This window comes from Allobosea sp. CRIB-10, from assembly GCF_900112185.1.
Classification (GTDB): Bacteria; Pseudomonadota; Alphaproteobacteria; order Rhizobiales; family Beijerinckiaceae; genus Allobosea.
This window is the reverse complement of sequence record NZ_FOKP01000026.1, coordinates 1-95,952: the sequence shown is the minus strand read 5'-3', so window position 1 is coordinate 95,952 and position 95,952 is coordinate 1. Positions and strand designations below refer to the sequence as shown.

Annotated in this window: 89 protein-coding genes, 1 tRNA gene and 2 pseudogenes; 39 read left to right on the top strand and 53 right to left on the bottom strand. The window is 67.6% G+C overall.

All coding sequences use genetic code 11. The features are described from left to right. Together BMZ69_RS25440 and BMZ69_RS25435 are read right to left on the bottom strand one after the other, a co-directional pair. The coding region (locus BMZ69_RS25440) for a DNA translocase FtsK (RefSeq protein ID WP_280142130.1) at positions 1 to 1,271 on the bottom strand (1,271 nt) is incomplete at its 3' end. Between the two features lie 144 nt (positions 1,272 to 1,415). Beyond that, a complete protein-coding gene (locus tag BMZ69_RS25435; protein ID WP_092162136.1) occupies positions 1,416 to 1,904 on the bottom strand; it encodes a MarR family winged helix-turn-helix transcriptional regulator in 489 nt (162 codons plus the stop codon). Positions 1,905 to 2,049: 145 nt separating this feature from the next. Here BMZ69_RS25435 and BMZ69_RS25430 point away from each other — a divergent pair, with 145 nt between their 5' ends. Both BMZ69_RS25430 and BMZ69_RS25425 read left to right on the top strand, forming a co-directional pair. Beyond that, positions 2,050 to 2,466: an organic hydroperoxide resistance protein gene (locus BMZ69_RS25430; protein WP_092162119.1), complete on the top strand. Its 417-nt coding sequence runs from the start codon at positions 2,050 to 2,052 to the stop codon at positions 2,464 to 2,466. A gap of 84 nt (positions 2,467 to 2,550) precedes the next feature. After that, positions 2,551 to 3,579, top strand: a complete 1,029-nt coding sequence (locus tag BMZ69_RS25425) for an alpha/beta fold hydrolase (RefSeq protein WP_092162117.1) — start codon at positions 2,551 to 2,553, stop codon at positions 3,577 to 3,579. Positions 3,580 to 3,616: 37 nt separating this feature from the next. Here the strand turns inward: BMZ69_RS25425 and BMZ69_RS25420 are convergent, their stop codons facing one another. Beyond that, on the bottom strand, positions 3,617 to 4,114 hold the full coding sequence (locus BMZ69_RS25420; protein WP_092162135.1) for a DUF411 domain-containing protein: 498 nt from the start codon (positions 4,112 to 4,114) through the stop codon (positions 3,617 to 3,619). Between the two features lie 181 nt (positions 4,115 to 4,295). Between BMZ69_RS25420 and BMZ69_RS25415 the strand changes: the two genes are divergently transcribed. After that, positions 4,296 to 4,802: a cupin domain-containing protein gene (locus BMZ69_RS25415; protein WP_175506967.1), complete on the top strand. Its 507-nt coding sequence runs from the start codon at positions 4,296 to 4,298 to the stop codon at positions 4,800 to 4,802. A gap of 46 nt (positions 4,803 to 4,848) precedes the next feature. On the opposite strand, the gene BMZ69_RS25410 is transcribed toward BMZ69_RS25415, so the two are convergent. The 5 genes from BMZ69_RS25410 to BMZ69_RS25390 form a co-directional block, all read right to left on the bottom strand. Then, a complete protein-coding gene (locus BMZ69_RS25410; RefSeq protein WP_092162115.1) occupies positions 4,849 to 5,775 on the bottom strand; it encodes a lipid kinase in 927 nt (308 codons plus the stop codon). A gap of 204 nt (positions 5,776 to 5,979) precedes the next feature. After that, positions 5,980 to 6,055 (bottom strand) — tRNA-Lys (locus tag BMZ69_RS25405). Between the two features lie 194 nt (positions 6,056 to 6,249). Next, entirely contained in the window at positions 6,250 to 7,527 is a 1,278-nt protein-coding gene (locus tag BMZ69_RS25400) for a solute carrier family 23 protein (protein ID WP_244543537.1), read from the bottom strand. Positions 7,528 to 7,631: 104 nt separating this feature from the next. Further along, the gene (locus tag BMZ69_RS25395; protein WP_092162111.1) at positions 7,632 to 9,002 is read right to left on the bottom strand and encodes a methyl-accepting chemotaxis protein; all 1,371 of its coding nucleotides are present in this window, start codon (positions 9,000 to 9,002) and stop codon (positions 7,632 to 7,634) included. A gap of 65 nt (positions 9,003 to 9,067) precedes the next feature. Continuing rightward, complete coding sequence (locus BMZ69_RS25390; RefSeq protein ID WP_092162109.1) at positions 9,068 to 11,287, bottom strand: tetratricopeptide repeat protein; 2,220 nt, start codon at positions 11,285 to 11,287, stop codon at positions 9,068 to 9,070. A 334-nt stretch (positions 11,288 to 11,621) separates the two neighbouring features. Between BMZ69_RS25390 and BMZ69_RS25385 the strand changes: the two genes are divergently transcribed. Together BMZ69_RS25385 and BMZ69_RS25380 are read left to right on the top strand one after the other, a co-directional pair. Continuing rightward, positions 11,622 to 12,371: a proteasome-type protease gene (locus BMZ69_RS25385; RefSeq protein WP_092162107.1), complete on the top strand. Its 750-nt coding sequence runs from the start codon at positions 11,622 to 11,624 to the stop codon at positions 12,369 to 12,371. Between the two features lie 181 nt (positions 12,372 to 12,552). Continuing rightward, the gene (locus tag BMZ69_RS25380) at positions 12,553 to 14,694 is read left to right on the top strand and encodes a putative bifunctional diguanylate cyclase/phosphodiesterase (RefSeq protein ID WP_092162105.1); all 2,142 of its coding nucleotides are present in this window, start codon (positions 12,553 to 12,555) and stop codon (positions 14,692 to 14,694) included. A 10-nt stretch (positions 14,695 to 14,704) separates the two neighbouring features. Here the strand turns inward: BMZ69_RS25380 and BMZ69_RS25375 are convergent, their stop codons facing one another. Beyond that, positions 14,705 to 15,301: an exopolysaccharide biosynthesis protein gene (locus tag BMZ69_RS25375; protein ID WP_092162103.1), complete on the bottom strand. Its 597-nt coding sequence runs from the start codon at positions 15,299 to 15,301 to the stop codon at positions 14,705 to 14,707. A gap of 82 nt (positions 15,302 to 15,383) precedes the next feature. Next, positions 15,384 to 15,653: an usg protein gene (locus BMZ69_RS25370; protein WP_092162101.1), complete on the bottom strand. Its 270-nt coding sequence runs from the start codon at positions 15,651 to 15,653 to the stop codon at positions 15,384 to 15,386. A 181-nt stretch (positions 15,654 to 15,834) separates the two neighbouring features. On the opposite strand from BMZ69_RS25370, the gene bcsS reads away from it, so the two are divergent. After that, the gene (bcsS, locus tag BMZ69_RS25365; RefSeq protein ID WP_175506966.1) at positions 15,835 to 16,548 is read left to right on the top strand and encodes a cellulose biosynthesis protein BcsS; all 714 of its coding nucleotides are present in this window, start codon (positions 15,835 to 15,837) and stop codon (positions 16,546 to 16,548) included. A 3-nt stretch (positions 16,549 to 16,551) separates the two neighbouring features. Here the strand turns inward: bcsS and BMZ69_RS25360 are convergent, their stop codons facing one another. From BMZ69_RS25360 to BMZ69_RS25330, 7 genes are all read right to left on the bottom strand, one after another. Further along, a complete protein-coding gene (locus tag BMZ69_RS25360; RefSeq protein ID WP_092162092.1) occupies positions 16,552 to 18,168 on the bottom strand; it encodes an NTP transferase domain-containing protein in 1,617 nt (538 codons plus the stop codon). A 13-nt stretch (positions 18,169 to 18,181) separates the two neighbouring features. Beyond that, on the bottom strand, positions 18,182 to 18,874 hold the full coding sequence (locus tag BMZ69_RS25355; protein ID WP_092162090.1) for an XdhC family protein: 693 nt from the start codon (positions 18,872 to 18,874) through the stop codon (positions 18,182 to 18,184). A 4-nt stretch (positions 18,875 to 18,878) separates the two neighbouring features. Further along, positions 18,879 to 19,511, bottom strand: a complete 633-nt coding sequence (locus BMZ69_RS25350; protein WP_092162089.1) for a LysE family translocator — start codon at positions 19,509 to 19,511, stop codon at positions 18,879 to 18,881. Between the two features lie 12 nt (positions 19,512 to 19,523). Further along, complete coding sequence (locus BMZ69_RS25345; RefSeq protein ID WP_092162088.1) at positions 19,524 to 19,850, bottom strand: XdhC family protein; 327 nt, start codon at positions 19,848 to 19,850, stop codon at positions 19,524 to 19,526. A gap of 140 nt (positions 19,851 to 19,990) precedes the next feature. Beyond that, positions 19,991 to 21,190 carry a vWA domain-containing protein gene (locus BMZ69_RS25340; RefSeq protein WP_092162087.1) on the bottom strand — a complete coding sequence of 400 codons (1,200 nt, stop codon included), beginning with the start codon at positions 21,188 to 21,190 and terminating at the stop codon, positions 19,991 to 19,993. 114 nt (positions 21,191 to 21,304) lie between these two features. Beyond that, positions 21,305 to 21,679, bottom strand: a complete 375-nt coding sequence (locus tag BMZ69_RS25335; RefSeq protein ID WP_092162086.1) for a nuclear transport factor 2 family protein — start codon at positions 21,677 to 21,679, stop codon at positions 21,305 to 21,307. Positions 21,680 to 21,798: 119 nt separating this feature from the next. Next, entirely contained in the window at positions 21,799 to 22,719 is a 921-nt protein-coding gene (locus BMZ69_RS25330) for an AAA family ATPase (RefSeq protein WP_092162085.1), read from the bottom strand. A gap of 113 nt (positions 22,720 to 22,832) precedes the next feature. Here BMZ69_RS25330 and BMZ69_RS25325 point away from each other — a divergent pair, with 113 nt between their 5' ends. Continuing rightward, entirely contained in the window at positions 22,833 to 23,447 is a 615-nt protein-coding gene (locus tag BMZ69_RS25325; RefSeq protein ID WP_092162084.1) for a trimeric intracellular cation channel family protein, read from the top strand. Between the two features lie 191 nt (positions 23,448 to 23,638). On the opposite strand, the gene BMZ69_RS25320 is transcribed toward BMZ69_RS25325, so the two are convergent. The 3 genes from BMZ69_RS25320 to BMZ69_RS25310 form a co-directional block, all read right to left on the bottom strand. Then, complete coding sequence (locus BMZ69_RS25320) at positions 23,639 to 24,445, bottom strand: FAD binding domain-containing protein (RefSeq protein ID WP_092162083.1); 807 nt, start codon at positions 24,443 to 24,445, stop codon at positions 23,639 to 23,641. Between the two features lie 17 nt (positions 24,446 to 24,462). Then, on the bottom strand, positions 24,463 to 26,826 hold the full coding sequence (locus tag BMZ69_RS25315) for a xanthine dehydrogenase family protein molybdopterin-binding subunit (protein WP_092162081.1): 2,364 nt from the start codon (positions 26,824 to 26,826) through the stop codon (positions 24,463 to 24,465). A 106-nt stretch (positions 26,827 to 26,932) separates the two neighbouring features. Then, complete coding sequence (locus BMZ69_RS25310; RefSeq protein WP_092162079.1) at positions 26,933 to 27,445, bottom strand: (2Fe-2S)-binding protein; 513 nt, start codon at positions 27,443 to 27,445, stop codon at positions 26,933 to 26,935. Between the two features lie 336 nt (positions 27,446 to 27,781). Here BMZ69_RS25310 and BMZ69_RS25305 point away from each other — a divergent pair, with 336 nt between their 5' ends. Beyond that, entirely contained in the window at positions 27,782 to 29,125 is a 1,344-nt protein-coding gene (locus tag BMZ69_RS25305) for a methyl-accepting chemotaxis protein (RefSeq protein WP_175506965.1), read from the top strand. 156 nt (positions 29,126 to 29,281) lie between these two features. On the opposite strand, the gene BMZ69_RS25300 is transcribed toward BMZ69_RS25305, so the two are convergent. Then, entirely contained in the window at positions 29,282 to 29,734 is a 453-nt protein-coding gene (locus BMZ69_RS25300) for an SRPBCC family protein (protein WP_092162075.1), read from the bottom strand. A 168-nt stretch (positions 29,735 to 29,902) separates the two neighbouring features. Here BMZ69_RS25300 and pcaB point away from each other — a divergent pair, with 168 nt between their 5' ends. After that, the gene (pcaB, locus tag BMZ69_RS25295) at positions 29,903 to 31,273 is read left to right on the top strand and encodes a 3-carboxy-cis,cis-muconate cycloisomerase (RefSeq protein ID WP_092162073.1); all 1,371 of its coding nucleotides are present in this window, start codon (positions 29,903 to 29,905) and stop codon (positions 31,271 to 31,273) included. Between the two features lie 127 nt (positions 31,274 to 31,400). Here the strand turns inward: pcaB and BMZ69_RS25290 are convergent, their stop codons facing one another. Together BMZ69_RS25290 and BMZ69_RS25285 are read right to left on the bottom strand one after the other, a co-directional pair. Next, positions 31,401 to 31,916, bottom strand: coding sequence for a flavin reductase family protein (locus BMZ69_RS25290; RefSeq protein WP_244543536.1), 516 nt, complete (start codon positions 31,914 to 31,916; stop codon positions 31,401 to 31,403). Between the two features lie 133 nt (positions 31,917 to 32,049). Continuing rightward, on the bottom strand, positions 32,050 to 32,736 hold the full coding sequence (locus tag BMZ69_RS25285) for a GntR family transcriptional regulator (protein ID WP_092162072.1): 687 nt from the start codon (positions 32,734 to 32,736) through the stop codon (positions 32,050 to 32,052). A gap of 118 nt (positions 32,737 to 32,854) precedes the next feature. Here BMZ69_RS25285 and BMZ69_RS25280 point away from each other — a divergent pair, with 118 nt between their 5' ends. The 4 genes from BMZ69_RS25280 to BMZ69_RS25265 all read left to right on the top strand — a co-directional run bounded on the left by BMZ69_RS25280 (position 32,855) and on the right by BMZ69_RS25265 (position 35,872). Then, positions 32,855 to 33,181, top strand: a complete 327-nt coding sequence (locus tag BMZ69_RS25280) for a cupin domain-containing protein (protein WP_092162070.1) — start codon at positions 32,855 to 32,857, stop codon at positions 33,179 to 33,181. Next, positions 33,178 to 34,410, top strand: a complete 1,233-nt coding sequence (locus BMZ69_RS25275) for an FAD-binding oxidoreductase (RefSeq protein ID WP_092162068.1) — start codon at positions 33,178 to 33,180, stop codon at positions 34,408 to 34,410. Before BMZ69_RS25280 ends, BMZ69_RS25275 begins: the two co-directional genes overlap by 4 nt. 48 nt (positions 34,411 to 34,458) lie before the next feature. Beyond that, positions 34,459 to 34,869: a DUF3574 domain-containing protein gene (locus BMZ69_RS25270; RefSeq protein WP_092162066.1), complete on the top strand. Its 411-nt coding sequence runs from the start codon at positions 34,459 to 34,461 to the stop codon at positions 34,867 to 34,869. A 130-nt stretch (positions 34,870 to 34,999) separates the two neighbouring features. Further along, entirely contained in the window at positions 35,000 to 35,872 is an 873-nt protein-coding gene (locus tag BMZ69_RS25265; protein WP_092162064.1) for a bile acid:sodium symporter family protein, read from the top strand. A 3-nt stretch (positions 35,873 to 35,875) separates the two neighbouring features. On the opposite strand, the gene BMZ69_RS25260 is transcribed toward BMZ69_RS25265, so the two are convergent. Beyond that, positions 35,876 to 37,123, bottom strand: a complete 1,248-nt coding sequence (locus tag BMZ69_RS25260; protein WP_092162062.1) for an NAD(P)/FAD-dependent oxidoreductase — start codon at positions 37,121 to 37,123, stop codon at positions 35,876 to 35,878. 325 nt (positions 37,124 to 37,448) lie between these two features. Between BMZ69_RS25260 and BMZ69_RS25255 the strand changes: the two genes are divergently transcribed. The 4 genes from BMZ69_RS25255 to rpe all read left to right on the top strand — a co-directional run bounded on the left by BMZ69_RS25255 (position 37,449) and on the right by rpe (position 40,862). Further along, positions 37,449 to 38,447: a hypothetical protein gene (locus tag BMZ69_RS25255; RefSeq protein WP_092162060.1), complete on the top strand. Its 999-nt coding sequence runs from the start codon at positions 37,449 to 37,451 to the stop codon at positions 38,445 to 38,447. A 67-nt stretch (positions 38,448 to 38,514) separates the two neighbouring features. Then, on the top strand, positions 38,515 to 39,186 hold the full coding sequence (locus BMZ69_RS25250) for a glutathione S-transferase family protein (protein WP_092162058.1): 672 nt from the start codon (positions 38,515 to 38,517) through the stop codon (positions 39,184 to 39,186). A gap of 119 nt (positions 39,187 to 39,305) precedes the next feature. After that, positions 39,306 to 39,983: a glutathione S-transferase family protein gene (locus BMZ69_RS25245; RefSeq protein ID WP_244543535.1), complete on the top strand. Its 678-nt coding sequence runs from the start codon at positions 39,306 to 39,308 to the stop codon at positions 39,981 to 39,983. A gap of 198 nt (positions 39,984 to 40,181) precedes the next feature. Next, complete coding sequence (rpe, locus tag BMZ69_RS25240) at positions 40,182 to 40,862, top strand: ribulose-phosphate 3-epimerase (protein WP_092162056.1); 681 nt, start codon at positions 40,182 to 40,184, stop codon at positions 40,860 to 40,862. A gap of 127 nt (positions 40,863 to 40,989) precedes the next feature. On the opposite strand, the gene BMZ69_RS25235 is transcribed toward rpe, so the two are convergent. Beyond that, on the bottom strand, positions 40,990 to 41,340 hold the full coding sequence (locus tag BMZ69_RS25235) for a DUF1428 domain-containing protein (protein WP_092162054.1): 351 nt from the start codon (positions 41,338 to 41,340) through the stop codon (positions 40,990 to 40,992). A 181-nt stretch (positions 41,341 to 41,521) separates the two neighbouring features. On the opposite strand from BMZ69_RS25235, the gene purB reads away from it, so the two are divergent. From purB to BMZ69_RS25215, 4 genes are read left to right on the top strand one after another with little or no spacing between them, the layout of a single operon-like run. Further along, the gene (gene purB, locus BMZ69_RS25230) at positions 41,522 to 42,829 is read left to right on the top strand and encodes an adenylosuccinate lyase (RefSeq protein ID WP_092162052.1); all 1,308 of its coding nucleotides are present in this window, start codon (positions 41,522 to 41,524) and stop codon (positions 42,827 to 42,829) included. Positions 42,830 to 42,860: 31 nt separating this feature from the next. Then, a complete protein-coding gene (locus tag BMZ69_RS25225; protein ID WP_092162050.1) occupies positions 42,861 to 43,127 on the top strand; it encodes a type II toxin-antitoxin system Phd/YefM family antitoxin in 267 nt (88 codons plus the stop codon). Beyond that, on the top strand, positions 43,127 to 43,531 hold the full coding sequence (locus BMZ69_RS25220; RefSeq protein WP_092162049.1) for a type II toxin-antitoxin system VapC family toxin: 405 nt from the start codon (positions 43,127 to 43,129) through the stop codon (positions 43,529 to 43,531). Before BMZ69_RS25225 ends, BMZ69_RS25220 begins: the two co-directional genes overlap by 1 nt. A gap of 4 nt (positions 43,532 to 43,535) precedes the next feature. Continuing rightward, complete coding sequence (locus tag BMZ69_RS25215; RefSeq protein WP_092162048.1) at positions 43,536 to 44,096, top strand: RBBP9/YdeN family alpha/beta hydrolase; 561 nt, start codon at positions 43,536 to 43,538, stop codon at positions 44,094 to 44,096. Positions 44,097 to 44,124: 28 nt separating this feature from the next. On the opposite strand, the gene BMZ69_RS25210 is transcribed toward BMZ69_RS25215, so the two are convergent. The 7 genes from BMZ69_RS25210 to BMZ69_RS25180 form a co-directional block, all read right to left on the bottom strand. Further along, the gene (locus BMZ69_RS25210) at positions 44,125 to 44,772 is read right to left on the bottom strand and encodes a glutathione S-transferase family protein (RefSeq protein WP_092162047.1); all 648 of its coding nucleotides are present in this window, start codon (positions 44,770 to 44,772) and stop codon (positions 44,125 to 44,127) included. 194 nt (positions 44,773 to 44,966) lie between these two features. After that, on the bottom strand, positions 44,967 to 46,082 hold the full coding sequence (locus tag BMZ69_RS25205) for a branched-chain amino acid ABC transporter substrate-binding protein (RefSeq protein ID WP_092162046.1): 1,116 nt from the start codon (positions 46,080 to 46,082) through the stop codon (positions 44,967 to 44,969). A gap of 146 nt (positions 46,083 to 46,228) precedes the next feature. Beyond that, a complete protein-coding gene (locus BMZ69_RS25200) occupies positions 46,229 to 46,582 on the bottom strand; it encodes a DUF6867 family protein (RefSeq protein ID WP_092162045.1) in 354 nt (117 codons plus the stop codon). Positions 46,583 to 46,611: 29 nt separating this feature from the next. Next, complete coding sequence (locus tag BMZ69_RS25195; RefSeq protein WP_092162044.1) at positions 46,612 to 47,343, bottom strand: ABC transporter ATP-binding protein; 732 nt, start codon at positions 47,341 to 47,343, stop codon at positions 46,612 to 46,614. After that, a complete protein-coding gene (locus tag BMZ69_RS25190; protein ID WP_092162043.1) occupies positions 47,340 to 48,191 on the bottom strand; it encodes an ABC transporter ATP-binding protein in 852 nt (283 codons plus the stop codon). The genes BMZ69_RS25195 and BMZ69_RS25190 overlap by 4 nt, the downstream gene beginning before the upstream one ends. Next, on the bottom strand, positions 48,191 to 49,573 hold the full coding sequence (gene livM / locus BMZ69_RS25185) for a high-affinity branched-chain amino acid ABC transporter permease LivM (RefSeq protein ID WP_092162042.1): 1,383 nt from the start codon (positions 49,571 to 49,573) through the stop codon (positions 48,191 to 48,193). Before livM ends, BMZ69_RS25190 begins: the two co-directional genes overlap by 1 nt. Before the next feature lie 4 nt (positions 49,574 to 49,577). Beyond that, positions 49,578 to 50,495 carry a branched-chain amino acid ABC transporter permease gene (locus BMZ69_RS25180; RefSeq protein ID WP_092162041.1) on the bottom strand — a complete coding sequence of 306 codons (918 nt, stop codon included), beginning with the start codon at positions 50,493 to 50,495 and terminating at the stop codon, positions 49,578 to 49,580. Positions 50,496 to 50,905: 410 nt separating this feature from the next. On the opposite strand from BMZ69_RS25180, the gene BMZ69_RS25175 reads away from it, so the two are divergent. The 4 genes from BMZ69_RS25175 (at position 50,906) to BMZ69_RS25160 (ending at position 58,027) form a co-directional block, all read left to right on the top strand. Beyond that, positions 50,906 to 52,048 (top strand): dipeptidase, encoded by a 1,143-nt coding sequence (locus BMZ69_RS25175; RefSeq protein ID WP_175506964.1) that lies wholly within the window; start codon positions 50,906 to 50,908, stop codon positions 52,046 to 52,048. Positions 52,049 to 52,337: 289 nt separating this feature from the next. Further along, the gene (locus BMZ69_RS25170) at positions 52,338 to 54,848 is read left to right on the top strand and encodes a methyl-accepting chemotaxis protein (protein WP_092162039.1); all 2,511 of its coding nucleotides are present in this window, start codon (positions 52,338 to 52,340) and stop codon (positions 54,846 to 54,848) included. A 130-nt stretch (positions 54,849 to 54,978) separates the two neighbouring features. Next, positions 54,979 to 57,153, top strand: coding sequence for a methyl-accepting chemotaxis protein (locus tag BMZ69_RS25165; RefSeq protein WP_139219194.1), 2,175 nt, complete (start codon positions 54,979 to 54,981; stop codon positions 57,151 to 57,153). A gap of 73 nt (positions 57,154 to 57,226) precedes the next feature. Further along, positions 57,227 to 58,027 (top strand): RNA methyltransferase, encoded by an 801-nt coding sequence (locus BMZ69_RS25160; protein ID WP_092162022.1) that lies wholly within the window; start codon positions 57,227 to 57,229, stop codon positions 58,025 to 58,027. A gap of 24 nt (positions 58,028 to 58,051) precedes the next feature. Here BMZ69_RS25160 and BMZ69_RS32485 read toward each other — a convergent pair. After that, a pseudogene (locus BMZ69_RS32485) lies at positions 58,052 to 58,432 on the bottom strand (DMT family transporter); the annotation flags it as partial. 18 nt (positions 58,433 to 58,450) lie between these two features. Beyond that, on the bottom strand, positions 58,451 to 58,963 hold the full coding sequence (locus BMZ69_RS32480) for a DMT family transporter (RefSeq protein ID WP_348272496.1): 513 nt from the start codon (positions 58,961 to 58,963) through the stop codon (positions 58,451 to 58,453). 311 nt (positions 58,964 to 59,274) lie between these two features. On the opposite strand from BMZ69_RS32480, the gene BMZ69_RS25150 reads away from it, so the two are divergent. Next, complete coding sequence (locus tag BMZ69_RS25150) at positions 59,275 to 66,447, top strand: autotransporter-associated beta strand repeat-containing protein (RefSeq protein ID WP_092162021.1); 7,173 nt, start codon at positions 59,275 to 59,277, stop codon at positions 66,445 to 66,447. A 180-nt stretch (positions 66,448 to 66,627) separates the two neighbouring features. On the opposite strand, the gene BMZ69_RS25145 is transcribed toward BMZ69_RS25150, so the two are convergent. Next, positions 66,628 to 68,904: a TonB-dependent hemoglobin/transferrin/lactoferrin family receptor gene (locus tag BMZ69_RS25145; RefSeq protein ID WP_092162020.1), complete on the bottom strand. Its 2,277-nt coding sequence runs from the start codon at positions 68,902 to 68,904 to the stop codon at positions 66,628 to 66,630. Positions 68,905 to 69,285: 381 nt separating this feature from the next. Between BMZ69_RS25145 and BMZ69_RS25140 the strand changes: the two genes are divergently transcribed. From BMZ69_RS25140 to BMZ69_RS31320, 3 genes are all read left to right on the top strand, one after another. Then, positions 69,286 to 70,575 (top strand): flavin monoamine oxidase family protein, encoded by a 1,290-nt coding sequence (locus BMZ69_RS25140; protein ID WP_175506963.1) that lies wholly within the window; start codon positions 69,286 to 69,288, stop codon positions 70,573 to 70,575. A gap of 117 nt (positions 70,576 to 70,692) precedes the next feature. Next, the gene (locus tag BMZ69_RS25135; RefSeq protein WP_092162018.1) at positions 70,693 to 71,703 is read left to right on the top strand and encodes a hypothetical protein; all 1,011 of its coding nucleotides are present in this window, start codon (positions 70,693 to 70,695) and stop codon (positions 71,701 to 71,703) included. Positions 71,704 to 71,800: 97 nt separating this feature from the next. After that, positions 71,801 to 72,211 carry a hypothetical protein gene (locus BMZ69_RS31320; RefSeq protein ID WP_139219192.1) on the top strand — a complete coding sequence of 137 codons (411 nt, stop codon included), beginning with the start codon at positions 71,801 to 71,803 and terminating at the stop codon, positions 72,209 to 72,211. Here the strand turns inward: BMZ69_RS31320 and BMZ69_RS25130 are convergent. Beyond that, on the bottom strand, positions 72,135 to 73,061 hold the full coding sequence (locus BMZ69_RS25130; protein ID WP_092162017.1) for a bifunctional helix-turn-helix transcriptional regulator/GNAT family N-acetyltransferase: 927 nt from the start codon (positions 73,059 to 73,061) through the stop codon (positions 72,135 to 72,137). The two genes, BMZ69_RS31320 and BMZ69_RS25130, sit on opposite strands and share 77 nt — an antisense overlap. A gap of 191 nt (positions 73,062 to 73,252) precedes the next feature. Between BMZ69_RS25130 and BMZ69_RS25125 the strand changes: the two genes are divergently transcribed. The 3 genes from BMZ69_RS25125 (at position 73,253) to rpsD (ending at position 75,856) form a co-directional block, all read left to right on the top strand. Continuing rightward, the gene (locus tag BMZ69_RS25125) at positions 73,253 to 73,960 is read left to right on the top strand and encodes a L,D-transpeptidase (protein ID WP_092162016.1); all 708 of its coding nucleotides are present in this window, start codon (positions 73,253 to 73,255) and stop codon (positions 73,958 to 73,960) included. Between the two features lie 157 nt (positions 73,961 to 74,117). Next, complete coding sequence (gene murI, locus BMZ69_RS25120; protein ID WP_092162015.1) at positions 74,118 to 74,975, top strand: glutamate racemase; 858 nt, start codon at positions 74,118 to 74,120, stop codon at positions 74,973 to 74,975. Between the two features lie 263 nt (positions 74,976 to 75,238). Beyond that, positions 75,239 to 75,856 (top strand): 30S ribosomal protein S4, encoded by a 618-nt coding sequence (gene rpsD, locus BMZ69_RS25115; protein ID WP_091841016.1) that lies wholly within the window; start codon positions 75,239 to 75,241, stop codon positions 75,854 to 75,856. A gap of 212 nt (positions 75,857 to 76,068) precedes the next feature. On the opposite strand, the gene BMZ69_RS25110 is transcribed toward rpsD, so the two are convergent. Both BMZ69_RS25110 and BMZ69_RS25105 read right to left on the bottom strand, forming a co-directional pair. After that, positions 76,069 to 77,292, bottom strand: coding sequence for a glycosyltransferase family protein (locus tag BMZ69_RS25110; RefSeq protein ID WP_139219190.1), 1,224 nt, complete (start codon positions 77,290 to 77,292; stop codon positions 76,069 to 76,071). 200 nt (positions 77,293 to 77,492) lie between these two features. After that, positions 77,493 to 78,209, bottom strand: coding sequence for an MgtC/SapB family protein (locus BMZ69_RS25105; protein ID WP_092162005.1), 717 nt, complete (start codon positions 78,207 to 78,209; stop codon positions 77,493 to 77,495). Between the two features lie 268 nt (positions 78,210 to 78,477). Between BMZ69_RS25105 and BMZ69_RS25100 the strand changes: the two genes are divergently transcribed. Continuing rightward, the gene (locus tag BMZ69_RS25100; RefSeq protein ID WP_092162003.1) at positions 78,478 to 78,723 is read left to right on the top strand and encodes a PsiF family protein; all 246 of its coding nucleotides are present in this window, start codon (positions 78,478 to 78,480) and stop codon (positions 78,721 to 78,723) included. Positions 78,724 to 78,863: 140 nt separating this feature from the next. On the opposite strand, the gene BMZ69_RS25095 is transcribed toward BMZ69_RS25100, so the two are convergent. Next, positions 78,864 to 79,526, bottom strand: coding sequence for a Spy/CpxP family protein refolding chaperone (locus tag BMZ69_RS25095; RefSeq protein ID WP_092162002.1), 663 nt, complete (start codon positions 79,524 to 79,526; stop codon positions 78,864 to 78,866). 224 nt (positions 79,527 to 79,750) lie between these two features. Between BMZ69_RS25095 and BMZ69_RS25090 the strand changes: the two genes are divergently transcribed. The 3 genes from BMZ69_RS25090 to BMZ69_RS25080 are packed head-to-tail and all read left to right on the top strand — an operon-like array spanning position 79,751 to position 81,965. After that, positions 79,751 to 80,749: a P1 family peptidase gene (locus BMZ69_RS25090; RefSeq protein ID WP_092162001.1), complete on the top strand. Its 999-nt coding sequence runs from the start codon at positions 79,751 to 79,753 to the stop codon at positions 80,747 to 80,749. A gap of 32 nt (positions 80,750 to 80,781) precedes the next feature. Next, positions 80,782 to 81,570 carry an ATP12 family chaperone protein gene (locus BMZ69_RS25085; RefSeq protein ID WP_092162000.1) on the top strand — a complete coding sequence of 263 codons (789 nt, stop codon included), beginning with the start codon at positions 80,782 to 80,784 and terminating at the stop codon, positions 81,568 to 81,570. A gap of 5 nt (positions 81,571 to 81,575) precedes the next feature. After that, positions 81,576 to 81,965, top strand: a complete 390-nt coding sequence (locus BMZ69_RS25080) for a DUF1801 domain-containing protein (RefSeq protein ID WP_092161999.1) — start codon at positions 81,576 to 81,578, stop codon at positions 81,963 to 81,965. Positions 81,966 to 82,147: 182 nt separating this feature from the next. On the opposite strand, the gene BMZ69_RS25075 is transcribed toward BMZ69_RS25080, so the two are convergent. From BMZ69_RS25075 to BMZ69_RS25060, 4 genes are read right to left on the bottom strand one after another with little or no spacing between them, the layout of a single operon-like run. Beyond that, a complete protein-coding gene (locus tag BMZ69_RS25075) occupies positions 82,148 to 82,756 on the bottom strand; it encodes an ATP-dependent Clp protease proteolytic subunit (RefSeq protein WP_092161998.1) in 609 nt (202 codons plus the stop codon). A gap of 56 nt (positions 82,757 to 82,812) precedes the next feature. Beyond that, positions 82,813 to 83,154 (bottom strand): SRPBCC family protein, encoded by a 342-nt coding sequence (locus tag BMZ69_RS25070; RefSeq protein WP_092161997.1) that lies wholly within the window; start codon positions 83,152 to 83,154, stop codon positions 82,813 to 82,815. Beyond that, on the bottom strand, positions 83,151 to 83,462 hold the full coding sequence (locus BMZ69_RS25065; RefSeq protein WP_091840987.1) for an ArsR/SmtB family transcription factor: 312 nt from the start codon (positions 83,460 to 83,462) through the stop codon (positions 83,151 to 83,153). The genes BMZ69_RS25070 and BMZ69_RS25065 overlap by 4 nt, the downstream gene beginning before the upstream one ends. Before the next feature lie 54 nt (positions 83,463 to 83,516). Next, positions 83,517 to 84,113: a LysE family translocator gene (locus BMZ69_RS25060; RefSeq protein ID WP_092161996.1), complete on the bottom strand. Its 597-nt coding sequence runs from the start codon at positions 84,111 to 84,113 to the stop codon at positions 83,517 to 83,519. A 98-nt stretch (positions 84,114 to 84,211) separates the two neighbouring features. Here BMZ69_RS25060 and BMZ69_RS25055 point away from each other — a divergent pair, with 98 nt between their 5' ends. Together BMZ69_RS25055 and BMZ69_RS25050 are read left to right on the top strand one after the other, a co-directional pair. Further along, positions 84,212 to 85,591: an aminotransferase-like domain-containing protein gene (locus BMZ69_RS25055; RefSeq protein WP_092161995.1), complete on the top strand. Its 1,380-nt coding sequence runs from the start codon at positions 84,212 to 84,214 to the stop codon at positions 85,589 to 85,591. A gap of 119 nt (positions 85,592 to 85,710) precedes the next feature. Further along, the gene (locus BMZ69_RS25050; RefSeq protein ID WP_092161994.1) at positions 85,711 to 87,240 is read left to right on the top strand and encodes an acyl-CoA carboxylase subunit beta; all 1,530 of its coding nucleotides are present in this window, start codon (positions 85,711 to 85,713) and stop codon (positions 87,238 to 87,240) included. A 60-nt stretch (positions 87,241 to 87,300) separates the two neighbouring features. On the opposite strand, the gene BMZ69_RS25045 is transcribed toward BMZ69_RS25050, so the two are convergent. The 3 genes from BMZ69_RS25045 to BMZ69_RS25035 form a co-directional block, all read right to left on the bottom strand. Then, entirely contained in the window at positions 87,301 to 87,708 is a 408-nt protein-coding gene (locus tag BMZ69_RS25045; protein ID WP_092161993.1) for a type II toxin-antitoxin system VapC family toxin, read from the bottom strand. Positions 87,709 to 87,711: 3 nt separating this feature from the next. Then, entirely contained in the window at positions 87,712 to 87,969 is a 258-nt protein-coding gene (locus tag BMZ69_RS25040) for a type II toxin-antitoxin system Phd/YefM family antitoxin (protein WP_092161991.1), read from the bottom strand. A 66-nt stretch (positions 87,970 to 88,035) separates the two neighbouring features. After that, positions 88,036 to 88,932: a LysR family transcriptional regulator gene (locus BMZ69_RS25035; RefSeq protein WP_092161990.1), complete on the bottom strand. Its 897-nt coding sequence runs from the start codon at positions 88,930 to 88,932 to the stop codon at positions 88,036 to 88,038. A 103-nt stretch (positions 88,933 to 89,035) separates the two neighbouring features. Between BMZ69_RS25035 and BMZ69_RS25030 the strand changes: the two genes are divergently transcribed. After that, complete coding sequence (locus BMZ69_RS25030) at positions 89,036 to 90,025, top strand: zinc-dependent alcohol dehydrogenase family protein (RefSeq protein ID WP_092161989.1); 990 nt, start codon at positions 89,036 to 89,038, stop codon at positions 90,023 to 90,025. Between the two features lie 5 nt (positions 90,026 to 90,030). On the opposite strand, the gene fabF is transcribed toward BMZ69_RS25030, so the two are convergent. The 7 genes and pseudogenes from fabF to BMZ69_RS32190 all read right to left on the bottom strand — a co-directional run. Then, positions 90,031 to 91,296, bottom strand: coding sequence for a beta-ketoacyl-ACP synthase II (gene fabF / locus BMZ69_RS25025; protein WP_092162131.1), 1,266 nt, complete (start codon positions 91,294 to 91,296; stop codon positions 90,031 to 90,033). Between the two features lie 14 nt (positions 91,297 to 91,310). Continuing rightward, positions 91,311 to 91,811: a winged helix-turn-helix transcriptional regulator gene (locus BMZ69_RS25020; RefSeq protein WP_092161988.1), complete on the bottom strand. Its 501-nt coding sequence runs from the start codon at positions 91,809 to 91,811 to the stop codon at positions 91,311 to 91,313. A gap of 74 nt (positions 91,812 to 91,885) precedes the next feature. Continuing rightward, positions 91,886 to 93,028 (bottom strand): ABC transporter permease, encoded by a 1,143-nt coding sequence (locus tag BMZ69_RS25015; protein WP_092161987.1) that lies wholly within the window; start codon positions 93,026 to 93,028, stop codon positions 91,886 to 91,888. Further along, the gene (locus BMZ69_RS25010) at positions 93,025 to 93,924 is read right to left on the bottom strand and encodes an ABC transporter ATP-binding protein (protein WP_092162130.1); all 900 of its coding nucleotides are present in this window, start codon (positions 93,922 to 93,924) and stop codon (positions 93,025 to 93,027) included. The genes BMZ69_RS25015 and BMZ69_RS25010 overlap by 4 nt, the downstream gene beginning before the upstream one ends. A 29-nt stretch (positions 93,925 to 93,953) precedes the next feature. Then, complete coding sequence (locus BMZ69_RS25005) at positions 93,954 to 94,910, bottom strand: HlyD family secretion protein (protein WP_092161986.1); 957 nt, start codon at positions 94,908 to 94,910, stop codon at positions 93,954 to 93,956. Beyond that, positions 94,907 to 95,578, bottom strand: coding sequence for a CerR family C-terminal domain-containing protein (locus tag BMZ69_RS25000; protein WP_092162129.1), 672 nt, complete (start codon positions 95,576 to 95,578; stop codon positions 94,907 to 94,909). The genes BMZ69_RS25005 and BMZ69_RS25000 overlap by 4 nt, the downstream gene beginning before the upstream one ends. 87 nt (positions 95,579 to 95,665) lie before the next feature. After that, positions 95,666 to 95,831, bottom strand: a pseudogene (locus tag BMZ69_RS32190) (IS3 family transposase); the annotation flags it as partial. Between the last annotated feature and the right edge of the window lie 121 nt (positions 95,832 to 95,952).

Genomic DNA, 95,952 nt, shown 5'->3' with positions numbered 1-95,952 from the left:
AGCTCGATGCCGATCGCGTTCTTGCCCTGCACCACCGCCACACGCGCCGACACCGCGCTCATCGAGCGGGCGATGTCGTCGGCGAGCGAAATCACGCGGGAGGACTTCGTGCCGGGAGCGGGCTCAAGCTCGTAGAGAGTGACGACCGGGCCGGGGCAGGCCTGCACGACCTCGCCGCGAACGTTGAAGTCCTCCAGAATCCCTTCGAGCAGGCCGGAATTCTGCTGGATGATTTCGATCGGGATCGCGGTCGCGATCTGCGGCGGCTCGGCCAGGAACTCGATCGGCGGCAATTCGAAGCCCATCGACGCGATCGGCTTCGGCATCGGCAGGGCCGCGCGCAGCTTTGGCGCGGCAGGCACGACCGACACCTTCGGTTGTGCGGTTGCCGGCGCGGCTTCAGGCTCGGCCGCCTTCGCCACAGGCGCGACGGCCGGTGCAATAGCGGGAGCGAGCTGCCCCATGATCCTGCGGCGCGGCACAGGAGCCTTGGATGCCGGCGCCAGCGCGGCCGGCGCAGGGACCGGAGCGGCCGGCTCAGGGGCCGGTGCAATGACCTGCAACGCGGGCGGCGTCAGGCTCAGCTCGAAACGATAAGGCTGCGTCCAGCCGAATGTCATGATTGCCGAAGCAGGCGCTGACACCGGAGCGGCAGCCGGGCGCGCCGGCTCGGCCGGAGTCATCGGCACGATCGGCGGAGCCACCTGCAGCGGCGCTCTCGCCGCGATAACCGGCGGCGCGCTCTCGAATGCAGTGTCGTCCTCCTGCTCGGCGTCCGGGATGAACTCCCAGAAGGCGGCGTCGGAGAGGAAGGCGAACGGGGTCGAAACCGCCTCGGCCGGGCTCTCCTCCGGCAGCGGCGAAGCAAAATCCGGCGCCATCAGCGCATCCTCGCCCTCCCCTGCCATGTCGGCCTCGGCTTGAGTCGCTGATTCGGGCGCCGGGGCCTCCGGCGATCCGCCGCCCCAGACCTGCTGCAGCATGCGCTGGGGAGTGCGCCAATAGCGGACGCGGCCGGGATCGACGGGAGCTTCCGGCTCGGGCTCGGGCAGCGGGACAGCCGCCTCGACGGCAGCGCGCTCGACATCCTGCCGGCGGACCTTGTCGGGGGTGCGCCCGTAGCGGACGAGCCCCGGCAGGGCCTGGTTCCCGGACGCGCGGTGTTCCGTCGACGCCGGCGCCAGAATCTCAGCGAAATCAGAGAGTTGATCCGAGATACGAGCCGCGGGAGAGGCGCTGTTCGTCTGGAGATTGCGATGGATTCGACGCATGGATCAACGCTGGCCCGACACTCACTCGACTGAGCATCGAGAGGTACCGGCGCAGGGTTAACAGCCCCTGAATCCAACCCGCCCTTTGCGGCCGCCGGCGCCTTGCATCAACAGCATTATCAACGCGCCCTGGCGACAGGCTCCCTATTCCGCAGCCTTCGCGACAGCCATCTCCGCCGCCTGCCCGCGCGCCGTCTTGAGCAGGTTGTTGCGCAGCCTGACCACCGCCTTCTGCACCACCGGAAAATCCTCGCCGAGCCCGGCCGCCGCCACCAGATTCATCGGCAGCGCCTTCTCGCGCAGCTTGCGCCCTTCCGGCGTCAGGCTGACACGGACCTGGCGCTCATCGGCCGGGTCGCGCCGGCGCCGGATATAGCCGAGTGCTTCGAGCTTCTTCAGGATGGGAGTCAGCGTGTTCGATTCCAGGAACAGCTTCTCGCCGAGACCGCCGACGCTCTGATCGTCCTCCTCCCAGAGCGCGATGATCGCGATGTACTGGGTGTAGGTCAGCCCGAGCTCGTCGAGAATCGGCTTGTAGGCACGCCCATAGGCCAGATTGGCCGAATAGATCGCAAAGCAGAGGAAATTCGCCAGCTTGGGCACATTCGGATCGTTCGGGGTCGGAGTGGGCATGGCGGGCCTCGTCGAAAGCGTCATGGTCGCCTTCATATACATCGCATCCGATTAAATCGGAAGAGTTGACATCGCTTCCGAGCTTCACATATAAGACCGCATCCGATTAGATCGGACACGATCTAAAAACAGAAGGAAATTCGACATGTCCAACACCGACAAGGTTCTCTACACCGGCCGTACCCACACCACCGGCGGCCGCGACGGCGCCGCCCGCAGCTCGGATGGCCGCCTCGAGGTCAACCTGACCTCGCCCGGCGCGCCCGGCGCGGGCACCAATCCGGAGCAGCTTTTCGCCGCCGGCTGGTCGGCCTGCTTCATCGGCGCAATCGGGCTGGCGGCGCGCGAGCGCAAGGTCGCCGTCCCGGCCGACACCGCGGTCGATGCCGAGGTCGACCTGCGCCAGGGCGAGCGCGGCTACTTCCTGCAGGCTCGTCTGAACGTCGCCCTGCCGGGGCTGGACCGCGACACCGCCCGCACTCTGGTCGATGCCGCCCACCAGACCTGCCCCTACTCCAAGGCAACCCGCGGCAACATCGAGGTCGAGATCAACCTCGTCTGATCCTGAATGGGACGGCGCCGCGCGGAAATCTCCGCCGGCGCTTCCCTCCCAAGTCCTCGCCACTCCCGCAGAAGGCATTCCGCCATGGACCAGGCCAAGACCTCCGAAACCATCGATCCCAGCCGCCGCCTCTTCGTGAGCTCCGCGGCAACGGTGATCGCCGCGGCCGGACTCGGCCTAAGCCGACCAGCTCTGGCGGCGCCGGCGGCGCCATCCTCGCTAGGCCCGCTCAAGCAGGTCGATGCCGGTGTGCTCCGCGTGAGCTATGCTGAGCAGGGCCCGGCCGACGGCCCTGTCGTCATCCTGCTGCATGGCTGGCCCTATGACATCCACACCTATGTCGATGTCGCCCCGCTGCTGGCGGCCAGGGGCTACCGTGTGATCGTGCCCTCGCTGCGCGGCTATGGCGAAACCCGTTTCCTCTCCGCCGACACGCCGCGCAACGGCCAGCAGGGCGCGCTCGCCGTCGACGTCATCGCGCTGATGGATGCGCTCAAGCTCGACACGGTGCTGCTCGGCGGCTGCGACTGGGGCGCGCGCACGGCCTGCATCGTCGCGGCGCTCTGGCCGCAGCGCGTCAAGGGCCTGGTCTCGGTCAGCGGCTACCTGATCGGCAGCCAGAAGCTGAACGAGGCCCCGCTGCCGCCCAAGGCCGAGCAGCAATGGTGGTACCAGTACTATTTCGCCACCGAACGGGGCGCGGCCGGCTACGCGAAGAACACTCGGGCTTTCGCCCGTCTGATCTGGGAGACCGCCTCCCCCAAATGGAGCTTCGGCGACGCCGTCTTCGCGCGCTCGGCTGTGGCCTTCGACAATCCCGACCATGTCGCGATCTCGATCCATAATTACCGCTGGCGCCTTGGCCTGGCGCAGGGCGAGGCGCAATTCGATGCGCTGGAGAAGAGGCTCGCGGCCTTCCCGATCATCACGGTGCCGACCATCACCCTCGAGGGCGACGCCAATGGCGCGCCGCATCCCGACCCGTCAGCCTATGCCAAGAAATTCTCCGGCTGGTACCGGCACCGCACGCTCGAAGGCGGCATCGGCCACAACCTGCCGCAGGAAGCCCCGACGGCCTTCGCCGAGGCGATCATCGCGGTCGACCGCGCCTGACGAGGCGGACAGCGGCGCGGAGGTGTCCGCGCTGCCGTCAGATCTGCTGCAGCCCGCGGTAACGCGCGAAGACATGCTGCCGGTCGGCCGAGAATATCTTGATCTCGTAGCTCTGCGGCGGCTGGCCGGGCACCTCCATTCCCGGAGAGCCAACAGGCATGCCGGCGACGGCGAGCCCGATCGCCTTCGGCTTCTCCGCGAGCAGCCGCTTGATCGCCTCGGCCGGGACATGGCCCTCCACGACATAGCCGCCGATCTCGGCCGTGTGGCACGACATCAGGGCCTCGGGCACGCCGAGCCTGGTCTTGAGCGGCACGACATTCTCGACCTCGACCACATCGGCCGGGATGCCGGCCGCCCTGACATGCTCGACCCATTCGCCGCAGCAGCCGCAGCTCGGATCGCGCGTCACGGTCATCTTCGGCAGCGCTTCGGCCGCCGGCGCCGAGCGCCACAACGCGACCACGGCGACGAGCTGGGCGGCGCCGACCGCAAAGCCGCGGCGGGATGGAGATGCAGCAAGCCCGGTTGCCATCACGCTGTCCTTGTTGCTCTGCGCTGCATCGACGGCGCGCGATCGGGAACCGATTCCTACAGCCGCGCCGCCGCGGCCGCCCTGCGTCACGATGCCGTCGATACCCGACATCTGAAAGACTGCGGAAAGGCCGTCTTTACCCCTGCCCTCTATGATCCGCGCGATTTTTAGGGAGGAATTGATGGCCTTGAAGATGATGCTCGCCGGCGCCGCCGCGATGATGTTGCGGCAGCTTCCGCTGGCCGCCCCGGTCGAGCAGGCGCCGCTGGTGGCCCGCGGCATGGACGACCTGCCGTTGGAACCCTCCCCGATCGAGCCGTCCTGGATCATTTCCGGCGAGCCGTTCGCGCGCGTCGGCCTGCATTCGCGTGCCGGCGACGATGCCGCCACCACCGCGATGTGGGACTGCACTGCCGGCGAGTTCCGATGGTACTTCGACTGGGACGAGACCGTCGTGATCCTCGAGGGCGAGGTCCATGTCACGGCGCAGGACGGCTCGCAGCGCACGCTACGTCAGGGCGACATCGCCTATTTCGCCGGCAAGACCTGGGCGACCTGGCGGATCGACAATTACGTCCGCAAGATCGCCTTCTGCCGCAAGCGCTTCCCCGCGCCGATCGCCCTGGCCTATCAGCTGCGCAACCTGCTACGCGGCGACAAGGGATCGTCAGGCGGCCTCGCAGCCTGACGGCAGAGCCACCAGACTCCTCGATTCCGGCGGCAAGGATGCCGGCTCAGCGGTGGTAGAATGGATGCATCGGCAGGGCTCGCCCGGGCGCAGCCGGCGCGAAGATCGTGATCGCCTTCGGGTGAACCTTGAAATGCGCCGGCGTCGCGGTGACGATCTCGCCATCGGTATTGACCGGCATCGGCCGCTTCGTCTCGATGTCGAACTCGACGCAGCGGGCCGTGCGGACCTCCTGCCAGGCGCCATGCGTGCCTGAGCGGAACGAGCGCAGCATCAGCGCCAGCTTCCAGAGGTTCTTCATCTCGAGGCTGTAGAGATCGAGATGCCCGTCATCGATCTCGGCGCTCTCCTCCACGACATTGCCGCCGCCATAGTGGCGGCCGTTACCGACCGCGATCTGGTAGGTCTCGACGGCGGTCGTCCGCCCCTTCTCCTTGATCGTCGCGCCGAAATGCGAGGCGCGGGTCATCACCTTCAGCGCAGCCACGGCATAGCCGAGGCGACCGAAGCGCTTCTTCAGCGCGGGGTCGAGGCTTTGCGCGAGATCGCTGCTCAGCCCGATGCTCGCGACGTTGAAGAAGGCGTGCCCGTTGACCGTTCCGACATCGACCGGGCGCGTCTCGCCCCGCGCGATCACGTCGGCAGCGCCGGCCAGGTCCATCGGGATGTCGAGCGTCCGGGCGAGATCATTGGCCGTTCCCATCGGGATGATGCCGAGCGGCAGGCCGCTTTCCATCGCGGCGAGCGCCGACGACGACACCGAGCCGTCGCCGCCGCAGACGATGACGAGATCGGCGATGTGCCGCAGGCGGACGATGTCGCGCGCGATCTCGGGCAGGGCCTCGAAGGTCTCGACGGTGACGTCGAGCCCGCCCGCCTCGAGCCGCTGCAGGACGGGCTCCAGCGATTCCTGGCCGCGGCGCGCCTTGGGGTTGCGCAGCAGCAGAGCGCGCTTGCGGATGGCTTGGTTCATAGGGCCCCGGATCTGCAGGTCATTGGGCAAGGCAGGTGGGAAAGCGCCGCGCCGATTTCAACCGCAGAGCCCGCCACGGCCGAGGCCAAACCGATTCCGATGGTCGGAACGGCGTGCGCCCATGCGAAGGGCGAACCCGATCTGCCGGCCCGGTCGCGCTCAACCGTTCCGGCCGCAAGGCCCGATGATTTCAAGGAGTTTCCGTGGTGGGTGATGTAGGGCTCGAACCTACGACCCGCTGATTAAGAGTCAGCTGCTCTACCAACTGAGCTAATCACCCATACGCCACGAAGACGTTGTCGGCGAGGCGTGGACCGCGTCCCGACGGGCGGCGATGTAGCAAACACCCCCGCCCCTGTCCACCCGTTTGCGACAGAAATATGCAAACTGGTTGCGGACACGTTCGGCCAACCTCGCGGCGAAGCCAGGAAAGACCTGCCGCACTGGGCGCGGCAGGCTGATTTCAAAGACGTTTCAGGCCGGCGAGCGGCGGTTGAGCAGATGGTAGAGCGCGATCGCGGCGAAGGTCGCCGTGCCGATGCCGCCGAGCTCGTAGCCGAAGATCGGCAGCTTCAGATCGCCGGCGCCGAGAATCAGCGCGGTCGCGACCGTCAGCAGATTCTTGGGCTCGGAGAAGTCGACCTTGTTCTCGACCCAGATCCGGCCGGCGGTCGCGGCGATCAGGCCGAAGACGACGACCGCGAGCCCGCCCAGCACCGCCACGGGAATCGTGCCGATCACCGCGCCGAACTTGGGCGAGAAGCCGAGCAGCAGCGCGATCACTCCGGCGGCGACGAAGACCAGCGTCGAATAGACCCGCGTCACCGCCATCACGCCCATGTTCTCGGCATAGGTCGTGACGCCGGTGCCGCCGCCGGAGCCGGCGATCATCGTGCCGATGCCGTCGGCGAAGAAACCGCGCCCGATCAGCCCGTCGAGATTGCGCCCGGTCATCACCGAGATGCCCTTGATGTGCCCGAGATTCTCCGCGACCAGGATGATCGCGACCGGCACGATCAGCGCGATCGCCTTGGCGTCGAACACCGGCGCGACGAAATTCGGCAGGCCGAACCAGGCGGCCGCCGCGACCTTGCCGAAATCGATCGTCGGCGCGCCGAAGCTCGCCGCCGTCGCGGCGTAGAGGATATAGGCCGCCAGCCCGCCGATCAGCACCGGCAGGCGCTGCGCCAGGCCGCGCCCATACACGGCGACGAGCGCGACCGCGACCACGGTGAACAGCGCGATCCATTTGGTGTAGGGACTGGCCGAGATCATGTTGATCGCGACCGCCGTCAGGTTGAGGCCGATCGCCGCGACCACCGCGCCGGTCACCACCGGCGGCAGCAATGTCTCGATCCAGCGCGTGCCGACGCCCTGCACGATCAGGCCTATCGCGGCATAGACCGCGCCGCAGGCGATGATGCCGCCGAGCGCAACCGGCAGGTTGGCGTTGGGGCCGGTGCCGGCATAGCCGGTCGCGGCGATGACGACGCCGATGAAGGCGAAGGAGGAGCCGAGATAGCTCGGCAGCCGCCCGCCGGTGATGACGAAGAACAGCAGCGTCGCGATACCGGAGAAGAAGATCGCGACGTTGGGGTCGAAGCCCATCAGGATCGGCGCCAGCACGGTCGAGCCGAACATGGCGACGACATGCTGCAGGCCGGCAATCACGGTCTGCCCGGTCGGCAGCCGCTCGTCTGGCATCACATCGCCGGAGGTCTTCAAAGTCCAGTTCGGAAAATAGCCAGCCATCTCGCCGCTCCCAGCCATCGCGCATGCGCACCGGACGCGAATAGTGGCAAGAATCGGGCCTGCGCCAAGCGAGCGGAGGACGCCGTCCACCGCAAAACGGCGATTCAGGCGGTGAGCCGGTCGGAAACCGATTTGACGAAGCGATTGAGATTCTCGGCCAGGCCCGCCGCAACGGTGCCGACGGCGGCCGAGCGCTGATTCATCTCGCCGACGGACGCGCCGACGCGCTCCATGGCGCTGAGGGCCTCGGCCGCGAGGGTCAGCGCCGCCTCGATCTCGTCCGTGGTCGCCTGCGCATCCTGGGCGATGCCTTCGCTGACCGAAAATTGCTGCGTCACCGCACCGGCGACAGCGGACATGTTCCCTGCCATGCCGGACACCGACTGGTCGATCCGCGCCATCGCATCGACGCAGCGCGAGGTCGCCTGACGGATCGCTTCGATCCGACTGCCGATCGCCTCCGTCGCCCCGCTGGTCTGGGCGGAGAGCGATTTCACCTCGCTCGCCACCACGGCGAAACCGCGCCCGGCCTCGCCGGCGCGCGCCGCCTCGATGGTGGCGTTGAGCGCGAGCAGATTGGTTTGCGCCGCGATCTCCGAGATCAGGCCTACGACCGAGCCGACCTCGGAGACGAGCGCGGCCAGGCTCTCGATCGTCCCTCGTGCCTCTCCCGCCGCCGTGACCGTCTCGGCCGCGATCCCGGCGCTCTCCTGTGTCCGCCGGTCGATCTCGCCGATCGATTGGCGCAGCTGCCCGATCGAATCGACCGTCTGGGCAGCGCGCTCGCGCACCTTGTTCCAGCTTTGCCGGCTGGCCTCAGTGGTCTCGCCCGCCCGGCGCGACGCCGTCGCCGAACTGGCGGCGACCCGGCTGAGCGTTGCCGCGGCCTCTTCCGTCTCGCTCGAGACCTGCTCGACCTGCTGGCGGAAATCATCGGCGAGCGCGGCGATGTCCGTGACATAGCGCGTCGTCTGCTCGGCCCGCATCGCATGGATGTCGCCGAGCGCGTTGACGAGATCGACGATCAGGAACTCCGCCAGCTTGACGCAGTCCCGCGCCGTCCGGCGCGAGGAGAAGCGATGCCGTCTGGCGATCTCGGGAAACAGCGAGCGCATCGCCGTCATCGCCAGGACTGCATGCGTGCGCGGGCCGAAGGGCGAAGCTGTCTCGGCCTGCACGGCCCGCCGCAGCGATGCCGCATAGGCGTCGTCGAACGTCGCCTCGAACAGGGAGCGGGCATGCTGCGCCATCTCGCTGCGCAGGTTCGGCCCGTGCGCCCGCGACGCCACTCCCATGGTCGGATGCCCATCGAGCCGCTCGAAGTGCAGCGCCACCGCTGCGTCGATCGCAGCGTCCAGGGTCGGAGCGAGCTCCCTGGCGAGCCGGAGCGTCGCATCGTCGACGCCGAAGATGGCGAGACGCGAATTTGGCGCGGCGGGCGCGAACAGGGAATCTCTTTGCGTCTCGTCGGCCATTGTGCGGGCTCGTTTCCAATGCCCACGCTGCCCGCTAAATGGTTAAGGAAGGGCCAAATCGCCCTTTAGGGAGCCATGCCGATGGCGCGGTAGCGCTCCTCGGCCTTCGCATCGAGCGCCTGCGCCCTGGCGAAATCGGCAGCCGCCTCGGCCGCGTCGCCGCGGCGCTGATGCGCCAAGGCGCGGCCATACCAGGCCTGGCCGAGGCGGGCGTCGAGCGACAGCGCCCGGTCGAAATCGGCGATCGCCGCATCGGTCTGCCCGAGCGCCGTCCTCAGCGCGGCGCGCGCCACCCAGCCATCCGGATCGGCCCGGTTGGCCGCGACCGCGGCGTCGAGATCGGCCAGCGCCCGCTCGTATTCGCGGGCATGCTGCAGCAGCAGCGCCCGGTTGAGCAAGGCGGCGGCGTTGGCGGGCGCGACCGCGACGACATCGTCATAGGCCTTGAGCGCAGCACTGAGCTGGCCGCGCGCCGTCAGCGCCCTCGCCCGCTGGAACAGCGCCTCGATCGAGCGCGGCTCGCTGCGCAGCGCCGCTTCCGCATCGGCCTGCGCGGCAGCGAAGGCGCCGTCGCGGAAGCTCAGCCGGGCGCGCTGCACCAGCGCCGCCGGATTCTCCGGCTCGAGCAGCAGCGCCACGGCGAGATCGGCGCGCGCCTGCGCCTCCCGCTGCGGCTGGCCGATGCCGAACTGGGCCCGGCGGATCAGGCGCGGCACGTCGAAGGCGTCGAGCGCCAGCGCCGCATCGAGCGCCGCGAGCGGATTCGGCGGGGTCGGCAGGGCCTGGACCGGCTGCGGCGGCTGCGGCCGCAGCATCCGATAGATTCCCCGAAGTGCCTCGCGCTCCCGCTCATAGGCGCCCCCCGCATCGCGCCACAGGCCGGCGAGGCGCGCCGGCCAGACCTCGATCGAGCGGCCGAGCGCCGGCAACAGCTCCTCGCGGCGTTCGAGCGCTCCCTCGTGCTCCGGATCGACCGCGAGCAGGGCACCATAGGCAGCGGCAGCGGCGCTGCGATCGCCGCGAATCTCCTGCGCCAGCCCGAAGCCGAACAGCGTAGCGCGGTCCTGCGGCTTCAGCGCCAGCGCGGCGCGATAGGCTTCCAGCGCCGGCGCAGGCCGGCCGAGCGCCAGCAGCGCATCGCCGCGCATGCCATGCCAGGCTCCGGCGTCGTGCCCAGGACCGGCCCGGTCGAGATCGCGCAGCGCCTTGTCGTTGCGGCCGAGCGTGAGCAGCAGCTGCGCTCGATTGCGCAGCGCATTGCCGTCGCCTGGAACGAGCGCGATGGCGCGGTCGAGATCGCGCAGCGCCTCCTCTCGCTTGCCGAGCCCGGCAAGCAGGCCGGCCCGGTTGTTCAGGCCGAAGGCAGCGCGCGGCTGAACCGCGAGCAAACGGTCATAGGCCGCAATCGCCTCCTCGGCGCGGCCGGTCCGCTGCAGCAGGAAGGCGCGTCGCGACAGCGCAGCCTCGTGCCGGGCATCGAGACGCAAAGCCCGCTCATAGCTTGCGAGCGCCGGCCCTTCATGGCCGAGCGCCTCGAACGCCCGCCCGCGCTCCAGCCAGACCTGCACCACGGCCGGCTCCAGACGCAGGGCGCCGTCGAAGGCGGCGACCGCCTCCCGCGACCGCCCCAGCACGGCAAGCGAGAGACCGCGGCGGTAATGATAGGAGGTGACCTCCGGCTCGAGCGCCAACGCGGCCTCGAAATCGGCCAGAGCGGCCTCGTGCTCGTTGTCGTCCTGCCGGAACCGCCCCCGCGTCCCGCGCGCCCAGCTATTCGAGGGATCGAGCGCAATGGCGCCATCGAGATCGGTCCGGGCCCCGGCAAGATCGCCGGCGCGCTCACGCAGCAGAGCGCGATCTGCCAGCAAGGTTGCGCGCCCGCCGACGGCCATCGCCCGTTCGATCAGCGCCGCGGCTTCGACATGCCGGCCAAGCTCGGACAAGGCATGGGCTCGGCCACGCAGGGCCGCCAGGTGATTCGGCACCGCCTTGAGGGCCGCATCGAAATCGCGCAGCGCATCATTCAGGGCGTTCTCGGCTTCGGACAGCCAGCCACGGCTGGCGAGCAGATCGGCGCGGATGGCTCGGTTGAACTCGCTGCTCAGGCTCTCGTCGCATGCAGCCCGCCGCTCGGCACGCTCGGCCTCGATGGCGCCCATGCAGATGCGCGCGCGGTCCTGCGCTCGCTCGGCCCGTTCCGGAACCGAAGCAGGCGCATAGGCCGCGGCTGACTGAATGCCCGCCATGGCAAACGCGCCGAGCGACATCAGGCGCAGCAACTTCATCGACGGACTCTCACCTGGCTCCCCCGGCCGATCATGATGATGATCGGCAAAGGGCGCCAAAGGTCCAGAGGCCGCCGCGCCGGCGAAGCGAAAAAGCAGCCGCTGTGCCGCGCCGGTGACAGCGGCACAGGCGAACGCCTTCCATTTCCTCACACCGCCATTCCGGCTGAAGCGAAGCGGAGCGCCGGAACGACAGAGAATAGGATCCCGAGCGGGTGCAATCGGAGCACCTGATCCGGCCTTCGGGTCCCAATGGCATCTTCGCGGATTGTCCCCGTCATGAGCGCCTGATACCAGCCTCGCACGCCGTCCCGGCGCGTCGTGGAGTTCGATCTTGACCTATTGCGCCGGCATCCTCGTCCAGGACGGGCTCGTGATGATCGCCGACACCCGAACCAATGCCGGGCTCGACGACATCTCGACCTTCCGGAAGCTGCACGTCTTCTCCTGGCCGGGCGAGCGGACGATGGCGCTCGCCACCGCCGGCAACCTCTCCGTCACCCAGTCGGTCGTCAGCCTGCTGCACGAGGGCATCCCCAATCCGGAAAACGGAGAACCGGAGACGCTGCAGAACGCCCCCTCGATGTTCCGCGCCGCCCAGCTCGTCGGCCGCGCCGTCCGCATCGTGCGCGAGAGCGATGGCGAGGCCTTGCGCGAAGCCGGCATCAAATACGACATGTCTTTCCTGTTCGGCGGCCAGATCCAAGGCCAGCCGATGCGGCTGTTCATGGTCTATTCGGCCGGCAACTTCATCGAATGCGGCATGGACGCGCCGTTCCTGCAGATCGGCGAGCACAAATACGGCAAGCCGATCCTCGACCGCGCCGTCACCTTCAAGACCCATCTCTACGACGCGCTCAAGGTCGGGCTGATCTCGATGGATTCGACGATGCGCTCCAATCTCGGCGTCGGCCTGCCGATCGACATGATCGTTCTGCGACGCGATGCCGCGGCCCCCGAACTCAATCGCCGCATCGAGGCCGGCGAGCCCTATTTCCACGATCTGCGCGAGCGTTGGTCGGCAGCGCTACGCGCCGCCCATATGGCGATTCCGCGCCCGCCCTATGAGCCGACCGGCGAATAGGGGCTGGTGCAGGCCAAAAGAAATGCAACTTCCGTGATTTCTCGGCTTCTCCGGAAACCGGATGGCAAGATTCCGCTGTCAAGGTCGGCTGTCTGCGCGCCACAGGTCAGGGCCTTTGCCGTCACTCGTCAAGATCGCGAATAGTGAATCCTCGGCACGCGCGCTGACTCGGACCCTGCCGATGTTGGCGACCGCCTTCGCGCTCGTGCTCGCGGCGATCCTCGGCGTGATGATCGCGATGGTCCGGGATGCGAACCTGATCGAGGCGGAGCGGCAGCGCGATCGCGTCGAGGCGGCGCTGGCGACCCAGGTCCATCTGCGTCGTCTGCGCTTCGAGAACCTCCAGGCCGCCGGCGTGCTGACCCCGGTCCTCAACAGCATTCTGCCGAGCGCGACGCTGCAATGGGCCTTCGCCCAGTTGGCCAATCGCTTCCTCGACTTCGACGGGACCTATCTGGTCACGGCATCGGGCCGCGTCCTCGCCGGGGTCGAACAGCGCCAGACCGCGGCGCAGAACGGCTACGACGCCCTGGTCCGGCTCAGGCCGGACTTGCCCGGCGGCAGCGCCCGGAGCGCGCTGCCGGGCATCGAGAACGGACCGGTCAGGGCCGCTCTCGTCTATCATGGGTCCGACACCTTCGGCATCATCTCAGCCGATCTGCGCCGGCCCGAACAGGCCGGTCAGCAGGAAGGTGGTGCCGAGACCGCCGCCTTCATCGTCGGCTATCGCAAACTGGTCCAGGCCCAGCTCGACGAGCTCGGCCAGCGCTATCGCGTTCCCCACCTGGAAATCGTGACGGAGCGGCCGGCCGACCCGTTGCGCCGCCGCGATGTTCCCTCGCCCGACGGCTCGGTCAATGCCTGGCTGAGCTGGACGCCGGAACGCCCGGGCGATGCCATGATCAGCCAGTTTGCCGGGGCGCTCGGCGCGGTCATCGCGCTGTTCATCGCCTTGTTCGCCTATGTCTACCATCGCATGCGCAGCGCCGCGCAGCAGATCGCCTCGCGAGAGCGGCAGATCCACCGGCTCGCAGGCCAGGACGAGCTCTCCGGCCTGCCGAACCGCCGGACCTTCGACCTCCGGCTCGATCAGGAGCTTGCCCAGCTCGGCCGGACCAAGAGCGCGCTCGCCGTGCTGCTGCTCGATCTGGACCGCTTCAAGGCGGTGAACGACACCTATGGCCACAATGCCGGCGATGAGCTCATCCGCCAGGTCGCCAGCCGCCTGACCACGATCCTGCGCCTCGGCGACACCGTCGCCCGCCTCGGCGGCGACGAGTTCGGCATCATCCAGACTCATATGACCGCGCCGAACGCCAGCGCCGCGCTCGGCCAGCGCATCCTCGACGCGCTGACCGCGCCCTTCGAGATCGGCGGCGTCGCCGTCACCATCGGCTGCTCGATCGGCATCGCCCATGCGCCGCAGGACGGCGCCGACCGCAGCACGCTGCTGCGCCTGGCCGACACCGCGCTCTACCAGGCCAAGAACGAAGGCCGGAACCGCTACTCCTTCTTCGAGCCGCAGATGAACCGGGCGCTGCAGATGAAGCGCATGGTCGAGGAAGACCTGCGCAACGCCATCGCCCGCGATCAGCTGCTGCTGCACTTCCAGCCCCAGGTCTCGATCGACGGCGCCAGCATCGTCGGCGTCGAGGCCCTGGTGCGCTGGCCGCATCCTGAACACGGGATGATCCCGCCCTCCGAATTCATCGGCATCGCCGAGGAGCGCGGCCTGATCGTGCCACTCAGCGAATGGGTGCTGCGCCGCGCCTGCGAGCAGGCACGGCAATGGCCGGGCATCAAGCTGGCGGTCAACGTCTCGCCGATCCAGTTCCGCCACAAGGATTTCGTCGCCAGCGTGATCCGCGTGCTCGACGAGACCGGCTTCGAGCCCGAACGACTCGAGCTCGAATTGACCGAGGGCGTCGTGGTCGAGGACGCCGATGCCGCCGAGGCCGCGATGATGGATCTGCGCGCCCATGGCGTCAGTCTGGCGCTCGACGATTTCGGCACCGGCTATTCGAGCCTGATCTATCTGCGCCGCTTCGCCTTCGACAAGATCAAGATCGACCGTTCCTTCCTCGAATACATGGAAGCGACCGGCGAGTCGGCGATCCTGGTCCATTCGGTCGTCCATCTCGGCCGGGCTTTGGGCCTGCGCGTCTGTGCCGAGGGCGTCGAGACGGCCGAACAGCACCGCTTCCTGCAGGCAATCGGCTGCCACGAACTGCAGGGCTTCCTGTTCTCGAAGGGCGTGCCGCCCGAGGAGATCGACCGGCTGCTGACGCTGGAACGGCCGTTTGAGCAGGCCCTCGCCGCCTGAGCGACGGCGTTCAGAAGAAGCTCGCCAGCCAGCTCACCAGGGCGTAGGCGAAGCCCGCCGACAAGGCGAGCCCCAGCGCACCGACCACGGCGCCGGCGATGATCAGCACCCCGTCGCGCTCGACCAGGCCGAGGCCGACCAGGCAGACGGCGAGCCCCAGCGGGATCTGGCCGATGAACGGCGCCGCAACGATCAGCCCGAGCGCCAGAAACAGCAGAACGGCCCCGAGCACCGGCAGCGCGAAGGGCCCGCCGAGCATGGTCAGTCGCGGCTTCGAGAAGCGCTCGAGCCGGATCAAGGGGGGCAGGGCGCGCCCGACTGCGCGCGCGAGATCCGCTTGGGCGATGCTGCGGTCGAGCAACCGATGCGGCAGCCAGGGCGTGGCGCGTGCCATCAGCATCTGCGCCGCGACGAAGGCGAGGACCAGGCCGCAGACCAGCGGGATCGGCGGGGGCATCGGCAGGCAGTTCGGCAGGCCGAGCAGCACGACCAGCAGCGCATAAGCCCGGTCCCGCAACGCCGCGACGATGTCGCGGACGGCGACACGCGGGCCCGGCAGGTGAGCGAGCGCGATCAGCAGTCCGGAGGTGCGCAAGGGGGAGGACAAGCAGGCTCGCCAGGCGATGAGCAGGGCCTGCGGCCTAGCATGCCCGGCGGCGGGCCAACAACCCCGCCGCGGTGCATGCCTGTCAGTGCAACGTCAGCACGCCGTTCACATTGACGATCTCGGCCGGGCGGATCAGCTGCGAATGCGCCACCGTGATCGAATGCAAGGGACCGTCGAGCTCACGCCGCCAGAAATCGAGGAACCTGTGCAGTTCCGGGAAGCGCGGGGCGAGATCGTATTCCTGCCAGACATAGCTCTGGAGGAAGTCGGGGTGATCCGGCATCCGGTAGAGGATCCTGGCGGTCGTCAGCCCGTAACCCGCCAGTTGGCGAAGGAAATCCTGCGAAACCATGACCGATACGCTCCTCTAGCAAGAAGACGATGAGCCGGCTGCCATCAGGCTGCGCCGCGATGGTTAACAAACACTTGCAGGAATTCTGCCAACTGCCACACTCATGACGTGTGTTGGCGCCGTCCGAGTATGCGACGGAAGGGGCGTGGGCGTGGCGTGGGGGGTCGCGAAGCGTTCGGGGTTGCTCGCGCGTGGATTCGGCGCGGCGGTTGCGCTCGCCTCATCGCCCCTGAAAGCCGATCCGGCGCTGATGGAGCGCAGCCCGCTCTCGCTGGCGATCTTCGGCTCGCTCGAGGCCGACGCCAGCAAGACCTACGGCTCCGTCGGGCTGAAATGGGCGTTTGGCAATAGCGGCGGGCTCGATGCCAGCGGCTTCCGCCTCGGCCTGAAATGGGGCGAAAGCGTCGAGCCGGCCCGGCGCAGACCGACGCAGGGTCGCCTCTACAAGACCGAACTCCAGGCGCTGCTCGGCTATGAATGGCGGATCGGCGACAGTTTCCTGTCGTTCGCCGCCGGTCCCGAGATCGAGGCCCAGTATAGCGAGACGCGCTCCGAGCGCAGCTTCGAGCAGCGCGGCATGGTGCGCCTGCAGGCCGATCTCTGGTCCAAGCCCATCGAAAATTGGCTGGTGCAGGCCAATGCCTATGCCGTCCTCGCCGATGGCAACCGCTACTGGGGCCGCCTAGCCGGGGGCTGGCGGCTGACGGGCGAGCTCTATCTCGGCCCCGAGCTCGAAGCCTATCGCGAGCGCGCCTATCACAAGCTGAGGATCGGCCTGCATCTCACCGGCCTGCACCTGTTCGGTCTCGACTGGCGCCTCGCAGGAGGGCTTCAGAAGACGAGCGACGAGAGGTCTGGGGCCTATGTCACGCTGGGGCTACTCTGGAAGCGCTGACGATCAGCCGTGCGGCCCCTGCCCCGTCAACGCCCTGAGCGCTTCCGGCGTATCGATGTCGAGCGCAATGGCGGGGTCGTCGAGCGCGATCTCCTCGACCGCGTCGCCGGCTGCATCGAGCAGGCGGCGCGCGCCCTGGTTGCCATCGAGCTTGGCTACCTCCGGAAAGAGCTTTCGCGCCAAAAGCACCGGGTTGCCACGCTGGCCGAGCAGGGTCGGCGCCACGGCGAGCGCATCGGGCCGGTCGGCGAAGGCCTGGGCCAGCCGATCGATCACCCCGGCCGTGACATTCGGCATATCGCCGAGCGAGACGACGACGCCCGGCACCTCCCCCGGCAGCGCTGCGAGCCCGGCCTTGAGCGAGCCGGCAAGTCCTTCGGCGAAGGCAGGATTGTGCACGAAGCCGACATCGAGCCCGGCGAGCGCGGCGCGAACCTCATCCTGCTGATGGCCGGTGACGACGATCACCGGAGCAGCACGTGAGGCAAGCTGCGCCTCGACGGCATGGCGGACCAGCGGCTTGCCACGGACCTCCTGCAACAGCTTGTTGCCGACGCCCATCCGGGTCGACCGGCCCGCGGCCAACACGATGCCGGCGACGGGCGCCGCCTCGCCGTGCCCCGGCGCGCGCGGCTGCGGCCGCGAGACGATCTCCATCAAGAGGCCGCCGACACCCATCTTCTGGATCTCGGCCCGCGTCACCGGCACGCCGGCGAGGCTGCGCTGCAGCACCCAGTCGAAACCGTTCTCCTTGGGCGAACGGGCACAACCCGGCGCACCAATCACGAGTTTGCCGTCCAGCGTCCCCAGCATCAGTAGATTGCCGGGATCGACCGGCATGCCGAGATGCTCGACCGTGCCGCCAGCCTCGACCAACGCCTTCGGCACGACATCGCGCCGATCCGTGATGGCGGACGCGCCGAAGACGACGACGAGCTCCGCCGGCCCGGCCACCGCTTCGCGGATCGCCTGCGCCAGCGGCGGGCTCTCATGCGGGACGCGGGCGTCGCGCTCGATCGCGGCGCTGGCCGGCTGAAGCCGCTCGCCCAGGGTCCGCAGCGTCTTGTCGACCACGCTGGTCTTCAGGCCCGGCAGCAAGGTGGAGACGACCGCGACCGATTTCAGCTTGTACTCGGCGATCGCGATCGGCTTGCCGGCGCCGAGCCGTTCGAGCGCCTCCGAGATGCGTTTCTCCGGCACGGCATAAGGAATGATCTTGACCGTGCCGACCATCTCGCCGGCGACGACCGGCTTCAGCGCCGGCAGGGTCGCGACGGTGATCGCCTCGTCGACGGCGTTGAGCGCATCGATCACACCCGCATCGATCTGCAGCACGCCCGGCGCCGCGGCAAACAGGTTGACCCGGCCGGTGAACGGCGCCTCGGTCACCACCGCCCGGCCCGCCAGCGCCCGCGCCAACTGCTCGGCCGCAGCGTTCTCGTCGATATCGCCGGGCTCGAGCTGCACCGCGACGATCTCGCTCAGGCCGGCAGCCGCGAGCTTGCGCGCATCGTCCTCGCCGATCGTCGCGCCCTTGCGCACGATCGCCTCGCCGGCCCGCACGGTATGGGCAGCGACCGCGCCGACGGCTTCAGCGATGGGAATGGGACCGAACTTCATCAGGCGTAGTCTCTCAAACCGGCTTGCGGCGCGGGCCACGCAGGGCCTGCACGATCTCTGCCAGGATGGCGAGCGCGATCTCGGCCGGCGAGACCGCGCCGATGTCGAGCCCGATCGGCGCATGGATGCGCTTCACATCCGCCTCGCCGAAGCCGGCCGCGGCAAGCCGCTCCAGCCGCTTGCCATGCGTCTTCCGACTGCCGAGCGCGCCGATATAGAAGCAGTTCGAGCGCAGCGCCGCCTGCAGCGCAGGATCGTCGATCTTCGGATCATGCGTCAGCGCGACGAAGGCGGTGTAGCCGTCGAACGGCACCTTCTGCAGCGCCTCCTCCGGCCACTGCGCCAGCAGCGTCACCTCCGGGAAGCGCTCCTGTGTGGCGAAGGCGGTGCGCGGATCGATGACAGTGACGTCGAGATCGAGCAGCTTCGCCATCGGCGCCAGCGCCTGCGAGATATGGACCGCGCCGGTGACGACGATGCGCGGCGGCGGCGCCTGTACCGTCAGGAAATAGGCCTTGCCGTCGACCTCGACAGTGCCGCTCTTGCCGCTGCGCAACTGCTTGTCGAGCGCCTCCGCCAGCGCATCGCCGGCAAGATCGGCCTCCTTGACCAGACGCTGCTCGCCCGCGCCGAGCTCGGTGACCAGCACCGTCGCGCGCCGGGCGGCGCGCTCGGCATTGAGCGTCGAGAGAAGCGAGAGATCCATGGCGTCAGCCCTTGTCGGTGGCGAGCTTGATGCCGAGCCCGATCATCAGCGAGCCGCCGAGCCAGCGCCCGAGTGCGAAGCCGGCACGGCTCGCCTTCATCGTCTTCATCACCAGGCTGGCGCCGAATACGGTGACGAGATCGGCCGAGGAGAAGGCGAAGTTGACGATCGTGCCGAGGATCAGGAACTGCGCCCAGACCGGCAGTGCCGCAGCGGGATCGACGAACTGCGGCAGAAGCGCGATGAAGAACAGCGCGACCTTCGGATTCAGCACCTCGACGATGAAGGAATCGACCAGCGCGCGCCGGACCGTCTTGGCCGGCGCCACGGCCTGCATCCCGGCGCCACCCAGCTTGGAGCGGATCATGCCGATGCCGAGCCAGACCAGATAGAGCGCGCCGGCGATCTTCACCGCGAGGTAGAGCTCGGGCACATGCTTGAACACCGCCGACAGGCCGAAGGCGGCGGCGAAGACGTGGACATAGCAGCCGAGATGGATGCCGAGCATCGCCATCAGCCCGGCCTTGCGGCCATGGGCGATGGTCTGCGCCGCCGTATAGAGCAGCGCCGGGCCGGGGAAATAGGCCACGAGCAGCGTCAGCGTCGCAAAAGCGAGAAGGGTTTCCCAGGAGGCCATAACTACGTTCCCTCAGGCCCGAACGGGCTCGACATAGACCTTGATGCGGCCGCCGCAGGAGAGGCCGACCTGCCACGCGGTCTCGTCGGCGACGCCGAACTCAAGCGTGCGCGGCTTGCCGTCGGCGATCACGTCGCCGGCTTCGGCCACGACCGCGGCCTCGACGCAGCCGCCGGAGACCGAGCCGAGGAAATTGCCCTCGCCGTCGATGACGAGATGCGAGCCGACCGGGCGCGGCGCGGAGCCCCAGGTCTCGACCACGGTGGCGAGCGCGACGCCGCGCCCGGCCCTGGCCCAGGCCTCGGCGGTGGCGAGGATGTCGGTATCGGTGCTGATCATGAAAACCTCCCTCAGCCCTCATCCTGAGGAGCCGCGCAGCGGCGTCTCGATGGATGGTTCCAGTGGTCTCTGGAGCATCCTTCGAGACGCGATCTGTGATCGCTCCTCAGGATGAGGGCTGGTTCTGTGCAGATCATGCCTCAACCCGCCTTCTTCAACCATAGCCGCGGATCGGTGATCTGCCGTGCGTCCGACGAAAGAGCGGCGCAGAGATCGGCCATCGCCGCGAGGTTGTGGATCGGCCGGAACTGATCGACATGCGGCAGCATCGCCCGGATGCCGCTGGCGCGCGCCTCGAAGGCCTCGTAGCGCAGCAGCGGGTTGAGCCAGGTCAGTTGCCGGCAGGAACGGTGCAGGCGGTCCATCTCGAAGGAGAGATCGGGACCGAGATGGCGCTCCAGCCCGTCGGTGAAGAGCAGCACCACCGCTCCGCCCGCCAGCACCCGGCGCGACCAGACCCGGTTGAAGGCGTGCAGGGCCGAGGCGATGCGCGTGCCGCCCTCCCAGTCCGGCGCCGCCTTGCCGGCGAGCGCCAGCGCCTCGTCCGGGTCGCGGGCCCGCAGCATGCGCGTGACATTGGTCAACCGCGTGCCGAAGACGAAGGAATGCACGCGCCGGCGCTGCTCGGTGACGGCGTGCAGGAAGTGCAGGAAGATGCGCGAATACTCGGCCATCGAGCCGGAGATGTCGACGAGCGCGACAACCGGTGGATGGATCTCGGCCCGCTCGCGGAAGGCGAGATCGATCGAGGCACCGCCGCCCCTGAGCGAACGGCGGAAGGTGCGGCGCGGATCGATCCGCGCCCCGACATGCGCCGCCTGGAAGCGCCGCGTCGGCACGGCGTCATTGGGTAGCCTGAGCTCTGCGATGAGCTGGCGCGCCTTGGCGATCTCGGTTGCGCTCATCTGGGCGAAATCGCGCGATTTCAGCGTCTCGCGCTCGGAGACTGTGAGCCTGGCCGAGAGCTCGGTCAGTTCGACCGGCGGCTCGTCCTCGCGGGGTGGCGGCGTGAAGGCTTCCGCCACGCGCAACGCCCCGGCCTCCGGCTTCTGCGGCTCGCTGTCGACCCGGGGCGTCACCGGCGACATCTGCGCCATCAATTTCTCGATCAGCCCGCGCCGGCGCCAGAACAGCCGGAACGCCTGATCGTAGACCGCCGAATCCTCGTGCTTCTTCACGAAGATCGCATGCAGCGCCCAGTAGACGTCCTCGCGTCCGCCGAGCGCGCCATCAGCCAGCGCCTCCACCGCCTCGACCACGGCGCCCGGCCCGACGCGCAGGCCCGCGCCCCGCAAGGCGCGGGCGAAATAGGCGACGTTCTCGGGCAGCTTGCCGGTCATCTCTCCCCCGTCATGCTCGCCCTTGTGGCGAGCATCCACGTCTTGAACTCCACGTTGCCCGAATGAAGACGTGGATGGTCGGGACAAGCCCGACCATGACGGGGACATAGCTCGTCACTGCCCGATCTCGGTCATGAACACCTTCTGGGCCACCATCCATTTGCCGTCGACCTTCAGGAAGGACAGAAGGTCGGTGAAATAGCGCGGCGGCATCTGGCACTTGACCTTGACCAGCGCCATGGACGGCCCGACCAGATCGATCGCCAGGATATGGTCGCCGCGCTCCAACCCGGTCTCCTTCGGCGATTTGCGGCCCCTCACCGCTTCGAACCATTGCTCGCGCGGCACGACCTTGAGCTCGCCGTCGAGCGATTGGGTGAGCGCGCTGGTCGGATGGAAGACCGAGGCGAGCTTGTCGACATCGCCCTCATAGAGCCCATCCAGATAGGTCCAGGTCGCCGCTTCGATCGCCTTGATGTCGTCGTTCATCGCTTGCTCCCGCTGCACGTCATGGTCGGCCTTGAGCCGACCATCTCGGAAACCAGTGTTCTCTCGTCATGAGATTCTCGGGTCTGCGCTTCGCTTCGCCCGAGAATGACGGCGCGATTTCAACCCCGCGCCGCCTGCTTGGCCTGGTCGAGCAATTCGCCGACCTTCGAGCCCTGCATCGCCTGAATGTCGTCCTGGTACTTCAGCAGCGCGCCGAGCGTGTCGGAGACGATGGCCGGGTCGAGCGCCACGGCATCGAGCTCGACCAGCGCGCTGGCCCAGTCGAGCGTCTCGGCGACGCCCGGCGCCTTGAACAATTCCTCCTTGCGGATCGCCTGCACGAAGGACACGATCTGCTTGGCGAGCTTGGCGGGAGCGCCCGGCGCCTTCGCCTTCAGGATGGCGAGTTCGCGGGCAGCGTCGGGATAGCCGACCCAGTGATAAAGGCAGCGGCGTTTCAGCGCGTCATGGATTTCACGGGTGCGGTTCGAGGTCAGGATCACGATCGGCGGCTCGGCAGCCTTGATCGTGCCGAGCTCGGGGATCGTCACCTGCGCATCGGCCAGCACTTCGAGCAGGAAGGCCTCGAAGGCCTCGTCGGTGCGGTCGAGCTCGTCGATCAGCAGGATCGGCGCCCCGCCCTCCTGCGGCTCCAGCGCCTGCAGCAGCGGGCGCTTGACCAGATAGCGCTCGGAGAACAGGTCGCTCTCCAGCCGCTCGCGATCGCCGGCGATACCGCCGGCCTCGGCGAGACGGATCGCCATCATCTGGCCGGCATAGTTCCATTCGTAGACGGCGGAGGCGAGATCGAGCCCCTCATAGCATTGCAATCGAATCAGCCGGCGCCCGAGCCCGCTTGCGAGCACCTTGGCGATCTCGGTCTTGCCGGTGCCGGCCTCGCCTTCGAGCAGCAGCGGCCGCTTCATCCGGAGCGCCAGGAAGAGCACGGTCGCCAGCGCCCGGTCGGCGACATAGCCCTGCGATTGCAGCAGGGAGAGCGTGGCGTCGATCGAGGTCGGCAGTGAGGCGGTCGTCGTCATGCGGTCCCGGTCTTGGCAGATGTCGCGGCGGCGCCAGCCTCACAAGGCCGGTTTGACCTGTCACGATCCTTAGTCCCTAACAGGCTGAAGGGATAGCGAACGGAGAAACCGGCGTGCTCACGGCACTGTACATCGTCGCGATCGTCGTCGAAGCCATGTCGGCTGCATTGGCGGCCGGCCGCCGGAGCATGGACTGGGTCGGCGTCTGCATGCTCGGCTGCATCACCGCGCTCGGCGGCGGCTCGGTTCGCGACATGCTGCTCGGCCATTATCCGCTGACCTGGGTCAAGCACCCGCACTACCTGCTGATCACCGCCGGCGCTGCGCTCGTCACCATCGGCCTCGCCCGGTTCATGCACCGGCTGCGCAAGATCTTCCTGCTGCTCGACGCGGTCGGCCTCGTGCTGTTCACCGTGATTGGCTGCAATGTCGCGCTGGAGATGCAGCAGCCCTTCATCATCGTGATCACCGCCGGGTTGATCACCGGCTGCGTCGGCGGCGTGCTGCGCGACATGCTCTGCGCCGACATCCCCCTGCTCTTCCGCAGCGAGCTCTACGCCACCGTGTCGGTGGTGACCGGGCTGATCTATGTCGGCGGCATCAAGGTCGAGCTGCCGCATGATTTCGTCACGGTGCTCGCCATGGCAGCCGGGCTGGTGCTGCGCCTGCTGGCGCTGCGCTTCAGCTGGAGCATGCCGAAATTCGTCTATACGCGCGATCTGCACTAAGTGGCTCGAACATCGTCAGGCTGCTGCCGAGGAGCGGTTCTTCGATTGAACGAGCGCTTCAGCCGCTTCGCTGTCATCCCGGACAAGCCGCGTCAGCGGCGCCGATCCGGGATCCATTCCTGAACCGTTCAGGACTGGATCCCGGCTCTCCGCTTCGCTACGGCCGGGATGACCAGACCAATTGGGTCGGCTCAAGCCTTCCCCGTCGCCTGCGCCACCGCCTGCTTGGCCATCACGCCGATCAGATGGGCGCGGTACTCGGCGTCGGCATGGATGTCGCCATTGATGCCCTTGGCGGTGTGCTTGAGGCCATCGAGCGATTTGGCCGCGAAGCGCGCCTTCAGCGCCGCCTCCGCCTCCGGCCAGCGGAAGACGCCGCCCTCGCCGGCCCCGGTCACGGCGACGGCGATCTCGCTGCCGCGCTTGGCGACGAAGACGCCGACCAGCGCATAGCGCGAGGCCGGATTGCGGAACTTGGCATAACCCGCCTTGGACGCCACCGGGAACGAGACCTTGACGATGATCTCGCCCTCCTCCAGCGCCGTCTCGTAGAGACCGGTGAAGAACTCATCAGCCGCGAGCTTGCGCTTGTTGGTCACCACCGTCGCGCCGAGCGCCAGCAACGCCGCCGGATAGTCGGCCGCCGGGTCGTTGTTGGCGACCGAGCCGCCGATCGTGCCGCGATGGCGCACATGCGGGTCGCCGATATGGCTGGCGAGATGGGCCAGCGCCGGGATCGCCTCCTGGACCTCCGGCGAGGCCGCGACCTCGGCATGGGTGGTCATCGCGCCGATCACGAGATTGCGGCCCTTGCGGGCGATGCCCTTGAGGTCGGCGCAGGAGGAGAGATCGACCAGCGCGCCGGGCGAAGCCAGGCGCTGCTTCATCGTCGGCAGCAGCGTGTGGCCGCCGGCGAGCAGTTTGGCGTCCTCCTTCTTGGCGAGGAGGCTGGCGGCCTGACGCGCGGTCGCCGGGCGGTGATAGGTGAAGGCGTACATCGTCTCGTCCTTTCAGATCACTCGGCAGCCATGCGGCTGAGCGTTTTCTGCGCGGCGCGCCAGACGGCCTGCGGCGTCGCCGGCATGGCGATGTCCTCATGGCCGAGCGCGTCGGTGATGGCGTTGATGACGGCGGGCGGCGAGGCGATGGCGCCGGCCTCGCCGCAGCCCTTGATCCCCAGCGGGTTCGACGGGCAGGGCGTCACCGTCATGCCGACCTCGAAGGACGGCAGATCGTCGGCGCGCGGCATGCAGTAGTCCATGAAGCTCGCCGTCACCAGCTGGCCGTCGGCATTGTAGCGGGCGCCTTCGAGCAGCGCCTGGCCGACACCCTGGGCGATGCCGCCATGGACCTGACCCTCGACGATCATCGGGTTGATGACATTGCCGAAATCGTCGACCGCGGCCCAGCGCTCGATCCGGGTCACGCCGGTGTCGGGATCGATCTCGAGCTCGCAGATATGGACGCCGGCCGGGAAGGTGAAGTTGGTCGGGTCGTAGAATGCCCCCTCCTTCAGCCCCGGCTCGAGGTCCTGGCCGTTGAACTTGTGCGCGACATAGGCCTGCAGCGCGCAGGAGCCGAAATCGAGCTTGCGGTCGGTGCCCTTGACGGTGAAGTTGCCGTCCTTGAAGTCGATATCGGCCTCGTCGGCCTCCAGCACATAGGCCGCGACCTTCTTGCCCTTGGCGATCACCTTGTCGATCGCCTTGAAGATCGCCGACATGCCGACCGCGCCAGAGCGCGAGCCATAGGTGCCCATGCCCATCTGCACTTTGTCGGTGTCGCCATGGACGATCGAGACGTTCTCCAGGGGCACCCCGAGCCGGTCGGAGACGAGCTGGGCGAAGGTGGTCTCGTGGCCCTGGCCGTGGCTGTGCGAGCCGGTCAGCACCTCGACCGTGCCGATCGGGTTGACCCGAACCTCGGCCGATTCCCAGAGGCCCACGCCTGCGCCGAGCGAGCCGACCGCGGCGGAGGGCGCGATGCCGCAGGCCTCGATATAAGCGGAGAAGCCGATGCCGCGCAGCTTGCCGCTGCGGGCCGAATCGCGGCGGCGCTTCGGAAAGCCCTTGTAGTCGATGATCTCCATCGCCTTCTTCAGCGAGGCCCCGTAATTGCCGGTGTCGTACATCATGATCACCGGCGTCTGGTGCGGGAACTTCTTGATGAAGTTCTGCGTGCGGAACTTGGCCGGGTCCTTGCCGAGCTGGCGCGCTGCGACCTCGACCAGCCGCTCGACCACGAAGGTCGCCTCCGGCCGCCCTGCCCCGCGATAGGCATCGACCGGGGCGGTGTTGGTGTAGACCGCATCGACCTCGCAATAGATCGCCGGGATGTCGTACTGGCCGGACAGTAGCGGCGCGTAGAGATAGGTCGGCACCGAGGACGAGAAGGTCGAGAGATAGGCGCCGAGATTGGCGGTGGTGTGCACCCGCATCGCCAGCATCTTGCCGTCTGCGTCCATGGCGAGCTCGGCATGGGTGACATGGTCGCGGCCATGGGCGTCGGAGAGGAAGGCCTCTGTGCGGTCAGAGGTCCATTTCACCGGGCGGCCGACCTTCTTCGCCGCCCAGACGCAGACCGTCTCCTCGGCATAGATGAAGATCTTCGAGCCGAAGCCGCCGCCGACATCCGGCGCGATCACGCGCAGCTTGTTCTCGGGCGCGATGCCGATGAAGGCCGAGAGCACGAGGCGCGCCACATGCGGGTTCTGGCTGGTGGTGTAGAGCGTGAAGGCGCCCTCGCCCTGGTCGTAATCGCCGACCGCGCCGCGCGGCTCCATCGGGTTCGGCACCAGCCGGTTGTTGACGATGTCGAGCTTGGTGACGTGCTTGGCCGCCTTGAAGGCCGCGTCGGTCGCAGCCCTATCGCCGAGATGCCAGTTGAACACCGTGTTGTCCGGAGCCTCGGCATGAACTTGCGTCTTCGCCTTGGCCGCGGTTGCGGTATCGACCACTGCCGGCAGCACGCCATAGTCGACGACGATCGCCTCGGCCGCGTCACGCGCCTGCGCCAGCGTCTCGGCCACCACCACCGCGACATGGTCGCCGACATAGCGGACCTTGCCCTGCGCCAGCGCCGGATGCGGGCCTGCCCTCATCGGCGAGCCGTCCTTGTTGTGGATCATCCAGCCGCAGATCAGCCCGCCGACCTTGTCGGCGGCGAGATCGTCGCCGGTGAAGATCCCCAGCACGCCCGGCATCGCCGCCGCGGCCATGGTATCGATCTTTTTCAGCGTGGCGTGCGCATGCGGCGAACGCAGGAAATAGGCGTGGGCCTGGCCCGGCCGGTTGATGTCGTCGGTATAGCGGCCCTGGCCGGTGATGAAGCGGTGGTCTTCCTTGCGGCGGACGGGAGCGCCGATTCCGGTGGCGGACATGGATTCCTCCTGGCGTGACGCCTCTTATTGGGCGCTATCAGCATGTTTCGGGGATCACATCGGAAGACGGCTGCCGGCTTCGGCCGGAGGCAGCCGCGGCAATCAGCTATTCGGCGGCCCGACGCGGCGCTTCGCGGTCCCTGGCGGAGCCACCCGCCATCGCCTGCGCGCCGGCGGCGACCGCCTTGACGATGTTGTGGTAGCCGGTGCAGCGGCAGATATTGCCGTCGAGGTCCTCGCGGATCGTCTTCTCGTCGAGGCTGTTGCCGCGCCGGTTCACGATGTCGACCGCCGACATGATCATGCCCGGCGTGCAGAAGCCGCATTGCAGGCCGTGATGCTCGCGGAAGGCTTCCTGCATCGGGTGCAGCGCCCCGCCATTGGCCAGCCCCTCGATCGTCGTCACCTGGGCGCCCTCGCAGGACAGCGCCAGCGTGGTGCAGGCCTTCACCGCCTTGCCGTCGAGATGGACGACGCAGGCGCCGCACTGGCTGGTGTCGCAGCCGACATGCGTCCCGGTCAGTCTCAGATTTTCGCGCAGGAACTGCACCAGGAGGGTGCGCGGATCGACAGTTGCGGTGACGGCCTTGCCGTTCACCGTCATGGACAGATTGGCCATGGGGCACTCCTCCGAAAGCCTGTTTTCTGCACGGCCCACGACATCGCGAAGGCCGCACGACCCATGCGCCGGCCCGTCACGAGCCAGCGGAGAATTTCCTTGGAACAACTTCAAAAAACAATGTGGACCCGGGATTTTCCGCGGTCAAGCGGGAGGCCATGCTGCAACCGGCCTCGTTTGGCGCCGTTTTCCCATGGTTTTGAACACCGGCACTGCGCGGCGATGCTCCGCAACTCGCAACCGGCGAGCGAACCCTTTGCGGAATCTTAACCACACATCTGCAGCATCGCTGGTCGGAATGACGATCTCCGATCGTCCCGCTCATGGATGGCGCGGTTGGCCTCGATCCTCGAACACGTCCAGCGTCGCCTCACGGCGATCGGCTATGACGAGCGTCAGCGCAAGCGCCTGCGCCGCTATCGCGCCATCGTCGAACGCGTCATCGTCGAGGTGGTCGAGCAGGATTTCGCCCGCGCCTTCGCTATCCACCCGCTGCTGAAGCCGGCCGTCGAGCCGGTCGCGGCCGAGCTCTATGCCGCCGAGGCCGATCATTTCCGCCTGCTCTTCGACGGTGATTTCGACCAGCGCTATTGCGATTCGCTGGAACGACTCACCGGGCTCGAACGGCACGGCCAGGTCGGTGCCCGCGCCCGCGCCTCGATCGCCTTCACGCTGTTCCGGATCTTCCTGGAGGAGAGCCGCACGCGGCTGGTTCTCTCGCGGCGCGACATCCCGCATGATCTCTTCATCATCGAGCGGGTCCTGACCTATGACGTCAACACCGCCATGTCGCTCGACCGCGAGTTTGAGGCGGCCGAGGCCCGCCGCCGCGGCGTCGCGCTCGACGAGGTCGCGGCGACGCTGACCTCGCGGATCGGCCAGCTCGACGGCGCGATCAGCAAGGCGGTCGATCTCTTCGTCGACACCGCCGGCGAGACCTCGGCGGCCAGCAGCTTCATCAAGGACCAGGTCGGCTCGGTCGCGCAGACCTCGCTGCTGGTGCGCGAGAAGGCGATGCAGACTGCGGCAGCGACCGAGGAGATGTCGGCGAACATCGCCGAGATCGGCCAGCGCGCCCGCCAGAGCCTGGAGATCGCCAACCGCGCCGTCGCCGATGCGCAGGCGATGGACGAAGCGATCGCCCGATTGCGCCATGTCACGAGCAGCATCGGCACCGTGGTCGGCATGATCGCCGACATCGCGGCCCAGACCAATCTGCTCGCCCTCAACGCCACCATCGAGGCGGCCCGCGCCGGCGAGTCCGGCCGTGGCTTCGCCGTGGTCGCCGCCGAGGTGAAGTCGCTGGCGACGCAGACCGCCTCGGCGACACAGGAGATCGCGACACAGATCGCCGAGCTCTCGGCCAGCGCCGAGGCCTGCGGCGTCCGCGCGACCTCGATCGGCGCGACGATCGGCGAGATCAAGGCGGATTCGGAGGCGATCTCGGATGCGGTCGCCCAGCAGAGCAGCGTCACCGGCGGCATCGCCCGGCACGCCGCCGAGGTCGCGCAAGGTTCGGACGAGGCGATCGGCAGCGCGACACGCGTCAACGACAGCCTCGGCAAGACCGAGAAGGCGCTGGAGCGCGCCAATGCGGCGGCGGCCGACATCGCGCTGCAGGTCGGCGCGGCGGAAGCGACCGTCAGCGAGGCGCTCGCGGCGCTGCGCAAGGCGTCGTGAGCTCCTAACGCATGCCTCTTAATGCCCTCATCCTGAGGAGCGGGCGAAGCCCGCGTTTCGAAGGATGCTCCAGCTATCTCGAGCCTCCTGGACCATCCTTCGAGACGCCGCTGCGCGGCTCCTCAGGATGAGGGCCGAGAGGTTCGAGAGAGCCCTTCAACCTTCGCTCACCGCTTTGGCGAAATTGGCGAAGAACTCGTCGGCCAGCTTCTTCGAGACCGAATCGATCAGGCGCGAGCCGAGCTGCATCAGCTTGCCGCCCACCTGCGCCTCGACCTCGTAGCGCAACAGGGTCTGCCCGCCCTCGGCATCCTCCAGCATGACCCTGGCGCCGCCCTTGGCGAAGCCGGCGATGCCGCCCTCGCCTTCGCCGACGATGCGATAGCCGTTCGGCGGATCGAGGTCCTGCAATTCGACCTTGCCCTTGAACGTCGCCTTCACCGGGCCGAGCTTGACCTTCACCACCGCCGAGAAATGCCTGTCGTCATCCTTGGTGAGCTGCTCGCAGCCGGGGATGCAGGCCTTCAGCACCTCGGCGTCGTTGAGCTTTGCCCAGACCACCTGCTTGGCTGCGGGCAGCGTCGCCTCGCCGGTCATCGTCATCGCCATGGGCTGAATTCCTCACCGTTTTCCGAGGCCACCGACATGTTGCAGCCCGGCCCGCCTCGGGTCTATCCAAGTTCCCCTAATCCATGACCGGAAAGCACCGGCGCGCACAAGAGGACGAAGCTGGGATGTGGCTTGCAACGACCGCTCCGCACCGAGGCGCGCCCGGACATGGCTGAGGGCAGCCTCTATGGCGAACTTTTCGCCGATCGCGAGATGGCGGCCGTCCTCGACGATCGCGCCGCGCTGCAGGGCATGCTCGATTTCGAGATGGCGCTCGCCCGCGCCGAGGCAGAGACCGGCGTCATCCCCGCCGCGGCAGCCGACATCATCGCCGCCCAGTGCAAGGCGGAACTCTACGACATCGCCGCGATCGGCAAGGCCGCGACGCTCGCCGGCAATCCCGCGATCCCGCTGGTCAAGGCGCTGACGGCACGCGTCGCAGCCGTTGATGCCGAGGCGGCGAAGTGGGTGCATTACGGCGCGACCAGCCAGGACGTGATCGATTCCGGCCAGGCCCAGCAATACCGCGCGGCGCAGGACCTGATCCTTGCTCGCTCCGCCCGCCTCGCTCATGCGCTGGCCGAGCTGGCCCGGGAGCACCGCCGTACGCCGATGATCGGCCGCACCTTCCTGCAGCATGCGGTGCCGATCTCCTTCGGGCTCAAGGCCGCCAACTGGCTTGCCCCGATCGTCTCCTTCCATGACGACTTCATGATCTGGGGAGAATCCGCCCATCAGCTCGGCGGCGCCGCCGGCAGCCTTGCCTCGCTCGGCGACAAGGCCGATGCGGTCTCGGAAGCCTTCGCCCGCATCATGCCCTCGATCGGCGCCATGCGCGTGCCCTGGCACAGCGAACGTCGGCGCCCGGCCCGGATCGCGACCGAGCTCGGCCTCCTGCTCGGCCATCTCGGCAAGATGGCCGGAGACGTCGCCCTGATGGCGCAGACCGAGATCGGCGAGCTGGCCGAGCCGGAAGCGCCGGGCAAGGGCGGCTCCTCGGCCATGCCGCACAAGCGCAACCCGGTGCTGTGCACGCTGATCCTGACGGCTGCGAAGCGCGCGCCGGGGCTGGTCGCAACCATGCTCGCGGCGATGCCGCAGGAGCACGAGCGCGCCATGGGCGGCTGGCATGCCGAATGGCCGACCTTGCGCGAGCTCTTCGTGATTGCCGGTGGGGCGCTGGACCATGCGGTCGCGCTGGCCGAAGGGCTCCAGGTCTTCCCGGAGCAGATGCAGTACAATCTCGACCTCACCAACGGACTGGTCATGGCCGAGCGGGTCTCGCTCGCTCTGGCGCAGACGATCGGGCGCGGCGAGGCGCATCACCTGCTCGAGGAGGCCAGCCGCGACTGCCTAGCCAGCGGCCGTCATCTCAAGGACGTCCTGGCCGACCACCGGAAGCTGGCCGGCAAGCTCGCCGGTGAGGAACTGGACGATCTGTTCGATCCGACGACCTATCGCGGCGCGACCGACGCGATCATCGACCGCATCCTCGTGCTCTACGAGGAGGAGCGGGAGTACATGAGCGGCAGCGGCTGAAGGAGATCGGGGCGCTCCCCGTCATTGCGAGGAGCGCAGCGACGAAGCAAACCAGGGAGCGTAGAGCTCGACGGCCCTGGATGGCTTCGCTGACGCTCGCAATGACGAACGGAGCCGAGACGCCCTTTCAGAACCCGCCGAAGCGGCGATGGCGATAAACCAGCCCCGGCCCGGAGCCACCGCCGCCGATTGCGACCACCTGGCCGATCAGGATGCGGTGCGTCGTGACCCGGTGGACGGCGGACACACGGCAGTCGAAGCTGGCGAGCGCGCTCGCCAGCACCGGCGCGCCAGTCGAGAGCTCGCCCCATTCACCGGCAGCGAAGCGCTCTTCGCCAGTCAGGCCGCGCTGCCCCGAGAACATGGCCGCGAGCTCATGGTCAGCTGCCGCCAGCGTGTTGATGCAGAAGATGCCGCTCTCTTCGATTGCCGAGAGTGTGCGGCTGGCCGCCTCGATGCAGACCAGCATGGTTGGAGGAGCAACCGAGACCGAGCTCACGGCCGTCGCCGTCAGCCCCGAGCGGCCGCCGGGCCCCAGGGTCGTCACGATATGGGTGGCGCTCGCCACCTGCGCCATCGCCTCGCGAAAGGCCTGCGCATTCGGGAGCACCGCGCGTAAGGCGGCATCGACCATGCTGTTCATCGCCCAACTCTGCGCGAGAATACTGCCTTTATCTAGGCACGCAGCGGTAAAAGGCGAGTTGCATCAATTGTCGAGATTATGGCCAATTCCGTCGCAGGGTTAAGATATATCAGCATGCCGACGCGATGCCCGGTCATTCCCGCTGCAGCGCCGCCAGCAGCCCCTCGCGCAGATGCTGCATCAGGGCATCGCTTGCCTGCGCGGCGGCGCCCGGCTCGCCCGCGACCAGCGCCTGCGCCAGGGCCACGTGGTGATGCGCTGCCGGCACCAGATCGACCTGCCGGTCGAAGAAGTACCAGGCGCGGCGGATCAGCGCCTGCAACGGTTCGACGGCCCGGCTGGCATAGGGACTGCGCGCCGCCGCTGCGACCAACGCGTCGAGCTCCTTGTCGAGGCGCATATAGGCATTGACGTCGTCGGCCTGCGCCGCCTCGTGCATGGCCCGGGCCTTGGCCAGGATGGCGCTGCGCTCGCCTGGCCCGGCGCGCTTCGCCGCCTCCATCGCGATCAGGCGTTCCAGGACTTCACGCGCGTCGAGCGCCGCCATCACGTCGATCGCATCGATCGCGGTGACCACGACGCCCTTGCGCGGCAGGATCTCGACCAGGCCCTGCTGCGCCAGCCGTATCAGCGCCTCGCGCACCGGCGTGCGGCCGACGCTGACGAGCTCGATCATCTGCGCCTCGGTTAGCACCGCGCCCGGCCGCAGCGACAGGGTCACGATCGCCTCCTCCAGGCGGCGATAGGCCAAATCGGCCAGGCTGGCGGAGGCGCGAGCGCCGACGGAATCCTCGCCAGAAACGCTGGCATCCTCGGTCATGGGTGGCACCCGTGATGCTTGACGCTTCGGATAGCCTTGATATATCAGAACTTTCGACACAACCGCAAGGCGGACAAGCCGGCTAATCGGCGGTTAACGATCCTCGCATGGAGGCGACATGGCGTTCACCTGCACGATCCCCGCCGTCGCCACGCTCCAGCAGGACGACGACGCCGTCCGGATCACGCGCTGGGATTTCGAACCCGGCGCGGTCACCGGCTGGCACAGCCATGGCTGGCCCTATTTCGTCATCATGCTGGTCGCCGGCACCTTGCGCGTCCATGATGGCGCCAAGGAGACCGACGTACCGCTGGCCCAGGGCCAGGCGTATATGCGCCAGGCCGGCATCCAGCACGACGTGATGAACGGCTCGCCCCACCCGATCGCCTTCGTCGAGATCGAGGTGAAGCAGCCGGCGGCCCTCAAGCTGCTGCCCACCCCATGAAGATCGCGATCATCGGCGCCGGTATCGTCGGCACGGCCACTGCCCACGCCCTGCTCGACGAGGGCCACGAGGTCCTGATCCTCGACAAGGAAGGGCCGGCTTTCGGCCCCTCGCGCGGCAATGCCGGCATCATCGCGCATACCGACGTGCTGCCGATCGCCAGTCCGAACATGCTGCGCAAGGTGCCGGGCTTCCTGCTCGATCCGCTCGGGCCGCTGGCGATCCGCCTCGGCTATCTCCCGCAATTGCTGCCCTGGCTGGCGCGCTTCCTGCTCGCGGCCCGGCCCGCCGCCTATGAGCGCTCGATCGCCGGCATGATCGCAATCCAGCAGCTCGCATTGCCGGCCTGGCTGGCGCGTGCCGAAAAGGCCGGCATCAGCAACCACATCCATCGCCGCGGTGCGCTCTACACCTATCGCGACCCTGGCGACAGCGCCGGCCTCGAAGCTCTGGCCAAGCGCCAGCGCGCCGCCGGCATCGCCGTCGACATGCTGCAGCCGCAGGAATTGCGCCAGCTCGAGCCGGCGCTGAAGGACCGCTTTGCCGGCGCCGCCTTCCACCCGGACTGCGCCCATATCAGCGACCCGCTCGCCCTCACCATGGCGCTGTTCGAGACGGCACTGGCGCGCGGCGCCACCTATGAGAAGGCCGAGGTCACCAACATCTCCATGGGCGAGCGCCCTGCTTTGGTCGGTCCCGATGGCTGGCAGCGCGTCGTCGATCGCGTCGTCGTCGCGGCCGGCGCCTGGTCCAAGCCGTTGGCGGCGGCGATGGGCGACAACATCCCCCTCGACACCGAGCGCGGCTACAATGTCAGCTTCCCCGGCGTGACCGGTCTGACCAGCCGCCCGATCGGCTTCAAGGACGACGGCTTCGTCATGACCCCGCTCGAGAGTGGTCTTCGCATCGGCGGCGCCGTCGAGTTCGGTGGCTTGCACGCAGCGCCCAACCACGCTCGCACCAAAGCGCTCTACGGCAAGGCCGCGACGATGGTGGAGGGTCTACCGGCCTTCGGCAGCGGCAAGCTCTGGATGGGATTCCGGCCGTCGCTGCCGGATTCCCTGCCCGTCATCGGCAAGGCCAGCCGAAATCCGAATGTCGTCTATGCTTTCGGCCATGGCCATTACGGCATGACCCAGTCGACCGCGACCGCCGGTCTCGTCGCCGCCCTGATCGCCGGCCGTTCGCCCGCGATCGACATCGGCCATTTCAGCCCGCAGCGTTTTTGAAGCAGCGATACCTACTGAATCGATCTCTCAGCCGGCAGGGGCAAAGCCATGATCCGACTCAGCTTTGCGCTTTTTCTCGCAAGCACCCTCTCAGGTTGCGCCGGCCTCGGGCCGCAGACCTGCGCGCCCGGCCAGCAGGCAATGCTGAGCGCCGAACTCCTCTTCGGTCGCAAGATTGGAGACCGTGTGGGCGTCAGCGAAGGCGCCTTCCGCCGCTTCGTCGACGAGGAGGTGACGCCGCGTTTCCCCGATGGCCTCACCGTCCTCGACGCCAGCGGGCAGTATCGCGACCGCGAGCGTGGCAGGCTGATCCGCGAGCCGAGCAAGCTCATGCTGATCGCGACCTCGGACGAGAGCGCGAATCGTGAGAAGCTCTCGATGATCGTCGAAGCCTACAAGCGCAGCTTCAGCCAGCAATCGGTCGGGCTGATCTTGAAGCCGGCCTGTGCTTGGTTCTGACGTTTGTTCGGCAAATCAAGGAAAATGGAAACCTTACCGCCAAAAGACTCCATGCGATCAGTGGCGTAGCCAAGGGTCCTCAACTAGCCTGACGCTGCGGCATAGAAAATGCCGGCCAAGGGGAACGCGCATGCAGGGCTCGATCCTGACCGATCTGCTGTTGCCGCTTGCCATCGGCATCGTCATGCTCGGACTTGGCCTCAGCCTGACGCTCGAGGATTTCCGCCGTGTCGCGCGCTATCCGCTCGCCGTCGGCTTCGGCCTCTTCCTGCAGGTGCTGCTGCTGCCGCTCGCCGCCTTCGCCATCGCGATCGGCCTGAAGCTGTCGCCGGATCACGCCGTCGGCCTGATGCTGCTCGCCGCCGCGCCCGGCGGCGCGACCGCCAACATCTACAGCCACCTCACTCGCGGCGACGTCGCGCTCAACATCACGCTGACGGCGGTCAACAGCCTGCTCTGCCTCTTGACCCTGCCGATCGTGCTCGACCTCTCGCTCGCCTATTTCCTCGGAGCCGACCAATATGTGCCGCCGCCGCACCGCAAGGTAATCGAGGTCGGGGCGATCATCCTGATCCCGGTCGCGCTCGGCATGCTGGTGCGGGCGCGGGCCGAGGGCTTCGCCATCCGCGCCGAGGGGCCGATCAAGCTCTTCTCGATCCTGGTCCTCGCCGTGCTGATCGCCGGCGCGATCTATATCGAGCGCAAGGCGCTGTTGCCGAGCCTGGTGGCGGTCGGCGGCGCCTGCCTCGCCTTCAACCTCGTCAGCATGCTCACCGGCTATCTCGCCCCGCTGGCGCTGCGTCTGCCGAAGGGCCAGGCGGTGGCCATCGCCATGGAGATCGGCATCCACAATGCCGCGCTCGCGATCTTCATCGCGCTCAACGTACTGCGCAATCCGGCCGCGGCGGTGGTGCCCGGCATCTACAGCCTGGTCATGTACGTGACCGCCTCGGCCTTCGCCGTCTGGCTGGTGCGGCGGAACGCGGCGCTGCGTCCCGCCTGAAATTCAGCCGAACCGCGCCGGCGCGAACGGCGTCGGGTCAACGAAGACCTTCTGGCCGCTGACCATCTCGGCGACCATGCGGCCGGTCACCGCCGCCAGCGTCAGCCCATGATGGGCGTGGCCGAAGGAAAACCACAGGTTCCTGTGCTTCGGCGCCGGCCCGATGATCGGCATCATGTCCGGCGTGCACGGCCGGTTGCCGAGCCAGGGCTCGGCGTCGAGCCGCTCGCCCAGCGGGAACAGGGTCTTGGCGATCGGCTCGGCGCGGGCGAGCTGCACCGGCGTCTTCGGCGCGCCGCGATTGGCGAATTCGGCACCGGTGGTGAGGCGCACGCCCTGGCGCATCGGCGCCAGGAAATAGCCGCGCTCGGTGTCCAGCACCGGATGATTCAGCACGGCGTTGCCGAGCGGCTTGTAGTGCATGTGATAGCCGCGCTTGACGGCGAGCGGCAGGCGATAGCCGAGCCGGTTGGTCAGCACGTCGGCCCAAGGGCCGAGCGCGACGATCGCATCCATGCCGAGCGCCTTGGTGCCGTCCGCGAGCGTAACGCTCCAGCGGTCGCCGTCCTGTGCGAGCGTCCCGGCATCGCCCTGGGCGAAGCGCCCACCGAGCTTTTCGAACAGGGCGAGATAGGCCTTGGACAGGCCGAGCGGATCGATCACCGTCACCGGATCGGTCCAGTGCAGGCCGCCGATCAGGCTCTGGTCGAGATGCGGCTCCTCGGCGCGCAGGTCGGCCGCGTCGAGCGCGCGGTGGTTCAGGCCGAAATCGCGCTTCCAGCGCGCCGCTTCCGCCAGCCTGGTCTCCTGCTCGACCGGCGTGCGGAAGACCTTCATCCAGCCCTTGCGGCGCAGCAGGTCGGTCGCGCCCGCTTCCTGTGCCAAAGCATCGTGCTCGGTCACGCAATGCTCGATCAGGGTCGCGTATTTATGGGCGATCGCCTCGTGCTGCGAGGCGCGCGAATGCATCCAGTACGACCACAGGAAGGGCGCGAGCTTGGGGATCGCGTTCCAGTGATAATGCGCATCGATGGTGTTGTTCATCGCATAGCGGATGAGCGCACCGAAATCATGCGGGAAGCCGTAGGGGTAGACGCCCTCGCGCTGGATCAGGCCGGCATTGCCATAACTGGTCTCACCGCCGGGCTGGCCGCGATCGACCAGCAGGACCGAGCGGCCCGCCTTCTGCAGATGCAGCGCCACCGAAATCCCGACGATGCCCGCCCCAACAACGATCGCGTCCGTACGCATCCGACAAGCCTCCGCCAGCCTTTCCCGCTAGCAAGAATAGCGCCGCCGCCGCGGCTGTCAGCCGTTTCGTCGAATATTGCGGATAACCCGGCAAAGTTTCGCAGCTTCCGTCTCCATTTCGGAGATGTCGCCTGCGCGGGCCGTCCATCCACGAATGCAGCGCAACTTTCTGCCTAGAGCCGGCCCTGATGTTGCGCGCCGCGCAACGCGAACTGCAAGACATCGCGCGAGCGGGCTCGCATGTCGTCGTCGCGTCGCGCGTCGCGATGACAGCGGGGCTACCCTGCACTCCCGCCAGATGACGCAGCCCTCCGGATCAGCCAGTGTGGCGCTCCGTTTTGCTGCTCCGGTTTCGATGCTCGCTGCCCTCGCCTCCGCCCTCGCTCTGCTCGGCCGCTACGGCACGCAGGGCTTCGCGCTCTCGATCTTCCTCGGCCTCGCCTTGCCGCAGTTCTCGGCTGCGGCGCGCCCGCTCCTGCCGATCACGATCTTCTGTTTCACCACCGTCGTGTTCATGCGCGCCGATCTCGGCGTCATCGCGGGGCTGGTGCGCCGACCGGCGAAGCTGATCGTGACCTGCCTCTGGCTGCTTTTCACACCCGCCCTGCTGATCGCCGCCGCTCTCGCTCTGCTTGGCCGCGAAGCGCTCGATCCCGGCCTGCTGCTCGGCATCGCCATCATGGGCGCGGCGCCGCCGATCATGTCCTCGCCCGCCGTCGCCATCCTTTATGGCTTCGAGCCCTCGCTGATCATTGCCGGCGTCATCGTCACCACGATCGCGAGCCCGCTGATCGCCCCCTTCCTGGTCGATTGGCTGGCGGGGGCTGCCGTGCCGCTCGACCGGTTGGCGCTGGCCTTGCGGCTCGTCATGTTCATCGGAGGCGGCATGGTCGTCGCCTTCGCGATCCGGCGCTGGCTCGGGGCGGAGCGCATCCGCGCGCTCAAGCCCAATCTCGATGGCTTCGGCGTGCTGATGTATTTCGTCTTCGCCATCGCGGCGATGGACGGCGTCACCAGGGCGGCGATGGAACGGCCGGGCCAGGTCGCGCTGTTCCTCGCCGTCGCCTTTCTGGTCTCCGCGGTCGGCCTCGCCAGCGCCTGGCTGGGCTTGCGCCGTTTCCCCGTCTCCGAGCGCTTCATGATCGGCTACGGCACCGGCCAGCGGAACATGGGCCTGCTGGTCGCCGCGCTCGGCGCCGGCGTGCCGCCGACCACCTATCTCTACTTCGCGCTGGCCCAGTTCCCGATCTATCTGCTGCCCTGGCTGCTACGCGGCGTCGCAGCGCGGATCAGGCGCAAGGAAGTCTCTGCTGACGTGAGCTGACGAGGCGGGCTCCCAGGCTGCCTGCAACCGGCCGCTTTGACGGCCTGGAGCAGGGGGAAGCACGCCGATGAAGCTCTATTCCGGACCACTCAGCCTGTTCGGCCGCAAGGTCGAGATCGCCCTCGCCGAAAAGGGACTGGCCTTCGAACGCGTCGTCGTGCCGTTCAACCAGATGGTCGGCTACAACCCGAAGCACCCCGAGGTGCTCGCCGCCAATCCGAAAGGCCAGGTACCGGTCCTGGTCGATGGCGAGCTGACCCTCTACGACTCCACCCTGATCCTCGAATATCTCGACGAAGCCTATCCGCAGCCGCCGCTCTATCCCGCCACGCCGGTCGAGCGGGCGCGCTGCCGCCAGCACGAGCTCTTCGCCGACGAAGTGCTGTTCGGGGCGCTGCGCCAGCTCTTCCATCGCAACGGCGAACGCCTGCCGCAGGCGGAGCTGGAGCAGGCGGAGGATAAGGCCAGGGCGGCCGAGGCCCTGCTGGCGCGCTACTTCACCGACATCGAAGCGGCACTCGGCCAGAAGCCCTATCTCTGCGGCGCCTTCTCCGCCGCGGACATCGGGATGTTCCTGATGGTCCACTATGTCCGCCGGCTGGGCGGGCCGTCATTTTCTGCCCTGCCGGCGCTCGCGGCCTGGCATGAGCGGGTCGGCGCGCGTCCCGTCTTCGCGACACAGCTGACCGAGATCGCCGATTGGGACCGCAAGCTCTCGCTGCCGCTCCAGCGCCTTTGACCCGGGCAGCGGTGGCGGAAGCGACTATGCTGGCGTCACCGTCTGGAAGAACTCCCTGCTGACGCGAGCTGACTGCAAGCTTTGCCAGAGTTCAGGCAAGCAAAACCGGAGTTCCTGTTATGATCACGCTCTATTCGGGGCCGCTCAGCCTGTTCTCGCGCAAGGTCGAGATCGCACTGCGCGAAAAAGGTCTCGCCTTCGAGCGCATCATGGTGCCGTTCAACCAGACGACCGGCTATGATCCCAAGCATCCTGAAGTCGTCGCCCTCAACCCCAAGCGGCAGGTCCCGGTGCTGAACGATGACGGGATCGTGCTCTACGACTCGACCGTCATCCTCGAATATCTCGAAGACGCTTATCCCGAGCCGCCGCTCCTTCCGCTCTGCCCCGGCGCCCGTGCCCGCTGCCGGCTCGACGAGCTCTATGCCGACGAGATCATGCTGCAGGCGCTGAAGCCGTTGATGCACCGCACCAGCCCGCCCTCGACCGACCAGACAAGGCGCTTCGCCCAGGAAGCCGACGCGCTGATCGCCGAGCAGGCGCTGGAGAAGCATTATGCCGTGCTGGAAGACCGGCTCGCCGGGCGCGAATTCTTCGGCGACGCGGTCTCGGTCGCCGATATCGCCCTGTTCATGAGCGTGCTGTTCTCACTGCGCCTCGGTGGCCCCTCGCTTGCGCCGTTCGATGGCCTGTCGCGCTGGTTCGAGCGGCTGAAGCTGCGCCCCGCCTTCACCCAGGCCGCCGTCGAGATCGCCGAGGCCGACCGGCGCCTGTCATTCCCGTTGAAGCGGGCTTGATATCGAAAGACATCGGAACTCTTTCGCTCCAGCAAAGGCGCGGTCGTCCCGGGCGACCGAAGGAAGACCCGGGACCCATTCCGGAAGCTCTTTCGGATAGGCTCCGGAATGGATCCCGGATCGGCGCCGCTGACGCGGCTTGTCCGGGATGACATCGGCATGGTTTCGCGATCCTGCGAAACAGGCTAAACGCCCGCCATGAGCACGATCCGCATCGCCCCTTCCATCCTCTCCGCCGACTTCGCCAAGCTCGGCGAGGAGGTCCGCGCCGTCGACGAGGCTGGCGCCGACTGGATCCATTGCGACGTGATGGACGGGCATTTCGTGCCCAACATCACCTTCGGCCCGGATGTGCTGAAGGCGATCCGGCCGCACACCAAGAAGTTCTTCGATGTCCATCTGATGATCGCGCCGGTAGATCCCTACATCGAGGCCTTCGCCAAGGCCGGCGCCGACCTGATCTCCTTCCATGTCGAGGCCGGCGCGCATCCACACCGGACGCTGCAGGCGATCAAGGCGCAGGGCAAGAAGGCCGGCATCGTGCTCAACCCCGGCACGCCGGCGAGCGCCGCCGAGCCGCTGATCGGCGATGTCGACCTGATCTTGCTGATGACGGTCAACCCCGGCTTCGGCGGCCAGAGCTTCATCCATTCGGTGGTCGAGAAGATCGCCCAGGTGCGGGCCCTGATCGGCGAGCGGCCGATCGCGCTTGAGATCGACGGCGGCGTCACGCCTGAGACGGCGCCGCTCTGCGTCAGGGCCGGCGCCGACACGCTGGTCGCCGGTTCGGCCGTGTTCAAGGGCGGGCCGTCGGCCTATGCCGGCAACATCGCTGCCATCCGCAAGGCGGCGGAGGCGGCGCGCGGCGACTGGGTCTAGCCCAGCCACAAACGTCATGCTCGGGCTTGACCCGAGCATCTCAGGCAGAAAGAGGCGCCGGCCAGCGCCTTCTCATCACGAGATTCTCGGGTCTGCGCTTCGCTCCGCCCGAGAATGACGGAGCAGTCTACAGATCGATGCCGGCGAAGCCGCCATAGATCAACCGCGCCCCGTCGAACGGCATCGGATTGGCGCCCGGCGCCATGCGCGGATCCTCCATCATCTTCTGCCAGGCGACATCGCGCGCCTCCTTGCTCGGCCACTCGACCCAGGCGAAGACCACGACCTCGTCATCCTTGGCCGCCACCGCCCGGTAGAAATCGGTCTGCTTGCCATGCGGGACGTCGTCGCCCCAGTTCTCGGCGACCCGCGTCGCACCGAACTCCTTGAAGATCGGCGCCATCTTGCGGGCATGTTCGGCATAGGCCTCGCGATTGGCGGCCGGCACGGCCGCGACGAAACCATCGACATAGGACATCGGTCTTTTCCTCCTTGGGTCTGTCGGCGCTCCAGAAGCGAGGAGCATCCCGCCCAGCCGGCGCGGACGCTAGGCAGAGGCAGGGCCCGAAGCTGTCAGCAGCAGCCCTCCGGCATTCCGTCAGCGGCCCGTCCGTGCTAGCGAGCCGGCGAGCCTTTCATCGTCACGCCGCGAGCCCGCTATGATCCCCCGCTACTCCCGCCCCGAGATGGTCGCGATCTGGGAGCCGCAGACGCGCTTCCGCATCTGGTTCGAGATCGAGGCGCACGCCACCGACAAGCTCGCCGAGCTCGGCGTCGTGCCGAAGGAAGCGGCCGCAACCATCTGGGCCAAGGCCAAGGACGCCACCTTCGACGTCGCCCGCATCGACGAGATCGAGCGCGTCACCAAGCATGACGTCATCGCTTTCCTGACCCATCTCGCCGAGATCGTCGGCCCCGAGGCGCGCTTCGTCCACCAGGGCATGACCTCCTCGGACGTGCTCGACACCACGCTGGCCGTGCAGCTCGCCCGCGCCGCCGACCTCCTGATCGCCGATGTCGACGCCCTGCTCGCCGCCATCAAGCGCCGCGCCTTCGAGCACAAGCTGACCCCGACCATCGGCCGCTCGCACGGCATCCATGCCGAGCCGGTCACCTTCGGCCTGAAGCTCGCCCAGGCCTATGCCGAGTTCGACCGCTGCCGCGCCCGGCTCGTCGCGGCGCGCGCCGAGATCGCGACGTGCGCCATCTCGGGCGCCGTCGGCACCTTCGCCAATATCGACCCGCTGGTGGAGGAATATGTCGCGCAGAAGATGGGCCTGACGCCCGAGCCGGTCTCGACCCAGGTCATCCCGCGCGACCGCCACGCCATGTTCTTCGCCACGCTCGGCGTCGTCGCCTCCTCGGTCGAGCGCCTCGCCACCGAGATCCGCCATCTCCAGCGCACCGAGGTCTATGAGGCGGAGGAATATTTCTCGCCTGGCCAGAAGGGCTCCTCGGCGATGCCGCACAAGCGCAATCCCGTCCTGACCGAGAACCTGACCGGCCTCGCCCGGCTGGTGCGCGGCATGGTGACGCCTGCGCTGGAAAACGTCGCGCTCTGGCACGAGCGCGACATCTCGCACTCCTCGGTCGAGCGCATGATCGGCCCCGACGCGACGGTGACGCTCGACTTCGCGCTGGCCCGTCTCACCGGCGTCGTCGACAAGCTGCTGATCTATCCGCAGAACATGCGCAAGAACCTCGACAAGCTCGGTGGCCTGCACAATTCGCAGCGCGTCCTGCTCGCCTTGACCCAGGCCGGCGCCAGCCGCGAGGACAGCTATTCCATGGTCCAGCGCAACGCGATGCGCACCTGGGAGCATGGCGAAGACTTCCTCACCAACCTCAAGGCCGACAAGGACGTCACGGCGAAGCTCTCGGTGGCCGAGCTCGAGGCGATGTTCGACGAGGGCTATCACTTCAAGCACGTCGACACGATCTTCCGCCGGGTGTTCGGAGAGGCTTGAACCGACTGGTTGACCAGTTTAGATTTAGCGCATGATCACCGTCGGCGCCTTTGAAGCCAAGACCAAGTTCTCCGAACTGCTCGACCGGGTCGAGCGGGGCGAAGAGGTCGTGATCACGCGCCATGGCAAGGTGGTGGCGCACATGCACGCAGCGCCCGGCGATGCCGCAGCGGCGCGGAAGGCCAAGGCGGCGGAGGTCATGGCCGAGTTTCTGCGTGTTCGCGAGATGCTGCGCGCCAAGGGGGTCTCGTTTTCGGTCGACGATATCCTGTCGGCCAGAGATGAGGGCCGCCGCTGATGGCGGTCATCGACGCCTCGATCGTCATCGCCGCCCTCTCGCCAGACGAACAGGACCAAACTGCGCTGACGAAGCTCGCGCCTTATTTCGGCGGAGGCGGATACGTTCCGGGGCTTTGGCCGATCGAAGTCGCGAACGTCCTGTTGACGAAGCGCCGCCGCGCAATCCTCTCGGCTGCAGATGGCGATGCCGTCTGGCACGCCATCGCCAGCATCCCGGTCGAGACCTGTCATTTCGGACTTGACCGGGTTGCCGCTGACATCCGCCCACTCGCCGCCCGGCATGAGTTGACGAGCTACGATGCCTGTTATCTCCAGCTTGCGCTGGACCGGTCAGCGCCGCTTGCGACGGTCGATCGAAAACTGGCGGCAGCCGCCCGCGCCGAAGGCCTCATAGTGCTTTGATCCCATGAAAACCTCCGACACCGACATCCTGATCGTCCCCGGCTGGTCGGGCTCCGGCCCCGACCATTGGCAGAGCCGCTGGGAAGCCAAGCTGCCGACGGCCCGCCGCGTCGAGCAGGAGGACTGGTACAAGCCGACCCGCGACGGCTGGGCCGGCCGCATCGTCGCCGCCGTGCGCGCCGCGACCAGGCCGGTCGTCATCGTCGCCCATTCGGCCGGCTGCAGCGCCGTCGCGCATGCGGCCGAGCATCTGAAGCCGCATGAGGTCACCGGCGCCTTCCTGGTCGCGCCGGCCTCCGAGCGGGCCAAGCGCGCCATCCCCGGCATGGCCGACGACTTCGCCGCGATCCCGCAAAAACCCCTGCCCTTCCGCTCGGTACTGATCGCCAGCGCGACCGACCCCTATTGCACGCAGGACGAGGCCAAGGCCCTGGCGCAGGCCTGGGGCTCGGAATTCGTCGACGCCGGCGACAGCGGCCATCTCAACACCGAATCCGGCCATGGCCCCTGGCCTGACGGGCTGCTGCGCTTCGCCGGGTTCATGAAGGGCCTGACGGCGGCGTGAGAGGGGCGCTTCCGGCGAGCAGATTCGGTCAGCCCGCCGCCGCGGTGAACACCGCCAATTGAGCCGCGAAGGCGCGCTGGTACGCCGGCCGCGCTTCGGCGCGGGCGATGTAGGCGGCGAGGTTCGGCCGCTCTTCCAGCATGCCTGAACCTTGCAAGCGACGCAGCACGGTGACCATCAGCAGGTCTCCTGCGCTGAACGTACGGTCGAGCCAGTCGGCAGCGCCGAGATGACTGGAGAGACCGTCGAGCCGTTTGCCGATGATCTCGCCGAGAGCTGCAAGGCGCTCCTCATACCAGGGCTTGTCGCGCTCCAGAATCCTGACGAGGCTGCGGTCGAAAATCGGCGGTTCCAGCGTGTTGAGGGCGGCGAACATCCACATGATCGCGCGCGCCCGGGCATTCGCCTCGTCCGGCAGCAGGCCCTTATGGCGCTCAGCGATATGGAACACGATCGCTCCGGATTCGAACAGGGCAATGTCGCCGTCCTCATAGGTCGGGATCTGCCCGAAGGGCTGAATCGCAAGATGCGCCGGCTGCTTCATCGCCTTGAACGACATGAGGCGAACATCATAGGGCTGGCCTACTTCCTCGAACGCCCAGCGAAGGCGCATGTCGCGCGCCAGGCCATTGCCGCGATCGGGCGAACGTTCGAAGGCGGTGATGGTGGCGGTCATCGGTGGCTCCTGCTGGCTTGCGCGCTCTGCCCTTCGAGGACGAACGGCGATCGCGCCTCCCGACAACGCGCCTTGTGTTTCATGACCGCAAGGGCTCGCGACCGCACTCGGTCAAGACGCACCGACAAAGAAAAACCCGCCCCGGATCGCTCCGGAGCGGGCTCTGTCTCATGCCTTTCGGCGATCAGAGACGATCAGTTTTCGACATAGCCGATCTTGCCGTCGGCCCCCTTCTTCCAGGTGTAGACCGTGTAGTCCGGACGGGTGATGTCGCCCTTCTTGTCGAAGCCGATCTTGCCGATGACCGTGTCGACCGGCTGGCCGCCATGCAGCGCCGCGGCGATCTTCTTGGGATCGACCGAGTTCGCGCGCTTGGCGCCTTCGGCCATGATCTGGACCGCGGCGTAGCTGTAGAGCGTGTAGGCTTCCGGCTTGAACTTGCGGGCCTCGAACTTCTTCAGGACCGCGGCGGCTTCCGGACGCTTCTGCGGATCCGGCGGGAAGGTCATCAGCGTGCCTTCGACGCCGGGGCCGCCGATCGTGGCGAACTCGTCGGTGGTGATGCCGTCGCCGGAGATCATCACGGTCTTCAGGCCCTGGTCGCGCATCTGGCGCACGATCAGGCCGCCTTCGGTGTGCAGGCCACCCCAGTAGAGGTAGTCGGCGCCCGTCGACTTCAGCTTCGAGATCAGCGCCGAGAAGTCCTTCTCGCCGGCGTTGACGCCTTCATAGAGCACGTCCTTGACGCCGGCCTTGGTCAGGCCCTTGCGGGTCTCGTCGGCGAGGCCCTGGCCATAGGTCGTCTTGTCGTGGACGATGGCGATCTTCTTGCCTTTGAGGTTCTTGGCGATGTACTCCGCCGCAACCGAGCCCTGCTGATCGTCACGGCCGCAGGTGCGGAATACGTTCCACAGCCCGCGCTCGGTGATCTTCGGATTGGTCGCCGAGGGGCTGATCATCAGGATGCCGTTCTCGGCATAGACTTCCGACGCCGGCATGGTGACGCCGGAGTTGAAGTGGCCGAGCACCAGCTTGACGCCGTCGCCGACGAACTTGTTGGCGACCGAGACGCCCTGCTTCGGATCCGAGACGTCGTCGCCGAGGACGACCTGGATCTTCTGGCCAAGGATACCGCCGGCCGCGTTGATGTCTTCAGCAGCCTGTTCCGCCCCGTTCTTCAACTGCGCCCCGAACGCCGCATTCGGACCCGTGATCGGGCCGCCGACGCCGAGCTTGATCTGTGCGTTCGCGACGCCCGAAAAGGCGAGGACCGCGCCAAGGGCAATTCCGCCCAAGAGCAGCTTCTTCATGCGTTGTGACTCCCCTGTGAGAATTTTACGGGGCGGACGTGCCGTCCCGTCTCGGCGCGTGGTGCCACCGGAAAACGCAGTCTTGCGCTTTTTCGAGGTGCTGTCACGCGGCAAGCCCGGTGAACTTTGGTGGTGTTCGCGCTGTCTCAGGAGCTCTCCCGAGCCCTCCAGCTGAAGGGTCCGGTGCGCTCGTAGAGCCAGCGATATTGCGTCGTCATCTGCCGCGCCCGGTTGTAGCGCCAGCCGGCGAAACTGAAGGCGAAGAGCACCAGCGTGTCGACGATGTAATAGTGCGGCGACAGCAGCGTCGCCTCGAACAGGGCGAAGTGGATGAAGCGGATCACCAGCCCGAGGATCAACGTATAGAAGACGAGCTGAATCGGCGGCCGCCAGGTGATCGCCACCGCCCGCCCCGCCATCCAGGCGGCCCAGCCGCCCATCACCACCGTGACGAGGAGAAAGAGCCAGACGGTCGGCTCCTCATAGAGAATGCCCTGCATCAGCGTGCTCCGTTAAAAGCTCGCGGCGCTCAATGCCGCCCGCCTTCGAGATAGGCCGCCCTCACCTGCGGATTGGCGAGCAGCTCCTTGCCGCTGCCGCTCATGGTGATCACGCCGTTGACCATGACATAGCCACGATGGGCGAGCTTGAGCGCATGGAAAGCGTTCTGCTCGACCAGGAACACGGTCAAGCCCTGGCTGCGGTTGAGTTCCTTGATCGCCTCGAAGATCTGCTTGACGATCAGCGGCGCGAGACCGAGCGAAGGCTCGTCGAGCATCAGGAGCTTCGGCCGTGCCATCAGGGCGCGCGCGATCGCCACCATCTGCTGCTCGCCGCCCGAAAGCGTGCCGCCGCGCTGCTGCAGGCGCTCCTTCACGCGCGGGAACAGCGTGCAGATTGTCTCGAGGTCCTCGTCGAAATGCTGCATGCCGGCAACGGCTGCGCCCATCTGCAGATTCTCGAATACCGTCATGCGCGGGAAGATGCGCCGCCCTTCCGGCGACTGCGCGATGCCGAGGCGCGCGATCTCGTGGCTCGGCATCTTGGTGATGTCGCGCCCTTCATAGGTGATCGAGCCTTCGCGGGCCTGCGGCGCGCCGAAGATCGTCATCATCAGCGTCGATTTGCCGGCACCGTTGGCGCCGATCATGGTCACGATCTCGCCCTGGCGGACGTCGACATCGACGCCCTTCAGCGCGATGATCTTGCCGTAATAGGTCTTGACGCCGCGGACCGAGAGGAGCGGTTGAGCCTCGCTCATAGGCCGACCTCCGCTTCCACCGCTTCGACCTCTTCGTCGTCGACGCCGAGATAGGCCGCGATCACCTTCGGATCGGCCTGGACTTCGGCCGGCGTGCCGTCCGCGATCTTGGTGCCGTAGTCAAGCACCACGACATGATCAGAGATTTCCATCACCACCGACATGTCATGTTCGATCAGCAGGAGCGCCGTGCCGTGGTCCTTGCGGATCGACAGCAGGAGATTGTTGAGGTCGAGGCTTTCGCGCGGGTTGAGGCCCGCGGCTGGCTCGTCGAGGCAGAGCAGCACCGGGTCGGTGCACATGGCGCGCGCGATCTCCAGGCGGCGTTGGTCGCCATAGGGCAGGTCCGCGGCGGGATCGTCGGCGCGATGAACCAGGTTGATCTTCTCGAGCCAGAACTTGGCCTTCTCGATCGCCTCCTTCTCGCGCGCCTTGTAGCCGCCGATGCCGAGCACGCCGAGGAAGGTGAAGCCCGAGGCGATCATCAGCGGGTTGTGCTGCGCGACCAGGAGGTTCTCCAGCACCGTCATGCCGCCGAAGAGGCGGATATTCTGGAAGGTGCGGGCGACCTTGGCCTTCCAGGCGATCCGGAAGTCGGGCATGCGCTCGAGCAGGTAGCTGTCTCCCGAAGAACCATCTGGATTCTCCTGCGTCAGCGTCATCATGCCTTCGGTCGGCTTGTAGAAGCCGGTGATGCAGTTGAACACCGTGGTCTTGCCGGCCCCGTTCGGGCCGATCAGCGCGGTGATGTCGCCCTTGCGGGCCTCGAAGGAGAGGTCGTTGACGGCGGTCAGGCCGCCGAAGCGCATGGTGACATGCTCGACCTGGAGAAGCGGTTTGGTCGTCATCAGCCGTGCCCCTCCTGGACCATGTCGGCCGAGATCGCTTTCTTCTCCTTGAGGAACGCCGTGGGTTCTCGGGTCGAGATCAGCCCGCGCGGCTTCCAGATCATGATCACCACCATGGCGAAGCCGAAGATCAGCATGCGATACTTGGTCGGGTCGAAATCGGGCCCGAAGATCTGCTTCAGCCAGTCGAGTTCACGCAAGAGCTCGGTGCCGCCGATCATCGCGATCGCGGCGATGGCGCAACCCCAGAGCGAGCCCATGCCGCCGAGCACGACGATGGCGAGGATGATCGCCGATTCCATGAAGACGAAGGATTCAGGCGAGATGAAACCCTGCCGCGCCGCGAAGAACGAGCCTGCGAAGCCGCCGAACATGGCGCCGATCGAGAAGGCGGTCAGCTTGGTGTTGGTGGTGTTGATGCCGAGCGAACGGCAGGCGATCTCATCCTCGCGCAGCGCCTCCCAGGCGCGCCCGACCGGCAGGCGCCGCAGGCGCAGGCTGACATAGGCGGTCAGCAGCGCCAGCATCAGGATGACGTAGTAGAGGAAGATCGTGCGGTAGAGCGGCGAGAACTCCAGCCCGAATACCGCCGCGAAGCCGTCATCGCCTGCCGTGAACGGTATGCCGAAGAAGGTCGGTCGCGGGATGCCGGAGATGCCGGCATAGCCATTCGAGAAATCCGTCCAGTTGATCAGGACGAGGCGGATGATCTCGCCGAAGGCCAGCGTGACGATGGCGAGATAGTCGCCGCGCAGGCGCAGCACCGGGAAGCCGAGGATCATGCCCCAGAAGGCGGCGAGGATGCCGGCCATCGGCAACAGGATCCAGAAGGACAGGCCGAAATTCTTGGCCAGCAGCGCGTATGAATAGGCGCCGACCGCATAGAAGGCGACATAGCCGAGATCGAGCAGGCCGGCGAGGCCGACGACGATGTTCAGACCCCAACCGAGCATCACATAGATCAGGATCTGGACGCCGAAATTGTCGATCCACTTCAGCGCCCCGCCCCAGCCCGCGAGGTTGATCGCGATGATCGGGAAGGTCAGCAGGAAGCCGAGCCCGAACAGCGAGAACAACTTCGAGTTGCGCTGGAAGAAGCCGATGGTGCCATGCGGCAGGAGCCGGACGACCGACTTGCCCTCGCTGCGCTTCTGCTGGCGCAGCGCCATCAGGAAGCGGCCGACGAAGACGATCGCCACTGCCCAGGCCACCGCGTCCCAGCGCGGATCGAGCACGAGCTGGTTGTCGAGGTTCTGGCGCGTGCCCCAGGCGATGATCGGGATGCACAGGCCGAAGGTGATCAGCGCCGCGAAGGCGGCCTCCTTCAGCGCCCGCGTCATGTCGGCCTGGCGCTTGGCCGGCGTCGATGCGTCCATGGCCATGGGCTCAGACCTTCTCGACTTCGGGCCGGCCGAGGATGCCGGAGGGCATGAACACGAGGACGACCGCGAGGATGCAGAAGGCGGCGACGTCCTTGTAGTCGATGGTGAAATAGGCCGACCACATCACCTCGATCAGGCCGATCAGCAAGCCGCCGAGCACCGCGCCGGGCAGCGAGCCGATGCCGCCGAGCACAGCCGCAGTGAAGGCCTTCACGCCCGGCACGAAGCCGTCATGGAAGGAGACCACGCCGTAGAGCACGAGATACATCACGCCGGCGACCGCCGCGAGCGCCGCGCCCATCACGAAGGTGATCGAGATGGTGCGGTCGACGTCGATGCCCAGGAGCGAGGCCATCTTGCGATCCTGCTCGCAGGCGCGCTGGGCCCGGCCGAGCGGCGTCTTCTGCACCAGGTACCAGAAGGCGGCGAGCAGCACGATCGTGGTCACGATGATGACGATCTGCTTGTAGGAGATCGAGACCGGGTAGGTCGCGCTGTCGATCAGCAGGATCGACTTGTTCAGCATCGGCGGCGTCGGCTTGTTGCGCGGACCCTGCACGACCTGGACGAAATTCATCAGGAAGATCGACATGCCGATCGCCGAGATCAGCGGCGCGAGTCGGAACGAACCGCGCAACGGCCGGTAGGCCACCCGCTCGATCGTCCAGTTCCACAGCGAAGTGAAGAACATCGCCAGGATCAGGACGAAGAACAGTGACAGCACGATTAGTCCGGCGCCGAGCCAGGCCGAAATCAGCATGAAGAAGATCAGCGCGATGAAGGCCGACAGCATGAACACGTCGCCATGGGCGAAATTCACCATGCCGATGATGCCGAAGACCATCGTATAGCCGATGGCGATGAGGCCGTAGATCGACCCCAGGGTCAGCCCATTGATGAGCTGCTGGACGAAGACTTCCATTGAACGACGCCTAACCCCTCGAATCAGTTGCCCGTTCTTGTTGCGCGGTATGACACCGGCGCATGCGGGATGCGATTTCGGCGCAGAGCTACCAACCGTCTGCGCGCTCGACAATCACCCCGCGCCACATTTCTGTCAAAAGCAATCTGCGCGACATTGCATATGCAATAGGCAGCCGATGCTGCGGCCCTGCGCGCATTCGGCGCAAGATGATTGCTCGGCATGCAGTACACGATCCCGCGATATCGGCTGCTCACGTCGCTGATGTCGCACCACCAGGACGCGAGATACCGGAATGGTGGCTCCAATCGCGCTCAAGGCACGCTGATTTGGCCTCGCGCACGGGCTCGCGCGCTGCCACGATCTCCTCCTCGCGAATCCCGCCCCCAGCCCCGCTTCCCAGGTGCGCCATGGTCCTCGCCGCCCCTCCCCTCGCCGATGCCGCCTACGACAAGGCGCTCGCCTTGCTCGACCGAGTCCCGCTGATCGACGGCCACAACGACCTGCCCTTTGTCGTGCGGCTCGACCGGACCGCGAGAGGCGATCTCGGCGTCTATGATCTCGGCAAGGTGCACCCCGAGACCGATACCGACATTCCGCGCATGCAGGCCGGCAAGCTCGCGGGACAGTTCTTCGCAGCCTATGTCCCGCCGAACCATCCCAAGCCCGCCGGTTTCGCGCTGGCTCAGATCGCGCTGATGCGCCGGATCTGGGAGCACCATGCCGACGTGTTCAGGCCGGGCCTGTCGGCCGACGACGTCGAGGCGGCGAAGAAGGAGGGGCGGATCGCCCTGTTCATGACGATCGAGAACGGCTCAGCGCTCGACAACGAGCTCGACGCGCTCGACGCCTATTGGGACCTCGGCGTCCGGCTGATGACACTCTGCCACAACGACACCCATGACTGGTGCGATTCGGCCACCGATGCGCCGCGCCACAACGGTCTCACCGATTTCGGCAAAGAGGTGATCGGCCGGATGAACCGGCTCGGCATGATCGTCGACCTCGCCCATGTCGCGCCTAAGGTGATGCACGACGTGCTCGACATCAGCACGGCCCCGGTGGTCTGGTCGCACTCAAACGCTTTTTCGCTCTGCGATCACCCGCGCAATGTCCCGGACGACGTGCTCGACCGGGTCGCCGGGAACGACGGGCTGGTGATGGCGACCTTCGTGCCCGACTTCATCAGCCAGGCCTCGCGCGACTGGCACCGCCCGGCCAAGGACCAGTACGGCAAGACGCCGGAGGGGTTCGACTACAAGAAGGCCGAGGCCGAGATCACCCGCACCGCCGGCCCCCGCCCCAAGGCGACGCTGGCGCAGTATTGCGACCATGTCGAATATCTCGCCAGACGGATCGGCCACGATCATATCGGCATCGGCTCCGACTTCTTCGGCGGCCTCAATCCCGAGGGGCTGGAGGACGCTTCGACCTTCCCGTCCGTGATCGCCGAGCTGATCCGCCGCGGCTGGTCGGACGAGAACCTCGCCAAGCTCGCCGGCGGCAACATGCTGAGGGTGATGCGCGCGGTCGCGCGTGTCGCCGCGCGCTGAGCGCGACTGACGATATCCCGCGCTCGGCCCTCATCCTGAGGAGGCGGCGTGAGCGGCCGTCTCGAAGGATGCTCCAGCTGGTAACGGAGCATCCTTCGAGACGCGATCTGCGATCGCTCCTCACGGTGAGGGCTGAGGGGCGAGACGGGTTGGGGCCAGAGCCCGCGAAAAGGCCGAAATGAGGCAAAATTTTAAAGGTATGCTGGCAACGCTGCCGGACCCGACATCGCGAGCGGGGGCGGAGCGCTGACTCCTCCCTGTCCGCGCCAGAACAGCCCGGACAGCGCCCGTGAATCTCTTTCCCGCTTCGATCAAAAACTACCTCATCGCGACCATGGCGTGCCTGTGCGTGCCAGGCCTCGGCGCGCTCGCCTTTCTCGCGGAACAGTCCGTCGAGGACGTGCTGACCAGCCGGCGGCTCGTCGAGCTGGTCGCTGCCGACGAGGCCCTCCTCAACGCCGGCAACACCATCCGCTCCAATCGCGGCCAGGCCCAGACCGCGATCCAGGTCGCCGACGATCCCGCGCCGACGCTGAAGAAGATCGAGCAGGCCAATCGCGACGCCCTCGCCAGTGCCATCGCGCTGCTGCGCAGCACCGACCTTTCCGACCGCAAGGCGCTCGCCGACGCGATCGACCAGAAGGAAAAGGCGACCGCCGCCAAGCTGCCGGAGATCTATGCGGAAGCGGCCAAGCCGAAGCCGCAGCGCAGCCTCGCCGCCACCATGCCCTGGTACAACGGCGTCGGCGAGATCGAGACCGCGATGACCACAGCCTCGGACGCGACCTCGACGGCGGTGCGCCTGGCCGATCCGATGCTCGCCGACCTGCAGAACTTCAAGGCGGCCGGCTGGCGGGTTCGCTCGAATTACGGCACGCAGTGCTCGATCCTCCGTCCGGTCTTCGGCAGCAACAAGCCGATGGAGCCGGCGCAGCTGCGCCGGCTCGGCGAGATGCGCGGCGCCTCAGATGCCGGTGTCGCCCAGTTGACCCAGCTCGCGGCGCGCCCGGGGGTGAGCCCCGAGCTGGTGCGCAAGGTCGGCGCGATGAACGCCGAGGTCACCGCCGCCAACCGGCTGATGGACGAGCAGCTCGGGCGCGTCGGCCAGGGCAGCAGCCCGGTCGTCGGCGCCGAGGACTGGACCAAGCAGTGCAACGGTCCGTTCAGCACCATCCTCGCCGCCGTCGGCCAGTCCTTCGACGAGATGGAGAACGTCACGCAAGCGACGCTGACGCGCGCCTGGACCCGGCTCGCCATCACCGGCGGCCTCTTCCTCGCTTTGCTCGCCATCTGCGTCGTGAGCTGGCGCGGCGTCCAGCGCCGCATCACCCGGCCGCTGGTGCAATTGCAGACGGCGCTGGCCGGCATGCAGGCCGGTGACTTCGCCCAGAAGATCCCGGCTCCGCCCTGCCCCGACGAACTCGGCACGCTCAGCGAGGCGCTCGAGGACTACCGCCAGAACGCGCTCGCGCTCGAAACCAACCGACGCGACCGCGAGGTCGCCATGCTGGCCGACGCCGAGCAGGCCGCCAAGGTCCGCGCCCTCGTCGGCGAGGTCGCCGGAATCGTCGCGGCGGCCCGCGCCGGCGACTTCTCCGGCCAGGCCGAGGCCGGCGATGTCGACGGCCCGCTGCGCGAGCTGGTCGAGGGCGTCAACGAGATCAACGCCGTCGTCGATGCGGCGACGACCGAGTTCGCCGACGCGATGCAGTCGCTCGCCGCCGGCGACCTGACCCACCGCGTCACCACGGGCTATCGCGGCCGTTTCGCCGCCTTGCAGGAGGCGATCAACCAGACTGCCGAACGGCTCTCGACGACGATGCGGACGATCCAGGCCAACGCCTCGGATGTCGGCCTCTCGGCCCGCGAGATTTCGACCGGCGCCGACGACCTCTCCAAGCGCACCGAGGAGCAGGCCTCCTCGCTGGAGGAAAGTGCCGCGACCACAGAAGAGCTCGCCGCCTCGGTCAAGGCGTCCGCCCAGGCTTCTCAGCAGGCGGTACGCCAGGCCGGCCAAGCGATGCAGGTCGCCCAGGACGGCGGCGCCATCGCCAGCGAGGCAGTCGCCGCCATGGCCCGGATCGAGGATGCCTCGAAGAAGATCTCCGAGATCGTCTCGGTGATCGACGGCATCGCCTTCCAGACCAACCTGCTCGCGCTCAATGCGGCGGTGGAAGCCGCCCGTGCCGGCGACGCAGGCAAGGGCTTTGCGGTCGTCGCCTCCGAGGTCCGCACCCTCGCCCAGCGCTCGGGCGAGGCGGCCAAGGACATCTCCGGGCTGATCTCGTCCTCGAACACCGAGGTCGAAGCCGGCGTGAAGCTGGTCCGCCAGGCCGGCGATGCCCTGACCCGCATCGTCGAAGCTTCCCGCAGCGTCCAGAACACCATCTCCGAGGTCGCGACCGCATCGACCGAGCAGGCCAATGGCATCGAGGAGATGAGCCAGACCGTCGCGCATATGGACGAGATGACCCAGGCGAACGCCGCGCTCGCCGAGCAGAGCGCGGCGTCGGCCAATGCGCTTGCCGGCAAGATCGCCGAGCTCAATGCGCTGGTCGCGGCCTTCAGGACCGGCGATGAGCTCGCGCCGGTCGCCAGGGTGCCGGCCGCTCCCTACGCTCCCCCGCCTTTGCGCACCTCCGACCTGGCGGCGATCGCGACCGGCCAGGGCGCGGAGCCGGAGCGCCTGCGCAAGCTCGCCGCGGCCATTGCCGAGCAGAAGAGGGCGCCCGGCCGCGAGTCTCCCGCCCGCAAGCGCGCCAATACGCGCTCGGACGATGCCGGCTGGGAAGAGTTCTGAGTCGCGCCGCGACTGTCGCGGACAAACAAGCGGGCACGGCCTCACGCCGTGCCCGTTTTCCGTTTAGCGGAACATTAAGCCTGTTTTGGCAGGCTTCCGCCAGATCTCGACAGGTGAGAGGGCCACGGCGTTGTCTACCTCAAGCTCACGCTCGGCCGCGTCCCGCCTGACGATCCAGCTCCGGATCGCGCTGGTCAGCGTCGTCTTCGTCCTCGGCCTCGTGCTGATCGGCATGGCGTCCTGGACCGGAAACGGCCGGCTCACAGCCGCCTTCGAGGATCACAAGGCCTATTCCGCCCTCGCGGCCCGCTCGCGTGAAGTCCGGGCCAGCAGCTTTGCGCTGAAGGCCTTGAGCCGCGATGTTCGCTTCCGGCAGGAAACGACTGATATCAACGACTTCAAGGCCGGCCTCGAATCGCTCAAGCAAGCGGTTGGCCGCCTGGGCGGCGCCACTGGAGCGGAGCGCGTGCGCGACAGCATCGCCGCGCTCGACGCGCCGCTGAAGGCGATCGAGGCCGACTTCACCACGATCAGCACGATGCAGCTGGCCTTACGCGCGCCAGCTCCGGAAGGCCGCGCCGCCCGGCTCGAAGATGCCGCCGATGCGCTTGGCACGAAGGTTCGCTCCAACAGCATGGGCTCGGATTCGCCCGATCTTGCCCGGCTACCCGGCATTCTCGCGGCGCTGCGCCGGATCGATGCTGCCTATCGTCTCTCCCTTGACGAGAGCCTGCTCGGGCAATGGGAGGTCGAGCAGGGCCGCTTCGAGCGCGCGCTCGGCCGCCCGGGCGTTCCCGCCGAGGCCAAGGCCGAGATCGAACCGGCCTTCAAGGCCTATGCCGAGATCGTCCCCGTCTGGAGCAAGGCGGAAAAAGACTTCATGCTCGCCGGCGAGAAACTCTCCGGCGAGTTCGACCTGATCGCGCCGCCGCTGCAGGAGCTCGAGACCCGGCTCTCCAGCGAGGAGGCCCAGGCCGGCGCCCGGCTCGCCGAAGCACAGAGCTGGACGCAGATGATCATCCTGGGCACGATCGCGGCCGCGCTGGTGCTCGGCCTGATCGCCGCCCTTGTCGTCGGCCGCACCACCGCCCTGCCGCTGCGCCGCCTGCGCGACGCCATGCTGAAGCTCGCCGCCGGCGATTACGATGTCGCCATCGCCGGCCTGTCGCGCCGTGACGAGATCGGCCAGATGGCGCAGGCCGTGCAGGTGTTCAGGGACAACGGGCTGGCCGTGCGGCGGCTCGAGGCCGAGACCAGCGAAAGCCGCGCCGAGGCGGAGCGCCAGAACCTCGCAATCGCCAGGCAACGCGAGGAGGCCGCCGCCGCACAAGGCTCGCTGCTCGCCGAGCAGCGCGAGGTTGTCGCGCTTCTGGCTGAGGCGCTCGCCCGTCTCTCGCAAGGCGATCTCACCGTCCGGATCGAGGATGCGGTCGCGCAGGACTACGAGACGTTGAAACAGGACTTCAACAGCGCGATCGAGCGCCTCGCCGCCACCGTCGACGCGATCAAGGCGACCTCCGTCGAGGTCGCGACCGCCGGCCGCGAGATCACCAGCGGCGCTGACGATCTCTCCAAGCGCACAGAGGAACAAGCCTCTTCGCTGGAAGAAAGCGCCGCCACGACCGAGGAGCTAGCCGCCTCCGTGAAGGCCGCGGCCGACGCCTCGCGCCAGGCCGCCAGGCTCTCGCATGAGGCCAGCGGCATCGCCCGCAAGGGCGGCGCCATCGTCGACGATGCCGTGCAGGCGATGACCCGGATCGAAAAGGCCTCGCACCAGATCTCCGACATCACCTCGGTGATCGACGAAATCGCTTTCCAGACCAATCTGCTGGCGCTGAACGCAGCCGTGGAAGCAGCCCGCGCGGGTGACGCTGGCAGAGGCTTCGCCGTGGTCGCTTCGGAAGTACGCACCCTCGCCCAGCGTTCGGCTGAGGCGGCCAAAAGCATCTCGAGCCTGATTCAGGCCTCGAACACCCAGATCGGCGACGGCGTCGAATTGGTGCGCTCGGCCGGCGCCGTGCTTGGCCAGATCGTCGAGGCCTCGCAGCGCGTTGCGACAACCGTCACCGAGGTCTCCTCGGCCTCGTCCGAGCAGGCCAGCGGCATCGACGAGATGAGCCAGACCATCGCCCATATGGACGAGATGACCCAGGCGAACGCGGCGCTCGCCGAACAGAGCGCCGCCTCGGCCACGGCACTGGCGCAGCAGATCGAGCGGTTGAACGGGCTGGTCGCGGCGTTCCGGACGCATGACGGTGGCCAGATCGGGCACGTCGACCTGTCCCGCGAGCGCCGCCGCGCCTGATCATCGCTGAGCGGTTGACGGAGGGCGCACAGCCGGCGCATGGCTGCGGCCTCTTTCAGGACAAAGCCTTCACATGACCGGTTCCGGCACCGACCGCACACGCCCGTCCATCGCGGGACAAGCCCCCATTGTCATCCTCGTCGAACCGCAGCTCGCCGAGAACATCGGCATGTGTGCCCGCGCCATGGCGAATTTCGGCCTGACCGAACTGCGGCTCGTCGCCCCGCGCGACGGCTGGCCGAGCGGCGGCGGCCTCAAGAAGGGCGCGACGGCGGCAGCCTCCGGCGCCACCCATATCCTCGACAATGCGCGGCTCTTCCCCGATGCCGCCGCGGCGATTGCCGACCTCAACCATGTGCTGGCGACGACGGCGCGCGAACGCGGCCAGATGAAGCGCGTCTTCACTCCCGCAGAAGCGATGCCGGGCCTCAGCGAGCGCATCACCGCCGGCGAGCGCGTCGGCATCCTGTTCGGACGCGAGCGCATCGGCCTCACCAATGAGGAGATCAGCTTCGCCGACGCGATCCTGACCTTCCCGGTCAACCCCGCCTTCGCCTCGCTCAACCTGGCGCAGGCGGTGCTGCTCTGCGGCTATGAATGGCTGAAGACCAATGGCGGCGAGCCGGCCTTCCGCGAGAACAACCCCTCCCCGCCCGCGACGCGCGCCACGGTCCTCTCGATGTTCGACTATCTCGAAGGCGAGCTCGAGCGCTGCGGCTTCTTTCCGCCCGGCAAGAAGCCGATCATGACCGCCAATCTGCGCGACATCCTGCACCGGCTGGACATGACCGAGCAGGAGGCCCGCACCTTGCGTGGCGTGTTCAAATCGCTGGCCGAAGGGCCGAGGGCCGGCCGCGGCGAACCGAAAGCCTGAAACGGACGCCGCTCGGAGACTGGCCTAGCCGGATGCCGATGCTCCCTTCTCCCGCCGGTTCGCGACCGTCAACGTCAGGCCGGCGAGAACGAGGACGACGCCGGCGATGAAGAGCGGGCCGAGCGCGTCGCCGAACATCAGCGCCGCCGCCACGACGCCGATGACCGGCTGGAGATACTGGATGCTCGCCGCGATCCGCGCCGGGAGCGTGCGCAGCAGGTGCAGCCACAGGAACAGGCCGGCCACGGTGACCAGCACGCCGAGATAGACCGCCGAGGCGATGCCGACCCCGGTGAGCTGGATCGGAACCCGCGCCATCTCCCAGCCCGCCCAGGGCAGGAGCGCGAGGAAGCCGAACAGGGTGCTCCAGGCTGCGACGGTGGCGGTGCCGTACTGGTCGCTGAGCTCGACGCTCCAGACATATTAGAAGGCGATGGTCAGCGCCGAGAGCAGCACGAGGGCGGCGCCCACGAGGCTGGTCTGGGCGGCGGCGCTGGCCGCCTCGCCCCGGCCGGATGCGACCAGTGCGATGCCGACGAAGGCGGCGAGGATGCCGAGCGCCTGCAGCCGCGACACGGACTGCTTCAGCCGCATCGCGGCGAAGACGACGACGAAGGCCGGGATCGCCGCCGAAATCGTCGTCCCGACCGAGGCCGAGGTCGCCGCCACGCCGAAGGTCTGCGCGACCTGGCCGATGCCGATGCCGAGAAGGCCCAGCGCCGCGACTCGCGGCAGCGCCCGCATCGGCAGGCGTTGCTTGCCCGCCACGAAGACGAACATCAGCGGGATGGCGATCAGGAACCGCAGCGCGGTCAGCGTCAGCGGCGGCAAGGTCAGCAGGCCGAGCTTGGTGATCGGGATCGACAGCCCCCACATCACCGCGAGCAGCAGCGCCGCGGCGAGGCTCCGGACGGATGGATCAGGAGGCGTGACCATGACCGTCTGGCTCAGCTGTCGGCGGAAGCGGGGTTCGAAGGCACCGTGGCGGCGGGCGAACCCTTAGGTCAGCGCATCCTCCCGGACAAGCTTTGCCGCCGCATAAGAGCGCGGCGAGCCCCTCGTCCCGGGCCTCTCGACCGAACCTGCCAAAGCAATGCGGAATCGCGGCAAATCGGCCACATTCGGCTGATTTTCCGGGTTGTGAACCGCCGTTCATTGCCTTGCCGGCACCGCGGACTAAGCCTGCGGTTGCGGTTGGGGTGACAACAGACGTGGCTTTACGGATCATCGAGAGACGATGGGGCGGCTTGGCCCTTCGGCTGGCCCTGCTCGCCGGCACGGCGCTCGTCGCGCCCGCCCATGCGCAGGACGCCACCTGGAGCACCACGCCCGTCTCGGGCTCCTTCAACGATAGCGCCAACTGGACGCTGCTGACCGTCCCGACCGGAACGGCCCTCTTCGGATCGTCCGCGACGACCGCGATCACTATCGGCACTCCCGCCACCGTCGGCGGCTTCACCTTCAATGCCGGAGCCGATGCCTACACGATCACTGTTGCGGCGTTCGGCGGCAGCTTCGAGTTCACCGGCGCCGGCATCGTCAACAACTCCGGCCAGACGCAAACGCTGGTCAACCAGCCGGGGTCCTGGCTCCGGTTTTATAATGCGAGCACGGCCGCAGACGCGGCGATCATCAACAACTCCAGCCTCGAATTCCACGATTCGAGCACGGCCGGAAACGCGACGATCACCAGCAGCAGCCTCCTCACTTTCCGCGGTTCGAGCACCGCCGGCAATGCGGCGATCACCAACGGCTTCCTGACCCAGTTTTTCGCGACGAGTTCCGCCGGCAGCGCGACGATCACCAATAACGCCAGCATGGAGTTTTACCAGACGAGCACGGCTGGCAACGCGACGATCACCAATGCCGGCTCCGGCAGCCTGGACTTCTTCGGGTCGAGTACGGCCGGCAACGCCACGATCATCAACAACGGCACGCTCCGGTTCTACGAGTCGAGTACCGCGGGCAATGCTGCGATCACCAACAACAACACGCTCCGATTCCTCGACACGAGCACGGCCGGCAATGCCGCGATCACGACGGCGGGAGGCGCGACGACCGATTTCTCCGGCAGCACCGGCCCGCTCGGCGACAATCGCCTGAGCGCCGGCTCGATCGCCGGGGGCGGCAACTACAATCTCGGCGCCAACCAGCTCGCCGTCGGCGGCAACGGCGCCTCGACCACGGTCAGCGGCGCGATCAGCGGTGTCGGCGGCTCGCTGGTCAAGATCGGCGCGGGGACGCTGACCCTCACCGGTGCGAGCAGCTATGCGGGTGGAACCACGATCTCCGGCGGTACCTTGGAGATCGCCAGTGGCGGCACGCTCTCGAACGCGAATGGCGTCGTCGGCGCCGGCATCGGCGAGACCGGCGCGGCGACGGTGACCGGCCTCGGCTCGACCTGGACCAACAGCGGCGGGCTCACCGTCGGCAATAACGGCACCGGCACACTGACCATCGAGAATGGCGGCAGAGCCAGCAACACAAGAGGCACGATAGGCCTCGGTTTCGGCACCGGCACCGGCACGGTTACGGTGACCGGCACCGACTCGACCTGGACCAACACCGGTGATCTCCGTGTCGGCGATTTCGGCACCGGCACGCTGACCATCGCGAACGGCGGCACGGTCTCGAACACCATCGGCATTGTCGGTCTTGCTTTCGGCAGCACCGGCACGGTCACGGTCAGGGGTACCGGCTCGACCTGGACCAATACCGGTGAGCTGGCCGTCGGCCTTCTCGGCACCGGGACGCTGACGATCGAGAACGGCGGCAAGGTCTCGAACTCAGCCGGCTATGTCGGCAACTTCGCCAGCTCAACCGGCGTGGCGACGGTGACGGGCACGGGCTCGACCTGGACCAATACCGGCGATCTCCGTGTCGGCGATTTCGGCACCGGCACGCTGACCGTCGAGAATGGCGGCAGGGTCTCGAACACGAATGGCGTTCTCGGCTATCACGCCAGCGGCACCGGCACGGCGACGGTGACCGGCGGGGGCTCAACCTGGACCAATGGCGGCACGCTCACTATCGGAAATCTCGGCACCGGCACGCTGACGATCGAGAACGGTGGCAGTGTCACCAGCAGCGTCGGCCTCGTCGGCTTCACCAGCTCCAGCACCAGCACGGCCACGGTGACCGGCCCCGGCTCGACCTGGACCAACAGCAGCCACCTCATTGTCGGCAATTACGGAGCCGGGAGGCTGACCATTGCGAATGGCGGCAAGGTTTCGAATACCGTGGCTGCCCTCGGCGACGCCCGCTACGCGAGTGGCGCGGCGACGGTGACCGGCCTCGGCTCGACCTGGACCAATACCGGTGATCTCTATGTCGGCAGTTTGGGCACCGGCACACTGACCGTCGAGAATGGCGGCAAGGTCTCAAACACCACCGGTTACGTCGGCAACTTCGCCGGCAGCACCGGCACAGTGACGGTGACCGGCCTGGCCTCGACCTGGACCAATAGCGGCGAACTCTATGTCGGCAACTCCGGCACCGGCACGCTGACCATCGAGAACCAGGGCACGGTCTCGAACACCAATGGTCACGTCGGCTACAACGCCGGCAGCACCGGCACGGTGACGGTGACCGGCCTGGGCTCGACCTGGACCAATAGCGGCGACCTCTATGTCGGCTATAATGGCGCCGGCACGCTGACGATCGAGAACGGCGGCAAGGTCTCGAACAGCAACATTGGCTATGTCGGCTACAACGCCGGCAGCACCGGCACGGTGACGGTGACCGGGGACGGCTCGACCTGGACCAATGGCAGTAGACTCTGGGTCGGCAACGGCACGCTGACGATCGCGGATGGCGGCGCGGTCTCGAACACCGATGGCACAATCGCCGGAGGATCCGGCAGCACCGGCACGGTGACAGTGACGGGTGCCCGCTCGACCTGGACCAATAGCGGCAATCTCGTTATCCCGAGCGCCGGCGTGCTGAGGATCGAGGATGGCGGCGCCGTTTCGAGCGCCAGTGGCCGGCTCGGCAACAACAGCGGCAGCGCCTCGGCGACGGTGACCGGTGCCGGCTCGACCTGGACCATCACCAACGAGCTCCGTGTCGGCGAGTTGGGCACCGCCACGGTCACAATCGAGAATGGCGGCAAGGTGTCGAGCGGCGCCGGCTATGTCAGCGGCAACGATACCGCCGGCACGGTGACAGTGACCGGTGCCGGCTCGAGCTGGACCAACAACGGCACGCTCACTGTCGGCAACTCCGGCACCGGCACGCTAACCATCGAGAACCTCGGCACGGTCTCAAACACCATTGGTCGCGTCGGCCAGGCCACCGGCAGCACCGGCACCGTGACGGTGACGGGTATGGGCTCGACCTGGACCAACAGCGGCACGCTCTATGTCGGCAACTTCGGCACCGGCACGCTGACCATCAGCAATGACGGCAAGGTCAGCGCGGTGGAAACGGCGTTGGCGGTCAAAGGCGGCTCCAGCGGCACGCTCAACCTGCTCGGCGATGCCACGAGCGGCCGCGGCGTGCTGGAGACCGGGCAGGTCATCAAGGGCGCCGGAACGGAGACGCTCAATTTCAACGGCGGCATCGTGCGGGCGACGCGTAACGAGGCCGATTACCTTCTGGGCTTCACCACGCAGACCATCGGCGCGAACGGCGTCTTCTTCGACAGCAACGGCTACGACGTCGGCGTGTCGACCAATTTGGGTGGCGCCGGCGGGCTGACCAAGACGGGCGCCGGCACGCTCCTGTTCAAGGGCAGCAACGACTATTCCGGCGAGACCCAGGTGCTGGGCGGGCGGCTGGTCACGGACAATCAGTTCGGCTTCTCGCTGAGATCGGACCATACGGTCGCGACGGGAGCGGTGCTCGAGGTGGGCAGCGGTATCGGCCTCGTCGCGGTCGGCTCGCTCGCGGGGGCTGGCGCCGTCGAGATCGGCTCTGGCTCGACCCTGATCACCGGTTTGACCAACCAGACGACGACCTTCTCCGGCGGCTTCTCCGGCGCCGGTTCGCTCGAGTTCAGGGGGGCGGGCGCGCAAATCTACAGCGGTACCGGCACGCTCGGTAGCTATCTTTCGATCTGCAGCTGCGGCATCGGCTCCTTCATCATCCGCGGCGGCTCGCTGACGCTGGGCGACCTCGTGATGGTCGCCGGCGGCACGCTCGTCGTCGACCAGGGCGGCAGGCTGGACAATGGCGGCAATCCCTTCCTGGCCAACTCGACGGTGCGCATCGACGGCGTCGGCACGACGGTGACGACCGGCGACACCTTCGTCCAAGGCTCCGGGACCGTGATGACGATTTCCGGCGGCGCGACGCTGACCTCGTCCAGCGTCGAGGTCGGCAATGGCGCCACGCTCGGCGGCACGGGCACGATCGCCGGGGCGGTGACGATCGCTGCGGGTGGCACGCTCTCGCCGGGCACCAGCCCGGGAACGTTGACGCTCGGCTCGCTGACGCTGAACGCCGGCTCGAACACGGTGTTCGAACTGAACAATCCCGGCGTGGTCGGCGGCGCCAACAACGACCTCATCATCATCAACGGCACCGGCGCGGCCGGCAATCTCCAGCTCGGCGGCACCCTGACCGCCAATGTCGCCTCGGCCGGCTCTTACCGGCTGTTCGACGTCACCGGCGGCGGCACGATCAGCGGCGCCTTCGACACGCTGGCGCTGTCGGCGCCATCGGTCGCGGGGGCCACGGGCAGGGTCTCCACCGCGCCCTCGGCTTCGCCGACGCAGGTCGATCTGCTGGTGGTCGGGACGGGCCCAGGCCCGGGCCAGAGCCAGGGCCTGCAGTTCTGGGACGGCGCCGATCTCGTCGGCAACGGTACGATCGAGGGCGGCAGCGGCCGCTGGAGCGCCGGCGCCACCAACTGGGCGCCCGCTCCCGGCGAGGCCGGCTCCAACGGGCCATGGCGCGGCTCGGTCGGCGTCTTCCAGGGGGCGGCCGGCACGGTCAGCGTGGAGGGCACGCAGGATGTCGACACGCTGCAGTTCAACAGCGACGGCTATGTGCTCGAGGGCGGCTCGCTGCGCTTCGCCGTCGTCGGCGGCGGCACGATCAACATAGCGGCCGGCCTCACCACGACGATCGGCTCCAGCCTCATTGCCGGCGCCGGCGACAGCCTGGCCAAGGTCGGGGCCGGCACGCTGGTGCTGACCGGCACGAGCAGCTATGCCGGCGCGACCAGCGTCACGGGCGGCGTGCTGCGGGCCGGGGCGGCCGGCGCCTTCGCCGGCGCCTCGGCCTTCACCGTCGCGGCCGGCGCCAGCCTCGACCTTGCTGGCTTCGACCAGAGCATCGGCTCGCTCGCCGGGGCCGGCGCGGTCAGGCTCGGCTCCGGCCAGCTGAGCCTGGGCGGCGACAACGGCTCGACCAGCTTCTCCGGAACGATCGCCGGCACGGGCGGGCTCACCAAGCAAGGCACCGGCACGCTGACCCTGTCGGGCACGAGCAGCTACAGCGGCGCGACCAGCGTCACGGGCGGCGTGCTGCGGACAGGGGCGGCCGGCGCCTTCGCCGGCGCCTCGGCCTTCACCGTCGCGGCCGGCGCAACGCTCGACCTCGCCGGCTTCAACCAGACGATCGGCTCGCTCGCCGGGGCAGGCGCGGTCTCGCTCGGCGCCGGCCGGCTGAGCCTGGGGGCGAACAACACATCGACCAGTGTCTCCGGCACGATCTCCGGCACGGGCGGGCTGACCAAGCTCGGCTCGGGCACGCTGACCTTGTCGGGCACGAGCAGCTATACCGGCTCGACCCTGCTGCAAAGCGGCAGGCTCGTCGTCGACGGGGCGCTGGCGAGCCCGGTCAGCGTCAGCGGCGGCGTCCTCGGCGGTTCCGGCAGCGTCGGCGGCCTCAATCTCGCCAGCGGCGGCACGGTCGCGCCCGGCAACTCGATCGGCAGGCTGAACGTCTCCGGCAATGTCGCCTTCGCCGCCGGCTCGACCTATCAGGTCGAGGTCGATGCGGCCGGCAATGGCGACAGGATCGTGGCCTCGGGCGCCGCGACGCTTGCGGGCGGCAGGGTGCAGGTGCTGGCGCAAGGCGGCAATTACGCCGCCGCGACCAGCTATGTGATCCTGAGCGCCACGGGCGGGGTGAGCGGCAGCTTTGGCTCTGTCAGCGCGAACCTCGCCTTCCTGACGCCAGCGCTGAGCTATGGCGGCCAGAGCGTCACGCTGACGATGACGCGCAACGACACCGGCTTCGGTCCCAACCCTGGTCCCGGTCCCGGTCCCGGTCCTGGGCCCGGCCCAGACCCCGGCCCCGCCCCCGGCCCGGCGCCGCGCCCCTCCATCGCGCAGACGCGCAACCAGGGCTTCATCGCGGTGGCGGCGGAGCGGCTCGGCGCCGGCAATCCTGTCTACGACGCGCTGCTGTCGAGCACCGCCGATCAGGCCCGCACCGGCTTCGACCTGCTCTCCGCCGAGGCGCATGCCCAGGCCGTCAGCGTGATGATCGACGAGAGCCGGCTGGTGCGCGAGACCATCCTCTCGCATCTGCGCGGCCCGCTGCTGACGGTCCCCGGCGGGCAGGTCGCGGCGAGCTTCTCCGCCGATCTGCCCGGCGCCAGGGACGCGGTCGCGATGCCGGCGCCGCTGCCGCAGCCGCGCTATGCGCTCTGGGGCACGGCTTTCGGCGGCACCGGCAACAGCGACGCCGACGGCAATGCCGGCTCGCTCAGCCGGCGCGGCGGCGGCGCCCTGCTCGGGGCGGACCTCGTGCTCTACGACGCGCCCGGCTCCTCGCTGAAGCTCGGCGTCGCCGGCGGCTACAGCCAGTCGCGTTTCGACGTCGATGCCCGCCTGTCCTCGGGCCGGCTCGAGAGCGGCCATGCCGCGCTCTATGCCGGCGCCCGCTTCGGAAGCCTGCGCTTCGATGCCGGCGCCGCCTATAGCTGGTCGCAGAGCGACATCCGCCGCCAGGTCGCGATCCGCGGCTTCGGCGACCTGCTGCGGCTGCAGCGGCCAGGGCAGGTCGCGCAGGGCTTTGCCGAGCTCGGCTATGCCTTCGCCTTCCAGGGCTTCGCCATCGAGCCCTTCGCCCAGCTGGCGCTGATCCGGGTCAGCACGGAGGCCGGCAGCGAGCGCGGCGGGGCGGCGGCCTTGCGCCTGTCCTCCCATGAGCAGAGCCTCGGCTTCACCACGCTCGGCCTGCGCGCCGAGGCGCGGCTCGGCGCGATGCCGCTCTTCGCCCGGGCCATGCTCGGCTGGCGCCACGGTTTTGGCGAGCTCACCCCGCAGGTCAGGACCGGCTTCCTCCTCGGCGCCACGCCGGCGCGCGTCTTCGCCACCCCGATCGACCGCGACGCCCTCGTCGCCGAAGCCGGCCTCGACTGGCGCCTCTCCAACGCAACTGCGATCGGCCTCACCTACTCCGCAGCAATCGCCGAACGCGCAAGAGACCACGCCCTCAAAGGAAAAGTCGAACTCAGATTCTGAGGAAGGCGCGGAGGCACGGCCGCCCTACCGCACATCGCCGCCCCTCGACGCGCCCCGGGGCAGCGTGCCGGCACAGCACGCATGTCTTCGCCAGCATCGCGGACCGCTCGCGCTTTCAGCGTCCGACAAAAAAGCCGGCCCCGAAGGGCCGGCTGAAGTGGGTCTCGAACCTGATGATGCTCAGAACTGGTATTTGAGCGTCGCCTTCACGGTGCGGCCGGGCTCGCTGTAGTAGTCGCGCGGCTGCGGGCGCGAGAGCGGCACGTTGACCGCGTCCCAGTACTTGCGGTCGAAGATGTTGTAGACGCCAATCTGCAGTTCGAGATCGGCGATCTCCGGCACCGGCCGCCACCAGGCCGTCGCATTGAAGATCGCATAGCCGGGCGCCTTGAAACCCGTGGTCGGCGGCGTCCCCGCGACCGTCGAGACGTCGTCGCGCTTGCCGGCCATCTTGGCGGACACCTCGGCGCCCCAGCGATCCGTGCCATAGGCGACGGCGACGATGCCCTGCACCGGCGGGATCGAGTTCAGGAAGGTGTTGTCGTCCTTGTTCTGCCCGCGGGTATAGGCGAAGGAGCCGCGCACCAGCCAGTTCGGCGCGAAGGCGTACTGCCCGTTGATCTCGACACCCTGGATCTCGGCGCGGGCGATGTTGCGGTAACCCAGGACACCCCCCTGCAGATACATCCCCATGAAGCCGGCAGGCAGAACCTGATAGGACTCGATGAAGTTGCGGTAATTGGTGTGGAAATAGGTGATCGAGCCGCCGAGCTGCTTGTCCCCGAAGCGCGCGCCGACGTCGATGCCGTTGCCGGTCTCGGGCCGCAATTGTGGATTGCCGGTGCGCAGATAGGTTGCCGGTCCGCCGAAGCGGCCATAGAGCTCGTCCGCTGTCGGGGCCCGGAAGGTCTTGGCCCATTGCGCGAAGAGTGTGACGTCCTTCACGAAAGGCGCGTTCCGCAGGATGTCGTATTCGAGCCGGATGCGCGGCGACCAGGCCGAATCGCTCGACGAGGGCGGCAGGCTGGTCGGTCTCGAGCCGCCAGCGAAATAGGATGCCGTGTATTGCGGCACCTCCTCATACCAGTCGTAGCGCAGGCCGGGCGTCACCCGCAGCCGGTTGTCCAGGAAACCGATCTCGTCCTGCAGATAGAAGCCGGCGAGCTTGCCGTCGATCTTCGGCATGTCGGCCTGGTTGGTGTGCAGGTTGTTACAGGTCGTGAAGGCCCCCGTGTACGTTCCGGAGGCAGGACGCGGCGGGCAGTTGTCGACGCCGGTCGAGTACTGTTCGAGCGTGGACATGCGCAGTTCGGTGCCGAACGTCACGCGGTGCGAAGCCGGCCCCGTCTGGAAGTTCTTCACCCCATAGCCGACGAAGCCGTAGGAGTTCTCTTCGTTTTCGTTGTCGCGCGCGAAGGGGCCGACGATACTGGTGTAACGCCAGGCGTTGGTGAGGTCGTTGCGCTTGATGCGCTGCCAGTACAGGTTCGCATGCGCCTCGTCGAGGAAGCCGCCGGGCTGCTTGTAGTCATAGGTCAGCGAGACGCGGTTGCGCTCGACATCCTCGCCCGTCCGGTGGGCGCCGGGACGATAATTGCCGGTGAGCGAGACCGTGTTGTTTCGGGTCTGAAAACGGTCGGAGCGCTTGAAGAATTCGCCGGTGATGCCGAAGCGGTGCGCCTCGCCGACCTGCTGATAGATCTTGCCCAGGAAGCTGTACTGGTTGAAATCGTCTGGGTTCGGCGCGGTGCGGGTCGCGCCGATCGTCTTGACGTTGCCCTTGTTGTCGATTTCGTGGCCATTGCGGAAGCCGCCCTGGAGCAGGACGGAGGTATTGCCCATGCGCGCCGCTGCCGCCGCACTGCCGAACCAGGCCTGATCCGTGCTGTCATAGCCGGTCTTGGCGAGCGCGCCATAGGAGCGGCCGTTGCGGATCAGGTCCTCCGGATCGAGCGTGCGGACCGCCAGCGCACCACCCAGCGAGCCGCCACCGAGCGTGCCGCCGCCGCTCGGGCCGCGCAGCAGGTCGAGCGACGACAGGGTGTCGAAGTCGAAGGCCGGACCGATTCCGCGACCGTTGACGCGTGTGTCCGTCGTGAAAGGCAGGCGGATGCCGTCGATCGTCGTCAGCACGCGGGCGCCGTCGAGGCCGCGGATGTTCAGCGAATTGGTCACCCGGTTGAAGGTGATGCCGGCCTCGATCCGGTTGGACAGGTCCGTCAGGCTTTGAATCTGTTGCCGGTCGAGCTCGGCGCGCGTCGTCGTCGTGGTCGTCGGCCCCTGCAGCAGGGGCGCAGCCTGCCGCTCGCCCTGAACATTGATCTGGTCGAGCTGCAGCTGATCGACCGCTGCCGGCGGAGCGGGATTGCGCTGCTGCTGCGCGAGCACCGGCGTCGCCGCCAACATCAAGGCGCCAAGCGCCACGCCATGGCGCAGCCCGCTGCAGTTCGTCCCCATCGCCCATATCCCGTCGCTGAGAAGCAATTGTCCCTGCCAAGACACCTTGCCAAGTTAAATTGCTTTTTTATAATGACTGAAAACTAGGCCAATCGCCTTACTTTCACCATCAGCGGTTATTAAAGCTCAATTTAACTGTCAATAGACTCTTGGCTGCGTGATACATTACTTATTTATTGGAATTCCAGTCTAAGATTGTCATTCGTCTAAACTGAAAGACGATGCGCCGGCAAAATCGTTGGACCGAGCACCTCGCAAAGCTGTGATGGCCCTGCTCCCGCCGCACTCGCAGTCGTGTATTGCAGCGCAAAGGGAGGCTGCCATCTTGACGCGACCGCAGATCGGAACCCGTTCCTGATGCTTGACCGCCGGAGACTTCTGATGGGCGCGAGCGCGCTGGCGACGGGCTTCGCCGGCGCGTCCTTCCCCGTCCGTGCCTCCGAGCCTGACGTGATCGTGATCGGCGCCGGCGCCGCCGGCATCGCTGCAGCCAGGCAGCTCCAGGCGGCCGGCCGTTCGGCCATCGTGCTGGAAGCGCGTGACCGCCTCGGCGGCCGCACGTTCACCGATGCCTCGCTCGGCCCGTCCTATGACGCCGGTGCGATGTTCATCCACTGGGCGGAACGCAATCCCTGGACCGAGATCGCCCGCGAGCTCGGGGTGGCGACGCCGAACGAAAGCTGGGGCAGCGGCTTCCAGCTCTTCCAGGGCGGCAAACCCATGCCTGCTGGCGATCGCGCCCGCCGCCGCGGCGCCTTCGGCGAGATCGACCGGCGGCTGGACAATGCCGATCTCGAGACGCGCGACCTCTCGGTCGCGGAGGTGCTGAGCGATCTCGGCCCGGACCTCGCGCCGGTTGCGGCCTCCAGCATGCTGCTCTCGATCGGCGAGGAATCGGCGCGCATCTCCGCGCTGGACTATCAGCGGCTCTGGGCCGGCGAGGACTATGTCGTGCCGAGCGGTTACGGCAACCTGGTCGCTCGCTATGCGCAAGGCCTCGACATCCGCCTGAACCAGCCCGTCACCGCGATCGACTGGAGCGGCCGTGGCGTCTCCGTCACCACCGCCTCTGGGACGCTCAGGGCGCGCGCCTGCATCGTCACCGTGCCTGTCGGCGTGCTGAAGGCCGGTGCGATCCGGTTCGTGCCGGAGCTGCCTGCCCGCAGCCGCGACGCGCTCGCCGGAATCGGCATGGGTGCGCTCACCAAGATCGCGCTCAAGGTCGACGAGCGTTTCGGCATCATGCCGGGCACGACCTATTTCGAGGCCGGCTCGGCCGACCGACTGATCAGCTTCGAGCTCTTCCCCGGCGACCAGGGCATCGTCATCGGCTATTGCGGCGGCGATTTTGCCCGCGACCTCTCGACCGCCGGCCCCACCGCTGCGCGCGAGCAGGTCGTCGACCTGCTCACCGCGATGATCGGGTCCGAGTTTCGCAAGGCGGCCGGCCCGGTCTCGTTTCCGGCCTGGTGGACCGACCCGTTCTCGCATGGCTCCTATTCGGTCTGCCGGCCCGGCCATGCCGGCGCGCGTGACGTCCTCGCCGAGCCGATTGGCGGTAAGCTCTGGCTCGCTGGCGAGGCGAGCGCCGGCGGCGGCGCCATGACCGCCGGCGGCGCCACCCTCGCCGGTCGGAGCGCGGCAGCTGCCGCAGCGCGCCTCAAGGTCTAGGGAATCCGAGACAAGCGCCAGGGAACCCGGAGACCGGCTCTAGCATCGACAAGGCTTGCCCAACCCCGCCCGGCTTTGCCACCATGGCGGCGCTGGGGATCGATGCGGAGCTTGATAATGCGCCTGTCGCTCGTTCTCGCCGGTGTCCTGCTGGCCTCCCCGGCGCTCGCCGCCGGGCCTTATGCGAAATTCTCGGTCGGGAACTGGGCCGGCGGTGCCTTCACCAACAACCAGACCGGCGACTTCTCCCATTGCGCCGTCTCGGCCAGCTACAAGAGCGGCGTCACCATGCACGCCTCGCTCAACGGCAATTACGGCTGGAATCTCGGCTTCTCCAACCGCGCCTGGGGGTTGAAGCCCGGCGATAACGTGCCGATGGAACTGGTCTTCGACCGCAACGACACTGTCCGCATCAACGCCAAGGCGGTGCAGCCCCAACTCGTCGTTGTCAATATGCCGGCGAACTCCAACATCGTCCGCGCCTTCCGCGGCGCCGAGTTCCTCGAAGCCAACATGCTGGGCGCGCGCTACACCTTTCGCCTGACCTCGACGGCCGAGATCATGCCGGCACTGCTCGATTGCGTGAAGATGAACGCCAATCTCAAGGTCGCGCCCGGCACGCCGGCTCCCGCGCAAGGCGGCGGCACGACCACGGCCGCCGCGGCCGACCCGGCGATCCAGCTCGAGGCGGTGACGCTCGCGACCAATTTCCTGCTCAAGACGCAATTGCCCGAGCCGAAAGTGTTGAGCGGCCCGGAGGCGCCGTCCGGCCTCGGCAGCAACGGCGCCGGCTGGCGGGCCAAAGGCGCGACCGGTGTCGTGCGCGTTCTGGCGAGCCCGAACCAGAAGGACGTCGACGTCGCCGCCGCGGTCTCCGCCGCCGATGCCCGCGGCTGCCAGGGCAGGTTCGCCTCGGGCCGGACCACCGACACGATCGAGGGCGCCAGTGTGCTGCGCGGCTTCTCCTCCTGCGAGAATGGCGGCGATGCCCGCTATTCCGAATTCTACGTGCTGCCGCGCAAGCAGGGCGGCTTCGTGATGTTCTCGGTGGTGACGACCGGCGACGGCGCGCTGCACCAGCAGCGCCGCGCCGACTTCCAGCGCGCGGCGCTGACCTCGGTGCAGTGACGTATCAGGGATGCTGTCCGGTCTCTCCCGCCTCTGGCGGCGCGACGGCAGGCTCGGTCGGCCCGCTTTCGCCGGCCATCTGGCTTTGGCCTGCGCCATGCTGCTGGCCGTCGCCCTGGCTGCCGAGCAGCTGCTCGATCTGACCTGGGCTGAGGACGCGGACCCGCGCCTGTTCGTCGAACCAGTGCCCAACGCGGCCATCCAGGCCCTGCTCTATGGGACTTTGCTGGCTTTCTCGATCCAGCGCATCCGCGATACCGCTTTCCCGGTCCTACCGGTCATCGCCGCGATGGCCGCGATCGAATTGCTCGAACACGGCGTGCTGCCGTCGCTGACGCAAGCGCGCCTTCCGGCACCGCTCGAGACGATGACGCCGCTCGGTGGCGCGCTTTCACTCGCCTCGCTGCTGTTCCTGCTGCTCTGGCCAAGCGCTAAAGCTCCCGCTCCCAGTTCTGCCCGACCAGATCCTTCCCGAAGGAGTGATGCTTCTCCTCCGCCACCAGCCTGAAGCCCTCAGCGATGTAGATGGCGCGGGCGGCGTGCAGGATATCGTTGGTCCAGAGCGTCATGCGGCGATAGCCGGCCGCGCAGGCAAAGGCGGTTGCCTCCTGCACCAGGCGCTTGCCGAGGCCCAGCCCCTGCGCCCGCGTCTCGACCAGCACGAGCCGAAGCTTCGCCACCTCGTCGCTCTCGCGCACGACGAAGGCCGAGCCGACCGGCACGCCATCGATCTCTGCGATGAGGCAACGCTCCTGCCCCGGCCTGAACTCGCGCAGGAATTTCGCCGCGATCTCGGCGACGAGCGCTTCGAAGCTGATGTCCCAGCCATAGACCTCCGCATAGAGCCGGCCATGGGCCGAGATCACCCAGCCCATATCGCCGGGGCGATGCTCGCGGATGATCACCGCCGGCTGCGGGCTGGCGGCGCCCGACAAGAGCGTCTGCGCCCGTTCGAGCGCGGAGACCAGGCTCGCCTGCTCGGTGCCCGCCAGACGCGACAGGATCGTGTCGGCCTGCCGGCGCGAGGCTTCGTCGAGCCGGACGAATGCGACATGCCCGGCTTCGGTGAGCCTCAACTCGTACGCGCGCCCGTCGCCAGCCGCCCTCGCCCGCTCCAGCCAGCCCAGGTTGACGAAGCGCTTCAGCAGGCGCGACAGATAGGCCGGATCGAGCCCGAGCTCGCGCGCCAGCTCGCCGGCCCGCCAGCCATCGCGCTGCGCCAGCTCGTAGAGCACCCGCCCCTCGGTCAGCCCGAAACCGGAGCCGTGCAGATCGTCGCCAAGGGCCCCGATGAAACGGGTATGGAAGCGGCCAAACCGGCGGATCGTCGCGATGGCCGATGGATCGATGGCGGACATGGCACGGCCTCCTCGGGGCGGGAGGATCGCTAATTAATGGACAGAATCAACTAAATTATTGCCTCGTCCGGCGAAAGCCCGAACTTGCAAGCCAGGCCATGTGACGGCAATGTCCGCCCGGCTAAGACGTTCAGTGGGTGCACGCCGGCGTAGTCTCTCGTCGGGCATCAGGACATGGGAAGTCCAAGAGCATGATCATCGACGATAGCAAGGCCGATGCCCGCAAGATGCACGAGATCGCCCTGCTCGGGAGCCCGACTGGCCTCCTGAGCCGCCGTTCCTTCCTGACCGGCTCGGCCGCCGGTCTCGGCGCGCTCGCGCTCGGCGGCTGCACGACCGACGGGATGAGCCTCGCCGAGGCGCAGAAGCTCTACGGGCCGGTACCGGAGGAGAAGTTCCCGATCCCGGCGATCGACGTCACCCATGTCGATCCGAAATATTTCCGCCGGACGGTCGCCTACAACACCAAGGAAGCGCCGGGCACGATCATCGTCGATCCCGCCAATTACTACGTCTACCGCGTCGAGGGCGACGGCAGCGCGACCCGCTACGGCGCCAATGTCGGCCGCGACGGCTTCCGCTGGAACGGCGACGCCTATGTCGGGCGCAAGTCCGAATGGGCGACCTGGACGCCGCCCAAGGAGATGATCAAGCGCCAGCCGGAGGCCGCCAAATACGCCCGCGGCATGCCCGGCGGCCTCGACAATCCGCTCGGCGCGCGCACGCTCCATCTCTACCAGAACGGCGCGTACACGCTTTATACGATCTACGCCTCGCTCGACGCGGAATCGATCGGAAACGGCATCACCAGCGGCTGCATCGGCCTGCTCACGCAGGACATGATCCACCTCTACAATCAGACGCCGGTCAAGACGAAGGTGGTGGTGCTGCCGGCCTGAGGCAACCGCGTCAGAACATGATCCGGGTGCTGCCGGCGCCGGCAGCAGCCACGGCGGCTCCACGCAACTTTATCGAACGCCGACACAGTCCGTTCACCTCTCCTTAACGGCTGCGGCGCCCAATCGGTGCTTGGCGGACGCGATGGATATGTGTGCGATGCGGGTCGATCTTCTGGCCGGAGCCGGCTATGCCGCGCCGGTGCTGCCCTTGCGAATCCCGACCATCCTCGTCTTCGATTCCGGCCTCGGCGGCTTGACCGTGCTGCGCGAGGTCATGCGCCAGCGCCCGGACGCGGACATCGTCTACGCCGCCGACGATGCCGCCTTCCCCTATGGCCGCCTCGACGAAGCGGCGCTGGTCGCGCGCGTGCTTGAGGTCATGGAGCGCCTGGTCGAGCGCTTCCATCCCGATCTCGTCGTGATCGCCTGCAACACCGCCTCGACCTTGGTGCTGCCGGCGCTGCGGGCCCGTTTCGCCATCCCCTTCGTCGGCACCGTTCCGGCGGTGAAGCCCGCGGCCGAGCGCACCCGCAGCGGATTGATCTCGGTCCTGGCCACGCCCGGCACCGTCGCCCGCGACTACACGCATGACCTGGTCGAGCGCTATGCCGCCGGCTGCGAGGTCATCCTGGTCGGTGCGCGCAATCTCGCCGGCCTGGCGGAATCTGCCCTGAAGGGCGAGCCGGTCGACGACGCGCAGATAGCGGCCGAGATCGCGCCCTGCTTCGTTGCCCGCGACGGCAGGCGCACCGATGTGGTGACGCTGGCCTGCACGCATTACCCGCTGCTGCTGCCACGGCTGCAACGGCTCGCGCCCTGGCCGGTCGACTGGATCGACCCCGCCCCGGCGATCGCGCGGCGCACGGCGCAACTGCTCGGGCCGGCAATGCCACGCCAGGAGCCGGCCGCGACCGTCGCCGTCTTCACCGACGGCGCGCGCCTCTCCGGCCCGGCGCACATCGCCCTCGCCGGCTTCGGCCTGGCGCGGATCGAGACCGAGCCGCTGCCAATCTAAAGTCGTCATGCTCGGGCTTGTCCGAGCATATCCTGAACGAGATTCTCGGGTCTGCGCTTCGCTTCACCCGAGAATGACGAGCAGGGGGTTTGACTTTTACCGCCAGCAATGCTTGTAAGCCGGCGTCGCGCGGCTCCTCACGGGGCCGCGTGGCTTTTTCCGCACCCGTGATCCGCTTCTCTTCGGAGGCCGGATCTGTCGCCCCGGATACGGGGAGAAGGAGGGCGCGGTCCTCAACTCGCGAACCATAGAGGACACGCGACATGTCGAAGCGCCATGAGGCGAAGTACAAGATTGACCGCCGTCTCGGTCAGAACATCTGGGGCCGCCCGAAGTCCCCGGTCAACCGCCGCGAATACGGCCCCGGCCAGCATGGCCAGCGCCGCAAGGGCAAGCCGTCCGACTTCGGCACCCAGCTGCGCGCCAAGCAGAAGCTGAAGGGCTATTACGGCTCGATCTCCGAGAAGCAGTTCCGCCGCTACTACGCCGAGGCGATCCGCCTGAAGGGCGACTCGGGCGAGAACCTGGTCGGCCTGCTCGAGCGTCGTCTCGACGCGGTGATCTACCGCGCCAAGTTCGTCCCGACCGTCTTCGCCGCCCGCCAGTTCATCAACCACGGCCACATCACCGTGAACGGCAAGCGCGTCAACATCGCCTCGTACCAGGTCAAGCCGGGCGACGTGATCGCGATCAAGGAGAGCTCGCGCCAGCTCGCCATCGTCATCGAGTCGGCCGCCCTCGCCGAGCGCGACGTGCCTGACTACATCGACGCCGACCACACCAAGTCGACCGCCACCTACACCCGCACCCCGACCCTGTCGGACGTGCCCTATGCGGTGCAGATGGAGCCGAACCTGGTCATCGAGTTCTACTCGCGGTAACAGGTTTGAAGCGGGAACGAATGCCCGTTTATTCTCAATAGTCTGGGGATGGCGAGATCTCGCCGTCCCCCTTTTGCTTTCCCCCTCACGCAAATTCGCTGCTGCGCGAGGGTGGCCGGACAGGCTGGCGGCATGTGCAGGTCACTGCAACCTTCGCCGCTCCCTCTCCGCTTTCTCGTCTGTCGGCTTCCGTCGCGCCTCGAGCCGCCCCCTCACCTTTTTGTTCCGGGGCTTGAGGCGTCTAGCACCGCGCCGCTCGTCGCGATCGGGCCCCCAACCTTGGCATTGTAAAGCTTCACATGCGAACGGGCGATTTCAGCCCAGTCGCGAAGCTGCAACTCGCGCGCCAGCGTTTCCGGTGCCAGGACACGCTCCGCAGTGCCAGCCATGATCCGGCCGATGAGATCGGCTGCATTGTCCGGCGAAGAGACGGGATGCGTGACCTTCGTCAACCATTCGGGTGTGAGCTGCGAATGGGTGGTCAGGACCGTGGCACCATGTTCAAGGCTGGCCAGCGCCGAACCGCGCTTGTTCGAGACGCCATCCGGAAATGGCAACAATGCGATCGTGGCATCGTTCAGCGTCGCAGAGACCTCGTCCGCGGGCAAACTGAGCCGTAGGCCGATTTTGTCACGCTCGGAGCGGCTCCTGACCAGATCCACGAAATCCCGATCGCTGTCGACCATCGCTCCGATCATATCGACGTCGATCGATGCGCCAGCGGAGCGGAGTTGTGCCACCGTATCCAGGAAAAACTCGACCCCCTTGTTTCGAGATATCTGCCCGAAATAGACGAGCCGCTCGGGCCCGACGCGGGCGCCGCGCGGTGACAATTGCGGAATGTTGTTGCCGATGGGCATGACCGTCAGACGGCCATGCGAGTGAGGGAAATAGCGTTGAAACCGCGCCTTCTCCTCGTTGTTCGAAAAAATGATCCTCTTGGAAAGAATGCTTGACGGAATGAATGCTGCTTTGCGCAGGACATTGAATGTCCCGAATTCGTGCAATGTGACGAATGAATTGCCAACGAGCAGCGGGGCAAACCCCGGGGCTACCGAGAGGCCGAGACGGAGCGTTGGGTACTGCACGTGGAAAATAGCATTCGGGTTTTTCCGGTACCGATGCTTGAGCTTCATGAAATTCGCGAATGACCATCGGTCAAAGAATTCCACGACCGCATCAATGCCGATCCCTCTGAGCGCTGCGGCCAGTCTAACCGTATAGTCGGTGACGCCGCACATTTCTCCCGGCATCGTCGCCGCTATTAGAACCACGTTCAAAATCGTCCCCCAAAGCGGCGTCACGCTCAATGAAACCCGAAAGTCACCCACCCGATAGGGCGACCTCGATAAGCCGTTGTTATTCCAGCCAATTCCCAAGAAGACGAGAAAAATGTTAATAATTCTGAAATAAAATAGGCATCCTGCGAGAAGCAATAATGCGCATTATTGCTGGAAGTTTGCAGACTTTCCTATGATCAGAAACATTATTCCCGATCGAATGCTCGGCTCGCAAGCAAGCGGCACCAACGCTTTTGCGCTCAGGGCCGAACTCGGCATCGCCGTGATACTGCCACGCCTGTTGCCCCGCGCGACGCGTCTGTCACGAAGCGGACTTACCGGCATGGCTGTGACGCTCAATCGCTGGTGCTGCTCTCCCAGGTCGCATGGGTCACGCCGTCCACGCGCTCGATGCGCTCGACCACGGCGTCGAGCTCCTTGCGCTCGACAGCCGTGCTGATCAGCGTCGCGACGATCTCGATCGCCTCCTCGCCGCGCTCCACCGTCTTGACGTCGCCGACCGGGTAATTCGCCTGTTCGAGCAGTTCGATGACCTTTTCGCGCACGGAGGGCAGCGCCTCCGGATCGGTGGTGACGACGACCTCATAGGTCGCCTCCGAGGCCTTCTCGTTGATCGGGCTGCGGTTGATCGCGTTGACCAGCGGCCGCAGCAAGGTGTTGCCGGCGATGACGAAGACCGTCACCAGCGCGCCCTCCGCCACCATGTCGGCGCCGGTGCAGGCGCCGACCGCCGCCGCGCACCAGAGCGTCGCCGCGGTGTTGAGTCCACGGACGTTCATCCCTTCCTTCATGATCACACCGGCGCCCAGGAAGCCGATGCCGGAGACGACATAGGCGATCACGCGGATCGCGCCGTCCGCGCCGGCGATGCGCATGGCGAGATCGACGAAGGCCGCCGCACCGACCGCGACCAGAACCGTGGTGCGCAGGCCCGCGGTGCGCTGCCGGTATTGCCGCTCGGCCCCGATCAGCGCGCCGAGCACGAAGGCCGCCAGCAGGCTGACGACCGAGTCGAGGAAGGGATAGAGCTCAAAGGTCTGGATGAAGCGCATGCGCCTGCCTCCCGGTAACGGCACGCCTCCGACCGTGACGATCTCGCCGCCTATAGCGGGCGGGATGTGACGGTTCAATGAAGGCAAGCAAGAGCGTCCGCCACGGCGGCAGGCGCTGAATCGCCCTCTCAACCGGGCGCGGCAGCTGCCTGCTCCGACCCGGGAAATCGGCGCGACGAGGGCAAAGCGGTCGGGGCATGGCGAGCGCCATGACGCTGCGTCGCGACTCAGGCTAGCGTCAGCTTCCCGCCATAGGGATCATCGCACCATGAAGACGCTCATCCTCGTCACCCTCGCCGTCGGCCTGTCGAGTGCCGCTTTTGCCCAGAGCCAGAGCTGCAATGCCCAGGCTACCGAGAAGAAGCTCGCCGGCGCGGCCAAGACCAGCTTCGTCACCAAATGCGAGAAGGACGCCGGTGCGGCCTGCGACAAGCAGGCGGCCGACAAGAAGCTGTCCGGAGCCGCCAAGACCAGCTTCACGGCGAAATGCGTCAAGGACGCGGTCGGCACCTGACGAGCCCGAGTACTCTCGTCGAGCCCTCATCCTGAGCCGGCCGCTGACGCTGCCTCTCCTCAAGATGAGGGCTTGCGAGGGGTCAAACGAAAAAGGGCGGCCCTGACAGACCGCCCTTCTCACTTACGGTATCCTCACAATCAGCCACGATCATCGTCGTCGTCATGACCACGATCGCGCCAGCGGCGCGGGCCGCGGTCATCATCGTGGCGATCGTCGCCGCGGCCATGCCATTCCTGCCAGCGCCCGCGCATCTCGCGCATGCGCTCGCGCCCTTCCGACATCGCCTGGCGCACGGCCCGGCGCGCCACGGTCTTCTGCTCGTCGCTGAAGGTCGACCAGAGCGGGCGAACCGCGTCCGCCATCTCCTTGCTGCGGGCTGCGCGCTCGGCCTGACGGGTCGCCCGCATGTCGAGCCGCTCCATGATGTCGGCGTCGCGGAAGAGCTCGCGCTGCTCGCGCATCTTGGCGAAATTCTCCCGGCGCTGCTCGGCATTGCGCTTGATCAGAGCCTCCAGCTTCTCGAAGGCCGGCACCTGCTCGGGCTTCAGCTTGAGATCGGTGCGCAGCTGGGCGAGACGCTCGTTCATCCGGGCTGCGGCGCGCTCGGCGCGGCGCTGGCGCCATTCCTCGCGCCGGTCGGCGCGGTCGCCGCGCTCGGCCCGGTCGCCGCGCGGCTCGCTCTGCTGCTGCGTCGGCGGGGTGCTGCCCGGCGCCGGCGGAATCGGCTGCGGCTGGGCCATGGCCAGCGTCGCCGCGACGGCCGCGGCGCTGGAAGCGGCGATGAGGGCGATGCGTTTCATGAAAAGCTCTCCGTCTGTTCAGGTCGAATACGGTTCGCTGGCGGGTCTCGAAGCCGGTTCGCGATGTCGCCAAGGTGCCGCAGCCGGCCTGACCCGGCCATGGCGCGCGCATGACAAGATCGTAATGTCGGGATGACGCACCGGCCAGCGGGAAGTTCCCGCACCCAGCCGAATCGGCGCACCTTGCCGTCGAGGATCAACCGACGCGACGAAGAGCTGCAGCCATGCGCAATCTCATCACCGATGTCCGCGGCGTCATGGTGGGCAATGCCGAGGACGCGGTTGCGGCGACCGGCGTCACCGTCGCGCTGTTCGAGCGGCCGAGCATCGCCTCCGCCGCCGTGCTCGGCGGCGCGCCCGGCACCCGCGACACCGCGCTGCTCGAGCCGGGCATGACGGTCGAACATGTCGACGGCATCGTCCTCTCCGGCGGCTCGATCTGGGGCCTCTCCGCCGCCGATGGCGCGCTGAGCTGGCTGGCGCGGGAAGGACGCGGCTTCCCGATCGCCGGCTATCGCGTGCCGATCGTGCCGCAGGCGATCCTGTTCGACCTCGCCAATGGCGGCGACAAGCCCTTCGCCCGCGGCGAGGGCGAGGCGCCCTATCGCGCTCTTGCCGAGGCAGCAAGCGCCGCAGCCGCGGCCGAGTTCGCACTCGGCAGCGTCGGCGCCGGCTTCGGCGCGACCACGGCCAACCTCAAGGGCGGGCTCGGCTCGGCCAGTGCGAGGGCCGCGACCGGCCAGGTCGTCGGCGCGCTGGTGGCGGTCAACGCCGTCGGCACGGCGACGATCGGCGACAGCCCGCATTTCTGGGCGGCGCCTTACGAGCAAGGCGCCGAGTTCGGCGGCCGCGGCTGGCCGGCGACGATCGCGCCCGAGGACCTGAGCTTGCGCTTCAAGGGCGGCCCCGGCGCCAACACCACCATTGCGTTGGTCGCGACCGACGCCGTCCTGACCAAGGCGCAGGCCAAGCGCATGGCGCTCTGCGCCCATGACGGGCTCGCCCGGTCGCTGCGGCCGGTCCACGCCCCGCTCGACGGCGACGTCGTCTTCGCCGCCGCGACCGGCCATAGCGGCGCTCCGTCCGACGCCTATGCCCTGACCGAGCTCTGCGCCACCGCCGCCGACGTGCTGGCGCGCGCCGTGGCGCGGGCCGTCTACAGCGCGACCGCCCTGCCCTTTCCGAGCGCCAAGCCGGCCTGGCGCGACAGGTTCGGGAGCTGACCAGCGCCGGGCGTCGTGTTAGACCCCGGCCCATGTCGACCGATGATTTCCTCGCCCGCTTCGGCGCCGCCGGCCAGCGCCAGCCCGATCCCGTCGCCGCCGCCCAGCAGGCGATGCGCAATCCCCTGCCCAAGCGCTTCTACGAGAAGGCCGGCGTGCTGGAGCGCGACGAGCTGTTTCATGTCGCGCTCGATGGCCGCACCGCCCGCACTCCGGCCCGCAAGCATCTCGCCGTCGCCTCGCGCCCCGTCGCCGAGGCACTGGCAGCAGAATGGGAGGCCCAGACCGGTGAGATCGACCCGTCGCGGATGCCGCTGACGCGGCTGGTCAATTCGGCCCTCGACGGCGTTGCCGATCAGCACGAGGCGGTTCGCGCCGAGATCGTCCGCTATGCCGGCAGCGATGCGCTCTGCTATCGCGCCGGCGAGCCCGAAGCGCTGGTCGAGCGGCAGGATGCGGTCTGGAACCCGCTGATCGCGGCGCTCGAAAACCGTATCGGCGGCCGCTTCGTCATGGCGCAGGGCGTCGTCTTCGCGCAGCAGCCGCAGACCGTGCTCGACGCCGTGGCCGAGCGCGTCGCCGTGATCACCTCCCCGGTCGCGCTCGCCGGCGCCCACAACGTCATGACGCTGACCGGCTCGACCATCCTGATGCTGGCGCTGGCCGAGGGCCTGATCGACGCCGAGGCGGCCTGGGCCGCCGCCCATCTCGACGAGGACTACCAGATCGGGATCTGGGGGCAGGACGAGGAAGCGGCCGAGCGCCGCGCCATCCGCCGCAAGGAATACGACGCCGCCGTGCTGCTGCTGACGAAGGGCTAGAAGCGATGATCCCGGGAGCGCCCAAGGCCGACAACCCGGAAGACTACATCGCCCAGCTCGATGGCTGGCGACTCGCCACGGTCGAGGCCCTGCGCGCCGCGGCGAAGGCCGCCGCTCCACTCGACGAGCGGATCAAGTGGACGCATCTGGTCTATTTCTCGAACGGGCCCGTGCTGCTGATCCGGGCCGAGGCCGAGCGCGTGCTCTTCGGCTTCTGGCGCGGCAAGCGCCTGCGCCATATCGAGCCGCGGCTGAAGCCGGGCGGCAAGTTCGAGCTCGCGACCATGGTGCTGCGCGCGGGCGATGCGGTCGATACGAAGATCGCGACCGAGCTCGTGCGTGCCGCGGTCGCTCTCAACCACGAGTTCGGCGACCCGAGCAGGCCGAGCGCCTGACGGTCTGCCCGGCCAAAGTCGCTCTGCTCATTTCATGTCATCCCGGACAAGCCGCGAAGCGGCGCCGATCCGGGACCCATGCCTGAGCCTTTCCGAGAGAGGTTCCGAAATGGGTCCCGGGCCTTACGCCCGGGACGACTCGCGCACGGGAAAAGGTCCCGAACCAACATCCCGCAAATACCTCATGCCTCCACTGCCGGAGCCTCGGTCAGCACGCGGTCGATCAGCCCCCAGTCCTTGCCTTCCTCGGCGGTCATGAAGCGGTCGCGGTCGAGCGTGCGCTCGACCTCCTCCTCGCTGCGTCCGCAATGCTCGGCATAGAGCCGGATCATCCGCCGCTTGGTCTTCTGGATCTCCTCGGCATGGATCAGGATATCGGACGCCTGCCCCTGCGCCCCGCCGAGCGGCTGGTGGACATGCAGGCTGGCATTGGGCAAGGCCGCGCGCTCGCCCGGCTCGCCCGCCATCAGGAGGAAGGAGCCCATGGAGCGGGCCGTACCCATGCAGAGCGTATGCACGGGCGAGCGGATGTACTGCATCGTGTCGTAGATCGCGAGGCCGCTGGTGACCACGCCGCCCGGCGAGTTGATGTAGAAGTGGACCGGCCGCTTCGGGTTCTCGGCCTCCAGGAACAGCAATTGCGCGCAGACCAGCGCGGCGCTGGCATCGTTGACCTCGCCGTTCAGGAAGACGATCCGCTCGCGCAGCAGGCGCGAGTAGATGTCGAAGGAGCGTTCCCCGCGCGTCGACTGTTCGACGACCATGGGGACGAGCTGCATCGTGCCGTGCATCGACGACCTCCTCAGTTCCGGATTGTTGATGGTGCTTGCGGACTGGGCCCGCGCCGTCAGGCGGCGCGCTGCATAAGCGGCTGGTTGCTGTTCGCAGGTGCCGGCGACGCGCTCAGCCGCGCATCGGTCAGGCTATGGACGATCCGCAGCTCGGTCCCGCCGTTGTTCGGCGCAAGCTGGAAGGTCACGACGCTCTCTAGGAAGGGCGGCTCGTCCTCCTTCAAGCGGTAGCGCAGCTCTTCGCCCGGCACGCTGGACAACGCCTCGACCTGCGCCGGCAGCCAGCGCTCGCGGAAGGCGGGAATGCTGAGCGCCCGCCAGACCTTCTCGGGCGGCGCATCGAGCTGATATGCGAACACCAGCTCCTTGGTGCGCTCCTGCGTCTCGCTCTCGCTCATTGGTCCATGTCCCGCAGCAGATCCTTGAGGGCATCGATGCGCGCCGGCCAGTAGGCCCGGTATTTCGCCAGCCATTGCGCGATCAGGGCAAGGCCGTTCGGGTCGACCTCGTAATTGACGAAGCGCCCCTGTCGTTCCTCGCGCACCAGCCCGGCGGTCCGCAGCACGGCGAGGTGCTGCGACATCGCCGGCTGGCTGATCGCCATGCCCTCGCGCAAGGCACTGGCGTTCATGCCGCCGACAGCGAGCTTCTCGAAGATCGCCCGGCGGGTCGGATCGGCCAACGCCTTGAAGATGTCCTGCTCCATGGCAGATACATAAGCATGTACTTATTTAATTTGCAAGCGGCCTCGAACCGCCCGTCAGCTCACCAGAATGGGATAGAGCGAGGCGGCAAGCAGAAGCGCCATGACGATATTGAACACGCGCTGGCGCGCTGGATCGGCCAAGAGACCGCGCAACAGCGTGCCGCCGAGCGCCCAGACGGCGATGCAGGGTCCGTTGACCAGGGCGTAGACGATCACGACGACCGTAAGGTTGAGGAAATAGCCCTCCGTCGGCGTATAGGCGGCGACCGCCCCGACCGCCATGATCCAGGCCTTGGGATTGACCCATTGGAAGGCCGCGGCCGACGGGAAGCTGAGCGGCGGCGCAGCCTCGGCTCCGGGCTCCATTGGCGCCGAACGCGCGATCTTCCAGGCGAGATAGAGCAGATAGGCGCTGCCGGCATAGCGCAGGACATCGTGCAGGACAGGGATCGCGCTGAACAAGCCGCCGAGCCCGAGTCCAACTGCCAGGACCAGCCCGCAGAAGCCGAGATTGATCCCGAACAACAACGGCAGGCTGGCGCGGAAGCCGTGATTGGCGCCGGAGGCCAGCAGCAGCGTGTTGTTCGGCCCGGGGGTGATCGAAGTCACGAAGGCATAGCCGATGAAAGCGAGCAGCAATTGCGGCGTCATGTCCGGTCCAGCGTTGGGAAACGTCAGGCCGGTGATTGTGCATGTGACACTTCTTGCATAGGCTAAAAAGTGTCCCATGACGCAATTTGTAAGGTCACATGCTCCTCGCTTCACCCTGGCAGCCTCGTCTCGCGGATGGCCGCGGCTCTGCCAGCGAACGGCTGGTCGAGGCTCTCGCTCGCGACATCGCCGACGGCTCGCTGCCGCCGGGCGCGCGCCTGCCGGCTCACCGCCCCCTCGCCTGGCAACTCGATATCGGTATCGGCACGGTGACCAAGGCCTATGCCCAGCTCGAACGCCGCGGCCTCGTCCGCAGCGTCCATGGCCGCGGCATGTTCGTCGCCGGCCTGTCGCAGGCGACAAGCCGCATGGTCGATCTCAGCATCAACGTGCCGCCGCAGCAGCTGAGCGACCGCCTGCTCGCCGCCAGCCTCGCCGATCTCGCAAGGCGGCTCGATGCCGACAGCTTCGGCGCCTATGCCACGCCAGCCGGGCGGCCCGAGCATCGCGCGCTGCTGGCGCGCTGGCTCGCGCCAACCGGCCTTGCCGCAGCGCCCGAGCGGCTGCTGATCTGCAATGGCGCCCAGCATGCGCTCGCGATCGCATTCGCGATCACCTGCGGCCCGGACACCGAACTCCTAACCGAGGCGCTGAGCTATCCCGGCGCGATCGCCCTCGCCCGCCGGCGCGGCTTGCGGTTGACGGGCCTCGCCATCGACGAGGAGGGCCTCGTCCCGCAGGCACTCGACCAGGCCTTGCATCAGGCGGTCTCGGCCGGCCGGCGCGCCGTGCTCTACATCACGCCGACCCTGCACAACCCGACGACGGCGACGATGAGCGAAGCGCGTCGCCGCGAGATCGCGAGGCTCTGCCGGTCGCATGACGCGGTGATCGTCGAGGACGATATCCATGCCGCCTTGGCCGAGCCGGGCACGACGGCGATCGCAGCGCTCGCGCCCGAGCGGACGCTGCATGTCTCCGGCCTGTCGAAGGTGCTGAGCCCCGGCCTGCGCATCGGCTCGCTGGTGGTCCCCGAGCCCTGGCTGGAGCCGGCTCTCGCCGAGCTCGCAGCCACCTGCACCATGGCGTCGCTGCTCTCCTGCCTGATCATGGAGCGCTGGCTCAGCGAGGACACCGCCGCTTCGGTCGCCCGTTCGATCCGCGAGGAGGCGAGCCGCCGCGTCGCCCTGGCGCGCGAGCTGCTGCCGCCCGGAATCGCCATGAGATCAGGCAATGGCTTCCATCTCTGGCTGCCGATGGGGCCGGAGCGGGCAAAAGCCCTGCCGGCTCGCGCCGCTGCGTCCGGCATTCTCCTGCCGGCACCCGATATCTTCCTGGCTGACGCGCACTCACCCTCCTGGGGCATTCGCGCCAGTCTCGGCGGCCCGAAGCTCGCCAGGCTGCAGGATGCGCTCGCCAGCCTGCGTGCCTTGCTTCTCGACAGCGGCTGTGGCTTGCAGGCTCCGGCCATGCCGTGACCGGCACCGCGGTGCACAAAACTCCAGCCGCATGCTGCGAAGGCCGCAATGGACTTCGCCCGCAGCGCCGCTTAAGCGGGAAACAAGACCTTTAAAGATCGCGCCCCGGGAGGCTCTTCATGAAGGACATTCTCGAACAGCTCGAAGACCGGCGCGCGGGCGCCCGCCTCGGCGGCGGCGAAAAGCGCATTGCGGCGCAGCACAAGCGCGGCAAGCTCACCGCCCGCGAGCGCATCGAGCTGCTGCTCGACAAGGACTCCTTCGAGGAGTTCGACATGTTCGTGCAGCACCGCGCCGTCGATTTCGGCATGGACAAGGCCGAGAAGATCCCCGGCGATGGCGTCGTCACCGGCTGGGGCACGGTCAATGGCCGCACCGTCTTCGTCTTCTCCAAGGACTTCACCGTCTTCGGCGGCTCCCTCTCCGAGACCCACGCCCAGAAGATCATCAAGATCCAGGACATGGCGCTGAAGATGCGTAGCCCGATCGTCGGCCTGTTCGACGCCGGCGGCGCCCGCATCCAGGAGGGCGTCGCGGCGCTCGGCGGCTATGGCGAGGTCTTCAAGCGGAACGTGCAGGCTTCGGGTGTCATCCCGCAGATCTCGGTGATCATGGGCCCCTGCGCCGGCGGCGACGTCTATTCGCCGGCGATGACCGACTTCATCTTCATGGTCCGCGACACCAGCTACATGTTCGTCACCGGCCCGGAGGTGGTGAAGACCGTCACCAACGAGACCGTGACCTCGGAAGAACTCGGTGGCGCCAAGGTCCACACCAGCAAATCCTCGGTCGCCGACGGCTCCTTCGAGAATGATGTCGAGGCGCTCTTGCAGGTGCGCCGCCTGATCGACTTCCTGCCGGCCAACAACACGGTCGGCGTGCCGGAATGGCCTAGCTTCGACGTGCCCGATCGCGTCGACATGAGCCTGGACACGCTGGTCCCGGACAATCCGAACAAGCCCTACGACATCAAGGAGCTGATCCTGAAGGTCGTCGACGAGGGCGATTTCTTCGAGATCCAGGAGTCTTACGCCAAGAACATCGTTACGGGCTTCGCCCGCATCGAGGGCCGCACCGTCGGCATCGTCGCCAACCAGCCGATGGTGCTGGCCGGCGTGCTCGATTCCGACGCCAGCCGCAAGGGCGCCCGCTTCGTGCGCTATTGCGACGCCTTCGAAATCCCGATCGTCACCCTGGTCGACGTTCCCGGCTTCCTGCCCGGCACGGCGCAGGAATATGGCGGCCTGATAAAGCACGGTGCCAAGCTGCTCTTCGCCTATTCGGAGTGCACCGTGCCGCTGGTCACGATCATCACGCGAAAAGCCTTCGGCGGCGCCTATGACGTGATGGCGTCGAAGCATATCGGCGCCGACGTCAACTATGCCTGGCCGACTGCGCAGATCGCGGTGATGGGCGCCAAGGGCGCGGTCGAGATCATCTTCCGCGGCGGCGACGCCGAGACGATCGCGCGCCAGACGAAGGAATACGAGGACCGCTTCATGAGCCCCTTCGTTGCGGCCGAGCGCGGCTACATCGACGAGGTGATCATGCCGCATTCGACGCGCCGCCGGATCGCCCGCGCCCTCGCCATGCTGCGCACCAAGAGTGTCGAGCGTCCCTGGCGCAAGCACGACAATATTCCGCTCTGAGCGGAAATCCGGCGCCCGGCCCCGTTACATCAGCCCCGGCAGCTCCAAGTCGCTCATAGTTCAAGCGACCGCGAACGGGTTCAAGAGAGGGACGTTCAGTCCCTCGAAATCGCGGATGTTGCGCGTGACCACCGTCAACCCGTGGACGGCGGCGGTCGCCGCTATCATCGCGTCTTCGATGATCTCACCCGACTTTCGGTGCATCAGCCTGGCCCAGACGCGAAAGGCGTCGGCATTCATGTCGAGGATATTGTAGGTCTGCGCGACCTGCTCCAGCCAGACCTCGATCTCCGCTGCCTTGGCGGCGTCCTGTTCGCGCGTCATCTCGATCCCGGCCTGTATCTCTCCGATGGTGACCACCGAGAGATGCAGATCGGAATCAGCCACGCCTTCCAGCCAGGCCAACACGGCGCCATGCGGCCGCGGACGCCGCAATTCAGAGACGACATTGGTATCGAGTAGGTACATGCCTCAGACGAGATCCCCCAGCTCGCGCCGGCGAAGCCTGCCGCGCTTGGGCAGATCGAGATCGACACGGGCCTCATCTGCGAGGAGCAATTCCTTCAATGTGGGCTTCACGCTGCGCTGAAGCCGCTCCCAATCCTTCAGCGGGACCAGGACGGCCGCATCGGCGCCTCGCCTGCTGACGATCTGGGGGCCTTCCCTGAGACAGGTCTCGAGCAACTCGCTGAAGCGAGCCTTCGCATCCTGCACCGGCCAAGTTTTCATGCGGCCCTCCGTGCCCAGATCAGCCTAGTCAGATAACTAGTCCTTTCTGGGCAGTGCACAAGCGCCTCACATCAGCCCCGGCAGCTCCGCCGCCAGCGCGTCGATGGCGACGCGCACCTTCGGCGGCAGATGCGGCGTCTGCAACCAGAGCGCGTGGACGTCATAGGGCTGCCGCCCCTCGTCCGGCAGCAGCTCGACCAATTCCCCCGCCTTGAGGCGCTCGCGCACCAGCCAGGACGGCAGCCAGGCGGGCCCCATGCCGAGCACGGCCGCATCGGCGATCGCCTCGAGATCGTCGAACCGTAGACGGTGCCGCGGTATCACCTCCGCCGCTGGCCCATCCTCCCGAGGGAATAGCCAGGGCCGCACGCCGCCGGAGCGGCGATAGATCAGCGCGTCATGATCGGCGAAATCGGCAAGCTGCGTCGGCGTTCCGCGGGCTTCGAGATAGGACGGCGCGGCGCAGACGATCATGCGCTGGCGAACGACGCGGCGCGTCACGAGATTGGCTGCATCGTGCAGTTCGCCGGTGCGGATCGCGAGGTCGTGCCCGCCTTCGGCCAGATCGACGAAGCCGTCGCCGAAGGCAAGGTCGAGCTGCAGCTGCGGATGTTGGCGCGCGAGATCGAGCAGGATCGGCATGACGCAGCAGCGGCCGAACAGCACCGGCAGCGCCACCCGGAGCTTGCCGCGCGGCTCGCCCAGCTGGTCGGCGGCAAGCGCATCGGCCGCATCGGTCTCGGCGAGAATGGTCCGGCAGCGCTCGTAATAGGCGCGGCCGAACTCGGTCAGGCTCTGCCGCCGCGTCGTGCGGTTGAGCAACCGGACGCCCAGCCGCTCCTCCAGGAAGCGGACATGCTTGCCGACCATCGGCGCCGACAGGCCGAGCGCAGCGGCCGCCGCAGCGAAGGAGCCGAGATCGACCGCCCTGACGTAGACGCTCATGCTGGTGAGGCGATCCATGATTCGAAATCATCCGTTCCGATTATCGATCCTGCAGCAGAGTTTATCGCAGAGGAGCGCGCTGCCAAAGCTCATTCATTCACCCTGCTTTGGAGTTACGAGCATGGCCCGCACAGTTCGCTTCCACCGCCTTGGCGGCCCCGAGGTTTTGACCATCGAGGAGATCGACATCCCACCGCCCGGGCCCGGCGAGGTCCGGATCCGGACCAGGGCGCTCGGCCTCAACCGTGCCGAAGCCCTGTTTCGGTCAGGCACCTACATCGAGCAGGCGCAATTTCCTGCGGGGATCGGTCTTGAAGCCGCCGGCCTGATCGAAAGCGTCGGCGTGGGCGTCGAAGGCCTCTCGCCCGGCGATGCGGTCAGCCTGGTGCCGCCCCGCTCGATGCTGCGCTGGCCGGTGCATGGCGAGCTCGTCACGGTCCCGGCCGAATTGGTGGTGAAGCACCCGCCGGCGCTCGGCTGGGAGGCAGCTGCGGCGAGCTGGATGCAGTACCTCACCGCCTATGGCGCGCTGATCGACATCGCCCGGCTCGAGCGGGGCGAGCATGTGGTGATCACCGCCGCGTCGAGCAGCGTCGGCCTCGCCGCGATCCAGATCGCCAATCGGATCGGCGGGATCCCGATCGCGGTGACGCGGACCTCGCGGAAGGCGCAGACACTGCGCGAGGCCGGCGCGGCCCATGTCATCGCCTCGGCCGAGGAAGACCTCGAGATACGGCTGAAGGACATCGCCGGCGAGGAGGGCGTCAGGGTGGTGTTCGACGCGGCCGGTGGCCCAGCCTTCCTGCCGCTGACCGCGGCGATGGCGCGCGGTGGCATCCTGTTCAACTATGGCGGCCTCAGCCCGGAAGCGACGCCTTTCCCGCTCTTCAATGTGCTGGGCAAGAGCCTTACGCTGCGCGGCTATCTCGTCCACGAGATCATCGGCGACCCTAAGCGCCTCGCCGCCGCCAAGGCGTTCATCCTCGACGGGCTCGGTAACGGTTCGCTGAAGCCGATCATCGCCCGGACGTTTCCGTTCGAAGAGATCGTCGAGGCGCATCGCTATCTCGAATCGAACGAGCAGTTCGGCAAGGTCGTGGTGACGCTCTGAGAGGCTCAGGCCCAGCGCCTGAACAGCACGCTGGCATTGACGCCGCCGAAGCCGAAGCCGTTCGAGATCGCGTGCTCCATCGCCAGCGGCCGCGCCGTCTTCGCCACCAGGTCGAGCCCGGCCGCGTCCTCGTCCGGATTCTCGAGATTGAGCGTCGGCGGCGCGATCTGGTCGCGCAAGGCGAGGATGGTGAAGACCGCCTCCAGCCCGCCGGCCGCGCCGAGCAGATGGCCGGTTGCCGCCTTGGTCGCGCTGATCGCGATGCCGCCCTGATCGCCGAACACCGCCTTGATCGCAGCAAGTTCGCCACGATCGCCGACCGGCGTCGAGGTCGAATGGGCGTTGAGATGGGCGACATCGCCGGGCTTCAGGCCCGCCTGCTTCAGCGCCGTCTCCATGGCCCGGCGCGCGCCCGAGCCGTCCTCGGGGCCGGAGGTGATGTGATAGGCGTCGGCGCTGGTGCCGTAGCCGGTGAGTTCCGCGAGAATCGTCGCGCCGCGCGCCTGCGCATGCTCCAGCGCCTCGATCACCAGGATACCGGCGCCCTCGCCCATGACGAAGCCGTCGCGGTCACGATCGAACGGGCGCGAGGCCTTCTCCGGCTCGTCGTTGAAGCCGGTCGACAGCGCCCGCGCCGCAGCGAAGCCGCCAAGCGCGACGAGGTCGACGCAGGCCTCGCTGCCGCCGCAGAGCGCGATGTCGGCTTCGCCCGCCCGGATCATCCGGGCCGCATCGCCGATCGCCTGCACGCCGGCGGCGCAGGCCGTGACCGGCGCGCCGATCGGCCCCTTGAAGCCATGATCGATCGAGACATGGCCGGCGGCGAGATTGACCAGGAAGGACGGCACGGTGAAAGGCGAGAGCCGGCGCACGCCGCGCTGGTCGGTGGTGCGGACAGCCTCGGCGATGGCCGGAAAGCCGCCGATGCCCGAGGCGATCACGGTCGCGGTGCGCTCGCGCTGCGCTTCGTCCTGCGGCTGCCAGCCGGCCTGCGCCAGCGCTTCCTTGGCCGCGACCAGCGCGAACTGGATGAAGCGATCCATCTTGCGCTGGTCCTTCGGCGCGATCGCCACATCCGGATCGAAGCCGCCCTCATTATCCTCGGCCTTGCCAGGCACGAGGCCGGCGACCTTGGCCGGCAGGGTCTCGGCGACCACGTCCGGCAGACGGCGCAGGCCCGAGCGGCCGGCGAGCAGGCGCTGCCAGGCGAGCTCGGTGCCGCAGCCCAGAGGCGAGACGACGCCCAGCCCGGTGACGACGATACGGCGCATGACAGGCTCCTGATTCATCTGGCTTGGGTGGCGGCCTGGCGCGCCGCGAGGCGCTCGCGCAGATCGTTGCTGGCGCGCGGCCCGGCAATGACCGTGGCGCTGTCCGCGGTGACCGGCTGCATGGTGGCGGCGTCGACGACGATCGGCGTGATCGGCCGCCCGGTCCCGCGCTCGGCCAGCAGCAGCGAGGCGCCTTCGGGCGCAAGATGCCGGTTGGCGAAGCCGATCAGCGCCACGACGACTGGAAAGACGTCCCTGCCCTTCTCGGTCAGCACGTATTCGTAGCGTTTCGGCCGCTCGCTATAGAGCCGCCGCTCGAACAGTCCGCTTTCGGAGAGATGCTTCAGCCGGCGCGTCAGCATGTTCGGCGCTATGCCGAGGCTGCGCTCGAACTCGTCGAAGCGGGTAAGCCCCTGCAGAGCGTCGCGCAGGATCAGGATGCTCCACCACTCGCCGACGGTCTCGACCGCAAGGGCGCAGGGGCATTCGGTGAGCGGAGCGAGCTTGGGCTGCATGGCCCGGGCTCGCTACCTCAGTCACTATCATTTTGCAAGCCACAACATCAGGCGAAGCGCGCCACTCTGTCCGGTCAATCCAATGTGCTCCTGAACCGCAGCAGTGCGATCCCGGCATAGAGCGGGACGAAGACGGAGAGATAGAACACCTCCGTGCCGATATCATCGAGACCGGCGCCCTTCAGCATGATCGCGCGCACGACGCGCAAAAAATGCGTCAGCGGGAAGATCTCGCCGAGCCACTGCGCCCAGAGCGGCATGCCGGCATAGGGGAACATGAAGCCCGAGAGCAGCAGCGAGGGCAGGAAGAAGAAGAAGGTCAGCTGCATCGCCTGGAGCTGCGTGCGCGCCATGGTCGAGATCGTGTAGCCGAGCAGCACCAGCGCCAGCACGAAGATGGTGACGCAGGTCAGCAGCAGGCCGAGGCTGCCGAGGAAGGGCACGCCGAAGAGCAGCTTCGCCGCCGAGAGCACCACCGCGACCTGGACGCTGCCGACCGCGAGATAGGGCAGCACCTTGCCGAGCATGATCTCGCCCGGCGTCGCCGGCATGGCGAGCAGGTTCTCCATGGTGCCGCGCTCGATCTCGCGGGTCAGCGCCATCGCCGTCATCATCACCATCGTCATCTGCAGGATGACGCCGAGCAGGCCGGGAACGATATTGTACTGCGTGATACCCTCCGGATTGTAGCGCCGGTGCACCACGAATGAGAGCGCGCTGTCGCTCTGCTCGCGTTTCAATTCGTCAGTGCCGAGCGCCCGGGTCAGCGCCCGGCTGGCGATGGTCTGCAGCGCGCCGACCGCATTGCTCGACGCCGCCGGATCGGTCGCGTCGGCCTCGACCAGGATGCGTGGCTCGTCGCCGCGCTCGACCCGCATGCCGAAATCGCTGGGAATGGTGACGAGGAAGGAGATCGCGCCGCGCGCCATCAGGCTCTCGGCCTCGGCCGCGCTCTCCGGCCGCTTGGCGAAGCGGTAATAGCCGGAGACCTCCAGCGCGGCGACGACCGAGCGGGTGTAGCGATCCTGCCCCAACGCCAGAACTGCCGCCGGCAAGCCCTTGGGATCGTTGTTGATCGCATAGCCGAACAGCAGCAGCTGGACGATCGGCACCACCAGCATCATCGCAAAGGTGATGCGGTCGCGCCGCATCTGCACGAACTCCTTGGCGAGTACCGCGCCGAGCCGGCCGGGCGAGAACAAAGCGAGCGCGCTCATGCCGCCCTCCCTTCCGCCTGGGCCTTCGCCATGAACTGGATGAAGACGTCCTCCAGGCTGGTCGCATCCGGCTCGACGCTGATGCCGGGGCGATCCTTGAGATGTGCCAGCGCCGCCTGCAGCTTCTCCTTGTCGGTGCCGACCACATGCAGCGTCGTCCCGAAGGGCGCGACCTGCTCGACGCCGTTGGTCTTAGCGAGCTCGGCGATCTCGGCGGGTTTGAGCGCGCCATGCACGACATAGGTCGAGAGGCCCGAGCCCTTCACCACCTCGTCGACCGTGCCGGTCGCCAGCATCCTGCCATAGGCGATGTAGCCGATGCGATGGCAGCGCTCGGCCTCGTCCATGTAATGGGTCGAGACCAACACAGTCAGCCCGTCGCCGGCGAGGCGGTGGATCTCGTCCCAGAACTCGCGCCGCGCCTTGGGATCGACGCCGGCGGTCGGCTCGTCGAGCAAGAGCAGTTTCGGCTGGTGCATGATGCAGGCGGCGAGCGCGAGCCGTTGTTTCCAGCCACCCGAGAGCGTGCCGGCGAGCTGGTCCTTGCGCGAGGTCAGGCCGAGAGTGTCGAGCGTGCGGGCGACCGCGTCCTCGACCGGCTTCAGCGCGTAGAGCCGGGCGACGAAGGTCAGGTTCTCCTCGATCGTCAGATCCTCGTAGAACGAGAATTTCTGGGTCATGTAGCCGACCTGGAGCTTGATCTCGGCGCTCTGGGTGCGAACATCGAGGCCCAGTACCGTCCCCTCCCCGGCATCGGGCGTGAGCAGCCCGCAGATCAAACGGATCGTCGTGGTCTTGCCGGAGCCGTTCGGGCCGAGGAAGCCGACGATCTCGCCCTGCCGGACGGAGAGGTCGACATTGTCGACCACCGTGCGCTTGCCGAAACGCTTGGTCATTCCGCGCACATCGATGACATTGGGCTCGCTCACCTGCGCCCCCGCAGCATCACGTCGACGATCTGGCCGGGCTGGAGCCGCGTCGCGGGCCCGCCCTCGGGCCGCGCTTCGACGAGATAGACCAGCTTCTGCCGGGTCTCGGCCGAATAGATCACCGGCGGGGTGAATTCCGGCTCCTGCGAGACGTAAGATACGGTGGCCGCCATCTCCTGCGGACAGCCCGAGCAGCGCACATCGAGCCGCGTGCCGACCGTGGTGCCGACGAGCAGCGCCTCCGGCACATAGAGCATCAGCTTGACCGCGCCATCAGGCAGGATCGTCAGGGCGGGAGCAGACGGGCCGGCGAGCTCGCCGGGATGGCGCACCAGATCGGTGACGATCCCGGCCGCCGGCGCCGTCAGCCGGCGCTGGCCGAGCCGCCACTTGGCCTGATCGAGCGCCGCCTGCGCCTGTTCCACCTGATTGCGCGCCGCCCTGATCTCCTCCTCGCGCGCCGCAAGCCGGGCGACGGCAAGATTGGCGGCCGTCTCGCGCACCCGCGCCACGGCGACGTCGCGCGCCGTCTGGGCCTGGTCGAGATCGGCCTGGGTCGAGACTCCCCGGCGGAACAGGTCCTGCCGGCGTTCCAGCGCCCGCTCCGACTCGCGCTCCTGGGCCTTGGCCGAGGCGGCGATCGCCTCGATCACGGCGATCTCCTCGGGCCGCTTGCCGCTGAGCAGATTGGCGAGCTGCGCCTGCGCCTGCACCAGCCGCGCCTCGCTCTCGGCGACGGCGTTGCGGGCATCGTCGGCCTGGAGTTCGGCGAGCAGCGCACCGGGCGCGACCCGCTCGCCGCGCCGGACCGCGACGCTCTCGATCCGCGCCGTATCGATCGGGCCGAGCCGGACATACTCGCCCTCGACATAGCCGACGACGCGGGTCATGGGCGGCGCGCAGACACCGAGCGAGCCGGCGATGGCGAAGGAACAGATGAACTCGAGGATCATGACGCCTCTCCCCTGCAGGCGAGAATGCTGGCGCGGACCGAGCGCCTGATGGTCTCAGCTATGGCGCGCGCCTCGTCCGGGCCGACGCCATCCCAGCCCATGCGGCGGGTGACTGCCGGCCGCGCGATGCGGAAATAGACGACCTGGCCGATCGCGGCGAAGACGGCGAGCCGCGTCGCCGGCGCCTCCGGCGCCATGCCGGTCGCCGCCGCCCAGACCCGGCAGACCCTTCGATGCACCGGCTCGAACAGCCCGCCATAGATCGTCTCGAAGGCCGGGCTCGGCGTCAGCATTTCGCGCACGACGAAGCGTGCGATCAGCTCGCTCTCCGGCGCCGTCGTCAGGAAGGCGACCATGCGGTCGACCAGCGACAGCAGCTGCTCGGCCGCCATGTCGCGGTCGGCCGGGTCGAGCGCGATCGCAACCGAGGTCGCCCCGCCGACCAGCACGGCCTGTATCCGGGCGATGATCGCCTCGGCGCAGGCCTGCCGGAGCCCGTCCTTGCCGCCGAAATGGTAGGCGATGCCGGCGCTGTTGACCTTCGCTGCCTGAGCGATCTCGCGCGTCGACGTGGCGTCGAAGCCGTTGCGGCCAAACAGGTCGAGCCCGGCCCGGATCAGCGCCTGCCGCGTGCCCTCGGTGTCGTTGAGAATGGATTTGCGTGCCATGGCGGAGGCCAGTAGCACGGGTGAAGAATTAAATCAATCGATTGATTGAAAATGCCGCAATCACTTCGAGACACGGCATGGTCTCGTCTCAAGCTGCTCCGGCTGCGTCTGACCGTGGCCGGGAAGGGCCTGTGCGGGATCGGCCAAAAAAGAGCTTCACTCATTTGCGCAGCGGGTTCCCATGGACAGCAGGGTCCCTAGTCACCTGCGCCACACTCGCTCCGCGATCCTTGATCAGGCGGACCGCCTCAATCTTGAACCCACGCCCAAATCGTCTTCTGGACGGTCCCCGGTTTCGTGGACAAAGCCGAGCCTCACGCCGACGCGCGTTCGAACGCTTCGGGACTGATGCCGCCGAGATGGCTGTGACGGCG

Bases quoted from the DNA above. Each gene is read 5' to 3' on its own strand.
- BMZ69_RS25435 (WP_092162136.1), bottom strand. From the start codon at position 1,904: ATGCCCACTCCGACCCCGAACGATCCGAATGTGCCCAAGCTGGCGAAT.
- BMZ69_RS25430 (WP_092162119.1), top strand. From the start codon at position 2,050: ATGTCCAACACCGACAAGGTTCTCTACACCGGCCGTACCCACACCACC.
- BMZ69_RS25425 (WP_092162117.1), top strand. From the start codon at position 2,551: ATGGACCAGGCCAAGACCTCCGAAACCATCGATCCCAGCCGCCGCCTC.
- BMZ69_RS25420 (WP_092162135.1), bottom strand. From the start codon at position 4,114: ATGGCAACCGGGCTTGCTGCATCTCCATCCCGCCGCGGCTTTGCGGTC.
- BMZ69_RS25415 (WP_175506967.1), top strand. From the start codon at position 4,296: ATGGCCTTGAAGATGATGCTCGCCGGCGCCGCCGCGATGATGTTGCGG.
- BMZ69_RS25410 (WP_092162115.1), bottom strand. From the start codon at position 5,775: ATGAACCAAGCCATCCGCAAGCGCGCTCTGCTGCTGCGCAACCCCAAG.
- BMZ69_RS25400 (WP_244543537.1), bottom strand. From the start codon at position 7,527: ATGGCTGGCTATTTTCCGAACTGGACTTTGAAGACCTCCGGCGATGTG.
- BMZ69_RS25395 (WP_092162111.1), bottom strand. From the start codon at position 9,002: ATGGCCGACGAGACGCAAAGAGATTCCCTGTTCGCGCCCGCCGCGCCA.
- BMZ69_RS25390 (WP_092162109.1), bottom strand. From the start codon at position 11,287: ATGAAGTTGCTGCGCCTGATGTCGCTCGGCGCGTTTGCCATGGCGGGC.
- BMZ69_RS25380 (WP_092162105.1), top strand. From the start codon at position 12,553: ATGTTGGCGACCGCCTTCGCGCTCGTGCTCGCGGCGATCCTCGGCGTG.
- BMZ69_RS25370 (WP_092162101.1), bottom strand. From the start codon at position 15,653: ATGGTTTCGCAGGATTTCCTTCGCCAACTGGCGGGTTACGGGCTGACG.
- BMZ69_RS25360 (WP_092162092.1), bottom strand. From the start codon at position 18,168: ATGAAGTTCGGTCCCATTCCCATCGCTGAAGCCGTCGGCGCGGTCGCT.
- BMZ69_RS25355 (WP_092162090.1), bottom strand. From the start codon at position 18,874: ATGGATCTCTCGCTTCTCTCGACGCTCAATGCCGAGCGCGCCGCCCGG.
- BMZ69_RS25350 (WP_092162089.1), bottom strand. From the start codon at position 19,511: ATGGCCTCCTGGGAAACCCTTCTCGCTTTTGCGACGCTGACGCTGCTC.
- BMZ69_RS25345 (WP_092162088.1), bottom strand. From the start codon at position 19,850: ATGATCAGCACCGATACCGACATCCTCGCCACCGCCGAGGCCTGGGCC.
- BMZ69_RS25340 (WP_092162087.1), bottom strand. From the start codon at position 21,190: ATGACCGGCAAGCTGCCCGAGAACGTCGCCTATTTCGCCCGCGCCTTG.
- BMZ69_RS25335 (WP_092162086.1), bottom strand. From the start codon at position 21,679: ATGAACGACGACATCAAGGCGATCGAAGCGGCGACCTGGACCTATCTG.
- BMZ69_RS25330 (WP_092162085.1), bottom strand. From the start codon at position 22,719: ATGACGACGACCGCCTCACTGCCGACCTCGATCGACGCCACGCTCTCC.
- BMZ69_RS25320 (WP_092162083.1), bottom strand. From the start codon at position 24,445: ATGTACGCCTTCACCTATCACCGCCCGGCGACCGCGCGTCAGGCCGCC.
- BMZ69_RS25315 (WP_092162081.1), bottom strand. From the start codon at position 26,826: ATGTCCGCCACCGGAATCGGCGCTCCCGTCCGCCGCAAGGAAGACCAC.
- BMZ69_RS25310 (WP_092162079.1), bottom strand. From the start codon at position 27,445: ATGGCCAATCTGTCCATGACGGTGAACGGCAAGGCCGTCACCGCAACT.
- BMZ69_RS25300 (WP_092162075.1), bottom strand. From the start codon at position 29,734: ATGGCGATGACGATGACCGGCGAGGCGACGCTGCCCGCAGCCAAGCAG.
- pcaB (WP_092162073.1), top strand. From the start codon at position 29,903: ATGGCTGAGGGCAGCCTCTATGGCGAACTTTTCGCCGATCGCGAGATG.
- BMZ69_RS25290 (WP_244543536.1), bottom strand. From the start codon at position 31,916: ATGAACAGCATGGTCGATGCCGCCTTACGCGCGGTGCTCCCGAATGCG.
- BMZ69_RS25285 (WP_092162072.1), bottom strand. From the start codon at position 32,736: ATGACCGAGGATGCCAGCGTTTCTGGCGAGGATTCCGTCGGCGCTCGC.
- BMZ69_RS25280 (WP_092162070.1), top strand. From the start codon at position 32,855: ATGGCGTTCACCTGCACGATCCCCGCCGTCGCCACGCTCCAGCAGGAC.
- BMZ69_RS25275 (WP_092162068.1), top strand. From the start codon at position 33,178: ATGAAGATCGCGATCATCGGCGCCGGTATCGTCGGCACGGCCACTGCC.
- BMZ69_RS25270 (WP_092162066.1), top strand. From the start codon at position 34,459: ATGATCCGACTCAGCTTTGCGCTTTTTCTCGCAAGCACCCTCTCAGGT.
- BMZ69_RS25265 (WP_092162064.1), top strand. From the start codon at position 35,000: ATGCAGGGCTCGATCCTGACCGATCTGCTGTTGCCGCTTGCCATCGGC.
- BMZ69_RS25260 (WP_092162062.1), bottom strand. From the start codon at position 37,123: ATGCGTACGGACGCGATCGTTGTTGGGGCGGGCATCGTCGGGATTTCG.
- BMZ69_RS25250 (WP_092162058.1), top strand. From the start codon at position 38,515: ATGAAGCTCTATTCCGGACCACTCAGCCTGTTCGGCCGCAAGGTCGAG.
- BMZ69_RS25245 (WP_244543535.1), top strand. From the start codon at position 39,306: ATGATCACGCTCTATTCGGGGCCGCTCAGCCTGTTCTCGCGCAAGGTC.
- rpe (WP_092162056.1), top strand. From the start codon at position 40,182: ATGAGCACGATCCGCATCGCCCCTTCCATCCTCTCCGCCGACTTCGCC.
- BMZ69_RS25235 (WP_092162054.1), bottom strand. From the start codon at position 41,340: ATGTCCTATGTCGATGGTTTCGTCGCGGCCGTGCCGGCCGCCAATCGC.
- purB (WP_092162052.1), top strand. From the start codon at position 41,522: ATGATCCCCCGCTACTCCCGCCCCGAGATGGTCGCGATCTGGGAGCCG.
- BMZ69_RS25225 (WP_092162050.1), top strand. From the start codon at position 42,861: ATGATCACCGTCGGCGCCTTTGAAGCCAAGACCAAGTTCTCCGAACTG.
- BMZ69_RS25220 (WP_092162049.1), top strand. From the start codon at position 43,127: ATGGCGGTCATCGACGCCTCGATCGTCATCGCCGCCCTCTCGCCAGAC.
- BMZ69_RS25215 (WP_092162048.1), top strand. From the start codon at position 43,536: ATGAAAACCTCCGACACCGACATCCTGATCGTCCCCGGCTGGTCGGGC.
- BMZ69_RS25210 (WP_092162047.1), bottom strand. From the start codon at position 44,772: ATGACCGCCACCATCACCGCCTTCGAACGTTCGCCCGATCGCGGCAAT.
- BMZ69_RS25205 (WP_092162046.1), bottom strand. From the start codon at position 46,082: ATGAAGAAGCTGCTCTTGGGCGGAATTGCCCTTGGCGCGGTCCTCGCC.
- BMZ69_RS25200 (WP_092162045.1), bottom strand. From the start codon at position 46,582: ATGCAGGGCATTCTCTATGAGGAGCCGACCGTCTGGCTCTTTCTCCTC.
- BMZ69_RS25195 (WP_092162044.1), bottom strand. From the start codon at position 47,343: ATGAGCGAGGCTCAACCGCTCCTCTCGGTCCGCGGCGTCAAGACCTAT.
- BMZ69_RS25190 (WP_092162043.1), bottom strand. From the start codon at position 48,191: ATGACGACCAAACCGCTTCTCCAGGTCGAGCATGTCACCATGCGCTTC.
- livM (WP_092162042.1), bottom strand. From the start codon at position 49,573: ATGGCCATGGACGCATCGACGCCGGCCAAGCGCCAGGCCGACATGACG.
- BMZ69_RS25180 (WP_092162041.1), bottom strand. From the start codon at position 50,495: ATGGAAGTCTTCGTCCAGCAGCTCATCAATGGGCTGACCCTGGGGTCG.
- BMZ69_RS25175 (WP_175506964.1), top strand. From the start codon at position 50,906: ATGGTCCTCGCCGCCCCTCCCCTCGCCGATGCCGCCTACGACAAGGCG.
- BMZ69_RS25160 (WP_092162022.1), top strand. From the start codon at position 57,227: ATGACCGGTTCCGGCACCGACCGCACACGCCCGTCCATCGCGGGACAA.
- BMZ69_RS32480 (WP_348272496.1), bottom strand. From the start codon at position 58,963: ATGGTCACGCCTCCTGATCCATCCGTCCGGAGCCTCGCCGCGGCGCTG.
- BMZ69_RS25145 (WP_092162020.1), bottom strand. From the start codon at position 68,904: ATGGGGACGAACTGCAGCGGGCTGCGCCATGGCGTGGCGCTTGGCGCC.
- BMZ69_RS25140 (WP_175506963.1), top strand. From the start codon at position 69,286: ATGGGCGCGAGCGCGCTGGCGACGGGCTTCGCCGGCGCGTCCTTCCCC.
- BMZ69_RS25135 (WP_092162018.1), top strand. From the start codon at position 70,693: ATGCGCCTGTCGCTCGTTCTCGCCGGTGTCCTGCTGGCCTCCCCGGCG.
- BMZ69_RS31320 (WP_139219192.1), top strand. From the start codon at position 71,801: ATGCTGCTGGCCGTCGCCCTGGCTGCCGAGCAGCTGCTCGATCTGACC.
- BMZ69_RS25130 (WP_092162017.1), bottom strand. From the start codon at position 73,061: ATGTCCGCCATCGATCCATCGGCCATCGCGACGATCCGCCGGTTTGGC.
- BMZ69_RS25125 (WP_092162016.1), top strand. From the start codon at position 73,253: ATGATCATCGACGATAGCAAGGCCGATGCCCGCAAGATGCACGAGATC.
- murI (WP_092162015.1), top strand. From the start codon at position 74,118: ATGCGGGTCGATCTTCTGGCCGGAGCCGGCTATGCCGCGCCGGTGCTG.
- rpsD (WP_091841016.1), top strand. From the start codon at position 75,239: ATGTCGAAGCGCCATGAGGCGAAGTACAAGATTGACCGCCGTCTCGGT.
- BMZ69_RS25105 (WP_092162005.1), bottom strand. From the start codon at position 78,209: ATGCGCTTCATCCAGACCTTTGAGCTCTATCCCTTCCTCGACTCGGTC.
- BMZ69_RS25100 (WP_092162003.1), top strand. From the start codon at position 78,478: ATGAAGACGCTCATCCTCGTCACCCTCGCCGTCGGCCTGTCGAGTGCC.
- BMZ69_RS25095 (WP_092162002.1), bottom strand. From the start codon at position 79,526: ATGAAACGCATCGCCCTCATCGCCGCTTCCAGCGCCGCGGCCGTCGCG.
- BMZ69_RS25090 (WP_092162001.1), top strand. From the start codon at position 79,751: ATGCGCAATCTCATCACCGATGTCCGCGGCGTCATGGTGGGCAATGCC.
- BMZ69_RS25085 (WP_092162000.1), top strand. From the start codon at position 80,782: ATGTCGACCGATGATTTCCTCGCCCGCTTCGGCGCCGCCGGCCAGCGC.
- BMZ69_RS25080 (WP_092161999.1), top strand. From the start codon at position 81,576: ATGATCCCGGGAGCGCCCAAGGCCGACAACCCGGAAGACTACATCGCC.
- BMZ69_RS25075 (WP_092161998.1), bottom strand. From the start codon at position 82,756: ATGCACGGCACGATGCAGCTCGTCCCCATGGTCGTCGAACAGTCGACG.
- BMZ69_RS25070 (WP_092161997.1), bottom strand. From the start codon at position 83,154: ATGAGCGAGAGCGAGACGCAGGAGCGCACCAAGGAGCTGGTGTTCGCA.
- BMZ69_RS25065 (WP_091840987.1), bottom strand. From the start codon at position 83,462: ATGGAGCAGGACATCTTCAAGGCGTTGGCCGATCCGACCCGCCGGGCG.
- BMZ69_RS25060 (WP_092161996.1), bottom strand. From the start codon at position 84,113: ATGACGCCGCAATTGCTGCTCGCTTTCATCGGCTATGCCTTCGTGACT.
- BMZ69_RS25055 (WP_092161995.1), top strand. From the start codon at position 84,212: ATGCTCCTCGCTTCACCCTGGCAGCCTCGTCTCGCGGATGGCCGCGGC.
- BMZ69_RS25050 (WP_092161994.1), top strand. From the start codon at position 85,711: ATGAAGGACATTCTCGAACAGCTCGAAGACCGGCGCGCGGGCGCCCGC.
- BMZ69_RS25045 (WP_092161993.1), bottom strand. From the start codon at position 87,708: ATGTACCTACTCGATACCAATGTCGTCTCTGAATTGCGGCGTCCGCGG.
- BMZ69_RS25040 (WP_092161991.1), bottom strand. From the start codon at position 87,969: ATGAAAACTTGGCCGGTGCAGGATGCGAAGGCTCGCTTCAGCGAGTTG.
- BMZ69_RS25035 (WP_092161990.1), bottom strand. From the start codon at position 88,932: ATGGATCGCCTCACCAGCATGAGCGTCTACGTCAGGGCGGTCGATCTC.
- BMZ69_RS25030 (WP_092161989.1), top strand. From the start codon at position 89,036: ATGGCCCGCACAGTTCGCTTCCACCGCCTTGGCGGCCCCGAGGTTTTG.
- fabF (WP_092162131.1), bottom strand. From the start codon at position 91,296: ATGCGCCGTATCGTCGTCACCGGGCTGGGCGTCGTCTCGCCTCTGGGC.
- BMZ69_RS25020 (WP_092161988.1), bottom strand. From the start codon at position 91,811: ATGCAGCCCAAGCTCGCTCCGCTCACCGAATGCCCCTGCGCCCTTGCG.
- BMZ69_RS25015 (WP_092161987.1), bottom strand. From the start codon at position 93,028: ATGAGCGCGCTCGCTTTGTTCTCGCCCGGCCGGCTCGGCGCGGTACTC.
- BMZ69_RS25010 (WP_092162130.1), bottom strand. From the start codon at position 93,924: ATGACCAAGCGTTTCGGCAAGCGCACGGTGGTCGACAATGTCGACCTC.
- BMZ69_RS25005 (WP_092161986.1), bottom strand. From the start codon at position 94,910: ATGATCCTCGAGTTCATCTGTTCCTTCGCCATCGCCGGCTCGCTCGGT.
- BMZ69_RS25000 (WP_092162129.1), bottom strand. From the start codon at position 95,578: ATGGCACGCAAATCCATTCTCAACGACACCGAGGGCACGCGGCAGGCG.